Source organism: Erythrobacter sp. KY5, assembly GCF_003264115.1.
GTDB lineage: Bacteria > Pseudomonadota > Alphaproteobacteria > Sphingomonadales > Sphingomonadaceae > Erythrobacter.
On sequence record NZ_CP021912.1, the window covers coordinates 1780532 to 1895874 of the forward strand.

108 protein-coding genes, 1 tRNA gene and 1 pseudogene (2 of these 110 running past the window's edge) are annotated in these 115343 nt (G+C 59.7%); 68 read left to right on the forward strand and 42 right to left on the reverse strand.

All coding sequences use genetic code 11. The features are described from left to right. A protein-coding gene (locus tag CD351_RS08385) for a DEAD/DEAH box helicase family protein (protein WP_111992223.1) crosses the window boundary here: on the reverse strand, positions 1-2319 show its 5' portion. It extends 363 nt beyond the left edge of the window; 2319 of the gene's 2682 nt are visible here — the first part of the coding sequence; the start codon lies at positions 2317-2319; the stop codon falls past the left edge of the window. Further along, on the reverse strand, positions 2319-3854 hold the full coding sequence (locus CD351_RS08390) for a site-specific DNA-methyltransferase (protein ID WP_111992225.1): 1536 nt from the start codon (positions 3852-3854) through the stop codon (positions 2319-2321). Before CD351_RS08390 ends, CD351_RS08385 begins: the two co-directional genes overlap by 1 nt. Positions 3855-4157: 303 nt before the next feature. On the opposite strand from CD351_RS08390, the gene CD351_RS08395 reads away from it, so the two are divergent. Beyond that, positions 4158-4430: a hypothetical protein gene (locus tag CD351_RS08395; RefSeq protein WP_111992227.1), complete on the forward strand. Its 273-nt coding sequence runs from the start codon at positions 4158-4160 to the stop codon at positions 4428-4430. Then, positions 4427-4891: a hypothetical protein gene (locus CD351_RS08400; RefSeq protein ID WP_111992229.1), complete on the forward strand. Its 465-nt coding sequence runs from the start codon at positions 4427-4429 to the stop codon at positions 4889-4891. Before CD351_RS08395 ends, CD351_RS08400 begins: the two co-directional genes overlap by 4 nt. 12 nt (positions 4892-4903) lie before the next feature. On the opposite strand, the gene CD351_RS08405 is transcribed toward CD351_RS08400, so the two are convergent. Then, entirely contained in the window at positions 4904-5668 is a 765-nt protein-coding gene (locus tag CD351_RS08405; RefSeq protein WP_162627666.1) for a hypothetical protein, read from the reverse strand. A 138-nt stretch (positions 5669-5806) separates the two neighbouring features. Here CD351_RS08405 and CD351_RS08410 point away from each other — a divergent pair, with 138 nt between their 5' ends. From CD351_RS08410 to CD351_RS16095, 5 genes are all read left to right on the forward strand, one after another. Continuing rightward, complete coding sequence (locus CD351_RS08410; protein WP_111992233.1) at positions 5807-6037, forward strand: hypothetical protein; 231 nt, start codon at positions 5807-5809, stop codon at positions 6035-6037. Between the two features lie 190 nt (positions 6038-6227). After that, positions 6228-6653 carry a hypothetical protein gene (locus CD351_RS08415; protein WP_111992235.1) on the forward strand — a complete coding sequence of 142 codons (426 nt, stop codon included), beginning with the start codon at positions 6228-6230 and terminating at the stop codon, positions 6651-6653. Between the two features lie 225 nt (positions 6654-6878). Further along, complete coding sequence (locus CD351_RS08420; protein WP_234027080.1) at positions 6879-7718, forward strand: hypothetical protein; 840 nt, start codon at positions 6879-6881, stop codon at positions 7716-7718. 20 nt (positions 7719-7738) lie between these two features. Then, a complete protein-coding gene (gene istB / locus CD351_RS08425; protein ID WP_111992238.1) occupies positions 7739-8467 on the forward strand; it encodes an IS21-like element helper ATPase IstB in 729 nt (242 codons plus the stop codon). A gap of 92 nt (positions 8468-8559) precedes the next feature. Next, on the forward strand, positions 8560-8769 hold the full coding sequence (locus tag CD351_RS16095) for a MarR family transcriptional regulator (RefSeq protein ID WP_111992240.1): 210 nt from the start codon (positions 8560-8562) through the stop codon (positions 8767-8769). Here CD351_RS16095 and CD351_RS08435 read toward each other — a convergent pair. Then, positions 8738-8845, reverse strand: coding sequence for an SDR family oxidoreductase (locus CD351_RS08435; protein WP_111992242.1), 108 nt, complete (start codon positions 8843-8845; stop codon positions 8738-8740). The two genes, CD351_RS16095 and CD351_RS08435, sit on opposite strands and share 32 nt — an antisense overlap. 11 nt (positions 8846-8856) lie before the next feature. Here CD351_RS08435 and CD351_RS15875 point away from each other — a divergent pair, with 11 nt between their 5' ends. After that, complete coding sequence (locus tag CD351_RS15875; RefSeq protein ID WP_199797868.1) at positions 8857-9198, forward strand: TonB-dependent receptor plug domain-containing protein; 342 nt, start codon at positions 8857-8859, stop codon at positions 9196-9198. Here CD351_RS15875 and CD351_RS08445 read toward each other — a convergent pair. The 12 genes from CD351_RS08445 to CD351_RS08500 all read right to left on the reverse strand — a co-directional run bounded on the left by CD351_RS08445 (position 9151) and on the right by CD351_RS08500 (position 23753). Beyond that, the gene (locus tag CD351_RS08445; RefSeq protein ID WP_111992244.1) at positions 9151-10482 is read right to left on the reverse strand and encodes a PepSY domain-containing protein; all 1332 of its coding nucleotides are present in this window, start codon (positions 10480-10482) and stop codon (positions 9151-9153) included. The two genes, CD351_RS15875 and CD351_RS08445, sit on opposite strands and share 48 nt — an antisense overlap. A gap of 10 nt (positions 10483-10492) precedes the next feature. Continuing rightward, a complete protein-coding gene (locus tag CD351_RS08450; protein WP_111992246.1) occupies positions 10493-12694 on the reverse strand; it encodes a TonB-dependent siderophore receptor in 2202 nt (733 codons plus the stop codon). A gap of 793 nt (positions 12695-13487) precedes the next feature. Further along, the gene (locus tag CD351_RS08455) at positions 13488-15689 is read right to left on the reverse strand and encodes a xanthine dehydrogenase family protein molybdopterin-binding subunit (RefSeq protein WP_111992247.1); all 2202 of its coding nucleotides are present in this window, start codon (positions 15687-15689) and stop codon (positions 13488-13490) included. After that, positions 15686-16672 carry a xanthine dehydrogenase family protein subunit M gene (locus CD351_RS08460; RefSeq protein WP_111992249.1) on the reverse strand — a complete coding sequence of 329 codons (987 nt, stop codon included), beginning with the start codon at positions 16670-16672 and terminating at the stop codon, positions 15686-15688. The genes CD351_RS08455 and CD351_RS08460 overlap by 4 nt, the downstream gene beginning before the upstream one ends. Next, positions 16669-17178, reverse strand: a complete 510-nt coding sequence (locus CD351_RS08465; RefSeq protein ID WP_111992250.1) for a 2Fe-2S iron-sulfur cluster-binding protein — start codon at positions 17176-17178, stop codon at positions 16669-16671. Before CD351_RS08465 ends, CD351_RS08460 begins: the two co-directional genes overlap by 4 nt. 303 nt (positions 17179-17481) lie before the next feature. Further along, positions 17482-18165 (reverse strand): hypothetical protein, encoded by a 684-nt coding sequence (locus tag CD351_RS08470; RefSeq protein WP_234027081.1) that lies wholly within the window; start codon positions 18163-18165, stop codon positions 17482-17484. A 65-nt stretch (positions 18166-18230) separates the two neighbouring features. Then, positions 18231-19997: a SulP family inorganic anion transporter gene (locus CD351_RS08475; protein ID WP_111993670.1), complete on the reverse strand. Its 1767-nt coding sequence runs from the start codon at positions 19995-19997 to the stop codon at positions 18231-18233. A gap of 33 nt (positions 19998-20030) precedes the next feature. Then, entirely contained in the window at positions 20031-20441 is a 411-nt protein-coding gene (locus tag CD351_RS08480) for a DUF6691 family protein (protein ID WP_111993671.1), read from the reverse strand. Beyond that, positions 20441-20887: a YeeE/YedE family protein gene (locus tag CD351_RS08485; protein WP_111992251.1), complete on the reverse strand. Its 447-nt coding sequence runs from the start codon at positions 20885-20887 to the stop codon at positions 20441-20443. Before CD351_RS08485 ends, CD351_RS08480 begins: the two co-directional genes overlap by 1 nt. Next, positions 20884-21750, reverse strand: coding sequence for an MBL fold metallo-hydrolase (locus CD351_RS08490; protein ID WP_111992252.1), 867 nt, complete (start codon positions 21748-21750; stop codon positions 20884-20886). The genes CD351_RS08485 and CD351_RS08490 overlap by 4 nt, the downstream gene beginning before the upstream one ends. Then, positions 21747-22079, reverse strand: coding sequence for a helix-turn-helix transcriptional regulator (locus CD351_RS08495; protein WP_111992253.1), 333 nt, complete (start codon positions 22077-22079; stop codon positions 21747-21749). The genes CD351_RS08490 and CD351_RS08495 overlap by 4 nt, the downstream gene beginning before the upstream one ends. Before the next feature lie 60 nt (positions 22080-22139). Beyond that, positions 22140-23753, reverse strand: coding sequence for an ABC-F family ATP-binding cassette domain-containing protein (locus CD351_RS08500; protein WP_162627667.1), 1614 nt, complete (start codon positions 23751-23753; stop codon positions 22140-22142). A gap of 356 nt (positions 23754-24109) precedes the next feature. On the opposite strand from CD351_RS08500, the gene CD351_RS08505 reads away from it, so the two are divergent. Further along, positions 24110-24844 (forward strand): sigma-70 family RNA polymerase sigma factor, encoded by a 735-nt coding sequence (locus tag CD351_RS08505; RefSeq protein WP_162627668.1) that lies wholly within the window; start codon positions 24110-24112, stop codon positions 24842-24844. Positions 24845-25036: 192 nt separating this feature from the next. Here CD351_RS08505 and CD351_RS15845 read toward each other — a convergent pair whose 3' ends face one another. Next, positions 25037-25186 carry a hypothetical protein gene (locus CD351_RS15845; protein ID WP_174214259.1) on the reverse strand — a complete coding sequence of 50 codons (150 nt, stop codon included), beginning with the start codon at positions 25184-25186 and terminating at the stop codon, positions 25037-25039. A 327-nt stretch (positions 25187-25513) separates the two neighbouring features. On the opposite strand from CD351_RS15845, the gene CD351_RS08510 reads away from it, so the two are divergent. The 4 genes from CD351_RS08510 to CD351_RS08525 are packed head-to-tail and all read left to right on the forward strand — an operon-like array spanning position 25514 to position 31660. Further along, complete coding sequence (locus CD351_RS08510) at positions 25514-29068, forward strand: hydantoinase B/oxoprolinase family protein (protein ID WP_111992256.1); 3555 nt, start codon at positions 25514-25516, stop codon at positions 29066-29068. Then, positions 29065-29736 (forward strand): DUF969 domain-containing protein, encoded by a 672-nt coding sequence (locus CD351_RS08515; protein ID WP_111992257.1) that lies wholly within the window; start codon positions 29065-29067, stop codon positions 29734-29736. Before CD351_RS08510 ends, CD351_RS08515 begins: the two co-directional genes overlap by 4 nt. Beyond that, positions 29733-30683: a DUF979 domain-containing protein gene (locus tag CD351_RS08520; protein WP_111992258.1), complete on the forward strand. Its 951-nt coding sequence runs from the start codon at positions 29733-29735 to the stop codon at positions 30681-30683. Before CD351_RS08515 ends, CD351_RS08520 begins: the two co-directional genes overlap by 4 nt. Beyond that, entirely contained in the window at positions 30674-31660 is a 987-nt protein-coding gene (locus CD351_RS08525; RefSeq protein WP_111992259.1) for a DUF2891 domain-containing protein, read from the forward strand. The genes CD351_RS08520 and CD351_RS08525 overlap by 10 nt, the downstream gene beginning before the upstream one ends. Here CD351_RS08525 and CD351_RS08530 read toward each other — a convergent pair. Beyond that, a complete protein-coding gene (locus tag CD351_RS08530; RefSeq protein ID WP_234027082.1) occupies positions 31657-32934 on the reverse strand; it encodes a M24 family metallopeptidase in 1278 nt (425 codons plus the stop codon). The genes CD351_RS08525 and CD351_RS08530 overlap by 4 nt on opposite strands. A gap of 425 nt (positions 32935-33359) precedes the next feature. Between CD351_RS08530 and CD351_RS08535 the strand changes: the two genes are divergently transcribed. The 8 genes from CD351_RS08535 to CD351_RS08570 all read left to right on the forward strand — a co-directional run bounded on the left by CD351_RS08535 (position 33360) and on the right by CD351_RS08570 (position 47584). Continuing rightward, positions 33360-34295: a hypothetical protein gene (locus CD351_RS08535; protein ID WP_234027083.1), complete on the forward strand. Its 936-nt coding sequence runs from the start codon at positions 33360-33362 to the stop codon at positions 34293-34295. A gap of 28 nt (positions 34296-34323) precedes the next feature. After that, positions 34324-34809 (forward strand): hypothetical protein, encoded by a 486-nt coding sequence (locus CD351_RS08540; RefSeq protein ID WP_111992261.1) that lies wholly within the window; start codon positions 34324-34326, stop codon positions 34807-34809. Positions 34810-34908: 99 nt separating this feature from the next. Next, positions 34909-36054: a hypothetical protein gene (locus tag CD351_RS08545; protein ID WP_234027084.1), complete on the forward strand. Its 1146-nt coding sequence runs from the start codon at positions 34909-34911 to the stop codon at positions 36052-36054. Between the two features lie 42 nt (positions 36055-36096). Next, positions 36097-41316 carry a DUF11 domain-containing protein gene (locus CD351_RS08550; protein WP_111992263.1) on the forward strand — a complete coding sequence of 1740 codons (5220 nt, stop codon included), beginning with the start codon at positions 36097-36099 and terminating at the stop codon, positions 41314-41316. Next, positions 41313-43571 (forward strand): DUF11 domain-containing protein, encoded by a 2259-nt coding sequence (locus CD351_RS08555; RefSeq protein ID WP_234027085.1) that lies wholly within the window; start codon positions 41313-41315, stop codon positions 43569-43571. The genes CD351_RS08550 and CD351_RS08555 overlap by 4 nt, the downstream gene beginning before the upstream one ends. Before the next feature lie 68 nt (positions 43572-43639). Further along, positions 43640-44383: a trehalose-phosphatase gene (otsB, locus tag CD351_RS08560; RefSeq protein WP_111992264.1), complete on the forward strand. Its 744-nt coding sequence runs from the start codon at positions 43640-43642 to the stop codon at positions 44381-44383. Positions 44384-44387: 4 nt separating this feature from the next. Then, the gene (locus CD351_RS08565; RefSeq protein ID WP_111992265.1) at positions 44388-46184 is read left to right on the forward strand and encodes a glycoside hydrolase family 15 protein; all 1797 of its coding nucleotides are present in this window, start codon (positions 44388-44390) and stop codon (positions 46182-46184) included. Next, positions 46181-47584, forward strand: coding sequence for a trehalose-6-phosphate synthase (locus tag CD351_RS08570; protein ID WP_111992266.1), 1404 nt, complete (start codon positions 46181-46183; stop codon positions 47582-47584). The genes CD351_RS08565 and CD351_RS08570 overlap by 4 nt, the downstream gene beginning before the upstream one ends. Before the next feature lie 2 nt (positions 47585-47586). Here the strand turns inward: CD351_RS08570 and CD351_RS08575 are convergent, their stop codons facing one another. Beyond that, positions 47587-48048, reverse strand: coding sequence for a response regulator (locus CD351_RS08575; protein ID WP_111992267.1), 462 nt, complete (start codon positions 48046-48048; stop codon positions 47587-47589). 173 nt (positions 48049-48221) lie between these two features. On the opposite strand from CD351_RS08575, the gene CD351_RS08580 reads away from it, so the two are divergent. Then, positions 48222-49013 carry a tyrosine-protein phosphatase gene (locus CD351_RS08580; RefSeq protein ID WP_111992268.1) on the forward strand — a complete coding sequence of 264 codons (792 nt, stop codon included), beginning with the start codon at positions 48222-48224 and terminating at the stop codon, positions 49011-49013. A gap of 62 nt (positions 49014-49075) precedes the next feature. Continuing rightward, positions 49076-50044, forward strand: a complete 969-nt coding sequence (gene trxB / locus CD351_RS08585; RefSeq protein WP_111992269.1) for a thioredoxin-disulfide reductase — start codon at positions 49076-49078, stop codon at positions 50042-50044. A gap of 29 nt (positions 50045-50073) precedes the next feature. On the opposite strand, the gene CD351_RS08590 is transcribed toward trxB, so the two are convergent. From CD351_RS08590 to CD351_RS08610, 5 genes are all read right to left on the reverse strand, one after another. Next, positions 50074-50499: an MAPEG family protein gene (locus tag CD351_RS08590; protein ID WP_111992270.1), complete on the reverse strand. Its 426-nt coding sequence runs from the start codon at positions 50497-50499 to the stop codon at positions 50074-50076. A gap of 21 nt (positions 50500-50520) precedes the next feature. After that, positions 50521-50976: an MAPEG family protein gene (locus tag CD351_RS08595; RefSeq protein WP_111992271.1), complete on the reverse strand. Its 456-nt coding sequence runs from the start codon at positions 50974-50976 to the stop codon at positions 50521-50523. A 73-nt stretch (positions 50977-51049) separates the two neighbouring features. Next, entirely contained in the window at positions 51050-51724 is a 675-nt protein-coding gene (locus tag CD351_RS08600) for a class I SAM-dependent methyltransferase (protein WP_111992272.1), read from the reverse strand. Next, a complete protein-coding gene (locus tag CD351_RS08605) occupies positions 51724-52938 on the reverse strand; it encodes a DUF3419 family protein (protein ID WP_111992273.1) in 1215 nt (404 codons plus the stop codon). The genes CD351_RS08600 and CD351_RS08605 overlap by 1 nt, the downstream gene beginning before the upstream one ends. 96 nt (positions 52939-53034) lie before the next feature. Next, complete coding sequence (locus CD351_RS08610; protein WP_111992274.1) at positions 53035-53991, reverse strand: threonine/serine dehydratase; 957 nt, start codon at positions 53989-53991, stop codon at positions 53035-53037. Positions 53992-54234: 243 nt separating this feature from the next. Here CD351_RS08610 and CD351_RS08615 point away from each other — a divergent pair, with 243 nt between their 5' ends. The 4 genes from CD351_RS08615 to CD351_RS08630 all read left to right on the forward strand — a co-directional run bounded on the left by CD351_RS08615 (position 54235) and on the right by CD351_RS08630 (position 58042). Beyond that, a complete protein-coding gene (locus CD351_RS08615) occupies positions 54235-55446 on the forward strand; it encodes a saccharopine dehydrogenase family protein (RefSeq protein ID WP_111992275.1) in 1212 nt (403 codons plus the stop codon). 16 nt (positions 55447-55462) lie between these two features. Continuing rightward, positions 55463-56110, forward strand: a complete 648-nt coding sequence (locus tag CD351_RS08620) for a hypothetical protein (RefSeq protein WP_111992276.1) — start codon at positions 55463-55465, stop codon at positions 56108-56110. Positions 56111-56278: 168 nt separating this feature from the next. Continuing rightward, the gene (locus CD351_RS08625) at positions 56279-56815 is read left to right on the forward strand and encodes an O-acetyl-ADP-ribose deacetylase (protein ID WP_111992277.1); all 537 of its coding nucleotides are present in this window, start codon (positions 56279-56281) and stop codon (positions 56813-56815) included. Between the two features lie 33 nt (positions 56816-56848). Further along, positions 56849-58042, forward strand: coding sequence for a carboxynorspermidine decarboxylase (locus CD351_RS08630; protein WP_111992278.1), 1194 nt, complete (start codon positions 56849-56851; stop codon positions 58040-58042). 36 nt (positions 58043-58078) lie between these two features. Here the strand turns inward: CD351_RS08630 and CD351_RS08635 are convergent, their stop codons facing one another. Further along, positions 58079-59044 (reverse strand): DUF3137 domain-containing protein, encoded by a 966-nt coding sequence (locus CD351_RS08635; protein WP_111992279.1) that lies wholly within the window; start codon positions 59042-59044, stop codon positions 58079-58081. Between the two features lie 84 nt (positions 59045-59128). Here CD351_RS08635 and CD351_RS08640 point away from each other — a divergent pair, with 84 nt between their 5' ends. Both CD351_RS08640 and CD351_RS08645 read left to right on the forward strand, forming a co-directional pair. Further along, positions 59129-59686, forward strand: coding sequence for a LemA family protein (locus tag CD351_RS08640; protein WP_111992280.1), 558 nt, complete (start codon positions 59129-59131; stop codon positions 59684-59686). Between the two features lie 149 nt (positions 59687-59835). Beyond that, positions 59836-61041 (forward strand): type III PLP-dependent enzyme, encoded by a 1206-nt coding sequence (locus CD351_RS08645; protein ID WP_111992281.1) that lies wholly within the window; start codon positions 59836-59838, stop codon positions 61039-61041. A gap of 10 nt (positions 61042-61051) precedes the next feature. On the opposite strand, the gene CD351_RS08650 is transcribed toward CD351_RS08645, so the two are convergent. From CD351_RS08650 to murI, 5 genes are all read right to left on the reverse strand, one after another. After that, positions 61052-61408, reverse strand: coding sequence for a MerC domain-containing protein (locus CD351_RS08650; RefSeq protein ID WP_111992282.1), 357 nt, complete (start codon positions 61406-61408; stop codon positions 61052-61054). Position 61409: 1 nt separating this feature from the next. After that, positions 61410-62012, reverse strand: coding sequence for a DUF1826 domain-containing protein (locus CD351_RS08655; protein ID WP_111992283.1), 603 nt, complete (start codon positions 62010-62012; stop codon positions 61410-61412). 160 nt (positions 62013-62172) lie between these two features. After that, on the reverse strand, positions 62173-62865 hold the full coding sequence (locus CD351_RS08660) for a nitroreductase (protein WP_111992284.1): 693 nt from the start codon (positions 62863-62865) through the stop codon (positions 62173-62175). A gap of 70 nt (positions 62866-62935) precedes the next feature. Continuing rightward, positions 62936-64156, reverse strand: a complete 1221-nt coding sequence (gene hemA / locus CD351_RS08665; RefSeq protein ID WP_111992285.1) for a 5-aminolevulinate synthase — start codon at positions 64154-64156, stop codon at positions 62936-62938. 206 nt (positions 64157-64362) lie between these two features. Then, entirely contained in the window at positions 64363-65157 is a 795-nt protein-coding gene (gene murI, locus CD351_RS08670; protein ID WP_111992286.1) for a glutamate racemase, read from the reverse strand. 87 nt (positions 65158-65244) lie between these two features. Between murI and plsY the strand changes: the two genes are divergently transcribed. The 5 genes from plsY (at position 65245) to CD351_RS08695 (ending at position 70803) form a co-directional block, all read left to right on the forward strand. Next, positions 65245-65877 (forward strand): glycerol-3-phosphate 1-O-acyltransferase PlsY, encoded by a 633-nt coding sequence (gene plsY, locus CD351_RS08675; RefSeq protein ID WP_111992287.1) that lies wholly within the window; start codon positions 65245-65247, stop codon positions 65875-65877. Positions 65878-65893: 16 nt separating this feature from the next. Continuing rightward, entirely contained in the window at positions 65894-67048 is a 1155-nt protein-coding gene (gene dprA / locus CD351_RS08680) for a DNA-processing protein DprA (RefSeq protein ID WP_111992288.1), read from the forward strand. A gap of 119 nt (positions 67049-67167) precedes the next feature. Next, the gene (topA, locus tag CD351_RS08685; protein WP_111992289.1) at positions 67168-69744 is read left to right on the forward strand and encodes a type I DNA topoisomerase; all 2577 of its coding nucleotides are present in this window, start codon (positions 67168-67170) and stop codon (positions 69742-69744) included. 109 nt (positions 69745-69853) lie between these two features. Further along, positions 69854-70183: a hypothetical protein gene (locus CD351_RS08690; protein ID WP_111992290.1), complete on the forward strand. Its 330-nt coding sequence runs from the start codon at positions 69854-69856 to the stop codon at positions 70181-70183. Between the two features lie 80 nt (positions 70184-70263). Beyond that, on the forward strand, positions 70264-70803 hold the full coding sequence (locus CD351_RS08695; protein ID WP_234027086.1) for a PleD family two-component system response regulator: 540 nt from the start codon (positions 70264-70266) through the stop codon (positions 70801-70803). A gap of 656 nt (positions 70804-71459) precedes the next feature. Here the strand turns inward: CD351_RS08695 and era are convergent. Genes era through lepB form a run of 3 tightly spaced genes read right to left on the reverse strand, consistent with a single transcriptional unit; the run spans position 71460 to position 73908 of the window. Further along, a complete protein-coding gene (gene era, locus CD351_RS08700; RefSeq protein ID WP_111993675.1) occupies positions 71460-72359 on the reverse strand; it encodes a GTPase Era in 900 nt (299 codons plus the stop codon). A 5-nt stretch (positions 72360-72364) separates the two neighbouring features. Then, a complete protein-coding gene (gene rnc / locus CD351_RS08705; protein ID WP_111992291.1) occupies positions 72365-73063 on the reverse strand; it encodes a ribonuclease III in 699 nt (232 codons plus the stop codon). Continuing rightward, positions 73060-73908: a signal peptidase I gene (lepB, locus tag CD351_RS08710; protein ID WP_111992292.1), complete on the reverse strand. Its 849-nt coding sequence runs from the start codon at positions 73906-73908 to the stop codon at positions 73060-73062. The genes rnc and lepB overlap by 4 nt, the downstream gene beginning before the upstream one ends. A 99-nt stretch (positions 73909-74007) precedes the next feature. Here lepB and pgi point away from each other — a divergent pair, with 99 nt between their 5' ends. The 5 genes from pgi to gorA all read left to right on the forward strand — a co-directional run bounded on the left by pgi (position 74008) and on the right by gorA (position 80553). Then, complete coding sequence (pgi, locus tag CD351_RS08715) at positions 74008-75549, forward strand: glucose-6-phosphate isomerase (RefSeq protein ID WP_111992293.1); 1542 nt, start codon at positions 74008-74010, stop codon at positions 75547-75549. A 323-nt stretch (positions 75550-75872) separates the two neighbouring features. Then, a complete protein-coding gene (locus tag CD351_RS08720; protein ID WP_111992294.1) occupies positions 75873-76295 on the forward strand; it encodes a hypothetical protein in 423 nt (140 codons plus the stop codon). 224 nt (positions 76296-76519) lie between these two features. Next, complete coding sequence (locus CD351_RS08725) at positions 76520-77962, forward strand: DEAD/DEAH box helicase (RefSeq protein ID WP_111992295.1); 1443 nt, start codon at positions 76520-76522, stop codon at positions 77960-77962. Between the two features lie 109 nt (positions 77963-78071). Further along, positions 78072-79097, forward strand: coding sequence for a hypothetical protein (locus tag CD351_RS08730; protein WP_111992296.1), 1026 nt, complete (start codon positions 78072-78074; stop codon positions 79095-79097). Between the two features lie 100 nt (positions 79098-79197). Then, entirely contained in the window at positions 79198-80553 is a 1356-nt protein-coding gene (gorA, locus tag CD351_RS08735; RefSeq protein WP_111992297.1) for a glutathione-disulfide reductase, read from the forward strand. Between the two features lie 3 nt (positions 80554-80556). Here gorA and CD351_RS08740 read toward each other — a convergent pair whose 3' ends face one another. After that, positions 80557-81690 (reverse strand): FAD-binding oxidoreductase, encoded by a 1134-nt coding sequence (locus CD351_RS08740; RefSeq protein WP_111992298.1) that lies wholly within the window; start codon positions 81688-81690, stop codon positions 80557-80559. Between the two features lie 75 nt (positions 81691-81765). Between CD351_RS08740 and CD351_RS08745 the strand changes: the two genes are divergently transcribed. The 12 genes and pseudogenes from CD351_RS08745 (at position 81766) to CD351_RS08795 (ending at position 93765) form a co-directional block, all read left to right on the forward strand. Continuing rightward, positions 81766-82791, forward strand: coding sequence for an NAD-dependent epimerase/dehydratase family protein (locus tag CD351_RS08745; protein WP_111992299.1), 1026 nt, complete (start codon positions 81766-81768; stop codon positions 82789-82791). Positions 82792-82884: 93 nt separating this feature from the next. After that, a complete protein-coding gene (locus tag CD351_RS08750; RefSeq protein WP_111992300.1) occupies positions 82885-84417 on the forward strand; it encodes an acyl-CoA carboxylase subunit beta in 1533 nt (510 codons plus the stop codon). Positions 84418-84799: 382 nt separating this feature from the next. Next, positions 84800-85249 (forward strand): methylmalonyl-CoA epimerase, encoded by a 450-nt coding sequence (gene mce, locus CD351_RS08760; RefSeq protein ID WP_111992302.1) that lies wholly within the window; start codon positions 84800-84802, stop codon positions 85247-85249. 114 nt (positions 85250-85363) lie between these two features. Beyond that, positions 85364-86137 carry an enoyl-CoA hydratase-related protein gene (locus tag CD351_RS08765; protein WP_174214260.1) on the forward strand — a complete coding sequence of 258 codons (774 nt, stop codon included), beginning with the start codon at positions 85364-85366 and terminating at the stop codon, positions 86135-86137. 85 nt (positions 86138-86222) lie between these two features. Next, the gene (gene scpA, locus CD351_RS08770; RefSeq protein WP_111992304.1) at positions 86223-88484 is read left to right on the forward strand and encodes a methylmalonyl-CoA mutase; all 2262 of its coding nucleotides are present in this window, start codon (positions 86223-86225) and stop codon (positions 88482-88484) included. Next, the gene (locus CD351_RS08775; protein ID WP_111992305.1) at positions 88481-89326 is read left to right on the forward strand and encodes an alpha/beta hydrolase; all 846 of its coding nucleotides are present in this window, start codon (positions 88481-88483) and stop codon (positions 89324-89326) included. The genes scpA and CD351_RS08775 overlap by 4 nt, the downstream gene beginning before the upstream one ends. After that, complete coding sequence (bioB, locus tag CD351_RS08780; RefSeq protein ID WP_111992306.1) at positions 89323-90330, forward strand: biotin synthase BioB; 1008 nt, start codon at positions 89323-89325, stop codon at positions 90328-90330. Before CD351_RS08775 ends, bioB begins: the two co-directional genes overlap by 4 nt. Before the next feature lie 4 nt (positions 90331-90334). Beyond that, positions 90335-91156, forward strand: coding sequence for a DUF3445 domain-containing protein (locus CD351_RS08785; RefSeq protein ID WP_111992307.1), 822 nt, complete (start codon positions 90335-90337; stop codon positions 91154-91156). A gap of 69 nt (positions 91157-91225) precedes the next feature. After that, positions 91226-92563 (forward strand): annotated as a pseudogene (locus CD351_RS08790) (acetyl/propionyl/methylcrotonyl-CoA carboxylase subunit alpha); the annotation flags it as partial. Then, entirely contained in the window at positions 92532-92606 is a 75-nt protein-coding gene (locus tag CD351_RS16100) for a hypothetical protein (protein WP_369880812.1), read from the forward strand. The pseudogene CD351_RS08790 and the gene CD351_RS16100, both read left to right, overlap by 32 nt. After that, on the forward strand, positions 92573-93262 hold the full coding sequence (locus CD351_RS16105; RefSeq protein ID WP_369880813.1) for a biotin/lipoyl-containing protein: 690 nt from the start codon (positions 92573-92575) through the stop codon (positions 93260-93262). The genes CD351_RS16100 and CD351_RS16105 overlap by 34 nt, the downstream gene beginning before the upstream one ends. Before the next feature lie 233 nt (positions 93263-93495). Next, on the forward strand, positions 93496-93765 hold the full coding sequence (locus CD351_RS08795) for a hypothetical protein (RefSeq protein ID WP_111992309.1): 270 nt from the start codon (positions 93496-93498) through the stop codon (positions 93763-93765). A 1-nt stretch (position 93766) separates the two neighbouring features. Here CD351_RS08795 and CD351_RS08800 read toward each other — a convergent pair whose 3' ends face one another. Genes CD351_RS08800 through CD351_RS08815 form a run of 4 tightly spaced genes read right to left on the reverse strand, consistent with a single transcriptional unit; the run spans position 93767 to position 96778 of the window. Next, positions 93767-94315 (reverse strand): chloramphenicol phosphotransferase, encoded by a 549-nt coding sequence (locus CD351_RS08800; protein ID WP_111992310.1) that lies wholly within the window; start codon positions 94313-94315, stop codon positions 93767-93769. Beyond that, on the reverse strand, positions 94315-95085 hold the full coding sequence (locus tag CD351_RS08805) for a cyclase family protein (RefSeq protein ID WP_111992311.1): 771 nt from the start codon (positions 95083-95085) through the stop codon (positions 94315-94317). The genes CD351_RS08800 and CD351_RS08805 overlap by 1 nt, the downstream gene beginning before the upstream one ends. Further along, positions 95082-96221: a 3-dehydroquinate synthase gene (aroB, locus tag CD351_RS08810; protein ID WP_111992312.1), complete on the reverse strand. Its 1140-nt coding sequence runs from the start codon at positions 96219-96221 to the stop codon at positions 95082-95084. Before aroB ends, CD351_RS08805 begins: the two co-directional genes overlap by 4 nt. After that, positions 96212-96778, reverse strand: coding sequence for a shikimate kinase (locus CD351_RS08815; protein WP_111992313.1), 567 nt, complete (start codon positions 96776-96778; stop codon positions 96212-96214). Before CD351_RS08815 ends, aroB begins: the two co-directional genes overlap by 10 nt. Before the next feature lie 38 nt (positions 96779-96816). Between CD351_RS08815 and CD351_RS15705 the strand changes: the two genes are divergently transcribed. The 5 genes from CD351_RS15705 (at position 96817) to CD351_RS08835 (ending at position 102385) form a co-directional block, all read left to right on the forward strand. Beyond that, positions 96817-97050 carry a hypothetical protein gene (locus CD351_RS15705; protein WP_162627669.1) on the forward strand — a complete coding sequence of 78 codons (234 nt, stop codon included), beginning with the start codon at positions 96817-96819 and terminating at the stop codon, positions 97048-97050. Continuing rightward, a complete protein-coding gene (locus CD351_RS08820; protein WP_111992314.1) occupies positions 97047-98948 on the forward strand; it encodes a hypothetical protein in 1902 nt (633 codons plus the stop codon). Before CD351_RS15705 ends, CD351_RS08820 begins: the two co-directional genes overlap by 4 nt. 11 nt (positions 98949-98959) lie before the next feature. Then, the gene (locus CD351_RS08825) at positions 98960-99847 is read left to right on the forward strand and encodes a tyrosine recombinase (protein ID WP_111992315.1); all 888 of its coding nucleotides are present in this window, start codon (positions 98960-98962) and stop codon (positions 99845-99847) included. Positions 99848-99858: 11 nt separating this feature from the next. Beyond that, positions 99859-100815 carry an acetyl-CoA carboxylase carboxyltransferase subunit alpha gene (locus tag CD351_RS08830; RefSeq protein WP_111992316.1) on the forward strand — a complete coding sequence of 319 codons (957 nt, stop codon included), beginning with the start codon at positions 99859-99861 and terminating at the stop codon, positions 100813-100815. Positions 100816-100906: 91 nt separating this feature from the next. Continuing rightward, entirely contained in the window at positions 100907-102385 is a 1479-nt protein-coding gene (locus CD351_RS08835) for a M48 family metalloprotease (protein ID WP_111992317.1), read from the forward strand. A gap of 96 nt (positions 102386-102481) precedes the next feature. Here the strand turns inward: CD351_RS08835 and CD351_RS08840 are convergent, their stop codons facing one another. Both CD351_RS08840 and CD351_RS08845 read right to left on the reverse strand, forming a co-directional pair. Beyond that, the gene (locus CD351_RS08840) at positions 102482-102646 is read right to left on the reverse strand and encodes a Flp family type IVb pilin (protein ID WP_007163963.1); all 165 of its coding nucleotides are present in this window, start codon (positions 102644-102646) and stop codon (positions 102482-102484) included. 116 nt (positions 102647-102762) lie between these two features. After that, entirely contained in the window at positions 102763-102948 is a 186-nt protein-coding gene (locus tag CD351_RS08845; RefSeq protein WP_111992318.1) for a Flp family type IVb pilin, read from the reverse strand. 96 nt (positions 102949-103044) lie between these two features. Here CD351_RS08845 and CD351_RS08850 point away from each other — a divergent pair, with 96 nt between their 5' ends. After that, positions 103045-103452 (forward strand): (deoxy)nucleoside triphosphate pyrophosphohydrolase, encoded by a 408-nt coding sequence (locus CD351_RS08850; protein ID WP_111993676.1) that lies wholly within the window; start codon positions 103045-103047, stop codon positions 103450-103452. A gap of 76 nt (positions 103453-103528) precedes the next feature. Next, positions 103529-103605: transfer RNA gene (locus CD351_RS08855), tRNA-Arg, on the forward strand. 72 nt (positions 103606-103677) lie between these two features. Here the strand turns inward: CD351_RS08855 and CD351_RS08860 are convergent. Further along, positions 103678-104073 (reverse strand): metallopeptidase family protein, encoded by a 396-nt coding sequence (locus tag CD351_RS08860; RefSeq protein ID WP_111992319.1) that lies wholly within the window; start codon positions 104071-104073, stop codon positions 103678-103680. A gap of 93 nt (positions 104074-104166) precedes the next feature. On the opposite strand from CD351_RS08860, the gene CD351_RS08865 reads away from it, so the two are divergent. The 3 genes from CD351_RS08865 (at position 104167) to CD351_RS08875 (ending at position 106018) form a co-directional block, all read left to right on the forward strand. Continuing rightward, entirely contained in the window at positions 104167-104658 is a 492-nt protein-coding gene (locus tag CD351_RS08865) for a hemerythrin domain-containing protein (protein WP_111992320.1), read from the forward strand. Between the two features lie 257 nt (positions 104659-104915). Further along, positions 104916-105539 carry a GTP cyclohydrolase I FolE gene (gene folE, locus CD351_RS08870; RefSeq protein ID WP_111992321.1) on the forward strand — a complete coding sequence of 208 codons (624 nt, stop codon included), beginning with the start codon at positions 104916-104918 and terminating at the stop codon, positions 105537-105539. A 44-nt stretch (positions 105540-105583) separates the two neighbouring features. Next, a complete protein-coding gene (locus CD351_RS08875) occupies positions 105584-106018 on the forward strand; it encodes a PaaI family thioesterase (RefSeq protein WP_111992322.1) in 435 nt (144 codons plus the stop codon). A 35-nt stretch (positions 106019-106053) separates the two neighbouring features. On the opposite strand, the gene CD351_RS08880 is transcribed toward CD351_RS08875, so the two are convergent. After that, positions 106054-106533, reverse strand: a complete 480-nt coding sequence (locus tag CD351_RS08880; RefSeq protein ID WP_111993677.1) for a peroxiredoxin — start codon at positions 106531-106533, stop codon at positions 106054-106056. A 260-nt stretch (positions 106534-106793) separates the two neighbouring features. Here CD351_RS08880 and CD351_RS08885 point away from each other — a divergent pair, with 260 nt between their 5' ends. From CD351_RS08885 to CD351_RS08915, 7 genes are all read left to right on the forward strand, one after another. Next, positions 106794-107276: an S-adenosyl-L-homocysteine hydrolase gene (locus CD351_RS08885; RefSeq protein ID WP_111992323.1), complete on the forward strand. Its 483-nt coding sequence runs from the start codon at positions 106794-106796 to the stop codon at positions 107274-107276. A 163-nt stretch (positions 107277-107439) separates the two neighbouring features. Then, positions 107440-108858, forward strand: a complete 1419-nt coding sequence (gene ahcY / locus CD351_RS08890; protein ID WP_111992324.1) for an adenosylhomocysteinase — start codon at positions 107440-107442, stop codon at positions 108856-108858. A gap of 105 nt (positions 108859-108963) precedes the next feature. Beyond that, positions 108964-111312 carry a PAS domain-containing sensor histidine kinase gene (locus CD351_RS08895; protein WP_111992325.1) on the forward strand — a complete coding sequence of 783 codons (2349 nt, stop codon included), beginning with the start codon at positions 108964-108966 and terminating at the stop codon, positions 111310-111312. Continuing rightward, positions 111309-111764: a tRNA (adenosine(37)-N6)-threonylcarbamoyltransferase complex ATPase subunit type 1 TsaE gene (gene tsaE, locus CD351_RS08900; protein WP_111992326.1), complete on the forward strand. Its 456-nt coding sequence runs from the start codon at positions 111309-111311 to the stop codon at positions 111762-111764. Before CD351_RS08895 ends, tsaE begins: the two co-directional genes overlap by 4 nt. Continuing rightward, positions 111761-112750 (forward strand): aminoglycoside phosphotransferase family protein, encoded by a 990-nt coding sequence (locus CD351_RS08905; protein ID WP_111992327.1) that lies wholly within the window; start codon positions 111761-111763, stop codon positions 112748-112750. Before tsaE ends, CD351_RS08905 begins: the two co-directional genes overlap by 4 nt. Then, positions 112747-113472, forward strand: coding sequence for a nucleotidyltransferase family protein (locus tag CD351_RS08910; protein ID WP_111992328.1), 726 nt, complete (start codon positions 112747-112749; stop codon positions 113470-113472). Before CD351_RS08905 ends, CD351_RS08910 begins: the two co-directional genes overlap by 4 nt. Beyond that, on the forward strand, positions 113465-115343 hold the 5' portion of the coding sequence (locus CD351_RS08915) for a PD-(D/E)XK nuclease family protein (protein ID WP_111992329.1). 1148 nt of this gene lie beyond the right edge of the window; the window shows 1879 of its 3027 coding nt (coding positions 1-1879); the start codon lies at positions 113465-113467; its stop codon lies beyond the right edge, outside the window. The genes CD351_RS08910 and CD351_RS08915 overlap by 8 nt, the downstream gene beginning before the upstream one ends.

The window sequence follows — 115343 nt, forward strand, 5'->3', positions numbered from 1 at the left end:
GTGTGGGCCGAGGAAGTGCTTTCCGAACGTGTATCTGGTTCCGCGGTAGCTTGGCACACCGTCGAACATGCCATCGAAGAAGCGGAAGCCTTCATCGAAGGACACCTCCACCTCGGCGTCCGGAGCAAAGAGGCAAGTCTGGTATGCATTCTCTCGAGCCGCCTTGCGCAGCGCATCGACCTTGTCCTTGAGCTTGCGCGCCAGGATGAACCGGCATCGCATCAGCGCGGCAAGCGGCAGCCCGCGTGCGCCGGTCAGGTGCTGCACGACCGACGACAACCACGCGAGCATTTCGCTGGCAGGCACGTCGTCCGCCCGGACCTGTTTGGCAAGCAGACGCACCAGGCTGGCTTCGCTCCAGCCATCCACTTCGATGTCGAGCAGCAACTGATCGGACTGGTCTGTCGGCTTCAGCGTCAGGTTATTGCCATCAAGATCGATCTCGAAACCGTCCTCGGTCGCGTTGACGTCGAACTCGTCCTTGCCGAGCTGGACCGGAGCATCTTTCAGCGACCAGTCGAAATACTCGGCGAACCGCTCACTGTCGGCGAACACCAACTCGCCCTGCACATGAGCCATAAGGGCCGGTACGACGAATTCTTCGCCCTTTTCGGCAGGCGAAGCTTTGTGGGCATGCTCGGCGTTGTACTTCGCAACATCCTCACGGACCCGGTTGGCGGCCGCTTGGGGAAGGGCAGCTGCAACCTGCTCGATTTCTTCGTCGCGGACGAAGCCAGTGACGACGATGGTTGCCTTGCCCTCTTCATCCTTCGTGACGGCGATCTTGTCTGATGCCACCTCGCGGGCCTTCGAAAGCTCATCGTCGCTGGCCTCGACCTCGATCCGTACCGATGGCTTGGGCCTGCGTCGCGGAGCCCACAGATCGTCGGGATCATCGCCGCCAAATTGCGGATCGGCTTCGATGTTCTCTTCCGCTTCGGATTCCTCGAAACCCATGTCGACCAAGCGATCGCGCAGCGCCGTAGCCGCGTCGGCAAAGCTCTTGCTCACGAGGTTAGCATAAGCCTTGTTGAGCTTCGGCGACTTGCGCCGCGTTGCGTAAGGCATACGCAGCACGCGGCCGAGCAACTGCTCGGCGTCAGTCGAGCTTTTGATGTTGGCGACTGAACAGAACACGTAGGCGAAGGAGCAGTCCCAGCCTTCCTTCAACGCCTCTTTGGTGATGACATATTCGATCAACGGATCGGCATTAGGATCGAACAGGTCGATTCCGTCGAGCTCCCGCTGTTCGCCGGTCGCGATGGCGATACTGCTCTCATCGATCCGGTGCACGTCGATCAGGTGCTGTTTGAGCACCTCAACCGTGACTTCCTGGCCCTTGTCCTGCGCCTGGAACAGCACGATGGGGCGGATGTACCCCTCGCGGTCCTTCTCCGCTTCCTCGGCCAGCTCTGCGCGTTTGGCTATGGCTGCCGTCACTGCGCCCTGCCATGTCTGGTGCTCGCCCAACTGGACGGGCAGTTTGATCATCTGCTCGTTCTTGAGCTCGAGCGCGCTCACGGCGTGCAGGATGTTGCTCTTCTTCTGCGGCGTCGCGGTGAACTCGATCACAGCGGCAGGGTTTACCCGCGACTGCATTTCGCGCGAAAGACCGGTCACCGCCTTGTGCGCCTCGTCCACGATCATGAGCGGGCGATGGAGGTGCATCAAATTGGCGAAGCTGTAGCGGATATCGGCGGGATCGCCGCCGACCTTCTTTGCAAGATCCTCTCCAAGCGGCTCCAGTCCCGGCGCGCGCTTGGGCACCTTGGTGAAGAACGGCTCCAGATCCTCCTGATGATCATAGACCTTGCGCCCATCTGTGTTGCTGACGCGCAGGTTCTGGATCGTGCCGACGAACACGCACAGGTGCCGCCCGATATCGTGCGGGCGCAGGCGCAGGAATTCGGACATATCGAAGACCCGCACCGGCTCGCCGAAATGCTCGGACAGCGCCTTGCGATAGGGATGACGCGGGTTCTGCAGCGCTTCGGCGGTCTGCTTGCGGATCGTGGTCGACGGCACCAGCCAAAGCACCATCGGGAATTCCTGCCCGATATACTCCTCGGCAGCTGCAGCGATGGAATGCGCGGCGAGGATCGTCTTGCCGCCGCCGGTGGGCAGGCGCAGGCAGACATAGGGCAGCTCTTCATCGCCCAGCAGCGGTGTGTATCTGCCGCCATAGCCGCGCAGCCGCTTGGCCTGATCCGGCTCGGACGTGATCGCTTCATAGGCTGCCTTGGGGCCGCGCACCCGCGCATCGCGCAGGAAGCGGCGGAGCGTGCCCAGCGTTTCGCGCTGATAGGTCTTGAGCTGCATCAGCGGGCCTTCACGTCATAGGGGGTCTGTTTGAAGGTGATGCCTTCGCGCTTCAGCGCGTCGGGACCGATCCGGCTTGCCTCGCCATAAACGATCAGCTGGCCCCCAAAGTCACCAGCTGCCTCCCGGATGATGCCGAGCGTCGTGCGGGTCAGGACGTTACCCCCTGCCACGCTCTTGTCGCCAAGGATGCCGTTGTAGAGCAGCGCGATGCCAGTGCCGTCATGCGCGCCGAGGAACGGTGTCGTCGCATGGCCATCCATCGGGGTGCCAGTTTCGGCGAACCAGATATGCGCGGCGAGCGGTGCGAACTTGATGCCCGGAGCGATGGTGCCGTCGGGGGCGAATACCTCGCCACCAAGGCGGTAGAACGCGAAGCCACCACCGCCTTTCCACTCGACCGCTTCGCTGATCCCGCCCTGTTCGCCTTCGATGACCTTCTTGAGACGAGGGACGCAGTGGGTGTGAGCATGATCACCCATCTCGACGCCAATCCAGCGACGGCCCATTTTGTGCGCGACGGCGGCAGTTGTGCCAGATCCGAGGAATGAGTCGAGGACGACATCGCCAGGGTTGGTGGCAACATGGATAAATCTCTCCATTAACCCCTCAGGCTTCGGTGTATCGAAAGAGTCGAGATTTGGCAGCAATTTGCGGAGATGATCGCGCTTCGCGCTTTGATTTGTCCCGACATCATCGGCAGTCAGCCAGGTTCTGGGAGCGACCCCATCACGTACCTTGTCGAGGTAGCGCTTGATCAGGGGAAGGCGGTTCCCATCCTTGCCAAAGTAGGCGCGCCCTTCCTTCCTTGCCTTCTCGAATGTCTCCTTCGAAAAGGCCCAGTATCGCCCCTGCTTGGGTCGAACGACTCTTCCGGATGGCAGCGTAATTGGAAACCGCTGCTTCTCTGTGCCACTCTTCGCGGTCCCATCGTCACCTTGGCGCCAAGGCCCCCGCGGGTCATTGTCCGGATTCTTGAAGCGGCCTGATTGTGTTTCAGTCCGAGGTAAGAGATTACGCTTCTTGTCCCAAATTTCTCGATTTAGTGCGAAGCAATGGATATAATCGTGGGAAACAGAGACAGCAGCATCGCCTCGCCCACCGGCATCGCGCTCCCACACAAACGACGCAACAAAATTCTCGCGCCCAAATACCTCGTCCATGATCACTTTGAGGTAGTGACCCTCATTGTCGTCGATTGACACCCAAATGCTGCCATCCTCGGCAAGCAGCTCCCGCAACATTTCGAGCCTGGGCCACATCATCGCCAGCCAGCGGCTGTGCTCCAGATTGTCGTCATAGTGTTCAAACGCCGAACGCGTGTTGTAGGGCGGATCGATATAGATGCATTTCACCTGCCCGCGATAATAGGGCAGCAGCGCCTTCAACGCTTCCAGGTTGTCGCCCTGGATCAACATATTGCCGCTATCAGGATCGCCGTGGGACAGCGCATCGTCCCGCTCGAGCAGGCGATACGGAACGCTGTCCGCCGCCTTCACATCCTGCTCGCGCGTAAGCCACGACAATATCGGCATGAATTCCCCGTTGATCCAGATTCTGCACAATCACTAGCGAAGCCATGCTTGGGGAACAATCGCCGAACGCCAATCGAGCGGGGATGACAAATCAGCGTGCCGGTGCAATAGCTTGGACATAGCCGCAGAAATGGCGGCCCGGAGCGTAGTATCTCCGCTGAACGACTGAGGCTTGGTCAGTGCAACTGGCCGGGTCGCTGTCGTGCATGTCCAGGGCCCTGCCTAAAGACGGCAGCGCGTTCGGACTCAGTCTCGGATGTTACTACGGCCCGGCTTGAAAGCTGGTCAGGGAGTAACGACGACATGCGGATCAAGATGAGCGGCCAGTACCGCCCGCATGAATTTCAGGACGCGGTCGACTGCATCGTGCAGGCTCTGGTCGCGAACGGCATGAACGAGATTCGCAGTGCCAACCTGTATATCAACGCCTTTCACAACGATCGCCAACTTGAGTTCGCCGATCAGGAAACCGGCGCGCCTTTCAAGCTTCTGAAGTTCGAAGGCAGAGATCAGCGGCAGTTCAAGACATTCTCTCCGCGGGTGCAGCCCATCGCGGATGAAGGAGACGCCCAATGAGGGGGGCTTTCGCCATTGGCTCGGTGGTTCTCGTCGCGGCATGCGGCCCTACCGACAGCGACTATGAGGCCGCTATCGAACGGCGGTGGCCTGTCGAGCAGCAAGCGCAGTTGGAACGGGCTGCATTCCTTCAGCGTCATGCAGAAAGTTTCGAGCGGAGTGCAGAGCGATCGGCAGGCATTGCTCGTCGCTTGGGGACGGATAATGAGTTGGCTGATGGTGCGCGCGAAACAGCGCAGAATGCGCGCTTTGAGCAGGAAGAGGCAGAGTATATTGCGGGTTCAAAGTTCATTTCAGCTCGCGACATAAGCTGCGCACCCGCATCGCCAATGCCAGGCGAAAACTGCGAAGCGACGGTCACAATCGAAGGTAGCGACGGCGAACGCCACGACATGCCAGGAGCTTGGCGCTTTGACCAACTCGACGGCCGGATTGAGGTGGTCGGGACGATGGAAAGGTAGTCCTGTTCTGGACTACCCTTTGAAACCCCTCGCACCGATATCCCGCCACTTCACGACGGTGCCTTCTTCTTCCTTACGAAGCTCTTCAACCCTTGGCAGCTCTCTTCGCCAAGACCTGAAACGATGCTTGACCAAATTGCCCTTTGGGCGTTCGCGGACCCAGGCAATTTCGTCGATGGCGTCGAACAGCTCTTCCTGACAAGGGATTGACCCGTGAAAGATGAAATCAGGGATCATCTCTCGATAGAATTCGCATATCCTGTTCCGACGGTCCTCATCGATGAGAAACTCTGCTTCGCCGATCATCAGAATGATTGCCTGAAGTGTGTCAAACGTCGGAAAACCTCTCAGCTGATCGAACTTCTTCGTAAGTGTCCAATCGTCTTCGTTTTGTGATCTGGCCCTGCCAAAGCCTCCTCCGATCACGATGGTGCTCGTTTCTACGCTGAGTTTTTTGATCGCTTCGAGAAACTGCGATCGCTTGATGCTCTCGCCTTTCAAAACGCGCCAGATCGGGCTGGTCCGAACTTCGCGGGCTCTTGGATATAGCTTTTCGACTTTTGCGGGAAAGCCGCGAGGTTTTGAGAAGTCTGGAACCCGTTCGCCTTTGGCATAGCGGTAGCACTTCCGTTCCTGATCGGGATCGCGGAGGATCTTGTGAGCGAAAGCGTAGGGGCTGCATTCCGCGTCCGACAGAGCTGTGTGGAACCATACCATGCCCAGAATGGAGTATTTCTTGGGGCGACCGGGGCCTCTCGCGCGTGGGTCGGGCAACATTGATCTGCGTCAGCTTTACTGTCCAGAAAAGGCGTCTTTTCGGGCAGTAGTGCTAGTCTGTCAGATGTGCCAGCAGTTTGAGAATCGTACTGCGAGCAACATGGCATTACTGGCCGCAACAAGTCTGAGGGATCGAGAATGGAACCGAGCAGCGCACAGCAGCTCATCAGAGATCACGGCCCACTTTTGAGCGGAGAAGATCTTTGGAGAACTCTGGGCTTCCGCAACGCGAACGCGTTTCGGCAAGCAAAACTTCGTGGTCAGCTAGGAGTAAAGGTGTTCCAGGTCGAACACCGGCGCGGAACCTACGCCTTCACCAAAGACGTGGCCGAATGGCTTACCAAGCTAGAAAAGGAGACGAGAGCATGAGGTAACCCCAAGCGATATTCTCGGGAAAAGCAAAGGCCCCACCGCGATGGTGAGGCCTCTGTGCGATTGATCGCGTAGCAACGTCAATTTGCTCCCAAAATTTCGAAAATGCAACCTCCGAGTTCGGAGAAAGATTCTGCGCGCCGACAGCCGGCGCAACGGGAGACAAAAAATGCACCCATATCGTGCAATGCTTTATCAAGTCCTTGAAGGTCGTCTATCGGCCAATGCAATCGCCGCCCAACGCAACATGTCCCACCATACCGTCCGACGGGCGATGGCGATCATCGATAAAAAATCGATCAACCGCGGGATGATCGAAAGTTGGGATGATCATCAATTGATGCAGGAGTTCGGCTCCACACGAAGTGCTCATCTTTTCTTCGAAGAACCTGACTGGGACGCTGAAGTGGCATATTTGCGACAAGGTTTCAGCCGTATCGAGGCGCACAATCGCTACGTCGAAAACGCCGAACCTGGCCGGGCAATGACGTACCGAACCTACTGCAAACGAATCAAAGATCATATTGCGACGCTCGACCCCGTGATGAGTCTCGATCATCCGCCTGCGTATGCGATGCAGACTGACTTTGCTGGTTATGAACCTCAGGCTTGAGATCTCGAGCCTGCCAACATCGTCAAATTCCAACTTTTCGTTGCCACATTACCTTTCTCGCGGCTGATCCACGCATCAATTACGCGGTCGCAGAAGGTCCGCGAGCATATTGTCGCCAACGTCGATGCGATTGAGTATTTTGGTGGCACAACGATCGTCATCACGCCGGACAATTTGAAATCTGCGATCGTCTCTCGCCCTCGATTCGGCCCGCCCCGGGTGCAGGTGGATTACCAAGCTTTTGCCGACCATTACGGTATGGGAGTTGTTCCGGCTCGCGTTAGGAAAGCGCAAGATAAATCTGCGGTCGAAAATTCTGTGAAGCTGATACAACGCAGCCTACGCCTCAGGTTTGTAAACCGACCTTTGTCTTCTCTTCCCGAACTTAGGCAAGCGCTCACCGAGATTGTCGAAAATTGGAATTCGCGCATTCTACGGCGGGCTAATGGCCACAGTCGCCGTTCGCTCTTCGAGGCCGAAGAGAAATCCCATCTGCGACCACTACCTGCAGACCGTTTTGTGCCTGCCGAAATGAGGGGCGAAGCACTAGTTGGTCGAGATTATCATGTGAACTGGAAGGGCTGCTACTATTCGGTTCCTCATCAGCACATCGGTAGAAAAGTCTCGCTGCGGGCAAGCGAAAAGACGGTTGAGATATCTTTGAACGGCCGTGAAGTCGCGGTGCACCCAAGGTTGTACCAAGTTGGCAAGCGCCACACGGACCCTCAACACAGGCCGATCGCTCATGCAGCGCGGGCTGAGGCCGATCTCGAGAAATGGGCACAATCCTACGATATTGCCGTCCGCCAACTTGCCGCTGTCGAAATGGCAAAAGACGTGACCTCGCAGCAACGATCCCGACGCACCGCTTGGATCAAGGACCTGCCGCGCATCCATTCCCGGGGAAGGTTTGAGCTGGCGTGTGTCAGAGCCGTCTGTTCCAATGATCTGCGTTTTGAACACGTTCAGAACGTACTTGAACGCGGGATCGAGTCCTCTCCGATCGGATCCCGGACCTCCGGCAAATTCTCTCCAGACAAGAACGTCAGGGGTAATGATTACTAGAGCGGACAGGGAGATGCGGCATGAGCTTGGAATCAGTCCGCCAGTCGCTTCGTGAACTGCGCCTCGACGGCATGTATGCAGCTCTCGATCAGCAAAGCACCTCGACGGCCTATGCGGAGATGGCGTTTGTCGATCGGCTCGAGCATCTTGCGATTAGTGAGAAGCTCGAGAGGCAAACGCGAACCCGCCAAAGGCTCTTTCGCCAAGCGAAATTCAAGCACAAGTCTGCCGACCCGGCAGACATCCAGTTTGGTGGTGAGAGGGCGCTCGACAAATCACAGATTGCAGAATTGCTCATGTGTGACTGGTTCGAGCATACCGACAACCTGTTGATTTCGGGAGCGACCGGGACCGGGAAAACTTGGCTGGCATGTTGTTTTGGCGTGGCGGCGGTCAACAAAGGACTGTCGGTAAAGTACTTCCGAACAAACCCTCTGCTCGAAGAGATGCGTTTGTCCCATCACGATGGTTCAATCGCGAAACTCCGAGCGTCGCTAGTCAGGGTGTCGCTGTTGATCTTGGATGATTTTGGTATCGCACCCATCAATGAAGATGCGAAAGAAGATCTGCTTGAGCTCTTGGATGGCAGAAGCGACAACGGATCGACCTTGATTGTTGGTCAGCTCGATCCTTCCGAATGGCACAACTACCTAGATTCTCCGCACTTGGCGGATGCTATCGTAGACCGACTGACGCAGAGATCGCACAAGCTGGCGCTTCGAGGGCCATCCCTGCGAGCACGTCGGTAATTGAAATTTTGGCGGACTCAACTTCGGGTCCGCCATTATTTTCGCTCTAGACTCGTGCTGGCACAGGGCTCCAATGCCGGCACGGCGCTAAGATGCATTTGCCAGGCAGGTCGTCATGCAGCGACGAGTCTAATTGGAGGCCACCTCTAGCTTCGCCGACTAAACTGGCTCATTCGGTGTTGTTGACGTCTGGAGCCATGACCGCCGCACTTAACCGACTGCAGAAAAAAGGGCTCATACGACGTATCCGCTCTGGCGAAGATAGGCGCCCTATGCGCTGTACCCTCCATCGACTGCGATGATCTGACCATTCATGTAGCTTGACTCATCGCTTGCCAAGAAAGCGGCGAGCGCGGCGACCTCTCCCGGCTGTCCCATACGAGACGTTGATGATCCTACGTGATGGCGTTCCGATAAGCCGCGCAGCGGGCAATACCGAGTTCCAGGAAGTCGATCCCCTGACCATTCGCTATATCGAGGTTTTCAAGGGTGCTAACGGCCTTCGCTACGGCTCGACGCAGCTCGGCGGTGCGGTGAACGTGGTAAACCGACTGTCCGGTTTTCAGCTACGCTCCCTTGAAAGCCGTCTTTTTCCAGGTCAGGTGATTTTCGCTCATTTTAGCATCTATTCTGCTGGGATGAGTTTTGATGCAGTTGCAGACCGATCATCAGGCTCATGCTCATTAGGTGGGGCGCAGTGCTCGTACGAGCATCGCCGTCCATATGAGTAGGATCGTGGCGGTCAGCGCGACCCATGCACCCACCACAGCCCACACACCAAACGGTGCCATCGGCCATTGCTGCGCACCATCGATAATCGGACCGTAGTCTTTGATCTCATGTATCCCATGCCAGGCAGACACGCCGAGAATAGCATATGTTAGTCCTACCGCAGCGAGGGTGCCAGTCCATTGCGCACGCCCCCATCGGTCGCGCCGAAGTCGTTTGACGTGCAGCCACGTGCCAGTCAGCGCAAGGCCCGACAGGCCGAGACCGAAGATCACCCAGATCAGCTTGGTCCATAGTCCGCCGAAATCTCCGAAATGCAGTGGATCGGCCATGTCCGAGAAATACCAGTAAGCCGAGAGATCGGTCGCTTCTTGACTGAAAACGACTCCGCCGGTTGCCGGGTCGAGATACATCTTATTGGCCCGGTCACGGACCAGAATGTCTCCATCCTGCCCCTCGACGTAAAAGTATCCTTCGCTGTTCGGCCGTATCGACTTGATCCGCAAACCAGGTCTTTCCGACTGCACCCGCTCAACCAGCGTCTTGAGAGGCAACGCTTCCTCGGCGCTGATGAGCGCAGGAAGCCGATGTACCGATCCTTCAAACGTATCTGTGTGAGCTGCTATCCCGTCAGCCAGCCTCAGACGGCTGTGCTCATAGAGATACCACGTTCCGGTTATGCCGATGACTAGCAGGAACCACAGGCTCCATAGGCCGCACACTTTGTGTGCGCTGCTCCAGAACGCTTTCGCGCCGCTTCCGATTTTCAATTCGAAGAAACGACGCCACCAGCGTTTGTAGAAAAACAGGCTCGTAACGAGCGAAGCCAGCATCAAGACGCCGACCAATCCGACGATGTAGTAGCCAAGTCCGTCTTCCTGCACGAAGCTGAAAGGTCCGAACAGGTTCATGTGGAAGCTGCGAAAGAAGCGCTGGATGGTGAAGTAGGACGTGCTCCCCAACACCTTAGCAGAATAGGGATCGACATAGACCCGCCGCCGCTGGTCAAGAGGCGTATCGATGTATACCTCGCTCGCGAAATTGGCGTAAAGCGGCTCCCTGACAGTCGAAACTGTTGATCCAGGAAACGCTTCTTCTACGGCATCGTAGATTTCGTGATATTCGGCACGGTTATCCTGCTCCGTCACGCGCAGGTCCGGGTTTGCCAGCCAGTCGAGTTCGCCACTGATCGTGGCCATGGTGCCGGACCAGCAGATGACGAAAAGCAGCAAGCCCGACATCACGCCGAGCCAGCTGTGCAAGTCGAACCAGCGGCGGTTGGTCATCGCGAGCCTATCAGAACCGGTGCGTCACGTTAAATTGAACCAGACGCCTGTCCCCGGGGATGATGCCATTTTCCGGTCTGCTGCGCCCCTGCGTCTGCTCGTAGTAGATTTCGTCGAATAGGTTTTCCACGAACAGATCGAAATCGGTCTGACTATTCAGAGTGTAGCGCAGCCCGAAATCGACCCGCGTGAAGGCAGGGAGCTCGAAATTGTTTTCTGCATTGCCTTCCCGGTCGCCGACATGGATGACGCCTGTGCGGACGGCCAGATCTGGCAGGCCAAGATCGGCAAGCCGGTAGTTGGCAAAGGCGCTGAGCTGGTAATTTGGCACGCCGAAAAATTCGTTGTCCTCCACCGCCGCGTCTTCGGTGCGAACGTTTTTACTTTCCTGCAACGCCACACCGGCGCTGACATCAAGCGTGTTCGTTACTGCACCGACGAATTCGGACTCAAAGCCACGAATTCGCACCTCGCCAAACAGGATCTGGAACATATTGGTCTCATCGTTCGGATCGACAGCTGCAATATTATTTTGGGTGATTTGGTAGACTGTGTTGGTCCACAGCACGCGGTCGCTAAACAATTCAGCCTTGAGACCGACTTCGTAACTAATATTGTGTAGCGCTTCGATTGGCTCAAGATCGGCGGTCGTACCGCTCTGAGGTGTATATGAGTCAGAATAGCCCGCGAAAGCTGTCAGGCGGTCCGTGAGGTCATATGATCCGGCGACGCGGAAGGAAATTTCTTCGCTGACGTTCGGGCTTGGCGTTCCAACCCCATCAGTTGTGTCGAAGCGTGTGAAGAAGTCCGCTTGATCGTGTCGCAGCCCCGCAACGATTCGAAGTCGGTCACCAAAATTGCCCGACCATTGTGCGAAAAAGCTTTCAACGTCTTGGCTGTTGGTGAAGGACAAGTTGTTGTTCCGCCCGTCAAAGGTGAGTTCCTGATCGTTGTCGGGATTGAAGATGTCGAGCGTATTGGTGATGATGCGTCGTCCCACGCCTCCATTCCCACGAAAATCCGCCGCGAAGATTGCGTCGGATCGCTGATAGCCGAGGCGAATTTTGTGTTCAGTTATCCCAATCTCAAACTCCCCGCGCATTACAGCGGAGATGTTATCGATAGTCCTCTTGGTTTCCTCGTCTCTGGATCCACCATAAGGAACCGGTGCGGTTGAGCCATTATAGGTCAGGCCATCAGCATCGTAGAGATCTCGTATACGCGCGAATTGCGCCTGGAATTCGAAGCCGTCTTCCACGATCCGTTGATAAGCGAGGTCGATACCGAAATTCGCGCCTAAGTCTTGCGACAAACGAATGTCAAAGCGATCAACATGTGACTCCTGCACATTCGCGCTTTGCATCTGGCTAAAGGTCCGCGGCGCGAAATTGTCCTCACCCGTTAAGAATTCTGCACCTTCAATATAGAAGATACCGCGATCTAGAGGTTCATCGCTGTAGGTGTGCTGGTATTCAATCAGCAGATTACCGTCCGGGGCGTAGTCCCATGCGATCGATGGCGCTATCGTCCAGCGCGGCGTCTCGTCCGGCCGACCGTCACGCCATTCGGCGCGCTCACTATATGCTCCGATGACTCGGTAGCGAAGCGAGCCGTCATGGTTGATCGGGCCTGTGACATCGCTTCCGATACGTCGATAACCGAAATCACCAACGCCTGCGAACGCCTCGGCGGAGAACTCTCGTTCCGGTTTGAGCGTCACGAAATTCAGGATGCCGCCAGCGTCGGCCACGCCGAATTCGGCTCCAGCCGGCCCCTTAACGATTTCGACGCGGGCGATATTGTCGAGCGATGGCGTCTGAGAAATCGACCTGAATTGGCGCAGTCCATTGAAATAGGTGGCAGTGTTCTCAAACCCACGCACGAGAAAGGTAGTGCTGGTTCCGCCGCTGAAACCACCTGTGATCACGCCGGGCACATAGGTCAGCACGTCTTCGACATCGTAGGCGCGCACGTCTTCCAGAAAATCTTCGGTGATTACGTTCACCGTTGCAGGCACTTCGGCCAGCGGGATGTCAAAGCCGAGCGCGTCGGTGTCCTCCTCGCGATAAAGATACTCTCGCTCACCTGTGACGACGATAGCGTCATCATCTGCTACCGCATCGCTTGCCTCCGAAACCACTTGCGCACTGGCAGCGGTTGTGAACGAGAGAGCTAGGCTGGCTGATCCAAGCAGCAGAACGAATTTCTTCATGTAGACGACTCACTTTCCAAGAGAGTCCGTTACTAGATAGCTGATAACGATTTGCAATAGCAATTTATCGAGAATCTTCGTTCGCTTGATAATTATCGCGGGAAACGTCCCCAGTGTGAGGAACCAATACTCGACCCCCCCGCGCAGCGACGCTGGCCATTCTCAATCGGCTGCGAATGTCCGCTTTTCGGCATCGGCGCCTTTGGATTGGCCGACCGCATCTGGGGTCGTTTTCAGAATGTCGGCGTTATGTGCTGCCGAAGCCAGAAGCAGACAGTCCGCCATCGGCCCAACTTCTGCAATCTCGGCGACACTCAGTCGACTTCTGGTGGCTTGCAGAAACAGGTGGCCGCGCAGTCGAAACGATCCGACGCAAAATCAAGTCGTAGGGGGTATCAGCGGGGGTATTCGCAAAGGGTTGAGAAAAAAATGAAAACTATTTCAGCACATTACTAGTTCATGGTATGTCCCTCCTCCGCTACCAATCTCACTGGTAAGCGAATGTGTAGCTGGCTTGACTACACACTTCGGGCACACTGGAAGCCTTGCGCCTCTTTTCCGGACATGGTCATTCATCTCGATCTCATCTGAAAAACAGACCTTTTTCAGACCATTTCGATCGCGGTGAGTGAGGATAAGGTTCAGTGCATCGGACTGAGGCACCAGAGATAAGGGCCTTGGTCTCTCCAAGCGCCGATTGTTTTCAAAGAGCTGGTCACCCAGACGCAAAGCGAGACTGGCGAATTGATCGAAGCATCTGAAGTGAAACCATAGGAAAATTGCGTAGCCCAGATCAACGATTCGACTTTGCGGGCATCGCTCGAATGACACGATCAGGCGTCATTGGGAAATCGAACAATCGCGCCCCACATGCATTATAGATCGCGTTTGCGATTGCCGCTGCGCCGCCGCACATGCCGAGTTCGCCGATCCCCTTGGCCTGGATCGGGCTGGCTGCCCCGTCGCGTTCCTCGATCAGCACAACTTCGAGGTCGGGAACGTCACGGTTTACCGGAACATGATATTCGGCCAGGTCGCAATTGGCGAGGTGTCCGTCGCGCGGATCAAATTCCAGTGCCTCGGTCAGCGCTACGCCTATGCTCCATGTGATGCCGCCAATGCATTGCGAGCGTGCGGTCATGGGGTTGAGCACCCGCCCGAAACCGAAGGCGCCAACCATTCGGTCGACGCGGGTTTCGCCAGTGAAATGGTTGACCCGGACTTCGGCGAAAAATGCACCAAAGCCGGAGGCGGTGTAGTCATCCTTGATCGCGCCGGGCTCGTAATGGCCCTCCCTTGCGAGTTCTTCGCCATCGAGCAGCGTCGAGAGGCTTTCTCCCGTGCTTGCCTTGCCATTGGTGAGCGCGAGCGTGCCCTCGTCGATAGCGAGGCGCTTGGCGAGTTCTTCGCGGATTGCCCGGCATGCGACGTAGACCGCAGAGCCCGCAGATGGTGCGCCCCAACTGCCTCCTGAGCCGGGGCCGCGTGGATAGTCGGTGTCGCCAAGCTCTACCAAGACCTGTTCGGGATTCAGGCCGAGCATCTCGCCCGCCAGCTGTGCGAGGATTGTGTATGTGCCAGTGCCGATGTCGGTCATGTCGGTTTCGACCAGCGCGGTTCCGTCTGGCTTCAACGTGACACGTGCCTTCGCTTCGGAGATGTTGTGCACGCGGGCAGCGCTTGCCATGCCGGTGCCGATCCACCATTCGCCCTCGCGCCGCAGTCGTGGCCTGCGCGCGCCTGCCTCCCATCCAAAGGCCTCGGCCCCCTTTTTGAGGCAATCCGCGAGCGTGTGCGAGGAAAAGGGAAGGCCCTCTTCGGGATCTTTGTCAGGAATGTTTTTCAGGCGCAGTTCGACGGGGTCGATCCCAACCTTCTCGGCCAGCATGTCCATTGCAACTTCGAGCGTGGGCATGCCCACAGCCTCGCCCGGAGCGCGCACCGAGCCCGCAGTCATGCGATGGATGCGCGCGGCATCGAGCCTGAGAGTGCGGTTCTCGCCTGCATAGAGGAAATGCGAGGACTGTAGCACCGGCTCGACAAAATCCTCGCCGGGCAGATTGCTGACAAGCGCCTCGTGCCCAAAGCCAGTGAGTTGACCGTCGGCATCGGCAGCAAGGCGCAAGCGCTGCGTCGTCTCGGAACGTCGCATGACGCACTGGAACACCTGCTGGCGGGTCATCACGACGCGCACGGGCCGGCCCAGTTCCATCGCGGCGATTGCGGCCGCGACGGTTTCCTGACTGACGCCGAGTTTCGACCCGAACCCGCCTCCGACAAATCGCGAAACTATGCGTACGTTGTCTTCATCAAGGTCAAGCGCGTCGGCCAGTTCGCTAATGTTGTAATTGAGCATCTGCAGCGATGCGTGGACAGTCAGATCAGTGCCATCCCACTGCGCGATCGCTGCGTGCGGTTCCATAGCCGCAGAGGCGTGGCCCTTCGTCGTGAATGTCGCATCAACCGTGTGGTCGGCTTCGGACATTGCATGGGCAAGGTCGCCCTGCGTCACGGTCTCGCCCTCCTGCTCCTCCCGTTCGACAGAATGCGGATCGAGTGGTGCGCCCTCTTCGTTGCGATATTCCACTGTTACCTGGGCCGCTGCATCGCGTGCCTGTTCGAAAGTCTCAGCAATCACCAGTGCTACAGGCTGGCCCCAGTAACAAACCTGTGTTGGCTTTTGACGAGGCGCCTCGCCAGCAGTGCCTTGCGCGGCGCGAGTGGCAAGTCGGCTGTCTTCGATCACCGATATTACACCGGGCATTGTGAGTGCCGCTTCTTTATCGATAGCGAGCACTTCGCCGCGCGTGATAGTGGCGGTGACCAAGACGCCTTCAACACATCCTTCGATCGGATATTCGGCGGCATAGGGCGCAGTTCCCGTGACCTTGGCCAGACCCTCGACACGCGGATGCGCCTTTCCGAGTACGCCTTGGCACATGTCGTCCAGACGGTTCGAATTTTCGGGTTCGTCCTGTTTGAGATGAGCGCTCATGCCGCCTCCTCCACCGCCTGCGAAAGCACCGCGTGGAGCGTGCGCCTCGCGAGCGGAATCTTGAAATCGTTGTCGCCGTGACCCTGCGCGTTTTCGAGCAGAATGTCGGCGGCTAAGTCGAAGAGCTCGTCCGACGGTGCTTGACCGATGAGCGCCTCGGCGATGCGTGGATCGTGCCACGGCTTATGCGCAAGACCGCCAAAAGCAAGGTCTGCGCGGGTGAAGCAGCCTCCCTCAATCTTGATCAGCGCGGCGATCGAGACCAGCGCAAAGGCATAGGAAGACCGCTCGCGCACCTTGCGGTAAAGCTGCGTCCCGCCGACCGCCGGTGGCAGAGTGACGGCGGTGATGACCTCGCCTGCCTCCAGCACATTGTCGCGCCAGGGGGTCTCGCCCGGCAGGCAATGGAAGTCGCGCACTGGCACTGTGCGATTGGAGCCATCTGGCGAGTATATCTCTACCAGCGCGTCAAGCGCACTCAGCGCGACGGCCATGTCACCTGGATAAGTCGCGATGCATTGATCGCTTGCACCCAGTACGGCGTGGAGCTTGGCTACACCGCCGATGGCGCCGCAGCCGCTGCCGGGATCGCGCTTGTTGCAGGGTTGGTCGGGTTTGGTGAAGTAGGTGCAGCGCGTGCGCTGACACAGATTGCCACCGTTCGTCGCCTTGTTGCGCAATTGCTGGGTAGCCCCTGCGAGGATCGCGCGCGCCAAGACGGGGTAATCCGAACGAACGCGCGGGTGGACCGCAGTCTCGGTATTGGTCGACAGCGCACCGAGCCTGAGGCCGCCATCACCGGTCTCTTCGATCTCTCTGAGGCCGATCGAATTGATGTCGGCAAGTGTGCCGGGCGTCTCAACCTGAAGCTTCATCAAGTCGATGAGGTTGGTTCCGCCTGCGATCAGCATCGTGCTGGCGTCGCTAGCCAGCTGTGTCGCGTCGGACAGGGCGCGGGCTTTGGAGTATTGGAACGGCCTCATGTGCGGTGCTCCCGTGCGACTTCACGAATAGCGGCGAGGATATTAGCATAGGCTCCGCAACGGCACAGGTTCCCGCTCATACGTTCGCGGATTTCGTCGTCGGTGGCGGTGATTCTATCTTCAAGCGAGCCGCTGGCGTCGCTGGGCCAGTCATTGGCGATCTCGTCGAGCAAGGCTGTCGCTGAACAAATCTGTCCCGGTGTGCAGTAACCGCACTGGAAAGCGTCATGCGCGACGAAGGCACGTTGCAACGCACTGGGCGCGTCGGATGTCCCCAATCCCTCGATGGTTGTGACGGCATCGCCTTCGTGCATCGCGGCAAGGCTGAGGCAAGAATTGATCCGCACCCCGTTAACTAAAACTGTGCAAGCCCCGCATTGACCGTGGTCGCAGCCTTTCTTGGTGCCGGTAAGGCCGACATGTTCGCGCAGGAAATCGAGAAGAGTGGTCCGTGGGTCCTCTGGGATGGGAAACTCGGCGGAATTTACGGATATGGTGGCGGGCATGCGTCCTCCTTGCCTATCTCAACCAAGCAGATCGAAAAAGGTTCACCCCCTTGCAAAATTGGCTGCGCATCTGAGCTCTATGAGGTCCATCGGGGGGTGCAGCAGATCGGGAAGTGATCTGCTGACGTAAGAGACGCGATAAACTGGCTATCAGGACGCTCGGCGAAGAAACCGAGAGTTGCGAGGATAAGTCATATGCCTTGAAAAGAGGTCGGCGCCGTCACTGCCAATCTCGCTTCCGTGAGCAAACAGCGCAGCAAACTCTCTCGGTCAGAGCGCGTTGGGATGGAAACAATCCTCCGACTACATGCTGTGGTAGACGAGAGCGGAGAGGGCGATCCACGCGGTGAACATGATCGAATACGTCCAGCGTCGCGGCCAGAGCCATATCACCACATAGGTCGCCGCCCCGGTGCCGGCCAGCGCGATCATGGCGGAGCGCGCCGCGAAAACCGCCTCGCCAGTGAGTGAGGATTGAATCGCGATGCTCGCCCACCGCGCTGGTAGAAGAGCGAGGAGCCAACTCGGAAGCAACCCTGGCTCAGCTACGGCGGTGAGCACGATGGCGGCTTCGCCTGCCACGATCGCGAGGGCAACCAGCCAACCCTTGTTCGCAGCAGAGAGGGCAAACAACGCGCCGCGCGCAGCAAAGCTGAAACTGGCGACGAGAATGGTGATAGCAATCGAAAGGGGGCTCGTCATAGCCGGTATGCCCAGCGCGTTTGCGGTCAGGAGCAGGCTCAAGCCTGTCAGCAGGGCGAGCACCCAACCGACCCAGAAACGTGTGGCAGTCGCTGCGCCGATCATGCCTGAGCCCATCAGACCTACTGCAAGTATTGGCGCGAAGGCGAGGGCCAACGTTGTTTGCGTGCCGGTTTCAAGGACTAGCAGCATCGCCAGAACGGGAGTGATTACGCCGGTGAATGCGGTGCAGGCCCACGCAAGCGATGGCAGGACCGGGGGACGAGCGATAGCAGCGGCCTTCATCGGGCCGACACTGGTTCACCTGCCTTGGATTGTCGAGCGGTAAAGATGCAGAAAACCGCCACTCCTCAGATCAGACCGCGCGCCAGATAGTGATCAACCGGTGCAGGGGGCTCGCCTGTATCAAGCGACACTTCGGCGAAAGCCTTGTCCTGCGAGAGGAAAACTTTCCCATTCAATTCCTCTATGAAGCGCGTGCGTTTCAGTCGATCCATGACCGGGCCTTTTACTTCGGAAAGGTGAAGTCCGATGCCGCCATCGCCAAGCCTGTGGTTGATCGCCTCAAGACTTTCGAGGCCAGATGCATCGACCTCGTTGACGGCGCTGCACATCAGGATGACATGGCGAACGGCGGGCCGGTCAGCGACTTCCTCAAGCACATATTCCTCAAGCCATCGCGCGTTGAGATAGGTCAGCGCCTCGTCGATGCGGATCGAAAGGACATGCGGGACGGTGAAAACCTTGTGCCGGGCGATATTGCGGAAGTGCTCCGTCTCCGGGACTCGCCCGACGATTGCAGCGTGGGGTCGACTGGCGCGCCATAGATAGAGGACAAGGCCGACGCCGACACCCGCAATCACGCCCATCTCGACCCCTGCGAGCAGGGTGATTGCGATGGTCACGGCATGCGCGATGAAGTCGGTCTTGGAATAGCGCCAAAGCTGGCCGGGCGTCTTGAGGTCGACGAGGCTCAGGACGGCCACGATGATTGTTGCGGCCAAGGTTGCAATCGGAAGATTGAAAAGGAGCGGTGTCAGGAACAGCGTCGCCAGCGCGATCCCGGCGGCTGTGAATGCTCCGGCAGCCGGTGTCTGCGCGCCTGCGTCAAAGTTCACTGCGGAACGGGCAAAGCCGCCGGTGACCGGATATCCGCCGGAAAGGGCGCTTGCGATATTGGCTGATCCCAGCCCTATGAGTTCCTGATCGGGGGAGATGCGCTGACGCCGCTTGGCGGCAAGGGTCTGCGCAACCGAAACACTTTCGACGAAGCCAATTACCGAAATCAGGAGGGCCGGGACCCACAGTTTTTCGATAAGGGCGATGTCGGTACCGCGGATGGCAAAGGGCGGCAGGCCTTGCGGAATGGGACCGACTAGGCTGACATTTCGTTCGCCCAGCTCGAGTGCGATCACGGCGAGTATCGAGAGCGCGACCGCGAGGATCGGGCTCGCTTTTGTGACGAGATCAGCCGACCGTTGACGCACGCCCATGACCTGCAGGGCAGGCGATCCTCCCTTTCGGACCCAAAATAGAAAAAGGGTCGCAGGGATGCCGACGGCGAGCGTCCAGCCATTGGTATCGCCAATCGCCAAAGCCAGCGACCCTAGCATTGCCGGCCAGTTATCGCCCCCTGCGTCGACCCCGAGGATGTGCTTGATCTGGCTCGTCGCGATAAGGATGCCCGAAGCGGTAATAAACCCGCTGATGACCGGGTGCGACAGCAAATTAGCAAGAAACCCGGCGCGAAGCAGCCCAAGAATGGCGAGCATGACGCCGGACAACATCGCCAGCGTAATCGCCGCCTCGAGATATTCGGCAGTCCCCTGCGCCGCGACCGATCCCGCTGCACTCGCGGTCATCAGCGAAATGACAGCTACCGGCCCGACGGCCAGCGTTCGGCTCGTTCCAAACAGCGCGTAAAGCATGAGCGGGAGGATGGAGGCATACAGCCCGACAACCGGGGGAAGTCCGGCAAGCAAGGCATAAGCTAGGCTTTGGGGTATCAGCATGATGGTCACGATCACCGCTGCCATCAGGTCATCGGCCAGGATCGATCGATTGTAATCCCGACCCCACTCAAGGATCGGAAGATAGCGCGACAATTTCGTTCGCATGCTGTCTTGTTCGCGCGGCTTAATCATGGGTTCCTAGAGCTTTGCCGCGCGGTGGATCGCCATTCCCGCGATCATGCTGAGAACGAAGATTCCGGCGGGCATAGGCTCGATGACAAGTGCACCAAGAGCAGGGCCGGGGCACAGGCCGGCAAGGCCCCAGCCAACACCGAACAGCGCGGCTCCGACAATCAATTTGCGGTCAATCGTACGGGTGCCGGGAATGTTGAATTTCTCAGCCATGGCCGGCTTCGCCATCCGTGCCTTAACCAGCCACGCAATTGCCATGACCGCGACAGCGCCGCCCATCACGAAGGCGAGCGTAGGGTCCCAGTTGCCAAAAATATCGAGAAACCCGCGCACCCGGCTTGGGTCCATCATTCCTGAAATCGCCAAGCCTGCGCCGAAAAGGGAGCCAGAGGCGAGTGAGATCAATCCTTCCCGCATCACCATCCCCATCCCGCAGCATTAGCAAGCGCCACTGCAATCATGCCGCTCACCATAAAAGTGAGAGTCGCGGTCAGCGAACGCGGTGACAAACGCGACATTCCGCAGACGCCGTGACCGCTTGTGCACCCGCTCCCCATTCGTGTCCCAAAGCCAACGATCACCCCGCCAAGCACCAGCAGGGCTATCGATGGGGGAAAGTTCGACTGGATGGGCGCTACAAACGCGTTCACGAGAAATGCGCCGATCAACAGGCCGCCAAGGAACAGCCAGGCAGCTGAGAGTGGCAAGCTCGATTTGTTGAGGGTGAGGGCGCGCGCTGCGATACCGCTAATGCCTGCGATCCTTCCCGAGCCAAGCAACAACAGCGCGGCGGCAAGCCCGATCATCAAACCACCGATGAAGCCTTCGAGAGGCATGGCGTTTGGAAATCCCGGCAGGGTCACAGCGTATCCACCGGCACTTTGATGTAACGGATGCCGTTGCTCTCGGGCTCTGGAAAGTTCCCGGCGCGCATATTCACCTGCACCGATGGGATCATCAGTTTCGGCGTGGCCAGCGTTGCGTCCCGCTTCGTTCTCATGGCGACAAATTCATCTTCGCTGATCCCTTCGCGCACATGGATATTGCTACGCCGCTGCTCGCCGACGCTTGAGATCCATCGCAGTTCGTCCCGCCCTTCGGGAAGGTAATCGTGGTTGAGAAACATCCGTGTGTCGTCGGGCAATTCGAATATGCGCTGGATCGATCGAAAAAGCGTCCGCGCATCACCACCCGGAAAGTCGCAGCGGGCGGTGCCGTAATCCGGCATGAACAACGTATCGCCGACGAAGGCTGCATCGCCAATCAAGTGTGTCATGCATGCAGGTGTGTGACCCGGAGTGTGAATGGCTTTGGCATCGATGTTTCCGACTTTGTAAGTTTCGCCGTCGCGAAAGAGGTGGTCGAATTGCGAGCCATCAAGGCGAAAGTCTTCGTCCGCATTGAAGAGCTTGCCGAATACCTTCTGCACCTCTGAGATATGCTCTCCAATCGCAAGCTTGCCGCCCAGTTCGGATCGCAGATAATGACCCGCCGAAAGGTGGTCGGCATGAATGTGGGTGTCGATGATCCATTCCACCGTCAGCCCATGCGTTTTCACATGCTCAGCTATCTTGTCGGCGGATCGGGTCGAGCTTCTGCCAGATGCCTGGTCATAGTCGAGCAGCGGATCAATGATCGCGCATGACCCCGTTTCGAGGTCGGTCGCGACGTGACTGATATTGTTGGTCTGGGTGTCGAGGAATGATGTGACGTCCGGGACGTTCATGGCACTGCTACCTCTTGTGTTGATGGGGTTCCGGGCGTCTCAACCGCATCATCGCCGCAGAAACGTTGATAGAGGAAACCCATGATTGCGACCGCATCTTCATCGGCGATGCGGTAATAGATCGACTGTCCGTCGCGCCGTGCTTCGATGATGCCTTCCCGGCGCAGGACTGCGAGTTGTTGAGACATTGCCGGCGCCTTTCGCCCCAGCGTCTCTGCAAGATCGCCCGCGCTCATCTCACCCTGCGACAAGTGGCACAGCACCATGAGCCGATCACGATGTGATAGCAGCTTCAGCAGCGCGCTGACCCTGAGCGCAGTCTTTTCCATGGCCTCTAATTGCATAATTCATGAAATATGCAATTAGAGGCCATGCGTCAAGGGTTCGTGTCAGTTTCGAAGGTCATCCGTGTGCGCTCGATCCTCAGCTGTCAGGTTGATAACCTTGTCCAATTTCAAGGCCCTGCGAAACTCGGCATCATGCGACACGCAAAGGATAGCGCCGTCATATTCACTCAGCGCCAGTTCGAGCAGTTCCACGGCATGAATGTCGAGATGGTTGGTGGGCTCATCCAGGATTAGCAGCTTCGGCGGTTCCGGTGCGCTGAAAAGGCATGCGAGCGCGAGCCGCACGCGCTCTCCGCCAGATAAGGTCTGCACTTCGCGCTGGCTCCATTCAGAGCGAAAGCCATACTGGGCAAGCGCTGCATGAGCGGTCTGTGCATTGCGAGCCGAATTATGCCGCCTCATCGCTTCGAGTGCGGTTTCCTGCGCACCAAGCAGCGATAAATGCTGGTCGAGAACCGCTATCGCACCCTGATCGGCCCGGACAAAACCCGCACTTGGCGTCAAACTGCCCGAAATGATCCGCAAAAGGCTGCTTTTGCCGCTACCATTTGGCCCGTGGAGCGCGATCCGTTGCGGACCTGTGATCCGCAGATTCAGAGGGCCAAACACATGCTCGCCTCCGAACTCGCAGCAAACGGCTGAGACATCGACCAGTTCATGCCCACTAAGCAGCCCCGAGCTTGGCAACTCGATGCGAACGGGAACCACACGCTCGACTTGTGCGGCGGCTTTCGAAAGAGCTTCGATGGTGTGGTCGACCTGGTCTTTTCCGACTGCGAGGTTGCGTGCCAATGTTTTCGCGGCTCGATCCTTTTGCGCGTTGATCTCCAGCTTAGAATCATCCCGGCGGGCTGCCCCCTGCCTGCCTTGCTTGCTGCGCTGGGCATGACGCTCGGTTCGCGCTTGCTGAGCAGTGCGCGCCTGTCTGGCAACGCGCTCCGCCTGTCCTAACGCTTCCTTGGCTCTTTCTCTGATCGCATCGCGCTGCGCTTTGAAGGTCGACCATCCTCCACCCACGCTGACAGCACCGGCTGGAGACAGTTCGACGATGCGATCCATGCCTTCGAGCAATTCCCGATCATGACTGGCAACGAGCGCCGGTCCGCCCCAATCCTTCAGAAGCTGCGCGACCATTGCACGCCCTTCATCATCAAGGTCATTGGTGGGTTCATCGAGCAAGAGGATGTCAGGCTGCGCAATCAGCAAAGCGGCAATCTTCACACGGCATTGCTGACCTCCGCTCAGATCATTGGCCGGTCGATCCAAAGCGAGGTCCGACAGTCCAACCCGCGACAACATGCCTTCAAGACGTGACGGCAGGTCCCAATCGGCATCGTCAAGATCTGTGCCTTGCGCTTCGCCCCGTTCGATGCGTTCAAGGATTGATAGCGGGTCCGCAACGGCCAGGGCCTGCGCTACACTTATGCCGCTGCTGTATGCTCCCTGCTTCATCATGCCGATCGCGCCGTCAGTCGTCACCGAACCCGATACCAGACCGCGTTTGGAAGCGATTGCAGAAAGCAAAGTGCTCTTCCCGCACCCATTGCGCCCGAACAGGCCAACGACCTCGTGCGAGATGCTTTCGGAGAGCGGGGGAAAGAGTGGATTTTGAGGATCGGCGCCGACGCAAACGGCGTTGAGATGAATATGAGACACGATAACACCCAAGCAAAAGTTGTCTTCAAGACGAACGATAAGCTTAGTTGTTCATGCGCGTTCACTCCGGTTGCGTTGAGCGCCGAATAGCGGTGTCTTTGGCCAAGTTCAAGTTGGCAGACTGGTATGGCAAGCGCCGGTTTCTCTAAAAATGGTCACGTTGAAGAAATTCAATCGGAACGGTCGCTTACCATCATGGCAGCTGACATGACCTGCTTAGGAGGCGCGAAGAGCGATTAAAACTCAGGAACAGCAAGGGCTTGTCGCCGTTATGTCCATGAGAGCCCACCCCCACCCCCTCCGGCCTCACAAATCAAGGGATACTTATGTCAGGTCAACTCAGTGGACAGGTAGCAATGCCACAAAAATCACCAGCGAACATAACGGTACGCAGTCACGGCACTTTGCCTGACGCCAATGTCGCGACGCGCGGTAAACCACGAAATCCCTGGCCGGAATCGACCAATAAACGCAAGAAGGCGGTCTCGACACGCTCATTCAAGAAACAGATGGTCGAGGCTCAAACTCCGCTCAAACGTTTCGCTGTACGTCTTTGCAAGCGCGAGGATCTGGCAGAGGATCTGATGCAGGAAACGCTCATGAAAGCATGGGCGGCCCGCACTCAGTTTAAGCCGGGCAGTAACTTTCTGAGCTGGGCGTTCACGATCCTTCGCAACACCTGGTTGAACCAGCTCCGCCGCAACAAGAAGTTTGTCGGCGAATACGATGAGCGCGCAGCGGAAAATATTCTCTCGATGCCAGCCTCGCAAAATTCATCAATGGCACTCGCCGATCTACAACGCGCGATGTCCGAATTGCCGACCGATCAGCTCGAAGCGCTGTTATTGGTCGGACCGGGCGATCACACCTACGAGGAAGCGGCTGAGATCCTGGGCTGCGCTGCCGGCACAGTCAAAAGCCGGGTATCGCGGGCAAGGTCTGTGCTTGGCGATATCATCGAAGACGGCAAGCTCAAGATGCCCATCGAGAATACCGAGGATACGACCCAGATCGCGGCGATTTTTGTCGAAGCTATCGAAACGATCGAGCAAGGCGGGAAAATCGAAGACGTCATCAATCTCGAGCGGTAAGCCGCACGTTCAACGATCCGACCAGAAAAGAAAGCGCCGCGCCCTTTGTTCAAGGGTGCGGCGCTTTCTTTGTTTTTTGTCATGGTGTTTAGGCGGTTGGCAAGCCTCCGGCGGGGCCGAACATCGCCCACAATGTCTCTCCGATCACTGGCGGTGCGCAGAGCGGCTTCGGATACGAGAAGCCTTGTCTGATCAATCGAGACCAAACAGTCTTTCGATGAAGCTCGGCTCATAGAGCGGCTGGATGCGTCCGTATTTCTGGAACCTCGTGCTCGCATCGCAATGCGGGCGCGGTTGGGTCCAGCGGTCTGGCTTGCTTGAGTAAATAGGGGCCGAAGTCATGTGCGTTTCCTTCTTAAATTCGGTTGGGCCATTCACTTGGGATCGCGCTCGCACTGGCTTCGTTTCCGAGAGCCAAGGAGGGCAAGTGAGTGACCCGTCAGGTTGTGCTTAGGATAGGAACGGGGCTAAGTTTGGTTCCATTTTTCAGTGGTCTGATCAAGATAGCATGATGCGCACTTTTATCGATTGCAGGCGAGCTATCGGACCGACACGCACCTGATTGGCAGCCTCTTTTCGGAGCAGTCAGCTTGCCGATTTGACCCATTGATCCGACCCCTGCACAAGAGCCTCAACGTACTGCCTTATCAGTAGAGGATACTTCCCCGCATGACCGCTTGGCGATTCGCGATTGATCGGGGTGGGACCTTTACCGATGTTGTCGCGATCACACCCGGTGGCCAACTGGTGACCGACAAGCTGCTCTCCGAGAATCCAGAACGATATGCCGATGCGGCGAGTGAGGCGGTTCGTAGATTGATGGTCGAGCATGGCTCTGGACCTATTGCCGAGCTGCGCATTGGGACCACGGTCGCAACGAACGCTCTTCTGGAGCGTAAAGGGGAGCGGCTGGCTCTTGCGATCACCAAGGGTTTCGGCGACGCGCTTCGGATCGGCACCCAGGCGCGGCCCGAGATTTTCGCGCGCCACATCGTCCTGCCTGAACAACTGGCGCAGACTGTTCTCGAGATCGACGAGCGCGTCGGCGTGGACGGCGAATTGCTCAGCGCTCTCAATGAAGATGAAGCGCGACAACAATTCGCCGATCTGCGCGATGCGGGTTTCGATGCGATTGCGATCGTGTTGCTTCATGGCTGGAAGTACCGCGATCATGAGATCCGACTTTCCAAGATTGCCAGCGAGCTCGGCTTCAAACAGATCTCGACAAGCCACGAAGTTGCTCCGCTCATCAAGCTCATCCCGCGCGGCGATACGACGGTGGTTGATGCGTACCTCTCTCCAGTTCTGAGGCGTTACACCGACACATTACAGGCCGAGCTGCCCGGCGCAGACCGGGTTCGCTTCATGCAATCGAACGGCGGACTGGCAGAGGTCGGCGCGTTTCGCGGGAAGGATGCCATCCTTTCGGGTCCTGCAGGAGGCTTTGTCGGCATGGTGGCCGCGTCCGGGCCACTTGGGCATGACAGACTCATCGGCTTCGATATGGGCGGCACCAGCACTGACGTTGCTCATTATGCTGGCCAGTATGAATTGACCGGCGACAGTGTTGTTGCAGGCGTCCGGGTTGCTGCACCGATGATGCAAATCCACACGGTCGCGGCTGGCGGTGGCTCAATCTGCAGCTTCGATGGTGCGCGCTTCCGTGTCGGTCCTGAAAGCGCAGGCGCCGATCCGGGGCCCGCCTGCTATCGCAAGGGCGGCCCCTTGACGGTTACCGACTGCAACCTTGTTCTCGGCAGGATCGATCCCGCCTTTTTCCCGAGTGTCTTTGGACCCAATGGCGACGAGCCCCTCGACCAGGTGGCTGCGAGAGCCGCTCTTGCAGACGTCGCGGCGTCTATGCCCATTTCGATGCCTATGGAGGAAATCGCCGAAGGTTTTCTCGCCATCGCGGTCGACAATATGGCAAACGCCATTCGAAAGATTTCGGTTGCTCGCGGCCACGACGTCACGGCCTATGCGCTTGCCTGTTTCGGAGGGGCAGGGGGGCAACATGCCTGCAAGGTAGCAGACGAGTTGGGCATGGAAACGGTGCTGGTTCACCCCCTCGCCGGCATGCTTTCGGCGTTCGGTATCGGCATCGCGCCAGTAAAGGTGATCCGCGAAGTCAGCCTCGTGAAACCGCTTGGCGATAATTTCGCAGGGCAATTGACGGACCTCCAGAATGAGGCCCGAGACGCTTTACTTGCACAAGACATCAAAGAGGATGCAATCGCCTTTGAACCGCAAGCGCGTTTGCGCTTTGAAGGGAGCGATTCCATGCTCACCATCGCGTGCGAGGACGTGTCGGCGATGGATGCGGCCTTTCGAAAACTCCATCGCCAACGCTTCGGCTATTCCGATGACGCCGCGCAGATCATCGTCGAAGCGTTGAGCGTTGAGGCTATTGGAATGTCAGGCGGTCTTGGGGCGGCTCCTGTAAGGCCTGTCGCACTCGCTGGAAGAGCGTCTGGAACATGCCGGACAGTCGAGCGAGCGGCTCTCAGCATCGACGAAACCGTAGACGGGCCCGCGCTAATCATCGATCCAGGCTCGACCACGGTTGTGGAGGAAGGGTGGCAGGCACGTCTCTCCAACGACAGTACCCTGGTTTTGACGCGGATTTCACCACTTGAGCGCGGGCACGCGGTGGGGACTGCCAAGGATGCGGCGGTCGATCCGGTTCGGCTCGAAATTTTCAACAATCTCTTCATGGCAATTGCAGAGGAGATGGGCGTTGTTCTCCAATCCACCGCAACTTCGGTGAACATCAAGGAGCGGCTCGACTTCTCATGCGCACTGTTCGATGCGCAAGGTGCCCTGATCGCCAACGCACCGCATATTCCGGTCCATTTGGGCAGTATGGGAGACAGCATTGCACGCGTGATCGAGGCGCGCGGGCAGTCGCGCGACGGACGCGGCTTCAAGCGCGGTGATGCTTACGTGCTTAACGATCCTTATCGCGGGGGAACCCATCTGCCTGACATCACGGTCATCGTACCGGTCTTCTATGGCACAGGCGACGAACCGGATGCCTTTGTGGCGGCAAGGGGGCACCACTCCGACATTGGCGGTATCGCGCCCGGATCAATGCCACCTGACAGCCAGAGAATTGAGGAGGAGGGCGTCCTGATCGACAACCTTCTCATGGTCGACGAAGGGGATTTCCGCGAGGTAGAGGTGCGCGACGTGCTTGCAGGCGCTACTTATCCGGCGCGCAATCCTGATCGCAACCTGTCCGATCTGCGAGCGCAATTGGCTGCCTGCACTCGCGGAGCGGAATTGCTCTCGGCGGCTGCTCACAATCAAGGAGCGCAGGTTGTCGCAGCCTATATGGGGCACGTCATCGCCAATGCGGAGGAGAGCGTTAGGCGTCTGCTCGACCGCCTTGAAGATGGCAGCTTCCGCTATCCAATGGACAATGGCGCGGTAATCGAGGTCGCAATCCGGATCGATCGTGAGGCACGCTCGGCGGTGTTCGACTTTACGGGAACGTCCGCCCAGCTTCCCGACAATTTCAACGCTCCACGCTCGATCACGCGCGCAGCCGCGCTTTATGTCCTGCGTACACTCATCGATGATGCAATCCCGATGAACGATGGCTGCTTGAGGCCGGTCGATCTGATCGTCCCCGAAGGTTCAATGCTCAATCCAAAGCCGGGAGCAGCCGTGGTGGCAGGCAATGTCGAAACCAGCCAGGCTGTCACCGATGCCCTGTTCGCTGCCACGGGCAAGCTCGCACCGAGCCAAGGCACGATGAACAATTTCACATTTGGGAATGATCAGCACCAGTATTACGAAACGATCTGCGGCGGTTCTGGCGCTGGACCAGACCATGACGGCACAAGCGCTGTGCAGACGCACATGACCAACAGCCGTCTGACCGATCCCGAGATTCTTGAAAGTCGACTTCCGGTCCGGCTCGACCGTTTTTCAATTCGCCGGGGTTCCGGCGGGAAGGGCCAACATCGTGGTGGAGACGGCGTCGAGCGACGCGTCACTTTCCTGGAAGCAATGCGCGCCAATATCCTTGCCAACAGACGGGCCGTTGCACCACGCGGCATTTGCGGGGGAGAGGACGCTCAGCCCGGGCGCAACTGGGTCGAACGCGCCGACAGATCGCGCGAGGAGTTGTCAGCAACCGGGTCGGCACAGATGGAAAGAGGCGACGCCTTTGTCATCTTGACGCCCGGTGGCGGTGGATTTGGGGAGATCTGCGAGTGAACTATTGGCCCTTGCTGGGCATCGCGCTGGTCGTGGTCGGCTTCGCGCTGCGTTTCAATCCGCTTCTGGTTGTGGTGGGATCTGCAGTCGCGACCGGGCTTCTGGCGGGCCTTGATATTGTCGCTGTGGTTGAAGCCCTTGGGAAGGCTTTCAACGACAACCGCTACATCTCGGTCACATGGATCATTCTCCCGGTGATCGGATTACTCGAGCGCCATGGATTGCAACAGCGCGCACGAGCAGTGATCGAAAGTGTGCGCGGGGCAACTATGGGCAAGCTGCTCACCATCTATCTGGGGTTTCGCCAGATAACGGCTGCGCTTGGGATGAAAGACATTGGCGGTCACCCACAGGCCGTCCGCCCGCTGGTGGCTCCGATGGCAGAAGCGGCTGCCGAAAAATCGCATGGCGAACTGACAGAGGATGATCGGCAAAAGGTTCTCGCAATGTCTGCGGCGACCGACAATGTCGGTCTGTTCTTTGGTGAAGATATTTTCTTCGCAATCGCCTCTATACTACTGATTCAAGGTGTTTTTGAGAGTTATGGGTATCCGCTGACGCCGCTGGAGCTTTCAGTCTGGGCGATACCGACCGCGATATGCGCTTTCGTCATCCATTCGTGGCGGATCAGAGCGCTCGACCGACGATTGGGGAGGGTGCGCACATGATCACTTACGAGTGGCTCTATTGGCTAGCCGGCGCATTCTTCGCAGTGTGGGCTCTGCTGAGCCTTAAGGACGGACGTTATGGCAATGCAGCATTCTGGGGGCTTCTTGCGGTTAGCTTCTTCGCTGGAAGTCACTTGAATGACTTTGCTAATGGCGTGCTGGTTCTGGCATTGGTCGCGATCGCTGGCACCGGACGTCTATCGCGTAGCGCCCCCGAGACGACTTCTCAGATCGAGCGTGAAGAATTCTCGGCAACGCTCGGAAGCAAATTGTTTATTCCGGCCTTGATAGTTCCTGTCACAGCTGTCGCAGGCACGCTGCTTTACAATTACACGCCGTTGTCGGCGACGGGCTTGTTCGAAGCTCGGCGAGAAACCCTGATCCTTTTTGGCATCGGGGTGGTGATCGCCCTCGTGGTCGCGACGCTGTGGCTGCGAGCGCCTCCCACCGCTCCGGCGGAAGAGGGGCGCAGATTGCTCGATTCAATCGGTTGGGCAGCAATCCTTCCGCAAATGCTCGCAGCGCTGGGAGCCGTTTTCGCGCTTGCAGGAGTTGGCAAGATCATTGGAGGCTTTGCTGGTGGCGCCATTCCGGAGGGTAGCGTGTTTTTGACCGTGGTCGTGTTCGCACTTGGCATGGCGCTTTTCACGATGATCATGGGGAACGCATTCGCCGCCTTCCCGGTCATGGCCGCAGCGATAGGCATACCGCTTCTGGTCGAAGGGTACGGCGGCAATCCCGCGGTTATCGGTGCGGTTGGAATGCTGGCGGGCTTCTGCGGAACCTTGCTCACGCCCATGGCGGCGAACTTCAATATCGTGCCGGCGGCCTTGCTTGAACTGAAGGATCAGAACGGCGTCATTCGCCAGCAGATTGGTACTGCAATTCCGCTTTGGGTTTGCAACGTCATCATCATCTATGTGGGAGCTTTCCTGCTATGGAACTGACCGAAGCAATTGCCAGCCAATACTCCCGGATCGCGCTTTCGCACGTGGGTCAGGAATATCCGAACAAGCTCGATCACGTGATGGTCGAAGACGCCGATGTGCGCACGCCGCGCGGTCTGCACCCGGTTTTCTACGGTAGTTTCGACTGGCATTCCTGCGTCCATTCCTGGTGGACATTGCTCACCCTGAGGCGGCTTTTCCCGACGATACCGGAGGCGCAAGAGATCGCGGCGCTGGCCGATGCCACGTTCACCGAGGACAAGCTGGCAGCAGAGCTCGCTTATCTTAAGCGTCCGGCTTCGCGCGGTTTCGAGCGGCCATATGGCTGGGGCTGGCTGCTTTACCTCCATCTCGAAGCGGAGCGGCACACTGATCGCCCTTGGGGCGAAAGGCTTTCGGCGCTGGCCAGTACCTTTGGTGCACGCTTGCGCGACTATCTGCCCCTGCTGATCTACCCGATTACGGTCGGCACGCATGCCAACACGTCCTTTGCCCTGCTGTTAGCCAGAGAGTGGACACATCGGCATGACCGTGACTTGCTTATAGAGATTGATAAGTGGACGCTGAATGCATTTGAAAACAAATCGAATTATTCTGGATGGGAGCCGGGTGGGGACGAATTCCTTTCCCCGGTTCTAACCGCTGCGTTGCTCATAAGTCGCGCGATGTCCGCCGGTCAGTTTGCTGCCTGGTTTGACCGGTTGGTGCTGGAAAACGGATGGATCAAGCGCGAATGTCGTCCCGTCACCGTGTCAGATCGAAGCGATGGGAAGATTGCCCACCTTGATGGCCTCAATCTGAGCCGCGCATGGTGTTTGCTCGGTCTGGCGAAGGCGCTGGGAGAGGCGGCACCGCCTCTCCTGCGTGACCGCGCGCATGAACACATGGTCGCTGCGATGCCCCATGTGGCCGGCGATTACATGGGCGAACATTGGCTGGCGAGCTTCGCGCTGCTTGCTTTGCTCGAGGCGCGCTAGCCTGAAGGGATCAGCGTGATCTCGGTCTGGCGTCCATCGAGAAATCGAACAGTCTCACCGTCGAAATAGGCGTCCTCCTCGGTTCTGAAGTCGACGCGCTGGCCGTCCCACTCAGGAACTTCGGCATACGAGGTGAGCTCGATCGACCACGCGGTCTCCGGGTGGATTGTGTAATCGCCGCGCGGATCGCCATTCTGGTTGTCCCAGAAGCCAATCGCCGTTCCCGCTCCGTGGCCGTGATACCCGATCGGATGCGTGTAGATTGACGGATCCAACCCCTCGCTGATGGCCTGAGCGCGTGCGCGGGCCAGCACTTCATTGCCGGAAAGGCCAACCTCGAAGTGTGAGCGCAAGATGTCCTGCACTCGGTTGCTGTTGGCGAGGCCGGCGCGAAGGCCCTCTGGCGCCTGTGTCTCACCGGGTTTCAGAACGTAGGCGAGGTGCTGCGTATCGGTGTTGAGGCGCAGATAGGTGGTGCCGAAATCGGTCCAGAGCAGATCGCCAGGTTGGATGACCACTTCGCCGCGCAGCATGCCGTCTTCCCCTTCGCGCTGGATCGCAACCGAAGGATGAAACCATGGGGTGAGCCCAAGCTCAAGCAGCCGGTCCCGATACCACCACCGAACGTCGTCGGCCGTCGTAACACCGGGGGTTATGACATCGCGAGAAAAGGCCTGTGCGATCACCGCATGAGCGGTCCGCACCACGCTGGGATAGATTTCCATCTCGGCAGGAATTCGTGTCTCCAGCCAGCGAATAGCGAGTGTTTCACCGGACTTGACACGTTCATGAAGTTCGCTCGGTAACGCATTCATAAATAGGCGATATTGGCTGAGCGTCATGCCATCGCCAAACGCGCTCAGATCGGAATAGTTGATTGCGATCGTCTCTGGATCGCGCTCCGCGATGATGTCAGCCACGGCCTGCCACTGGTCAGGTTGTTCCTCAGGCTCCCATGCCGGCTCGAACAATCCGCCAAGCCCGTAACGGCTCACCGTCATCCGCTCTATGGGCTGACCCTCGCCCAGATCGTGAAAAATCAGGATCGTGCGGCGCCGGGCCGCCATGCTCTTCGCGTCGAGCATTGTCGCGATCACTGGTTCTTCAAAATATTCTCGCGCCATAAGCAGCCAGAGATCGACCCCTTGCTCGCGCATGATCCGTGGGATGACGGTATCGAGGCGTTCGGCAAGTATGCGATCGACGACTTCGGAACGCTCACGCGCGGATAGTATCGGTGGCAGTTGCGGGGTCGATTGCTCCGTCTCACTCATTCCAATCGTCGTCTGGGCGTGAGCGAGAGATGGCGAGAGACAAAGAGCGCTAAGCGTGCTGACGCCAATCGATAGCGTGGCCGTCATTGTCGAAAGATTGCGCATGATTCTATCGTGTTTCCCTCTCGCCAGACATTTCGAGGGATATGCGAAGATATGCGCTGGCAAGTCAAATTGGCAGAACCCGGCGCGATTGGAATTGCACGGTTTATCGCGACTTACGTTAAGCACGAAATCGGCTGTTCCTTACCATTTGGTCAGTATGTCCGTCCGTTCACCATTAACCCCGCCTGAGATTTGGCTACAATTCCCCGGAAAACCGCGATTTCTGGGGAGTTTGCTAACGGGTTGATAACCATTCCTGAGTATTCGCCCTAGCTATGAATACACAGGCTCTCATAAAACCGCTCTTCGCCACGAGCATCGTGGCTGCGTTTACTATCTCGTCGCCCGCTTTGGCGGAGGGAGTGAGTGCAGGCACGCTGATCGAGAACACTGCAAGCGCTACCTACGAGGACGGAGAAGGGACCAAGACGGTCGATTCGAACACCGTCCAGGTCCGAGTTGACGAACTTCTCGATGTGACTGTCACCTCGCTCGATAGCGGGGCGGTGGGCGCGTCGCCGGGTGAAGCGATCTTGACTTTCGAAGTCACCAACCAGGGCAATGGTCCCGAGGCTTTCGTCCTGACGGCCAACCCGGTCGTGACAGGCAACGAGTTCGAGACCGTGGTCGAAAGCATCGCGATCGATACCAACGGCAACGGCACCTACGATCCGGGCGTCGATGAAATCCTGACAGCGCCAGAAACCACAGCAGAACTTGCAGCCGATGAAGCGATCACCGTGTTCGTGATCGTGACTGTTCCCGATGGCGTCTCCGACGCGGAGGAGAGCAATGTCGAGCTTACCGCCGATGCCGTTACCGGCACCGGTGCTCCTGGCACGAGCTTTGATGGGCAGGGCGTGAATGGCGGCGATGCGATCGTCGGGGCCACCGGCGCCAGCAGCACAGCGGTCGGCTCGCTGATCGCAGGGATCACCACCGTCGATCTCGACAAGGCAGTCAGCCTGGTCGATCCGTTCGGCGGCGACAGCGCAGTGCCGGGCACGGTCGCCACCTTCACGATTACCGCCGCCATAAACGGAAGTGGTTCGGTCGACGCTCTTGTCGTTACCGACGCCATCCCGGACGGCACGACCTACGCCGAGGGCACGCTCGCGCTCGACGGGAACGCGCTCACCGATGCGCCCGGCGATGACGCAGGCGATGCTTCCGATGCCGACGGCATCTCCGTCGATCTCGGCACGGTCGCGGGGGGCACAATTCACCAGATCACGTTTGACGTGACGATCGACTGATTCAACTTGGGGTTGGGGAAACAAAGCAATGAAAAACATTACCAAAAGGGTCGCCTTTCTCCTGGCATTCGCAACCGTTCCATTGGCAGCTCCCGTTTTCGCGCAGGGCCAGAGCCCGGTCACGCTTAACGGCGATGTAAAGGCTGTCGAAACATCCATGGATGCAGCTGGCAATCCTGTGACCCGCCTGGTGGAGCCGGACGTGATCGTTCCTGGCGATCGCCTGATCTTTACGACCGAATACGCCAACACCGGCGATGAAGCGGTCGAGAACTTTGTCGTTACCAATGCCGTTCCGGCCGCTGTTCGCCTTGCAGGGGATGCAGACCCTGCGCTGACGGTATCGGTCGATGGCGGAGGGACCTGGGGCGCTCTGAGCGAGCTCACTGTCTCAGGCGAGAATGGAGCGACACGCGCGGCAGGTCATGCCGATGTTACTCACGTGCGCTGGACCCTTTCCAGCGTGGCACCGGGTGAAAACGGCCGGGTCGAATACCCAGCCATCATCCGCTGACACGCGACACACGGATTCTTCCGTCGGGAAACGGAAGATAACCGCCACGTCCCGCGGGCGGAGTGAATGTCGCGGGGCCACACGCAAAGGACCACAAACATGAAAAGAAGCACCCAGTTGCTGGGGGCGGTGAGCGCGTCGGCGCTTATTGCCATGACCAGCACACCGGCCCTCGCGGTCGGTACAAATGCTGGCAGCAGCATCACCAACAACGTCACCGTGACCTTCGAAGTCGGCAACGAGCCGCAGACCGAAGTCACCGCAAGCGACACCTTCACCGTTGACCGGCGTATCGACGTCAATGTCAGCTTCAACGGCGTATCACCGACTTCGGTTTCGCCAGGTGAAGACGATGTTGTCCTCGCATTTGATGTGACGAACCTGTCGAACGCCACGGTCGACCTCGATCTTTCGGCCATCCTCACCGGTGGTACCGGAGACGCAGCCGACATCTCCGCCTTTGAGATATACATCGACCTTGACGGTGACGGACAGCTTGATGCGGACGAGATTACCGCTGGCGCTGTGACGTTCCTCGATGAGGTGGCCGCAGATGATGGCAGTGGTACGGAGACCATTTCGGTTCTCGTCGTCTCTGACATTTCGCTCGACGCGATCAACACCAACACCTTTGATGTTGCTCTCGTTGCCGATGCTCACGAAGCTGGCACTGTCGGCACGCTTGGCGCGAACATCGATAACGATGATGGCGCTAACACCGATGGCGTCGACACCGTCCTTGCCGATGGCAATGGCGGAACCGGCGAAGAGATCGATGGCGATGGCGCGTTCTCTGACCAGGCACAGATCCTGGTCGCAGGGGCGAACATCACTGTCGTCAAGTCTAGCACGATCATCAGCGATCCGGTCAACAACACGACCAACCCCAAGGCAATTCCCGGTGCCGTGATCCAGTATTGCATCGCGGTTTCGAACGCATCGGGCGCTGCGACTGCTTCGGCAGTCAACGTGGCCGATGACCTGCCTGCCGATGTGACCTTTACCGAGAACGATTTCGGCATCTTCGTCAACGCGACGGCGTCGATCAACGATCAGGGCACGGCCAGCACAGCTGATGACGTTGCAACCTGCACCGTCCCCAGCGGCACCGATGGCGAAGCAAGCGGCGACGCGACCTTCACCGCTACCGGCGGTACTGGCGGTCTCGACCTGATCTCGGGCGACCTGCTCGATATCGCGGCCGGCGAAACGCGTGCAGTCTATTTCCGCGTGACGATCAACTAAGATCGAACCGGAATTCTGGCTTTGCGTGTAGCCCCCTCTCTCATGAGGCGTCTGGCAGCAGCACTTCTGTTAGTGCTGCTGCCCTTCGGCGTGTCTGGAGAGGGGGCATTCGCACAGGAATCGAAGACCGACGCCGAAGTTATCGGCACGGTTACCAATATCGCAGAAGCCAGTTGGCTCTTGCGTGGAAGGTCCGTCAGAACATCGTCAAACGAGGTCACGTTCGACGTCACCTTGCCACCGCCGGAAATCCGCGCGTTCCGCCCGGCACCTCAGGGCAGCGTCGAGCTGAACTTCCGGGCACCCTTGTGCAGCGCGGTAGGCCAGTCGGCCCAAGGCGATGGTTCAAACGCGACTTCGAATGTGCCGCTGACCCCCCGCGAAGGTATGGTCGAAGTGACCGACACCGTGCGAGCAGGTCAGACCCTTCTGTTCGAAGTCACTGCGCTGGCGGCGAACCGGAATCCCAATGACGTTGACCAGCTCTCTATCACCATCACCACGTCGACCGGCGATCGGGAAACCGAAATCGTTTTCGAAACTGGGCCGAATACGGGTGTGTTTGTCGGTCAGATCGACACAGTTCGCATGCCGCCTGCTCCAACGGAGGGCGATTGCCGTCTCAGCATTGCCGATGGCGCGTCGATCTCCATTGCCGCCAGTTTGCCGGGGCAGGACGATGTCATCATCGAAACTGCGGTCGAAGTTCTGGCCGATCCGTTCGGCACGGTTTTCGACAGCGAAACGGGCGAGCCAGTGGATGGTGCTCGCGTCACGCTTGTCGATGCACTCACTGGCCAACCGGCGACCGTTTTTGCAGAAGATGGCACCACTGCTTGGCCTTCAAGCGTGATTTCAGGAGAAGCGATCGTCGATGGCGCAGGCCGTATCACCGAGATGGGGCCTGGCGAGTTCTGGTTCCCTCTGACGTTCTTGGGCACCTACAGGCTCGAGATTGAACCGCCCGAGCCATACTCGGCACCCTCGGTTGTCAGCCCGGCTGATCTTGCGCAGCTAACCGCCCCGGATGGGGGAAGCTACATCATTCTCGATGCGTCGTTCGGCGGCAGCTTCGTGCTTGATGATCCCACGCCGGTTCAGGTCGATGTTCCGCTCGATCGACCAAGTCTTGAAATTGGCCTGGACAAGGCTGCGTCGCGCGACCGCGCACAGCCCGGTGATGTGGTTTTCTACGCCATCACTGCGACAAATGCAGACCCGTCGCGTCCCAAGCGCAATGTCGTGCTGACCGACACGCCTTCGCGGTCGCTTCGCTTGCGCCGCGACACTATCCGCATAGACGGAGCAGAGGTCTCTGATGAAGTCACCATCGCGCCCGACGGTCGTTCATTGAGCATCGCGCTCGGCGATCTACCGGGCGGCGCATCGCGGCGGGTGACGTATGCCATGTCGGTTCTTCCCGATGCACCTCCGGGGCGCGCAATCAACGAGGCGGTCACGACCGACTCGCTAGGCCGCGTCGCGCGTGCCAGCGCCGTCGTCGATATCGAACGCGACAGCATTGCCGATCGCATGACAGTCATCGGCCGGATCACCGCCGGACCATGTTCGGTTCGCGACACGCGCAGCGACCCACGCCGCGGCATTCCCGGCGTGCGCGTGGTCATGGAAGATGGCAGTTACGCGATCACCGATGCGGACGGTCGCTATCACTTTGAAGGGGTGGTGCCTGGCACGCACGTCGTCGCGGTATCGCGCATGACGCTGCCAGAGGGCGCTGAACTCGTCGACTGCCATCGTTCGACCCGCAATGCCGGCAGCGCAATGTCACGTTTTGTCATCGGGCAGGGTGGTAGCCTTGTCGTTGCTGATTTTCATGCAATCGTTCCCGAAGGCGGCATCGAAGAAAACGCCCAGTTTGCCGAGACCCGTCCGAACGGCGCAACGGCTCGCGCGGTCAATTCCATCGCGGGCGGACTGAATGACGATGACCAGCCTCTCGACGCTGGCATTCTGGTCGAAGCCGGAGTTCCTGAAAGCACGGCGCAGGCTGCTGAAAGCGCTGCGCCCACTTACGCGCCCAATACCGACTGGATCGCGCTTGGTGATGGCGAGGACGGCTTCCTGACGCCGGGTCTGACGGCGAATCCGCGCGCTCCGGCGATCCGCGTGGCAATCCGTCACCGCCGGGGCCAGACGGTCGTGCTCAAGGTTGATGGCAAGGAAGTCAGCCCGCTTGCATTTGACGGCACGGTGAATCCAGATACGGGCCGGTTCGCGGTCAGCACCTGGCGCGGGATCGTGCTGGAAGACGAGCGCACCGTCCTTGAAGCCAACATCATCAACTCCTTTGGCGAGGTGTCCAAGACCTTCACTCGCGAGGTGTTCTTCACCACCACGCCAACGCGGGTCGAACTGGTCCCGGAGCAGTCCAACCTCATCGCCGACGGTCGCACCCGCCCTGTCGTTGCGATCCGGGTACTCGACCGCAACAATCGCCCGCTGCGCGAAGGTGTGTCCGGCAATTTCCAGCTCAACGCACCTTACGAGAGCGCTGAGGCGCTCGACCGTCAGCAGCTCAACCAACTGACCGGTTTTGCTCCCACGGCTGCGCGCTGGGTTGTCGAGGGGACTGACGGCATCGCGAAGATCGAGCTTGCTCCGACCATGGTCAGCGGTTCGCTGCGTCTGGACTTCGAATTCAACGATGGCGAGCTTGTCCGCGCCCAGCAGCTTGACGCGTGGATCGAGCCGGGGGACATCGACTGGACTATCGTCGGGCTGGCCGAGGGCACTGCAGGCGCACGCAGCGTTGCGGACAACATGCAGCGCACGGGCCGCTTCGACAGCGACCTTGGCGATGACGCGCGCGTCGCGCTCTACGCCAAGGGACGCGTGCTCGGTAAGTTCCTGATGACGCTGGCCTATGACAGCGCCAAACAGCGCGAGGACCAGCGGGTACTCGGCACGATTGACCCTCAGGCATACTATACCGTCTTTGCCGACGCCTCGTCGCGCCGTTTCGATGCAGCGAGCCGCGAGAAGCTGTACGTCCGGATCGAGACAGCGACGTTTTACGCGCTCTATGGCGACTTCGAGACCGCGTTCGACCAGACCCGCCTCGCGCGATACAATCGCACCGCAACAGGCGTGCGCGGCGAAGCGCGATTTGGACAGGTGAAGGCAAATGCTTTCGCCGCCGAGATTTCGACCCGGCTCCAGCGTGATGAGATACAGGGGCAGGGCATTACCGGCCCCTACCAGCTCGAAAGCCGCCGCATCCTTGCCAACAGCGAGCGCGTTACCCTCGAAGTGCGTGACAGGTTCCGTTCGGAGCTGATCGTTTCGTCCACTCGCCTCACGCGCTTCATCGATTACGACATCGACCTTCTGTCCGGCACGATTACCTTTGCGCGTCCGGTTCTGAGCCGCGACGACAGCCTCAACCCCCAATTCATCATCGTCGAATACGAGACTGATGGGCTTGGCCAGTCTGAGCTGAATGCGGGCGTTCGGGCCGACTGGACCAGCAATGATGGCAACATCCGCCTCGGCGCCAATGCGATCACCGACAAGGGCGAAGGTGCGCGCACGGATATCGGCACGCTTGATCTGCGCGCTCGGATTGGCACTGGCACCGAGGTTCGCGGCGAGCTTGCCATGAGCCGCCGCGACGGAGAGAGCGCGAACGGCTGGCTGGCCGAAGTACAGCATCAAACGGGCAAGCTGGACATCCTCGCCTACGCTCATCAGCTGGACGCGGATTACGGCATTGGCCAGCAGAACGGCGCAGAGCTGGGCCGCCGCAAGATCGGTGTCGATGGCCGCGTGTTGCTGAACGATAACCTCAGTCTGCTTGGCAGCGCGTGGCAGGATGACAGCCTGACCGACACGTCGCGCCGCCGCGCTGCGCAGGGCCAGATCAATCTGACCCGTCAGCGCACCGATCTGCGCCTCGGCCTCAGCCACTTTAACGACCGTCTCGCGGATGGCAGCACGAACACCTCGACCGTGGTTGAAGCAGGTGTGACCCAGCGCTTGTTAAACAACACGCTTGAACTTTCAGCAGCAACCGCGCTCGCACTTAATGATGCGGAAAGCGCGGATCTGCCGGCGCGTCACCGGTTGAGCGCTCGATATGCGCTTACACAAAATGTCCGGCTGATCGGAACCTACGAGATCGCCGACGGTGCTGAATTCAACGCGCGCCAGCTACGCGGCGGTCTCGAAGTGACACCGTGGCAGGGCGGCCAGATCGTCACGTCGGTCGGGCAGGAAAGCATCAACGAGCTGGGCAATCGCACCTTTGCCGCCTTCGGCCTCGCGCAGACATGGCAAGTTAGCTCCGAGTTTTCGCTTGATGCGACAGTCGATGGCAACCGCACGTTGAACGGTGCCCCGTCGGCAAACGATCTCGTCAACCCGCAACAGCCGCTGGCGACGGGCGGGCAGCTTACGGGCAATCTTCAGTTTGAGGATTTCACCGCCCTCACCCTTGGCGGTGCATGGCGAAAGGGTCGCTGGAGCGTAACCGGACGCGGCGAATATCGTGACGGTGAACTCGCCGAGCGCATGGGTGCAACCCTCGGCGCGATCCGTCAGCTGGGCGAAGGCAGCATCGTCGGTTCGGGCGCAACCTGGACGCGCGCAGAGGACGAATTTGGCGCGACAACTCAGATTGTCGATGCAGCCATCGCTTTCGCTCATCGACCGGACGCATCGGAATTCGCGATGCTCGGCAAGCTCGAGTTCCGCAGCGACGACATTACCGGCGGCATCGCAGGACAGGCGAGCGGGCTGGGCGGAGCCGGTGCAGGGCGCACCGCGCTGATCGTGGACGGCGATGCAACCTCGCGCCGTCTTGTAGCCAGCTGGAGCACGAACTGGAGCCCGCGCGGTTTCGATCTCAACGAATTCGGCATTGAAGAGGAAACGCGCCGCGATGAATACACGCTGTTTGTCGGGGGACGTTACAATTTCGATGAGTTTGAAGGCACCGAGTTTTCCGGCACCACGATACTTGTTGGCGCAGACGCGCGCATCGGATTGGGTGAGCGGTTCGAGATCGGAGCAAGTGCCACCGTCAGGACCAACCTCGACGACGACGTAACCAGCTTTGCTTACGGCCCGACGGTCGGTTTCGTGCCGGTAGAAGGAATGCTTCTTACCGTGGGATACAACGTCGAGGGCTTCCGTGACGGCGATTTCTCAGCCGCTCGCAACACCGACAAGGGTGTCTTCGCTGCCGTTCGCTTCAAGTTCGACACCGACACGTTCGATTTTCTGGGGCTCGGGCGATGACTGCGCGGGCCATTGATCTTCACACCATGGTAAACGAGGTGTTTACCATCACCCGCTATGTCCTGCGTATGCTTGGAAAAGTGTTCGCCGGACAACGCTCATTTGCTCTGCTCGCGCTCGTCATTCTGGCAGCGAACCTTGTGCTGGCGGTTCCGGCCCATGCGCAGAATGCCGATATCGACTGGGCAGATGCGGGTGTTGTAAGCCAGGGGTCGTTACTCAGCGGGACCACCGCGACCGGTTCGGACGGAAACACTGCGACGATCACCTGGTCGAGCAACTCTGTCGCGCCCAGCACATTCAATCCCGCTTTCTCACCCACATTCGTGAGCTATTTCGACGGCACCATCGGCGGCGCCGCCTCGCCGCTGCTGGTGAGCTTCGACAATTCGCAATTCGATCCGAATGACAAGATCACCATCACTATCACCTTGAGCGAAGCGGTGAAGGATCTGACGTTCTCGCTAGGCGACATCGACTTTGGTAGCTTCGCTGATGCGGTTGAGGTCTATTATGACGACGACAACAGCGGTGCATTCACCAACGCAGCGACCAATAATGCTTTCTGGACGCTCGGGACTTCGGTCAGCCGAACTAATGATGCGACCGTAAACGGATGGCGGGGAACGGCAGGATCGGCCACGGCCGCGACTGACGGGAACATCAATTTCGATTTTGGAACACAGAACGTTCAGCGCATTCAGATCGTGTATTTCAGCTACACCGGTGCCGGTGACCCTGTCGGTCAATTCATGGGTATCTCTGACTTCTTGTACTCGACCCCGGGCGCCGACCTTTCTCTCACCAAAGCTCTGGTCGGCTCTCCGCCCGTGCAGGGAGGGACCGCCGTGTGGCGTCTGATTGCCACAAACAATTCAAACTCTCTTCGCACCGCTGAAAACGTAGTGGTCCAGGAAACATTCCCCGCAGGCTTCACCTTTTCAAGCTCGACTGGGGATGGCTCGTTCAACACCGGCAACAATCAATGGTCGGTGGGAACTCTCGCACCGGGAGAGACGGCCACGCTCACGATCACTGGCACAGTGTCCGCGGCAGCCGGATCGACACTAACCAACGTCGCAGAAATTATCGCGTCGAGTGTGGCCGACCGAGATTCAACACCGAATAACGGCGTCACCTCAGAAGACGATTATGCCAGCGCAACTTTCACTGTGCAAAGTGGCCGGTCTCCCGGCGTTCCGCCGGTGTTGGCATGCCCGGCGGGTCAATCCGTGTTTGACTGGGATGGTATCACTGGCTGGGCAGAGGGATCGACCGACAACACCTATGCATTTGCGAGCTTTGGCGACGTGCGCTTCCAGCTCAGCAATGACGGGGCTTATGTCAACAACGCGGCATTTGGCGGCCAGTCACCAACCGTCACCAATACGTTCGAAGGCGGACTGGTTCCGGCCGAAGACAGTCTGACCCTTCTCGCAAACCAGGCCAATCGCACAGGCGAAGTCGAAGTCGTCATCACGCTGCCACGCACTTTCACCGGTTTGCAGTTCACCGTCTTTGATGTCGACTTTGGCACGAACCAGTTTGCGGACAGGCTGGAAGTGGTGGGTTCCAATGGCGGCGCGCCCGTCGCCGCGCAGCTTACGAACGGCAACACCAACTTCATCAGTGGCAATGTCGCGATCGGCGACCTTGCTTCGGGTTCGAGCGAGGCGCTGGGCAACGTCGTGGTCACGTTCACAGGCACCGTCGATACGATCATACTGCGCTATGGCAACCATTCGACTGCGCCTGCGGACCCTGGTCAACAAGGCATCGGAATTCACGATATCACCGTGTGCGATCCGTTCACGACGTTGAACGTGAGCAAGGTCAGTTCCGTGATCGCGGACCCGGTGAACGGAACAACCAACCCCAAAGCGATCCCCGGCGCGACGATCGAATATCTCATCACCGTAACCAATACCGGCGGCAGCGCGACCGATGTCGATACCGTCACTGTCTGGGACGATGGTCCGGCAGATGCAAAACTATGCTTGATTGACCGAGCCGGCGGGCCGGTCATCTTCAACGATCCCAGCGGGAACTCCGACCTGACCTACTCCTTCGCAAGTCTCGCATCGACGACCGACGACGTAGAGTTCTCCAACGATGACGGAGCAAGTTTCAATTACACTCCTGTCGACGACGGGCTTGGTTGCGACGGCGCCGTCACCGATTTTAGGGTCCGGCCCAATGGCGCCTTTGCTGCCGGTGGGAATTTCACCCTCGTTGTAAGGTTCGAAGTCCGATAGCTGCGCACACCTTGCTGCATTGCAGCAAGGATGTTGACCATGCAGCCTGAGGCAGTACACAAGCGCTCATGCAGTCAGCCCTTGCTCTGGGAGCGCCGCCGTCGCTCGCGACCCTGCTCAAGGGGCAAGATACCTCGCTTTTCCTCGATTTTGATGGGACCCTCGTAGAACTGGCCGAGGGGCCCGATGCCATTGAGCCGCTGTCCGATCTGGCGGAGCGGCTTGCGCGGCTTTCTGGCCGTCTTGAAGGACGCTGTGCGGTCGTCAGCGGTCGATCAATCACAGATATCGAGCGTCATACCGGTCCGTTGTCTGTGGCAATGGCAGGTTCGCACGGCTCAGATATCAGGACCGGAGGCGGGGAAGCTTTGGGCAATGGCCCGGCACAAATCCCCCCTGAGATCGAGCAGCGCCTGCGCGAATTCGCTGTTAGCGAAGGGCTCGATTACGAACACAAACCCCATGGCGGCGCGCTGCATTACAGGCGCAATCCGGACAAGGGTGCGCGCGCTCACGAATTTGCCGAAACGCTGGCTGCCGAACACGGTTGGGCGGCGCAGAGCGGGAAATGCGTGGTTGAGCTTGTAGCGGGCGATGCAAACAAGGGGGCGGCTGTTTCGGCTCTCATGCAAACAGCGCCTTTCGCCGGATCCCGCCCGATCTTCGTCGGAGATGACCTCACCGATGAAGCAGGCTTCAAGGTCTGCGATGCGCTGGGCGGGGCGGGTATATTGGTCGGAGATCGCGAAGAAACCTGCGCGACGTACCGGCTCAAAACAGTAACGATGGTTCACGAATGGCTGGAGCTTTAGCAGATTGACGCACACTTCCTCACTTGAGCTTTGGCCCATCGGCAATTGCCAGGTCTCTGGCCTGATTGACGAAACAGGGGCGCTGGTCTGGGGTTGCGTTCCGCGCGTGGATGGTGATCCGGTGTTCTCAGCGCTTCTGAATGGGGAGCAGCGCGACGCAGGCATCTGGCGCTTTGAGCTTGAAGGCCAATGCTCGGCCAGCCAGCGCTACATTCGCAACACGCCGCATCTTTTGACTACGCTTGAGGCAAAGGACGGGAGCGCGGTGGAAATACTCGACTTCTGCCCGCGGTTTGAACGCTCGGGCAGGATGTATCGCCCGGTTGCCTATGTCCGTATCGTGCGACCGATAAGCGGAACCCCGCGCATCAAAGTCGTCTTGAAACCGACCAAGAATTACGGCGCAGGCATCGCCGACACCACCCACGGCACGAACCACATTCGCTTCCTTACCGGAGCGACCAGTCTTCGCCTCTCGACCGATGCACCGGTTGGATACATTCAGGAAGGGCGCACTTTCCGGATCGAGGATGATACGCACTTCTTTCTCGGCCCTGATGAACCCTTTGTTGGCAACTTGCGCGAGCAGGTCCGTTCCATGGAGCAATCGACGCGCAAATATTGGCAGAACTGGGTTCGCATGCTCGCCATTCCGCTTGAGTGGCAGGAGGAGGTCATCCGCTGTGCGATCACCCTCAAGCTGTGCCAGCACGAAGAAACCGGCGCGATTGTCGCGGCTCTCACCACATCGATCCCGGAGGCTGCGCATTCAGAGCGCAACTGGGATTATCGTTATTGCTGGATCCGCGATTCCTATTACACGATCCAGGCGCTCAACCGCCTCGGCGCGCTCGACGTGATGGAGAAATATCTCGCCTATCTGCGCAACATCGTGGACGGGGCGAAAGGTGGGCAGATACAGCCGCTCTATTCGGTGATGGGCGAAAGCGAGCTGGACGAAACAACCGCGTCGTACCTCGCTGGATATCGCGGCATGGGACCTGTGCGGCGCGGCAATGCGGCCTACAAGCAGGTGCAATACGATTGTTACGGCCAGATCGTGCTGCCCAGTGTGCAGGGCTTCTTCGACCAACGCCTTCTGCGGCCAGCCACGGAGCATGATTTCGAGAATCTGGAGCAGGTCGGCAAGATGGCCTGGGCGATGCACGATCAGCCTGACGCAGGGCTGTGGGAATTTCGCACGCGTCAGGAAGTGCACACCTACTCCGCCGTCATGTGCTGGGCCGCTTGCGATAGGCTGGCAAATGTCGCTCACCATATAGGCAAGCAGGACCGCGCCCAGATCTGGCGCGAACGGGCCGATGCGATCCGGGGCAAGATCGAAGAAAAGGCGTGGAAGGAAAACGGCGAGGGCGGCCATTACGGCGCGAGTTTTGAAAGCGATTACCTCGACGCCAGCCTGCTGCAGATGGTCGAGCTGCGCTTTCTCTCACCCGACAACGATCGCTTTCAGCAAACGTTCGCTGCCGTGGAGGAGCATCTACGGCGCGGCGATCACATGCTGCGCTATGCAGCCGAAGACGATTTCGGCGCACCCGAGACGGCGTTCAACGTGTGCACGTTCTGGCTGATCGAGGCGCTGCACCTTGCCGGGCGCGACGACGAAGCGCGCACTTTGTTCTGCACCATGCTAAGCCATACGACGAAATCCGGCTTGCTCAGCGAGGATCTCGATTACGAGACAGGTGAGCTTTGGGGGAACTTTCCGCAGACCTATTCGCTGGTTGGTGTAATCAATTGCGCTGGGCTGTTGTCCAAATCATGGAGTGAAGTCCGATAGCGAATGCCCAATCCCGTCTGGTCGTCATCTCAAACCGCGTCGCCGTGCCAAAGGCGCGCGGTGTAGCAGGAGCGCAGGGCGGTTTGGCTGGCGCACTTAATGCGGCACTGAAAGATCGCGGGGGTGTTTGGTTCGGCTGGTCTGGTCAGGAAAGCGAAGATCGCACCGGCAACATGGACCTTCAGCGCAATGACGGCGTCACGACAGCAACCATTGATCTGTCACCTCGCGACGTGGGCGAGTATTACAATGGATATGCCAACTCGACGTTGTGGCCGCTGTTCCATTATCGCATCGACCTTGCCCGCTTCGAAAACCGAACCGGTGAAGGGTATGAGCGGGTCAATGATCGCTTCGCTGAAAGCGTCATGCCGCTCATCGAGGAAGACGATCTGGTCTGGGTGCACGATTACCACCTGATCCCGCTCGGCGAGCGTCTTCGCTCACGCGGGGTCAAGAACCGGATCGGGTTCTTTCTGCACACTCCGTGGCCTCCGACACGCCTGCTGACCTCGCTGCCCTTCCATGAGCGGCTTGTGCGCACGATGCTGTCATACGATCTCATCGGTTTTCAGACGAATGAATGGCTTTCGAGCTTTGTCCATTATTGCGAGACCGAGTTGGGAGCCGAGGTTAACCGGGAAACAGGCCGGATCACGCACGAGGGCCGCCAGACCATAGCGCGCGCTTACCCCATCGGTATCGACTGGGAGCACTTCCAGGCGCAGGGCGATACGGGCGAAGCGCGCAATGCAGGCCAGCGGCTGCTCGCCTCCACCCGGCATCGCACGGCGATGATCGGGGTCGATCGGCTGGATTATTCGAAAGGCCTGCCCGAACGCATAGACGGTATCGGCAGGTTCTTCGACGAACATCCCGAGCGTACGCGCGATCTCGTTTTCATCCAGATCGCGCCGCCGAGCCGTGAAGATGTGCAGAGTTATCAGCACATTCGCGGTCTGCTTGAGCAAAAGACAGGCCAGATCAACGGTGCGCGCAGCGAGGTCGATATCGTCCCGATCCGCTATGTGAACCGAGGTTACTCGCATGCCGAGCTTTATGGCTTCTTCCGAGCCGCCAAGATCGGACTGGTCACGCCTTTGCGCGATGGAATGAATCTGGTCGCCAAGGAATATGTCGCGGCACAGGATCCGGACGATCCGGGTGTGCTTGTCTTGTCAGAATTCGCAGGGGCGGCGCATCAGCTTGGGTGTGACGGAGAGGGTGCCGTGCTCGTCAATCCGCACAGCCCTGATGCACTCGCTGGCGCAATCCGCAAGGCGCTCGACATGCCTCGTGACGAGCGCAAGAGGCGCTACGATGCCATGATCGGTACGGTGCGTGACGATGATGTGCGCGACTGGACGCAGCGCTACTGCACGGACCTTGCCGCCGATTAGTGTCAGAGCGACCGCCGGGCCGGCTGCCGATCCTCGTCCGTCAAGCCGGAATTTCGTGCAAGATACGTCTTCAGATCGAGATGCCGTGGCTGGTCCCGGCGTTTCGACAGGATATGCTGGATACGACTGGTGAGACCGCGAGGGTCGAACGGCTTTCGAATGTAATCGTTTGCGCCTGCGTAAATCGCCTGCGTCTCGTCGTCTGCGCCGCTCATCGCGGTGAACATGATCACCGGCAGGTCGTAATAGTCTTCAGACTGCCTCAGCTTTCGCAGCAGGCTGACCCCCGAAATGCCGGGCATGTCCTGGTCGAGCAACAGGATGTCCGGGCGCTTTCGCTGCAAAAGAGCCCAGCATTCTTCTCCGCTCGTTACCCAGCCGCATGCGTGCCCTGCATCAATCAGGACCTGCGAGGCGAGTTCGGCGATCAGTTCGTCATCATCTGCGATCAGTATGTAAGCCATTCTTCCAAGGGCCATTGGTTGCTTCGGGTCGTTGGACGACCGCGCTCAGAGGATGTGGATTGCTTTAACCACACTGATTCAAAGCCATCTTTGGCGTCCCCTCCGCACCAATACCTACACCCCCTGTCCGCGCGCTGTTGCTCCACGGCGGGTGCGCTGCCAGACGGGTGCCTATGATTCGCGAGACCAAGCTTGAACCCTTCCTGCCCACCGATGGTATCCACAATCTGCGCGATTATGGCGGGTATTCGGCGGCGAACGGCACCCGTGTGAAACGGGGCCTGCTGTTTCGCTCGGGTCAGCATATGGAGGCGACAGACAGCGATCTGGAGACGATCCAGAACCTCGGTATCCGAACCATCATCGACCTTCGCGGGATAAGCGAGCGCTCCAGTTTTCCGTGTCGGCGGCACGGTCAGTTCGGCGCGGACGTAATCGCCTTCGAAGGTGAAACCACCAGTTCGCCTCCGCATGAGGGCGGATGGGACAAGGATGATATGACGGCGGAGAAAGCACGCCAGAGGATGCTTTCTGTTTACACCCGCATGCCGGTCAATCCGGCGATGATCGACATGTTCTCGCGCTATTTCCGCGCTTTGGACGAGCGTGAGGGCGGTAGCCTTGTTCATTGCTTCGCCGGAAAGGACCGGACCGGGATTGCCGCGAGCCTGCTGTTGCATGTGCTGGGCGCTCATAAGGATGACGTCGTCGCCGAGTTTATGCGCACCAATGATGCACCCACGCAGCACGTTCTCGAACGCCAATCGCTCCCGCGTATGGAAGCGCACTATGGGGCGATCGAGCCCGAGGCGATCCGCAACCTGATGGGCGTGCGCGAGGAGTATATTGAGCGATACTGGTCAGAGGTCACTCGTGACCATGGCAGCATCGATGCGTATCTTGCGAATAGCTTAGGTGTGGATGACACAAGGAAAGCTCGCCTCAGGGCGCGGTTCCTGACGTGACAAGCCTTTAGGGCGGCCCCATATCGCACGTTAATGAACGACCAGAATTGAAGAGACGACACATGGCTACTCATCACACCAAGATGCTCATCATCGGCTCCGGCCCTGCTGGCTATTCCGCAGCGATCTATGCCGCGCGCGCCATGCTTGAACCGATTGTCGTTCAGGGTCTTCAGCCCGGCGGCCAGCTTACGATCACCACCGATGTAGAGAACTATCCCGGCTTTCGCGACGTGGTGCAGGGCCCATGGTTGATGGAAGAGATGAAGGCGCAGGCCGAGCATGTCGGCACGCGCATGATGTATGACATCATCACCAGCGTCGATCTTGAAGGCGGCTCGCCTTTCCGCGCAGTCGGTGACAGCGGCGATGAGTACATCGCCGACACGATCGTGATTGCGACGGGCGCTCAGGCCAAGTGGCTTGGCGTTCCCGGTGAGCAGGAGCTCGGCGGCAAGGGCGTTTCGGCTTGTGCAACCTGCGACGGCTTCTTCTATCGCGGCAAGAAGGTCGCGGTGATCGGCGGCGGGAACACCGCAGTGGAAGAGGCGCTCTACCTCACCAACCACTCCGACGACGTCACACTGATCCACCGCCGCGACGAATTGCGCTCGGAGAAGATCCTGCAGGATCGTCTGTTCAAGAGCCCCAAGATATCGACCCTCTGGAACAAGACCGTCGAGAGCTTCGAAGCGGGCGAGAACGGTGCTCTGTCGCATCTCGTGCTCAAGGATACGCAGACCGGCGAAACCTCGACGCTCGAAGTGGACGGTGCGTTCGTCGCCATCGGCCACGCGCCTGCGACCGAGCTGTTCAAGGGCAAGCTACCGATGGACGAAAGCGGCTATCTCGATACCGAGCCGGGTACGCCCAAGACCGTCATTCCGGGTGTCTTTGCTGCTGGCGATGTGACCGATCACGTATACCGTCAGGCAGTCACTGCAGCAGGAATGGGGTGCATGGCCGCGCTTGATGGCGAGCGTTTCCTCGCGACGATGGAAGACGCGAAAGAGGCCGAAGCGGCGGAGTAGGTCCTACTCCGCCCCCAGGTTTTACATCCTCAAGCGAACGCGACGAACGCCGCTTTGGCGATCAGCGTAATCAGGACGACGCTCGACAGGGCGAACAGCACGAAGCGCACCATCACCTTGTTCGCGGTGACTTGCACGACGCTGTGAACGACACGCAGGCCGACATAGATCCACGCCAGAAACGCATTCGCACCGCCGCCTTCGCCAAGCAGTGCGAGCACGATCGCAACCGCGTAGAACACCGTGGGCTGCTCATGCAGATGGTTGTAATTGTGCGCTTTCCACTGAACCTCGCGCGGAAGCTTCTGGTCGAGCAGGCCGACCATCTGCGCATCGTCGGGCGCAATTTCGGCTTTCGCCATCGCGGGGATGCGCGATGCGTACATCCATGCCCAGATGATCATCGTCCAGATCATCAGCGCGATGGTCGGTTGCAGGATTTCCATTCCAATCATCTCGTATCTTTCGGCTAGGTCTTACTGAGGTGCAAGGCTGGGGTCGGCGAAGGCCGTCGCCATTAACGCGCGGATCGCGAGGATGATGAGCACCGTCGTGCTGGCGAAGAAGAGCAGGATCCGCACCGGGATCTTGTTCACCAGGATTTGCCACAGCGAATGCACGATCCTGATGCCGACATAGATCCACGCCAGCATCACATCGAGCGCGCCTGCACCGACCACCGCGAGGATGAGGCTGACCGCGTAGAACAGCGTCGGCTGTTCGTGCAGGTGGGTGTGATTGTGCGCGGGCCAGTTGGCTTTGTCCGGGATCACGCCTTCGAGATCCGAACCGCGAACCCCGGTCTTGCTGGGCAGCTTCGACTTGTCCTCGACCTTCGCGATGGCGCCAAAGCGGTATGGGATGATCCAGAACAGTACGATCAGCGTCCACACCACGAGTACGGCGGCAGGCGCGAGCATTTGGGCTTGCATTGCGAGCGATCCCCTTCCTCTCTCTCTTGACGCCTAACTGCGAGAGCGCAGGTCGATTGTCAAACGCAACTGGTCAGGAGGCTGTGCGCGGGGCCTTGAGCACGTGAAGCTGGAAGTAGCCGAGCTTGCCGCGCTTTGAGATGAGCTCCATCCCGCGCGCATCCGCGATCCGCCTTGCGGTTTCGGGAAGATCGCGGCGCGTTTGGACGTGGAACCGGGCAAGCCACTTGTGCAGCATGCCTTCGAGCGGTCCGGGCAGGCCGGTAAGGTCGCCGAAATCGACCACATGCAGCTCGCCGCCCGGCGCCAGACGATCCGCTGCGTGTGCCAAAGCGCCCTCCCAGTCCGGGATCATCGAGAGCGAGTAGGACAGCACGATCCTGTCGAAGCCTTTCTCGCTCAAACCGGCCTCCTCGAACGTCTCGTCCGCATCGAAACTGCAGGCATCGCCAAGGCCCAGCCTGGCATTCGCACCCAGCGCCTTGCGCGCATTCTTGAGCATCTCACTTGAGATATCGAGCCCGTAGAGCTGCACCCCCGGCCACGCCTTGCCGATCTTGGCAAGGTTGCGCCCCGTCCCGCAGGCTACTTCGAGCACGCGCATTCCCGCCCCTGCATCCAACCCTTCGATCAGCGTATCGCGCCCGAACAGGTAGTATTTGCGGGTGACGTCATAGATGTGGCGCTGCCCCTTGTAGACGCTGTCCATCAGCGCGCTGTGGGAGGGAGAGGCCGTCTGCGCGTCCATCAGGCGAGCTCGTAAACGTGCACGCCGCCATAGATCGACGACCGGTCGGTAGCGGTGAGGTCAGCGGACTGCCCTTCGAGATAGCGCCACCGGGACAGGATCGCATCGTCGAGACGGCCCGGAAGCATGGTCGGTTCGGCCGCAGTGCGGAACAGCACGCGGGCACCGGGACGCGAGGCGCGGGTGATCCTCCCCCACAGTTCGTCGAGCTGCGCGTTGTTCATCCAGTCCTGCGCATCGAGCAGCACGAAGCGGTCCATCGAGGCTTCGTCGCGGTCGCCAATCCACTGCACCATGTTGGCGCGCACGACATCGAGCCGGTCGATCCGCTCGCGCATCGCCTCCCAGTTCTTGCGCTGGAGATATGGCGGCAGCGGCGCGTCCTCGGCGCGGTCATAGCCGCGACCGAAGGCCTGCCATGCGAAGTAGTTGTCCTTGATCTCGAAATCGCAGGCGAGCTTTTCGAGCCGCCGCCGCAGCACCTCCGCCATGCGTTCATCGCCTGCAAGTTCGTCGAATTGCGCAGGGGGGATACCAAGGCCGAACAGCGAGGCGGGCTGATCGGTCAGCCAGCGAATGAAGCGTTTGTCGAAGACCGGCGCGAGCTCTGTCTCGAACACCCGGCGCTGCTCCTCGATCGTCTCGGCTTTGAGCAGCTTGGTGAGGTCAATCTTGTAGAGCTTGGCGAACAGGTGAGCGAGGCCGATGAAGTTGCCGAGCAGGCCGCGGCGATACAGCCCCTTGGTGAAGTAGCTGATCCGCCGCCGCCCGCGAATGTCGCGCTTTTCCCAGTACTTGCGGCTTTCAGTGTCGAGATGCGGCGCGATCATCTCCTTGTAAACCGCCTTGTTCTCCTTGTGATCGGCATGCGCGAAGAAGCGGTGGAAGCGTTCGTAATTGGGCAGGTGCTTGATCGCCGTGATCTTGAGCTGACCCAGCGCGACGTGAGCGCGGTTGAGGTCGACTGCCGTCACGCTCGCCGGGTTCGCGGTGAGGTAGGAGAGCGCATTGCAGCTGCCGCTCGCGATGCTCATCACGCGGCTGTCGGGCTCGATCGCGAGGCCCTCCATGTCGCACACCGGGTCTTCCCAGATCTGCGCGTAGACGAGGCCGTTGAAGGCGAGCGCGAAGGCCTTGTCGAGCAGCTTGTCCTTCGTGCTTGCGTCCTTTCGCACCACCGCGTCTTCGATGATCCGTTTGGGTTGAGCGTTCATGGGAATTGGCCTCGTGAGGGATGGTGAGGGGTGTTTATGATCGGCGCATGTCGCTTGTGTGACGGTTTCCACAGATCGCAAGGCCGCTACGGCATCCTATACTCCGGCAAGGATGGTCTGCGCAAATCGTGCGGGGTCGGCATTGCCGCCGGTGAGCATGATGACGGTTCCTTCATCGACCGGCACCTTTCCCGCCAGCGCGGCGGCAAGCGCGGCAGCGCCGCCCGGTTCGATCACCATGCGCAAGTTCGCAAAGGCCCAGCGCTGCGCCTCGCGCACCTCGTCGTCGGTCACGGTGACGCCCGGCTCGGCCCGTCCCTTGAGAACGTCGAGGTTGATCTGCTTCGTTGCCGTTGGCTGCAGAGCATCGCAGATCGTGCTTGGCGCATCGTCGGCTGCGCTCACGACTTCGCCTGTCGCGAGCGCGCGTCCCACCATGTCCCAGCCTTCCGGTTCGACCACATGCACCGCCGCATCGGGGCAGGCGAGCGCAAGTCCCGCCGCAAGCCCGCCGCCGCCGCAACACACGATGAAGCGGGAAGGGGAGTGGCCAAGCTGTGCCTGCGCCTCGATCCCGGCGCTTCCTTGCCCTTCGATCACCCATGGGTCGCCGAAAGCATGGACCAGCGTTCCGCCCTTCGCCTCGATCAGCCGCGCGGCAACTTCGTCGCGATCTTCGCCGGGACGGTTGTAAAGCACGACTTCGGCCCCGAGTGCGCGGGTGTTGGCCAGCTTCACTTCAGGAGCATCGCGCGGCATCACGATGGTCGCCTTGATCCCCAACCGTTTCGCTGCCCACGCAACGCCCTGCGCATGATTGCCTGAGGAAACCGCGACAACGCCGCCTTCGCGTTCTTCGTCCGAGAGCGATGACAGCCGCCACCAGCCGCCCCTGATCTTGAACGCGCCGACGGGTTGCAGGTTCTCCGCTTTGACGAAGGCGCGCTTACCCGCAATCTCGACCGAAAGGAGCGGCGTTGGTGGCAGGATCGCGGCAATGCTTTCGGCTGCTGCCAGCACGCCTTCGCGAGTCGGTTTGCGTGGTCCGCTCATTGCGCAATCGCTCCCATGATACACCCTAACATGGACCGCATGTTACACGGTCCAAGAGCTAATAAAACTCCCGGATTTGCGGGCGTTTGACGCTTTACGCTTTTCAAGAATGTTGGGAACCGTAATGCCATGCCAGCGCTATGCCCGATAGCGGCGCGGTAGGAAATGGGCGCCTTCGTTGAGGCTCTGCGCTCATTGCCCTAAGGAGCCATCCAAGAATCAATTCCAAGAGGTGAAACTCTCATGTCCAAAGTTCTGGTAATCGGCGCTGGCGGTGTCAGCAGTGTGTGCGTTCACAAAATGGCGATGAATGCGGATATCTTCCCCGACATCCACTTGGCGAGCCGCACCAAGTCGAAATGCGATGCGATCGCTGCCAGCGTAAAGGATCGCACCGGGGTCGACATCGCCACCTACGAGATCGACGCCGAAGAAGTCCCGGCGATGATCAACCTTATCAAGAAGGTCGAAGCGAGCCTCGTCGTGAACCTCGCGCTTCCTTATCAGGATTTGCCGATCATGGATGCCTGCCTTGCTGCGGGCGTCGATTACCTCGACACCGCCAATTACGAGCCAAAGGACGAGGCGAAGTTCGAATATAAGTGGCAGTGGGCCTATCACGACCGCTTCAAGGAAGCGGGGCTGATGGCGCTGCTCGGTTCGGGCTTCGATCCGGGCGTCACATCCGTTTTCACCATGTGGCTCAAGAAGCACAAGCTGAAGACCATTCGCCAGCTCGACATTCTCGATTGCAATGGCGGCGACCATGGACAAGCGTTCGCGACCAACTTCAACCCTGAAATCAACATCCGCGAAGTGACCGCGCCAGCTCGCCACTGGGAAAACGGCGAGTTTGTCGAGACCCCCGCGATGGGCGAGAAGATCACGTTCGACTTCGAAGGGGTGGGCGAGAAAAACGCCTACATGATGTATCACGAGGAGCTTGAGAGCCTGACCAAATTCAACCCGGAGATTGAGCGCGCGCGTTTCTGGATGACCTTCGGCGATGAATACATCAAGCATCTCACCGTCCTCCAGAATGTCGGCATGACGCGGATTGATCCGGTCAAATATCAGGGCCGCGAGATCATCCCGCTGCAATTCCTCGCCGCCGTTCTGCCCAAGCCCGAAACGCTGGGCGAAACGACCAAGGGCAATACCAATATCGGCGTGATTGCAACCGGCGAAGCGCTCGATGGATCGGGTGAAAAGACGTTCTACATCAACAACATCTGCTCGCATGAGGCGGCATATGAGGAAACCGGCAACCAGGCGGTGAGCTACACGACCGGCGTGCCTGCCATGATCGGCGCTGCGATGATGGTAACCGGCAAGTGGGTAGGAGACGGCGTCTTCAACATGGAAGAAATGGACCCCGACCCCTTCATGGACATGCTGAACGAACACGGTCTGCCGTGGCAGGTGAAGGAAATGGACGGGCCGGTCGACTTCTGATCGCAGGCCGCATTACGTGTTCACGCTCCTGCGACACCGTCTCGGCGAACTCGATGGCCCGAAATGGGCCGCGATCTTCGTATTCGAATTCGTCGTCGTGCTGCTGGGCGTTCTCGCCGCGCAAATGCTGCAAGAGCGCTTTCAGGCGCAGCAGGCGCGCGCGAATTTCGAGGCGAGCCGGACAGCGCTGAACCGACAGCTCGACAATGTCGGAACCAGCCTCATCCAGCGCGGTCTGCAAGCGGAGTGTATAACCGTCAATCTTCGCGAGATTATCGCTTCGGTTGAGGCAGGTCAGCCGCTTCGCGAGGGTGTCTTCACCAGCCATCCACCCAAGGGCGCGGGCGAATTGACCGCCTGGGACGGGGCGCTGGCGGCGCAAACGCGCAAATACCTGCCCGCGCAGCTTGCGGAATCCTACGAGTTTCTCGGCCTTGTCGCAGGCGACCTGCGCAATGCGGCGCAACGCGAGGAAACCGATTGGGCAACGCTTGCCCTTGCGCGCAGCGATGCATCGCGCCTCGGCGACGCCGGGCGCACGCAGGTCTTGCTTGCCGCGAACAACCTGCTCCACGCCTATGAGGGCTGGGAACGCGCACCAGCGACAACGCTCAGGCTGATGAGGCAAATCGGGGCCGAGCCCAGCCGAACCGCATCCGCATAGTCCATCGCGGCGATACACCCTGCAGCCAGGACGTGCTTTCGGGTCTCGAGGCGTTGGATTTGGGAGCCGTCCAAGGCAACGATTAGTCAATCCCCGGTTGCCTATTACACGTTGGACCGCAGCACATGTTTGCGTTAGGCGGTAAGGCTGGCAGCAAGGGGTGGACTGATGCCGCAGATCGGGTCGACATTGATTGAAGTGGTGCTCGGGGACATCACCCAGATGGCATGCGATGCCATCGTCAACGCTGCGAATTCCTCTCTTCTGGGTGGCGGAGGCGTCGACGGCGCAATCCACCGAGCCGCGGGCCCCGACCTCGTGCACGAATGCCGATTGCTGGGCGGTTGCAAGACCGGGCAGGCCAAGACTACCAAGGGCTATAACCTGCCTGCCAAGCACATCATTCACACGGTCGGGCCGGTCTGGAACGGCGGTGACAACGGTGAGCCGGAATTGCTTGCCAGCTGCTACCGCCAATCGCTCGATCAGGCGAGCAAGGTAGGAGCGCGCGACATTGCAATCCCTGCCATCTCGACCGGTATCTTCGGCTATCCCGTCGCCATGGCGGCCGAGATCGCGGCGGCGACCGTGATTGACGAAGTGCGCGCACGGCCCGACGCTTTCGACCGCATCGCTTTGGTCTGCTTTGGCGATGGTGTAGAAGAAGCGTTCATGCGGGCCACATCGCTCGCGCTAACCGACTAGCGCGCGAGGCCATGCACGCCTATCTGGGCGGCCATGGAAACTAAAGCCGGCAATCCGGGCGCGTTCGCCCATTTCGATCTCTCCCGCGTCGACAGCCCCTCTTTCGTGGTCGATGCGGCCAAGATTCGCGCAAACTGCCAGATCCTCGCCGATATCCGCGATGCAGCGGCAACGGATGGCGCATCGATCAAGGTTTTTGCGGCGCTCAAAGCCTTTTCGATGTGGTCGGTCGCACCGATCATGGGCGAATATCTCGATGGGGTCTCGACCAGTGGCCTTTGGGAAGCGCGGCTGGCGAGCGAATTCTACGACGGCGAGATCGCGACATATTCTGCGGCATTCAAACCGGAGGATCTGGAAGAAATCTGCCGTTTGTCCGAGCATGTGATCTTCAATTCGCCCGCCCAGATGCAGCGCGCCGCGTTGATCCTGGACCAGGCGCACCTGACGGGCGGCGACTTTTCGGTTGGGCTGAGGCTCAATCCCATGGTCGCGACCGGAGAGGTGCCCAAATACGATCCGAGCGCACCCGGATCGCGGCTTGGCTTCCCGATCGACCAGCTCACCGAAGAGCATATGGAAGGCGTCGAGGGCATTCACTTCCACAATCTGTGCGAGCAGACTTTCGAACCGCTGCGCCAGACATGGGACCGCGTGTTTGACGTGATCGAACCCTATTTCGGTCAGCTCAAGTGGATCAACATGGGCGGCGGCCACCACATCACCCGCGCCGATTACGAGCGCGACGACTTGGTCGAATTCCTCCGTGACGCAGCCGAGGATACAGGCGCAGAGATTATCATCGAACCGGGCGAAGCGGTGGCGCTGGATGCGGGTATCCTTGTCGGAACGCTGCTCGACACGGGCTTCAACGATGTGCCGATCGGTATCACTGATATCAGCGCGACCTGCCACATGCCCGACGTTCTGGAAGCGCCATACCGTCCGGCCATGCTGGGCGAGCTGGCGGATGAGGAGCAGATACCGATCCGGCTTGGCGGCCCGTCCTGCCTCGCGGGCGACGTGATCGGCGATTATCGCCTGCCGGTCCCTGCCGATCCGGGCGCGCGTTTCGCTTTCCTCGATCAGGCGCATTATTCGATGGTGAAGACCAACACGTTTAACGGCGTCCCGCTGCCCAGCATCTGGCTGTGGGACAGCGACACTGACGCGCTGGAATGCGTGAAACGCTTCGAATACGAGGATTTTCGCGACCGGCTTAGCTGACGCTCGCAGCCCCGTGCTACCGAAGCGGCTTACGCTTTAGCCTTCAGAAATCATCACACGCCCGCGTTCGTTCTGATTGATCGCAAGCGCCAGCCGCGCCATCGCGCCGAATTGTTCGGCAGCCTGTGCGACCTTGGCGCGGTCGTCGCGCGCGTTCATCGTGCCGCTCTCGAACAGATTGCCGCTTTCGACCACGATGACCAGTTCGCCCGCGCTGAACACCGCGCGCACGGCATCACCGCCAAAGACCCGCTCAAGCTCCAGAAGGTGCTCGACATAGGAAGGGTGGATGAGCACGCGTGCTTCGACCTGGTCGTCGCTGTAAACCTCGAATACGTCTTCGAAATCGGGATGGACCTGATCGACGAAATCGAGCCGGTGGCCATCGAAGGTTACATGGTCGGCCCTGCCGCCAAAGCCCCACCACTTCTTGTGCTTGCCTTTGCGCTGGAGGAGGGTGGTCGAATGGAAATCGCGCCCGAACCCCATGTCGATGATAGCCCCGCGAAAAACCGTGACCCAGCGCCTGTTCTTTCCTGACCCACGCCGTTCTTCGAGGTGCGCTTCATAGAGGTTGAACCGGTGGCCGGAGAGCTCTCCGAACCAGCGATCTTCAAAATTCCTGCGGTCGCTTGACGGGAGAAGCGAGAATTTGCGGGCGGTATCGTATTCCCATCCGGGCGAAACTTCGTGATCGTATCGAATGCCAAGGTCGGCCGCGATCGCGGAATTGATCCCGACCTTCACGTTTTTCTTGGCCTCGGCGATTACGGCATAACCCCAGGCATAGGCAGCGCCGCAAGCGGCAACGGCGATGAAGATTTTGAAATTCCACGCGATTACCGGGAGGAACCACATGACGCCGAAAAGCGGCAGGCAAATCAGCGCACCATAAAACCAGCGATCGCGAGCCTTCGCCTTCGCTTCGGCGCGCACGGCTTCTTGCTCAGCCAGCCATTGGCCAAGCTCGCCATCAAGAAGCCGCTGGATGTCCGCCTGCATAACCCCCTCGAACGGCAGAAAACTGCCCTTTTCTTTAACCTTCCCTCGCTACTATAACCCTGCCCGGTAAAGGAGGGGTGGACAATGGAAATGTTCGGTTGGGTAGCGTTGGGCGTACTTGCGCTGATCGCGGTGATAGTCGTTGCGATCTATAACAATCTCGTCGGGCTGAGGCAGAATGTGCGTCAGGGAACCGCCGATATTGACGCCCAATTGCGGCAGCGGCACGATCTCATTCCCAACCTCGTCGAGACGGTCAAAGGTTATGCCGGGCATGAGAGTGACACGCTCGAAGCGGTGATCCAGGCACGCAATGTTGCGGTCAAGGGCAACCCCGACAGCGGTAGCGAGCAGGGTCTGCGGGTCGCGCTCGACAATCTGCTGGCGCTGGGTGAAGCCTATCCTGACCTCAAAGCGTCCGCCAATTTTCAGGAACTCCAGCGCGAGCTGGCCGATATCGAAGACAAGCTTGCCGCCGCGCGCCGCGCCCTCAACGCAGCGGTGTCGCGCTTCAACACAGCGCGTGAGAGCTTTCCGGCGGTTCTGTTTGCAGGCGCCCTCGGCTTTCAGGAAGCCGATTTCAACAAGCTCGACGATTCAGAGCGCGGCACGGTCGATCAGGTGCCGGGCGTCGCTTTCTGAAATCGGAAGGAACCTTCGCTTTCCTCACACATTTTGTTTGCGAATCCGCGCATCGTGACTATATGCGCGCTTCCGCTGCCCCAAGGGACGTACCGCAAGGCAGCCTCGAACCGTTTGGTTGAACACTGAACCTTAGGGGGTCCCTTGAGTTGCGCACATTTCCTGACGCCAAGGCTGTAGCACGGGCGCTTGAGCCCGAAGAACCAGTCATCCTCAACCGCCCGCACGCAGCGCGGCGAGCGGCGAAGTATTTTGTCGAGAATTTTCCTGGCAAGGTTCTCTACGCAGTCAAGGCGAACCCCGCTCCCGATCTGATCGAAGTCCTGTGGGATGCAGGCGTGACGCATTACGATGTCGCGTCGATTGCCGAGGTGCGCCTTGTGCGCGGGCTGCTGCCTGATGCGAATCTGTGCTTCATGCACCCGATCAAGCGCCGCCGCGCCATTGCCGAGGCGTATCATGAGCATGGCGTAAAGACTTTCAGCCTCGATACAATCGAAGAGCTGGAGAAGATCGTCGAAGCCTGCTCCGACCCTGAAACGGGCGAGCCTGCGACCGATCTGCGCCTGTGCGTGCGCCTGCGCGTGTCGTCGGAATATTCGGAGCTTTCGCTTGCGAGCAAGTTCGGCTGCGACCTGCTCGAAGCGCCGCAACTACTTCAGGCCTGCCGCCAGCATTGCGACTGGCTGGGCGTTTGCTTCCATGTGGGCAGCCAGGCGATGACGCCGTTTGCTTTCGTGCAAGCGCTCGACCGCACCCGCGCCGCCATCGCAGAGGCGTCGGTCGTGATCGACATGATCGACGTGGGCGGCGGTTTCCCGAGCATTTATCCGGGTATGGAGCCGCCCCCGCTCGAAGACTATTTCGCGATCATTCACCAGCACTTCTACGCGCTCCCCATCGCCTATAACGCAGAGCTGTGGTGCGAGCCGGGCCGGGCGCTGTGCGCGGAATATTCGAGCATGATCGTGCGCGTCGAAAAGCGCCGCGGGAATGAGCTTTACATCAACGATGGCGCATACGGCGCGCTGTATGACGCGGCCCATGTCTCATGGCGCTTTCCGGTAAACGCGCTCGAAGATGACTTGCGCGATGCGGTTGAGGATTTCGCGTTTTACGGCCCGACCTGCGACGATGCGGACTACATGGCGGGGCCGTTCCCGCTTCCCGGAGACATCCAAGCCGGCGACTTTATCGAGATCGGCATGCTTGGCGCATACGGCGCGGCTATGAAGACCGGCTTCAACGGCTTTGGCGACGCGGAAATCGTGATTGTCGAAGACGAACCGATGATGAGCCTGTTCGACGGCAGCCGCCAGCGCGAAGCGAGCGATAATGTGGTGAGCTTGCGTTAGGCGAGAGTGCTCAGCCGTGCCGCCTGAGCCGCCATATATGTGCTGACGCCATCAGCAAACCACCGACAAGCGTCGGTACGGTCGCGTCGATGCCGAATGGCTCGGCCAGCAATGCCCCTGCGATAAACGCCATGCCTGAGAGCACAGGCACCAAAAAGGTGAGGCTTCGCGCGGACGGAGCCTTCGCGATTACGGTGACTGACGCTGCGATGGCCAACCCGGTTAGCAGCCAATGCACCCATTCGGTCTCTGCCATGCCCGCAACGAAAGGCAACGTGACCGCGATGATCGGAAGCGCGACGCAATGTACGATGCAAGCCAGGCTCAGGGCCGCAGCCGCACGGTCATAGGAGGCGGTAGCGGACACTTCAGTCGCCTCTTGCCGGGTTCAGAACCAGCAGAAGCCGCTTCTCACCTGTCGCGCTGATTGGCGGGGACCGGTGGATCGCCGGCTTGTTGGTTGCAAGCTTGCCCTTGAAGACACCGACATCGCCCGTTGCCAGACTGTTTATCGTGCGCGGCTCCTCTCCGGCCCGCAAGCGCTCGACCTCTTGATCGTCAAGCCACTGAGTTCCCGTCCCGAAATAGGTCGTGATGAGCCGCGTTGAAACGTAGTCCGCGTGAAATTTGCGGCAGGCGTCATTGGTGACCACCACCAACCGCAAATCGAGCGCGTCGACGTCAGCGATCGCGCTGAACTTGTGAGCAAGCATCGCCACGTCCTCAACCACTGCCCTGCAGATCGGGCTTCGCGCTGCTCCACCAGAATACAATTGTTCTGTCAGTGTCCGCTTCATCGCCGAAACTTTTTCGGTGAAACGGAGATCCGGCTTCATTTCATTCACGAAATCTGCCGCTTGGGGCAGGGGCGCGCGTTTCCAGACCGCAAGATTGCAGCTGCTTTCGCGGATATCGCCGAGGATTTGCGCGTCGTTAGAGAAACGGGCGCTGCGGTCGAGAAGCAAGGACATGGGGCTTGCGGGCCTTTAGATGTTATACCGTATCATCATCAGGTATGACGGTCTGCTTGGAAATTCAAGTCTCGCCAATGCAGCGGGGCGTGACAATCGGCGCACTGCCAACTGGCAGGCCGCTGTTCCAACATTTCGGGCTGTGATGGGTAAAAGTGCCCTAATCAAACCCCACGAACCGCGCCGCTTCATCCACGCTGCGCCGCGTGATCTTGACCGGGTTTGCCGGGAAGTCCTCGTCCGGCCAGCCCAGGGCGACCGCTTTCATGATGACCTGATCGTCGGGAATGCTCGCATGTTCGCGCACGACTGGTGATTGCATGATCCCTTGCGAGTTGATCACGCAGCCAAGCCCGCGCGACCATGCAGCGTTGACGAGCGCGGTGGTGACCGCGCCGCAATCGAATACGGTGTCGTCGGCGTCGGACAATTCTTTGTCGTAGGTGATGATCACGCAAACGGGCGCATCGAACTGGCGAAAGCCGCGCAGGACCCAGTCCTGGCGCTTTTCCTTGTCGTCCCGGCCAATGCCCATGGCTTCGAACAACTGGATCGCGCAGCCCACCTGACGGTCGCGGTGAACGCCCTCGAATGGATGGCCCTTGCGAAACTCGCGGCTGTCTGGCTCGCCCGCGAGGATGCGCTCGGTGTTGCCCTTGCGGATGCGGTCCAGCGGTTCGCCGGTGATGACGTGGAAGTGATAGGGCTGGGTGTTCATCGAGGAGGGCGAGCGCATCGCCATCTCCAGCACTTCCTCGATCAGCTCACGCGGAACAGGCTTGTCGAGATAGCCCCGGATCGAACGCCGACCGAGCACCACCTCGTCATACTTCTGGTCAACGTTTCCACCCAACTTGTCTCTCCCGATTCTGTTCAGTCAGGAGAGCTAGCGCAGCAAGCGCGCCGCGCAAAGGACGCTACGTTCAGGCTGCCTGCGCCAGCTCCATTTCAAGCCGGTCCCAGATTTCGACCAGCGCCTCGGTCAGCTCGCTCATCATCTCTTCGGTATGATGCGGGCCGGGGGTGAAGCGCAGGCGTTCCGTGCCGCGCGGCACAGTGGGGAAGTTGATCGGCTGAACATAGACGCCGTATTCGGCAAGCAGGATGTCGCTGATTTTCTTGGCGCGCACCGGATCGCCGACCATCAGCGGGACGATATGCGTGACGCTGTCCATCACCGGCAGGCCTGCCTCGGCGAACTTCAGTTTGAGCGTCGCGGCGGCCTGTTGCTGCGCGTTGCGCTCTACATTGGATTTCTTGAGGTGCTTGACCGAAGCGAGCACGCCCGCGACCAGCACCGGCGAAAGCGAGGTCGTGAAGATGAAGCCCGGCGCGTAGGAGCGGATGCAGTCGATCACGCGCTTGTCAGCGGCGATATAGCCGCCCATCACGCCGAACGCCTTGCCCAGCGTCCCTTCGATGATGTCGATCCGGTCCGCCGCATTGTCGCGTTCCGAAATGCCGCCGCCATGATCGCCATACATGCCGACCGCGTGAACTTCGTCGATATAGGTCAGCGCGTTGTACTTCTCCGCAAGGTCGCAAATCGCGTGGATCGGAGCAACGTCGCCGTCCATCGAATAGACGCTTTCGAAAGCGATGACCTTGGGCGTGTCGGCGTCCTCGGCTGCGAGCAGCTGTTCGAGATGGGCGATGTCGTTGTGACGGAAAACGCGCTTTTCACAGCCCGAATTGCGGATACCGGCGATCATGCTGGCGTGGTTCAGTTCATCGGAAAAGATCACGCAGCCCGGAAGCAATTTGGCCAGCGTCGAAAGCGTTGCATCGTTCGAAACGTAGCCCGAGGTGAACAGCAGGGCACCGTCCTTGCCGTGAAGCTCTGCCAGTTCCTTTTCAAGCTCGACATGCAGATGCGTGTTACCGCCGATATTGCGCGTACCGCCCGAGCCCGCGCCGACATCGTGCAGCGCTTCTTCCATAGCGCCGATCACGACATCGTGCTGGCCCATGCACAAATAGTCGTTCGAGCACCAAACGGTGATCGGCTTTGGACCGTTATGGCCGTGGAAGCACCGCGCATTGGGATAGGCACCCTTGTTGCGCATGATGTCGATGAACACGCGGTAGCGACCTTCTTCGTGAAGGCGGTCGATCGCGGAATCGAAAATCTGGTCGTAATTCACTGTCGCTCTGCTCTTTAGGAGGACTGCGCAAACAGCCCCCGAAGTTTCAGGACGACCCGTTGACCGGGCTCTTGACGTCCAAAACCCAAACACGTGCAGACCATACAACCCCCCGATGGCCCAAATGTTTCGAGGCCCCCTATGTAGCAATCCTCGCTCACAAGAAAACCGCGATCTTTGCGAGTGATTTGCAGGTAATCATCGGCCTAGAAAGCGCGCAATTCGTCGATCCCGTAAGCGCTAAGGGTGCCAGAGAGCGCTTCGAACTCGCCGAGATCCCCGGTGCTGACGGCAAAACTGGGTGCTGACGAATCGAATGCCTGCCCTTGGGTAAGGTGCGCGATCCGCCTGGCGATTCCCTCCGCCCCGTCGACGAAAGTCACGCCGCCGCCAAATTCTTCGCCCAGTTCTTCGGTCAAGAGCGGGAAGTGGGTGCAGGCGAGAACGACCGTGTCGATCTGGTCCCCGCCGTCCATCGCGCGAAGCGTCTGAACGGCGGATCGGATGGCGTCGCGATCTATCGGCGCGCCCCGAAGCTTGGCCTCTGCCGCGCGGACCAGTCCGCTCGCGCCATGCCGCAGCAGGCGCTTGTCGGCGGCGAACTCGGCTTCGAGATTGTCGACATAAGCCTGCCGCACGGTCGCCTGAGTACCCAGCAGGCCGATCGTGCCGGTCTTCGTGATCGCGGAGGCCGGCTTGATCGCGGGTACCGTTCCCACGATCGGCACTTCGAGCACGTCGCGCACCATGCCCAGAGCGATTGTGGAGGCGGTGTTGCAGGCGATGCAGACGAGGCGCGGCTGATATCGCTCGCTCATCCGGCCGAGCAGTCCGGCAACGCGGGCCGCAATCTCGGCTTCCGACTTGGTGCCATAAGGCAGACCGTCGAGATCGGCCGCGTAGATGATCGGCGCATCGGGCAACAGTTTGCGGACAGCGGCATGCACCGTCAGCCCGCCAACGCCGCTGTCGAACAGCAGGATAGGGGAGGATGGGTTCAAAATGACGTTTTCCGTTCGCCCATTAGCGTCGCAATGCTTGCCGACGCGCCGTACTTACTTTTAGAGCAAGGTCAAACCTTGTGGATCATGCGGGCGCTGGGATCGCGGCGCTGGGAGAACTTTGTGGAACCGCTACTTGCTGCCCTGCTTGGGTACCTGTCAGGCTCGATACCTTTCGGACTTTTGCTGACGCGCGCCGCTGGCCTTGGCGATGTGCGCAACATCGGTAGCGGCAATATCGGTGCGACCAATGTGCTGCGCACCGGTAACAAGGGGCTGGCCGCAGGAACGCTGTTGCTGGATCTGTTGAAAGGATTCGCGCCGGTCTTCGCCGCCGGGATGATCTGGGCAGGGGAAACAGGCGAGGTTGCCAAGGCATTCGCCGCGGGCGGCGCCGTGCTGGGCCACTGCTTCCCGGTCTGGCTCGGCTTCAAGGGCGGAAAAGGCGTTGCGACCAATGCGGGCGTTAGCTTCGGTCTCGCATGGGCGATTGGCGGAGCCTACGCGATCATCTGGCTCTCGATGCTGGCGATTTTCCGCATCTCGTCGCTTGCCGGGATGAGCGCGGTGGTCGCCGCCGCTGCCGCTGCGCCTTTGTTCGGATACCCGGAATTTTTCCCGGTTCTCGCCGCGATTGCCGGCCTGATCATCTATCTCCACCGCGAAAATATCGGGCGGCTGATGAAGGGTGAAGAACCCAAAATCGGCGGCAAGAAATGATGGCGCGGCTCATCTGATGGAGAGCGAAGGGTCGCAGCCGCAGCAGTCCAGGCCGGGGCTCAGCCAGACGGAGGCGTTTGCTCGCATCCGCCTGCTTCGTTCGCCTAACATCGGGCCGGTAAGCTATCGCCAGCTGCTTGCGCGGTTCGGGACGGCTCAGGAGGCGCTTGAGGCGCTGCCGAACATCACCTTGCGTGGCAAGACCTCCTATCGGCCCGCGCCGCCCGAACGGATCGAGCGTGAAATCGCCAGCGTGCGCAAGGCGGGCGCGCAGTACCTGTTCCATGACCAGCCAGACTATCCCGCACTTCTCGGCGAGCTGGAAAGCGCGCCTCCGATCCTGACCTGCCGGGGCCGGCTCGATCTCGCATCGCAGCCCTGCGTCGCAATCGTGGGCGCACGCAACGCTTCTGCGGCAGCGACCAGGCTGGCGCGCGACTTCAGCAGCGAATTGGCGGATGCCGGCTTTACCGTGGTGAGCGGTCTGGCAAGAGGGATCGACGGCGCGGCGCACGAAGGGGCGTTTCCGCGAACGATCGGCGTCATCGCGAGCGGGATCGACATCGCCTATCCGCCGCAGCACACCGATTTGCAGGAGCGTATCGCAAATGAAGGCCTGCTCATTGCCGAACAGCCTCCCGGCACCGAACCGCGCGGGCGCCATTTCCCAAGCCGCAACCGCATCATCGCCGGGCTCGCTTCGGGAACTCTCGTGGTCGAAGCCGCGCCCAAGTCCGGTACGCTCATCACCGCGCGGCTTGCAGGCGAGGCGGGCAGGGAGGTCATGGCGATCCCCGGCTCCCCGCTCGATACTCGCTCGCACGGCTGCAACCAGCTGATCCGCGACGGGGCGGTGCTGGTCTCGACGCCTGAAGAGGTGGCCGAATTGCTCCAGACCTTCACCGGCGCGCCGCGTTCAACCTATCGGGTTGCGGAAGACATGAGCCGGTTCGACTACGCCGAACTCAGCAAGCTGCAATGGGGCGAAGGTCTGGCATCCGGCGATGAGAGCGAGGCGATCACTCGCCTGCTCACCACCGCACCCATCGGCGTGGACGAGCTGATCCGCCAATCAGGCGCAAGTGCCGCAGCGGTTCATATGGCCCTTCTCGAAATGGAGCTCAGCGGCGAAGTCGAGCGCGGGGATGGCGGGGCGGTGCGCCTCACATGAAGTGTGACAGTCGCTTGGCAGGGCTTGCCGCATTGCGCTTCCAAACCTACTTGACGCGGCCCGAAACCCGACCCCACTCTCGCGCGTACGTACACGTGTAAGGAAATTCGACCTCTCTCATGCAGCTTGTCATTGTTGAATCGCCCGCCAAGGCGAAAACTATCGAGAAATATCTGGGCTCCGATTTCAAGGTGCTCGCAAGCTACGGTCACGTCCGCGACCTGCCGCCCAAGGATGGCAGCGTGCGCCCGGACGAAGACTTCGCCATGGATTGGGAGCTTTACCGCGACAAGCAGAGCCGTTTCAAAGAAATCGCGGATGCCGCCAAGGGCGCATCGCGCCTCGTGCTCGCGACTGACCCCGACCGCGAGGGCGAGGCGATCAGCTGGCACGTTCAGGAACTCCTGAAGAAGCGCAAGGCGCTGCCGACCAAGGTAGACCGCGTCACCTTCAACTCGATCACCAAATCTGCCGTTACCGAGGCGATGAAGTCTCCGCGCGAACTCGATCAGCCGCTGATCGACGCCTATCTGGGACGCCGCGCGCTCGATTATCTGTTCGGCTTTACGCTCTCGCCCGTCCTGTGGCGCAAGCTGCCGGGTGCAAAATCGGCTGGCCGTGTGCAATCCGTGGCACTACGCCTCATCGTCGACCGCGAGCGTGAGATCGAAGCCTTCAGGCCCGACGAATACTGGTCGGTTCTCGCTCATCTGGAGCAAGACGGAACCGCTTTCGATGCGCGTCTTGTGCGCTACAAGGGTGAAAAGCTGGAGAAGCTCTCGCTCGGGGCCGAAGGCATCGCGATGGAAGCGAAAGCCGCCGTCGAAGGCGGGCGCTTCACGGTCGAGGATGTCGAGAAAAAGCCGCTCAAGCGTAATCCCGCGCCTCCGTTCACCACGTCGACCATGCAGCAGGAGGCCGCGCGCAAACTCGGCTTTTCCGCCAGCCACACGATGCGGCTTGCCCAGTCGCTTTATGAGGCAGGCGCGATCACTTACATGCGTACCGACGGGGTGCAGATGGATCCGGGCGCGATCAACGCCTGCCGCGACGCCATCGGCGAGAAATTCGATGCCGCCTACCTTCCCGAAAAACCGCGCTTTTACAGCACCAAGGCCAAGAATGCTCAGGAAGCGCACGAAGCGATCCGTCCGACCAATTTCAGCCGCGATCGCGCGGGCAGCGGCGATGAGGCGAAGCTCTATTCGCTGATCTGGAAGCGCGCCATGGCGAGCCAGATGTCCACCGCACAGCTTGAACGCACGACCGTCACCCTGCGCGATGCCACCGGCCAGCACGAACTTCGCGCCACCGGTCAGGTCGTCGTATTCCCCGGCTATTTCGCGATCTATCAGGAAGGCCTCGACGATCAGGACGATGACGAGGACGGCATCCTGCCCGTGCTCAAGAAAGGCGATGTGCCTGCGAAGACCGGAGTGGAGGCTACCCAGCATTTCACGCAGCCACCGCCTCGTTTTTCCGAAGCTTCGTTGGTCAAGCGCCTCGAAGAGCTTGGTATCGGGCGTCCTTCGACTTACGCCTCGACCATTCAGACTCTACGCGATCGCGATTACGTGCGCATGGAAAAGAACCGGTTTTTCGCTGAGGAATCGGGCCGCCTGCTGACCGCCTTCCTCGAACGATTCTTCCCGACCTATGTCGCTTACGATTTCACGGCGGGCATGGAAGATGAACTCGACACGGTCTCCGACGGGCGCGAGGATTACAAGGAATTGCTCGCCAAGTTCTGGGCAGACTTCAAGCCCAAGGCTGACGAGGTCATGGAGAAAATGCCTTCGGAAGTGACCGAAGTGCTCGACGAATATCTCTCCGATTACCTCTTCCCCCCGCGTGAGGACGGCAAGGATGCACGCTATTGCCCGCTTTGCGATGCCGAAGGGCGTTCGGGTGGCAGGCTCGCGCTTCGCGGTGGCCGCAATGGCGCTTTCATCGCGTGTGCAAATTACCCCGAGTGCAAGTTCACCCGCGGTTTCGGCCCTCCACGCGAGGACGGAGACGATGCGGTGCAGGACGGCGTCATGGGCCAGCACCCCGAAACCGGCGCGGACATCCATCGCAAGTCAGGCCGCTTCGGCCCCTATGTCGAGATGGAAGTCGACGAGAAAAAACAACGCGCCTCGATCCCCAAGGATGTCGACGATTTCGACCTCGAATGGGCGATCAGGCTGCTTGACCTGCCGCGTATCATCGGTGCCCACCCAGAAACCGGCAAAGAGATCGAGGCCGCAATCGGTCGCTATGGCCCTTATCTGCGCCACGATGGCAAATATGCCAATCTCAAGACCACGCAGGACGTTTTCGACACCGGCATGAACGCCGCGGTCATGCTGCTCGCCGAAGCGGCTGAGCGAAAGGGGCGAGGGCGGGCCAAGGCGGAACCGATCAAGACGCTGGGCGAACACCCCACCAGCGGCGGCGAGATTAAGGTCATGCCGGGCCGCTATGGCCCATATGTGACCGATGGCACCACTAACGCGACGATCCCCAAGGATATCAAGCCCGAAGATATCGAGGCGGCCCAGGCCATCGAACTGATCGACGCGCGCGCGGCTAAGGGCCCTGCCAAGAAGAAAGGCCGCAAGAAAGCTGCGCCGAAGAAGAAGGCAGCACCCAAGAAAACGGCGGCAAAAAAGGCGCCGGCCAAGAAGAAGGCGGCGGCGAAAACCGACGGCTGAATGAGCGGGCCGGTACCAGCGCGGGTTGCGCAAACATAATCGTCACCCGCGTTGGTAAATCATTTATCATTGCTGCCTATCACGAGTCCCTAGACCAGGGACCAATGCCGTGATCGAAATCGAAGTTCAGAACGAGACTCACCAGACTCAGGAACGCCTCCGCTTTGCTGCGGTGCCCCGGATCGGAGAAGGCTTGCGCCTGCGCGAACCCGACGGGATGTGGGCGAGCTATGACGTGCTCGACGTATGGTACCAGAAAGCCGAATATGGCGACATCTGGATGCCTTATCTGCATGTCTGCATGACGCCCGGTGAAGCCGTGGGCGGCGATGATGTCGGCAAAAATCAGGAGGCGTTCGATGAGGACGCTTCCCATGACCTGCACGGCGAAGACGCATTCGCTTCGCTCGCACGGGAGGCAGAACCATTCAAAATCTGATCAAACGCACGACCGGCCCGCACAAGCAGCAGGCAAGGGAAGAGGCCAGAGCGAAAGCCGAGGAAGCGCGCGGGACCAATGTGCCCGATGGCGAGCCCATCGACACGCCCGAAGACGTGAAGGACCTGATCGACCCGGTCACGGGCAAGCAGACCGGGCAGCAGGGCGACGAAGCCGATGACATCGACGCCGTGGTGCGCGCCGCAAAGGCGATGCGCGATGGCGCCGGGCCGGAACAAGCGCAGCGCGCTGCGCAGAAGGTCTGCCTGATCGTCGATGACAGCCGCGTCATCCGCAAGGTTTCAAGCAAGATCGCCAAGAGCCTAGGCTACGTTCCCGTGGAAGCGCAGGACGGCCTCGAAGCGCTTGCCCGGTGCAAGAAGTCGATGCCGCATATCGTGCTGACCGATTGGGACATGCCGGAGATGGACGGACTTGAGTTCGTGAAGAACCTGCGCGCCATCCCCACGCCCAAGGCGCCCGTAGTGATCTTCTGCACCTCCAAGAACAAGGCCGCAGACGTGCACGCCGGCATCAAGGCAGGCGCGGATGACTACATCGTCAAACCGTTCGACGAGGCCGGATTGAAGGCAAAGCTGGAGAAGCTGGAGCGAGGGTGAGGCCGCGCAATTCGTATTTTCGACCACTGCTTCGAAAAAATCCACGTCACATTTGAGGTGTGCAGGATTAGAAAATGGTTACATCACCATTCTGGATAGTTTTCACGTCGGTTTGTCTGCTTGCCGTCAGCGCACGAAGAGTTAAACGGCACCGATGCCAACAATAGGTGGCCGCTCCCGCAATCCGGATCGTGCTTGCGGGAGCAGCCCTTCGTTAAATTGCTAGGTCCGACACTTTGGATCGTTTTCTCCCGCGCAAGGCGGATCGTTTTCGGCTGCCAGGCATGCCATAAGTCGTGCACCTGCAGCATTCTCACATTGCGTGTTTTGCGAGCAAGCAGCCACTTCATCAAAATAAGTCGAGAAGCAATTTCCAGTCGCCACAGCTGGTGTCGTATGAACAACAATACTTGACGAAACCAGCGTCGCTGCAGCCAACACCTTAAACATCATTTTCTCCTCTTAATTGCCTCGAATAAGATTAGTGGCGCTATCCTTTTGAATGCAAATGGAAAAAATTGTAATCTCGTTGGGATGTGCCTAAGGAAAGACAGAGCGAAGAATTTGCGCGGAAGTCTTGTTCATTTTCACCAAACTGTAATGCCTATCTGCGTTCAGTTTTATGTTCATCTAGCTTTGACGCTATCGTGTTCGCATCACCGCACCCAATCCAGCCCCATTTCCTCGAACACTTCCTTGTCCTCGGACCAGTTCTCCAGCACCTTCACGTGAAGGAACAGGTGCACCTTGAGCCCCAGAAGTTCGCTCAGTTCCTTGCGCGCAGCTTCGCCGATGGCCTTGATCTTTTGTCCGCCCTTGCCGAGCACGATGCCGCGCTGGGTTTCGCGGGCGACGACGATTTGCTGGTGGATTTCGAGGCTGCCGTCTGGGCGCGTCTTGTACTGTTCGGGGCGAACCGCGCTGTCATAGGGCAGCTCTTCGTGGAGCTGCTGGTAAAGCTGCTCGCGCGTGATTTCTGCGGCCAGCAGACGTTCCGATGCGTCGGAAACCTGGTCTTCCGGATACATCCACACGCCTTCGGGCATCCGCTCTGCCAGTGCCTCTTTCATCTCGGCAACGCCGTCTCCGGTGAGTGCCGACACGAAGAAAATCTCTTCAAACTCGATGCGCTGCGACATTTCCTGTGCGAGTTCGAGCAGGGGTTCTTTCTTCGCCCTGTCGACCTTGTTGAGCACGAGGATCTTGCGCTCCGGCCGCTGTTCGAGCGCTTCGAGCAGCGGTTCAAGCTCGTGTCGGCGCTGTTTGATCGGGTCCACGATCAGAAGAACAGCATCGGCGCTTTCCGCGCCTTCCCAAGCGGCACTGACCATCGCACGGTCGAGGCGGCGCTTGGGCGCGAAGATACCCGGCGTATCGACGAGAATCATCTGAACCGGCCCGTGCAATGCGATGCCGAGCATGCGTGCGCGCGTCGTTTGCGCCTTGGCGCTGGTGATCGCGACCTTCTGGCCGACCAATTGGTTCACCAGCGTCGATTTGCCCGCATTGGGCGCGCCGATTACGGCCACCACGCCGCAGCGGGTAGGGGTCTGCATCTCGCTCACCCGTATTTCTCCAGAAATTCTGCGGCGGCGAGTTTTTCCGCCTCGTGTTTGCTGGTCGCGACGCCTTCTGCCTCACCGACCCTGTGAATGCTGACCCGCACTGTGAAGCGCGCTGCGTGATCGGGGCCTGAGCGGTCGATCACGTCATATTGCGGCATGGCGCGGCGATTGCCTGCGGCCCATTCCTGCAATGCGCTCTTGGGATGTTTTGCCTTGCCGGCATCACCGGCGAGTTCGTGCTCCCACAGGTTCAGGATAATCGCGCGGGTCGCATCGAAACCGTTGTCGAGGAAGCTCGCGCCAATGAGCGCTTCCATCACATCGCCAAGGATATTGTCGCTGTCCGATCCGCCATCCTCGCGCGCCTGCTTTCCCAACCGGATGTGATCGGAAAGGCCGATCGTGCGGGCGATGCGCGCGCAGGTCGCCCCGCTCACGAGCGCGTTGAGGCGCTGCGAAAGCTGGCCCTCCTTGCTGCGATCGCTCGACCGGAACAGCCAGCTTGCGACCGACAGGCCCAGCACCCTGTCACCGAGGAATTCCAGACGCTGATAATCGGCTTCAGGCTGGCTGGTTGCGGTGTGGGTGGAGTTGAAGCTGCCATGGGTCAGCGCCTCCAGCCACATCGAGCCTTCCTTGACCTCGAAGCCGATCGTGCCGAGCCATTCATGGGTCTCGGGCGGAAGCGCACTCACAGCGTACCGCCAATCCGGCCCCAGCGAGCAGCGGTGAACCATGTCCACGGCTTGATCCATTCCGCGCTTCCGTCGGTCGACCACATGATGATCGTTGCCTCGCCAACAAGGTTTTCTTGAGGGACGATCCCAACGGCATCGCCAGCGCGCGCTTCGAAACGGCTGTCGCGTGAGTTGTCGCGATTGTCGCCCAGCACGAACATGTGACCTTCGGGGATGATCTTGGGCGCAAAATCGTCAGCCGGAGTGGTGCCGAAATCGAGCACTTCGTAGCTGGGGCCACCGGGGAGGGTTTCGCGGAACCGGGTGTAGCTGCAAATCGCCACGCCCTCTTCGTTGACGCGTTGTTCGCCGCCCCAGGCGCAGCCCGTATTCGGCGAGATTTCAATCTCGAAATCGGCAAGGGGTTCGCGCGGAATGAGTTCGCCGTTCAGGAGGATTTGTCCGTCCACGACCGCTACAGAATCCCCGGGCAGGGCAATGACGCGCTTGATGTAGTCGGTGCCATCGACAGGATGCTTGAAGATCGCAATATCGCCGCGCTCGGGCTCGCTGGCGAAAATGCGTCCCGGGAAGATCTCGACATCCATGGGCAGCGAATTGTTCGAATAGCCGTAAGACCATTTCGCGGCGAGCAGGTAATCGCCGTTGATCAGGCGCGGCACCATGCTTTCGGAAGGGATCGAGAAAGGTGAAAACACGAAGATGCGGAACATCAGTACCGCAAGCAGAAGCTTCAGAAGGAAAAGGGCGAAACTGGCCGGCGTCTCCTTGCGTTCTTCTTGCGAAGAGCTGCTTTGAGACTGCATGGCGGCGCTGCCGTCAGATTGGGTCTTAACATCCATCACGGACCCCCTTACTCGCGAGGTCCTGTCCCGCCTAGGGGGTGTGTGCGAAGAAACGCAACAGACCCGTGCAAACGACTATCGAAGGAACATGGCCCGATGACTGATCAATCGTGTATCGCAGATGCTTGGGACCGGCTCGCAGCGCTGCCCAAGGAAACACTTGCGGACCTGTTCAGTGCAGATGAGGCCCGTGTTTCGAAACTCAGTCAGAAGCTCGAATTCGATCTGGGCGAACTTGGTAAAGTCGGCATGCTGCTCGACTGGTCGAAAACGCACCTGACCGACGCAGCGCTCGACCTATTCGAGGACTTGTCTGAGACGGCAGGTTTCAATGCTGCACGCGATGCCCTGTTCGGGGGCGGTATCGTCAACCCGACCGAGGGGCGACCAGCAACCCATGGCGCCATGCGCGGCAGCGGGCGCGAAAGCGATGTCGAGGAAGCCGAGGCGCTTCTCGCACGCATGGGCATGCTGGTCGAAGCGATCCATCAAGGAGCGCTGGGCGAGGTCAACCACCTCATTCATATCGGTATCGGCGGTTCGGCGCTTGGTCCTGATCTTGCGGTTGATGCGCTCACCCGCGATCTCAAGCTGGTCGATGTGAACGTAGTGTCGAACATCGACGGACTTGCGCTCGAACAGGCCTTTGCGCGGTGCGATCCTGCAACGTCTCTGATCGCCGTCGCGTCGAAGACCTTCACGACAACAGAGACCATGACTAACGCGGCGAGCGCCCTTAAGTGGCTGGCCGACAATGGGGTGAGCGATCCCAGCGGACGCGTCATCGCACTGACCGCCAATCCGGAACGCGCGGTTGAGTGGGGCGTCGACGAAACGCGCATCCTGCCGTTTCCCGAAAGCGTAGGCGGGCGCTACTCCTTGTGGTCCAGCATCGGCTTTCCCGTCGCGCTTGCCGTTGGGATGGAGGATTTCAGCGCGATGCTGGCCGGCGCGCAGGCGATGGACACGCATTTCCGCGAGAGTGAAGGGCGTGCCAATGGTCCGCTCCTCGCGGCTTTCGGCGACCTTTACTACGCGCGCATTCGTGGGTGTCAGACACGCGCTGTCTTTGCCTATGACGAACGCCTCGCTCTGCTTCCCGATTATCTCCAGCAGCTTGAAATGGAATCGAACGGGAAAAGCGTGACGGTAGATGGTCAACCAGTAAGCGGGCCAACCGCGCCGATCACCTGGGGCGGGGTTGGGACCGATGCGCAACATGCGGTCTTCCAGCTGTTGCACCAAGGCACGCATCTGGTCCCGGTTGACTTCATCGCCTCGATCGCTCCGGGAGACGAGCTCGATCCTGCGCATCATTCGAGCCTGCTGATGAACTGCCTCGCGCAAGGGGCGGCGCTGATGGCGGGCAAATCGTCGGATGATCCAGCGCGCAATTACCCCGGAGACCGGCCTAGCGCCATGTTCCTGCTGGATGATCTGGATGCAGCTGCTCTTGGCGCGCTGATCGCCTTTCACGAACACCGCACCTTTGCCAATGCAGTGCTGATGGGGATCAACCCGTTCGACCAGTTCGGGGTGGAGCTTGGCAAGGCGATGGCAAAAGCAATCGACAGCGGGGAAGGCGATTTCGATGCGAGCACCATGGCTTTGATGGAGGCAGCGGGGCTGGGCGGTTGAACGAGCGAGCGCCTCAGCTCGCTTCACATCTTGTTCAGATAAACCCGCATATAGATGAACTCATTGGATTGCGGAGCGTTTGTGTGGCTCCGCTACATCATGCCTGACATGTGATTGTCATATCTGAAAAGTGCGATGGCATGATTTTCGCGATTCACGACGCTTTAAGTCACGCGATGGATCGATAATTCTCAGATTGATCGTCTTGCGGCAAACTAATTACGCTGCGGCGCAGCATCTGAGTCATATTTGCACTTTCACAAATTCTGCGTATTTTCGCAGTTCTGTCGCAACCCCTTTCCGATTAACCAAAGGTCCGCCCCATGAACCGTCTCCTCGCGCTGTCTGCAGCAACCGCTGCCCTTACGCTTACACCTGCAGCGCTTGCGAAGGCCGATGGCGATGAAACCGGTGCACAGGCTGCCTCAGTTGCTGCGGGTGAAGCTACCCCAGTGCGATTGAAGGAATGGACCGGCGACTGGGAACTGATGAAAACCTCGCGCCGCATGCGCGTTTGGCGTTCGCATCTCGCTTACAAGCTGACCGTCGATGCGGCTGGCGAAGTGACGGATTGCGAGATCACCGAGGAGTTTCGCATGCGCCGGGTCAGCGACAGGCTGTGCGATGTGCTGAGCGAGCATCACATGTTCGAACCTGCCCACAACGCTGCGGGCGCTCCTGTCGAAGGCAGCTATGTCTCGCGCATTTCGTACATGGACGTTCGCAATCGTCTTGAAGGCGAGTAATCGCCCCTAGAGCACAATTGCTTTGACATTGTGGCGGCGCGCGCCCATTTGGCGCACCAACACGAGGCGCTTTTGTGCCCGCGTGAAGCGGCGGCTATGAATTCATCCGCCCCGGCAGCGCCTCGACCAAGTCTTTAAAGCTCCCCAATTCACGCGGGTGGTTACCAACCCCGCGCTCCCGCATGCCGATCCGGCATGCGTGTCGCATATTATTGCGAGTCTCAATGACCCAGTTTTCTGATCTCGGGCTTTCACAGCCCGTACTCCAGGCTCTTGACCTCAAGGGCTATTCTACTCCTACTCCCATTCAGGAGCAGGCCATTCCGCCTGTCCTCGAAGGCCGCGACCTGCTCGGCATCGCGCAGACCGGCACCGGCAAGACAGCCGCGTTCATGCTTCCCAGCATTGATCGCCTGCGCGAAGCCGACAATCGCATCCCATTCAAGTCGTGCCGCATGCTTGTGCTTGCACCCACGCGCGAACTCGTCTCTCAGATCGCTGTGAGCGCCAAGGAATATGGCGCGCTTGCCGGCCTTAAGGTGCAGTCGATCGTTGGCGGAACCAGCGTCAACAAGGATCGTAACAAGCTGCATCGCGGGACCGACATCCTGATTGCAACGCCGGGCCGGTTGCTCGATCTGATCGACCAGAAGGCGTTCAACCTCGGCTCGGTCGAAGTGCTCGTTCTAGACGAGGCTGACCAGATGCTCGACCTGGGCTTCGTCCATGCGCTGCGCCGCATCAGCCAGTTGGTGCCCAAAGAACGACAGACGCTTTTCTTCAGCGCGACCATGCCCAAGGCGATCAAGGAACTCGTCAGCGGCTATTGCAACAATCCGGTGCAGGTCTCCGTCACGCCTGAAAGCACGACGGCAGAGCGGATCGACCAGTACCTTTTCATGGTGCAGCAGGACGAAAAGCAGTCGCTCCTCGAGCTTATTCTGTCAGGCCGTCACAAGGTGCCCGGCGAATTTGAGCGCATCCTCATCTTTACCCGAACGAAACACGGCGCCGACCGCGTCGTAAAGAAGCTGAGCCGCGCCGGAATCCCGGCAAATGCGATCCACGGCAACAAATCGCAGCCTCAACGCCAGCGGGCGCTCGACGAGTTTCGTCGTGGCAAGACCATGATCCTCGTGGCGACCGATGTTGCGGCGCGCGGGATCGACATTCCCGGCGTTAGTCACGTTCTTAATTACGAGCTGCCCAACGTGCCGGAACAATATGTCCACCGCATCGGGCGCACGGCACGTGCGGGCAAGGACGGGGTCGCAATCGCCTTTTGCGCCGAGGACGAGCGCGCGTATCTCAAGGATATTCGCAAAACGACCGGCGCAGAGCTCGACCGTCTCAGCCTGCCGGAAAACTTCCGCGCCGTGGTCGAAGGGGTCGGCCCGACCAAGCCAGAGCCGCGCGGCGCGACACGCGTTTCGGCAAAAAAAATCAGGCCCAAGCCTGCCGGCGCATCGGCAGGAAAGCCTGCAGGTGACGGTTCTTCCAAGCCCAAGAAGCCAGGTGGCAAGCACCCTTCGCGCAAAGGCCGGCCTTCCGGGCGTCCCGGCGGCAATCCGAATGGTAACTCCCGCCGCAGCGGTGGTCCCGGTCGGCGCGGTCGTCGCGGTTCACCGGGCGGCGGCAGCGGGCGGGCTCAATCGGCGAACGGCTGAGCCTTTCACTCGGCGCGAAAAATCGCTGATCCCTGAGACAAACCTAAGCGAAAATTAAGCATGCGGCTCCTAACTGGCGGCTCACCGCCAGAAGGGACCCAATCGCGCTATGATCCGTACCGATACCACCTTGATCATCGGGGCCGGAGCGAACCGCGAGATCGAAATGCCCGACGGGCCGGATCTTCTCGCGAAGATTGCGGCCGGGTACGAATTCGAGCGGCTCGATTCAGAGGTCAAATCGCGCGATCTTGTAAGTCTGGCGCATCTGTTCGAACAAATCTCGGAAGAGATCGGTCTGAGCTATGACGAGCTGGTCGCAGGTGCAACGGCAATTCGCGAAGCGACATTGGTGTCCACTTCGATCGACGCGATCCTCGAGCAGTACGGTCATGATCCTGCGGTGCTGGCCGCGGGAAAGATCGCAATCATCTATTACACGTTGCAGGCAGAATCGAAGTCGACGCTTGCCATCGAACCGCGCGCCGCTGATGAATTGCCGCTCCGAGGGACCGAGAACTGGCTGTTCCAGCTGGGACAACTGATCGTCAAAGGCGTTCCGCGCGCAAAGGCGGAAGAGTGTTTCGAGAAGCTGTCGATCGTGTGCTTCAATTACGACCGCGCCATCGAGCATTACCTGCCTTGGGTGGTGCAGCGAGCGTTCGGCATGACTTACGAGGAAGCGTGCGAGCTGGTGGCCGGGCGGCTTCGCATCGTTCATCCCTATGGCGTTGCAGGACGGCTGCCGTGGCAGGGGGAAGAGACTAGCGTAAGCTGGGGCGATGAGCGACCAGAAAACATCGTCAGCCTGTCAAAACGGATATTCACAGCCAGCCAAAGAGCAACCTCGCGCCAGTTCCAGTCTTATCTGCGCGCCGAGATGTCGCGCGGCAAAAGGCTGGGTTTTCTCGGCTTCGGCTTTGACCCGATGAATGTCGCGATGCTGTTTGACGAGCTGGAGCATGACAATCCTGACATGCTGATCAGTCTCGTGGGCATATCTGAAACCCAGCAAAAGGCGATCCTTCGGCTGATTTATCGCCTGACGGGGATCACTGACGAGAGCCGCATTACGCTTGAAAACATGAAAGCCTTCGAGCTTCTGCGCGATTATGGGCGCTTCCTCGAAAGCTAAGCTTTTCCTGCTCAAAGCATAACCGGTCCGCTTGCGAGTAACGCGGTTGCGGCGTTCATCGAACGCAGTCATAGGCACCCTTAACGCGATAGGAGCAAGCATGGCTGACCAAGAATACGACTTCGACCTTTTTACAATCGGCATAGGTTCGGGCGGCACGCGTGCCAGCCGTGTTGCCGCAGCCCATGGCGCGCGCGTTGCAGCAGCAGAGGAGCACCGCGTCGGTGGTACCTGCGTCATTCGCGGATGCGTCCCCAAGAAAATGCTGGTCTACGGCGCGCAGTTTGCTGAAGACCTTGAAGACGCGACGCATTTCGGCTGGACCATCGAAGGCAAGAGCTTCGACTGGATCAAGCTGCGCGACCACGTCATGAAAGACGTCTCACGCATCGAGAGCGTCTACACCGACACGCTCGACAAGCACGACGTCACCATCTTTCATGAGCGCGCGGAAATTACCGGCGATCATGAAATCACGCTCGCAAGCGGCAAGGTGGTTACCGCCAAATACATCCTTATCGCGACTGGCGCGTGGCCGCATGTCCCCGAATTTGAAGGAAGCGAGCACTGCATCACCTCGAATGAGGCATTTCACCTCGACGAAATCCCGCCGCGCATATTGATCGCAGGCGGCGGCTACATCGCGAACGAATTTGCGGGCATCTTTAACGAGTTCGGTTGCAAGGTCGTGGTCGCAAACCGCTCGGACGTGATCTTGCGCCAGTATGATTTCGCCCTGCGCGACCGCCTGATGCAGATTTCGCTGACCAAGGGCATTGAATTCTGTTTCCATGCGGAATTCGAATACGTGAGGAAAAACGAGGATGGCACCTTCGCGGTCAAGATGACCAATCACGAAGAACGCGAGTTCGATCTCGTCATGGCTGCTACTGGACGCGTCCCCAACACAACGGGGCTTGGCCTCGATAATGTCGGTGTCGAACTTGGCGACAGGGGCGAAATCAAGGTCGATGAATTTTCGAAGACCAATGTTGATTACATCTACGCCGTTGGCGACGTTACCGACCGGGTGCAGCTGACCCCGGTGGCGATCCGCGAAGGCCAGGCCTTTGCCGACAGCCTGTTTGGTCCGGGCGAGCCATACAGCGTTGACCACTCATGCATCCCAAGTGCGGTTTTCAGCCATCCGCCGATTTGTTCGGTCGGCCTGAATGAACGCGAAGCGAAGGACCAGTACGGCAAGGTTGCGGTTTACACTTCCGACTTCCGCCCGATGAAGAATGTCGTCGCCCAGCGTAATGAGCGCAGTCTCATCAAGATGATCTGCGATGATGCCAACGGGAAAATTCTCGGCATTCATATGATCGGTCCGGACTCGCCCGAAATCATGCAGGCTGCCGCCGTTGCGGTGAAAGCGGGCATGACCAAAGCCGATTTCGACGCGACGACCGCCATTCATCCGACCGTGGCCGAGGAACTCGTCCTCCTCAGGTGAGGATCACGCGCCGAGCCGCGATGGTGCAAAAAGCGAAGGGTTGAGTCCCTTCGCTTCGAGCTCTTCCGGCCAATCTTCGCGCAGGACCAGCAACTCACCAATGCGTGAAAGCGCGGGCGAGGTCTGGAAACCGGCCCCTCCCTGTCCAGCGCACCAGAAGAAGCCGGGCGCATCTTTCGCGAAGCCGACGACGGGAAGCTCATCGCGAACGAAGCTTCTGAGCCCAGCCCATGAATGCGAGATCCGGCTGACGGTCAGTTTGGTCGATTGCTCTATGCGCTCGGCAATGGTCGCGATGTCGATCTCTTCCGGCGCCGCATCGCATGGCGCGCTGGCACCTTCATCCATGGGCGAGGCGAGCAATTGACCTGTGCCTTCGGGAAGCATGTAAAATCCGTCGCCCACGGTCTTGACAAAGGGCCATTGCGACAGATCGGTGCCGTGAGGGCCGGGGAATGAGATTACGGTTCGGCGGCGCGGTTCGATCCCGATGGGACTTGCACCCGCCATGTTCGCAATCTCGTCCGCCCATGCACCCGCGGCGTTGACGAGAATGCGCGATGTGAAGGTGCTCGCGGCGGTGTCGATCACCCAGTCTTCACCGGATCGCGCAATGGAGTTTACGCTGGCACCCAGGTTCAGCTCTCCGCCCATCGCCCGAATATCTCGAGCGTGCCCCTGAAGTATCGCATCCGCATCCAATTTCAGTGCGCCGCGATCGAGAATGGCGGAGTAACAATAGTCAGGTCCAGTTCTGAGAGCGGGCGCGTATCGAACGGCCTCACCACCTGACATTCGTACATAATCGCATCCGAATGCACGGTGGACATCTTCGAGAGCATCGAGCCTCGGGACCTCGCGTTGTGAGGCGATGTGGAGGGCAGGGTGCACTTCGGCTGGCGCTGCGCGGTCGTCTGCCGGACGGGCCTTGAGGTCATCAAGACTTAGCGCCGTGAGTGTGCGAACAACGCGTTCGCCCAAACCGAAATGCGCGAATGCGACGCTGCGTCCCGAAGCGTGATAGCCGGGCGCGCTCTCCCCCTCGATAACCGCAACGCTGGCCCGATGCGCAAGCCTTGCTGCGAGCGAAAGACCCGCAATGCCGGCCCCGATCACACAGATGTCGAACCTTTTCATAAGGCTGAGCAAAGTTGCGAGTTGAAACGCATGTGACTACCCTTGCGAAAGAACAGAACAGGGAGAGCATTCGCCGTGACTAAGACTGTACTCGTAACCGGGGGAACCGGCTACATCGCAGGCGAATTGATCCGCCAGTTGCTGGCGCGCGACTGGACCGTTCATACGACTGTGCGCAACAAGGCAAGGAGCGAGGCGAAGCTGCGCCAGCGTCTTAGCGATCCGGACGAAACCAGGGTCAAAGTGTTCGAAGCTGAACTTATGTCCGATGACGGCTGGGCAGAGGCGATCGCCGGATGTTCACATGTCGCGCATGTCGCATCGCCAATCGCCGCATCGACCCCGAAGGACGAAAACGAGATGATCGTGCCTGCTCGCGAAGGAACATTGCGCGCCCTTCGCTTTGCCAAGGAAGCGGGGGTCAAGCGCTTCGTCCAGACCAGCTCGATGGCAGCGGTAGCCTATGGCCGCAATGAAAAGGAATACACGGTCAGTGAAGCCGACTGGACCGACATCACGCACCCGGACATTTATCCTTACATCAAATCAAAAACGATCGCGGAACGCGCCGCGCGCGACTGGGTGACGGAGCATGGCGGCGATATGGAGTTCGTCTCGGTCAATCCCTCGATGGTGCTTGGCCCTGTCGATGATCCCGATTTCAGCCCCTCGGTAGAGGCAGTGCGACAATTGCTCTCTGGCGAAGTTCCGATGGCGCCGGACTTGGGCTTTGCCATCGTCGACACCCGCGACACGGCGGAGCTACACGTCAAATGCCTTGAGGAGCCGGGGCTGGGTGGAGAGCGTTTTCTGGCTGCTGGCCGCTTCTACAAATTCATCGATGTCGCGAGAATGCTCAAGGAAGGATTGCCTGCCAAGCACACGAAGAAGGTGCCGACCAAGGTCATGCCCAACTTCCTCGTCCACATTCTGAGCCTGTTCAATGAAGGCGTCCGTTCCATCAAGAGTGAGCTTGGCAAGAGCCGTCACTGCGATGTCAGCCATACGAAGGAACGGCTTCGATGGGAGACGCGGCCAGCCCAAGAAAGCGTGATCGACTGCGCGAAGAGCCTGATTGAGCATGGGGTGGTGAAAGTGTGAACGTTCCGCTTCGTTGCTGAACGATTGACGCTGCCGCGTCGCTGCGGCAACGACCCACCACAAATCCAATAACACACCAGGGACAGGCCTCGAATGTCAGCCAATATCGCCGAAATGGAACGCCGCCGTGAAGCTGCCCGGATGGGCGGCGGGCAAAAGCGGATCGATGCGCAGCACGCCAAGGGTAAGCTCACCGCGCGCGAACGGCTCGACGTGCTGCTCGACGAAAACAGCTTCGAAGAAATCGACACCTATGTCGAACACGATTGCGTCGACTTCGGCATGGAAAGCCAGAAGATTCCGGGCGACGGCGTTGTCACCGGATCGGGCACGATCAACGGGCGGCTGGTTTACGTTTTCAGCCAGGATTTCACGGTCTTCGGCGGATCGCTGTCGAAACGCCATGCGGAGAAAATCTGCAAGGTGATGGACACCGCGATGAAGGTCGGCGCACCGGTCATCGGCCTCAACGATTCCGGCGGCGCGCGCATTCAGGAAGGCGTGGCGTCGCTGGGCGGTTATGCCGAGGTTTTCCAGCGCAATGTCCTCGCATCGGGCGTCATTCCGCAGATCAGCCTTATTATGGGGCCTTGTGCGGGCGGAGCGGTTTACAGCCCCGCGATGACCGACTTCATCTTCATGGTGAAGGACAGCTCCTACATGTTCGTCACCGGCCCCGAAGTGGTAAAGACCGTCACCAATGAAGAGGTGACGCAAGAGGAATTGGGCGGCGCGATCACTCACACCACCAAGACGAGCGTTGCCGACATAGCGTATGAAAACGACATTGAGACGCTGCTCGCGACGCGCGATTTCTTCAACTACCTGCCGCTGTCGAACCGCGAGGAAGTGCCCGAGCTTCCTACGAACGATCCGTGGGACCGCGAGGAGCCGAGCCTCGACACGATCATCCCCGACAACGCCAACCAGCCCTATGATATGCACGAGGTGATCCGGAAAACGCTGGACGAGGGCGATTTCTTCGAGATCCAGCCAGCGCACGCCGCGAATATCATCTGCGGCTTTGGCCGGGTCGAGGGGCGCACGGTCGGCGTGGTCGCGAACCAGCCGATGGTGCTCGCGGGCGTGCTCGATATTGCTTCTTCCAAGAAGGCCGCGCGCTTTGTGCGCTTCTGCGATGCGTTCGAGATTCCGATTGTGACCTTCGTCGACGTCCCCGGCTTCCTGCCCGGCACCGCGCAGGAGCTGGGCGGCATCATCAAGCACGGCGCAAAACTGCTCTTCGCCTATGCCGAGGCGACCGTGCCCAAGATCACCGTCATCACCCGCAAGGCCTATGGCGGCGCCTACGACGTGATGGCGTCAAAGCACCTTCGCGGCGATTTGAACTACGCTTGGCCCACGGCTGAGATCGCGGTGATGGGCGCGAAGGGCGCGGTGGAAATCATCTTCCGCCAGGACCGTGACGATCCGGAAAAGATCGCCGAGAAAACAGCGGAATATGAGGAGCGGTTCGCGAACCCGTTCGTGGCGGCGAGCCGTGGCTATATTGACGAGGTGATCCACCCGCATGCGACCCGGCGTAGGGTCGCGCTGGGGCTAAGGAAGCTGCGGACGAAGCAGCTTGAGAATCCTTGGAAGAAGCATGACAATATTCCGTTGTGACCATGGAATTGGTCTTTATCCTTCTTCCAGCGCTCGCGGGATTCCTTGGGCTTTGGCAGTGCTTCAGAGGCTGGCAGACTGGAAAAATGTTCGCTTTCGATCCGGGCGGATCGGCGACAGGCTTGTCGCGTCGAGATGGGGTCGTTTTTGTATTTGGCTGGTGGATTACGCTGATAGTCAGCCTCGCCGCATTGGCTTTCGCATTTGCAGCGACCTTGCAGCAGGTTGGTGAGGGCGAAGCGTGCGAAGCGAACTGTAGCGAGGCCGAGACTTAATCGATCTGAGCCGCACGGAACGAAGTGTTCACCTCGGCGAAGGCCGGAGTCCAAACATTGATGTCGCAGGCTGGATTCCAGCCGTCGCATGAATTACGAGATAAAGCATGAAACTAGGCCGCCTCAACCATATCGGCATCGCCACCCCCTCCATCACCGACTCCATCGCGCATTACCGCGATACGCTCGGCGCGACGCATATTCACGAGCCCTTCGACCTGCCCGAGCAGGGCGTAAAGGTCTGCTTCGTCGACACGCCCACCGACAGCGGGATGAACGGCACGCAGCTCGAGCTCATCGAACCACTCGGACCCGACAGCGCGATCAACAACTTCCTCGCCAAGAACCCGCTGGGCGGGCAGCATCATGTCTGTTTCGAAGTGCCCGATATCGAGGAAGCGCGCGCCGAATTCGAGTGCTTGGGCAAACGCATCCTCGGCCCCACGCGCATCGGGGCGCATGGCACTCCGATCTTCTTCCTGCATCCCAAGGATATGCAGGGCATGCTCACCGAGATCATGGAAACACCCAAGGAAGGCGCGCACTGGTCTAACTGATGTGACCTGACGCGCGATTGCCTAAGCGCGTCGTAGCGGACTTGTCTCAAGCGCTACGTTTGGGCAAAGCGTTGCCAATCGAAACGCAAACCAATGCGCTTGGGAGAGAGACAAGTGACCTATGAAACCATCCGCGTCGAAGCTGACGGCCCGCTAACCACGATCACGCTCAACCGTCCTGAACGCCTCAACGCCATGCCGCCGCAGATGGCGGACGAGATCACGCAGGTGTTCTATGACTTGGGTGACGCGCGCTGCGTGCTGATCACGGGCGAGGGGAAAGGTTTCTGCTCTGGCGCGGACCTGTCGGCCCGGTCGAGCGATTCCAAGGGCGGTAGCCACGAGGCGCTGCTTCATCATTACAACCCTGCGATCAACCAGCTGCTGCGCGCCGATGTTCCCGTGATCTGCGCGGTCAACGGACCGGCGGCTGGCGTCGGGTGCTCGCTCGCACTCGCAGCGGACTTCACGATTGCGAGCAAGAGTGCCTATTTCCTTCAGGCTTTCGTCAATATCGGCCTTGTGCCCGATGGGGGCTCAACCTGGATGCTCGCCCGCGCCATTGGCCGCGCGCGCGCGACCCGGATGATGATGCTGGGCGAAAAGATCAGCGGGGGCGAGGCAGAGGAATGGGGCCTCATCTACAAATGCGTTGATGACGAACTGCTGATGGACGAAGCGCGCGCGCTCGCCGATAAGCTCGCCAATGGCCCGACCGTTTCCTATCGCCAGATCAAGCGTAACATCATGACCGCGCTCGATGGCGGGGTGAACGATGTGCTCCTCGCCGAAGCGGAAGCGCAGCGCATCGCCGGGGCCTCCGACGATGCGAGGGAAGGCGGCATGGCGTTCCTTGAAAAGCGCAAGGCTGTTTTCAAAGGCGCCTGAGCTTTCCTTCTGACCGCTTTTCCTTTCCTGTCGCTCTCATCACACCAGCTTTCGTTGGCGTGTTGTTTGTGCTTAGAGATCACGCATGACTGACACGAACGACTTGCCGCCGACCCCCGCCGACTGGAAGGCTCTCGCTGACAAAGAAAGCAAGGGCCGTGACCTCACCTGGCAAACGCCAGAAGGCTTCGAGATCAAGCCGCTTTACACCGCTGAAGACCATGTGGACTTCGATCCTGGCCTGCCCGGCTTTGCTCCGTTCACGCGCGGAGTAAAGGCAAGCATGTATGCGGGTCGCCCGTGGACGATCCGGCAATATGCGGGCTTTTCGACTGCCGAGGAATCGAACGCATTCTACCGCCGCAACCTTGCCATGGGGCAGAAAGGGCTGAGCGTTGCCTTCGATCTCGCCACGCACCGTGGCTATGACAGCGACCATCCGCGCGTTGTCGGCGATGTCGGAAAGGCCGGCGTTGCGATTGACACGGTCGCGGACATGGAAATCCTGTTCGATCAGATTCCGCTCGACACCATGAGCGTGTCGATGACCATGAATGGCGCGGTGATCCCGGTGCTCGCGTTCTACATCGTCTCGGCAGAGCGTTCCGGCGTCTCTCAGGACAAGCTTTCGGGGACCATCCAGAACGACATCCTCAAGGAGTTCATGGTCCGCAACACATATATCTATCCGCCCGAACCGAGCATGCGGATTGTTTCTGACATCATCGCATATACCTCGGCCAACATGCCGAAATTCAACAGCATTTCAATCTCGGGCTATCACATGCACGAGGCCGGAGCGACGGCGGTTCAGGAGCTTGCCTTCACGATTGCTGATGGCAAGGAATATGCCGTGCGCGCGATGGAAACGGGGCTCGATATTGATGCCTTCGCCGGGCGCCTATCTTTCTTCTTCGGCATCGGAATGAACTTCTTCATGGAGATCGCCAAGCTGCGCGCTGCGCGTACGCTCTGGTACCGCGTGATGGACGGGCTTGGCGCAAAGAGCGAGCGTTCCAAGATGCTCCGCACGCACTGCCAGACGAGCGGTGTATCGCTGCAGGAGCAGGACCCCTACAACAACGTGATCCGCACCACGATCGAAGCAATGGCAGCAACTTTGGGCGGCACGCAGAGCCTGCACACCAACGCTCTCGATGAAGCCATCGCGCTCCCCACCGACTTCTCCGCGCGCATTGCGCGCAACACGCAGCTGGTGCTCCAGGAGGAAAGCGGGATTACCAATGTCGTCGATCCGCTGGGCGGCTCGCATTACATCGAGGCGTTGACCGCGACGCTGGTCGAGGAAGCGGAGAAGCTGATCGCCGTGGTCGATGAGGCAGGCGGGATGACCGCTTATGTTGCGACCGGTGCTCCCAAGGCGGCTATCGAACGCGCCGCCGCGGAAAAGCAGACCATGGTCGATCAGGGCCAAACCGTAATCGTCGGCGTCAACAAGTATCGTAAGGACGAAGAAGACCCGATTGACACGCTCGACATCGACAACGCGAAGGTGCGCAAGAGCCAGATTGCGCGGATCGAGAAAGTGCGCGCTGGCCGCGATGAGGCAGCTTGTCAGGCCGCGCTCACAGCGCTGACCGAGGCGGCTCAGACTGATCCGGTCGCAGCACGTGCAGCGCTGGGTGACGGGCGTGACGAGCGGGGCATTCCGCTGCCTCCCTCCAGGATCGCCGAAATGGAAGCCAAGGGCGAAGTGAACTTGCTCGCCAAGGCTGTCGAGGCCGCGCGCGCCGATGCCACTTTGGGCGAAATTTCAATGGCGATGGAAAAGGCTTTCGGCCGCCACGATGCGACGCCAAAGCCGGTCAGCGGCGTTTACAAGAGCGCCTACGAATTCGACCGCCGTTGGGCGCAGGTGACCGATGGTGTCGATGCGGTTGAGCGCAGGCTGGGCCGCAAGCCGAAAATAATGGTCGCGAAGATGGGTCAGGACGGCCACGATCGCGGCGCGAATGTGATCGCCAGCGCGTTCACCGACATGGGTTTCGAGGTGATCTCCGGCCCGCTGTTCCAGACACCTGAAGAAACGCGCGACATGGCGCTTGCAGCCAATGTCGACGTGATCGGAGCGTCGAGCCTTGCCGCAGGACACAAGACGCTGATCCCAGAGCTGATCCGCTTGCTAAGGGATGCCGGACGCGGCGACATCAAGGTCACCGCCGGCGGCGTAATCCCGCCGCAAGATTACGACTTCCTGCGCGAGGCGGGGGTGCAAGGCATCTACGGTCCCGGCTCAAACGTGGTCGAATGTGCGGCGGACATTCTCACACTGCTCGGCCACAACATGCCGCCACTTGGCGAAGGGCTTGATGAGGCGGCGGAGTGAGACTTTCGCGTTTTGCGGCATTCGCCGCGCTGGTACTCGCTGGTCCGCTCATCGCCGAGGAGCCATCGCCCATCTCGCTGGGCGAAGCTCATGTCGTTACCACTCACGATTCTGAACGCCGCATCAACGTGCTGCTGCCGCTCGACTACGAAGAGAGCGACAACGCATATCCGCTAGTGTTCGTTCTGGACGGGGGCGAGGCTCAGGATATCTATCTTGCGCACGGAATTCACACCTGGAACCAGCTTTGGGGACGCAGCCAGCCGGCCATCATCATCGGGGTTGAGACTGTGGACCGCCAGCGCGAATTGCTACCGCCCAGCGCTTCGCCTCAGGAGCGGGAGCGTTATCCGACCGCAGGCGAGGCTGACGCTTTTCGTCAATGGCTGATCGACGATGTCATGCCCATGGTTCGTGCTCGCTACCGCGAAAACGGTACCGCGATCCTTGTTGGCGAAAGCGCTGCAGGACATTTTGTTGCCGAAACATGGATGACGCGTCCTGAAGCATTCGACGCATACGCGGCGCTTTCACCGAGCTTGCAGTGGGACAATCAAAGCCTCTCGCGTAAGCTTTCCGGTGAGCCTCCTATTATGCGCCCTCCGCTTTTCCTTTCGCTCGCCGATGAAGGCGGCGCGACAGAAGAAGGCGCACTGCGGTTCGTGAACGCTGCGGGCGATGCTGTTTGCTTCGCCGACCGCCGGAGCAGCCACGTGCGCCACGCCAATACGATGCATCAGCTGCTGGCCGATGCGCTGCAATTCCTGTTACCGACCGATGCCGACTGGCTCGAGGAATATGGCTTCGTTGTCGAATGCAGCGAAGTGGGAGAAACTAAATGACCACTATCCGCACCGACTGGACCCGCGACGAGATCGCGGACCTGTTCGATCTGCCTTTCACTGAGCTGCTCTTCCGCGCGGCAAGTGTTCATCGCGAGAACCATCCGCCTGAGCAGATCCAGCTCTGCACGCTGCTCTCGATCAAGACCGGCGGGTGCCCGGAGGATTGCGGCTATTGCTCGCAATCGGTGAAGGCGGACAGCGGGGTCGAAGCGACCAAGCTCATGGACGTGCAGGCAGTGCTTCAGCGCGCAGCACAGGCCAAGGATGCTGGGTCCCAGCGCTTCTGCATGGGCGCGGCGTGGCGCAAGCCCAAGGATCGCGACATGCCTGCGATCGTCGAAATCGTTAAAGGCGTGCGCGACATGGGGCTGGAGACCTGCATGACGCTGGGCATGCTGAAGCCCCATCAGGCCGAAATGCTCGCCGAGGCGGGGCTCGATTATTACAACCACAATATCGACAGCAGCCCGGAATATTACGAGCGGGTCATCTCGACACGCGATTTTCAGTGCCGCCTCGACACGCTCGACCACGTGCGCAGCGCAGGGATAAACGTTTGCAGCGGAGGAATTGTGGGCATGGGTGAGGCGCGCGATGACCGCGTCGGTTTCATCCACACTCTTGCCACTCTGCCCGCGCATCCCGAAAGCGTACCCGTCAACGCGCTGGTGCCGGTAAAGGGCACGGTGCTAGGCGATATGCTTGCCGACACGCCGCTCGCCAAGATCGACGATATCGAATTCGTCCGTACGGTCGCTGTCGCGCGCATAACCATGCCCATGAGCATGGTCCGCCTCTCTGCAGGCCGCGAGAGCATGAGTGAGGCGACGCAGGCGCTTTGCTTCCTTGCCGGCGCGAACTCGATCTTCACCGGCGACAAACTGCTAACTGCACCCAATGCGGGCGATGACAGCGATGGCGCACTGTTTGCAAAACTCGGCCTTACGGCGCTTCAGGGTGAGGAGCCCGCACGCGGCTGCAAGGTGAGCGAACCGGCATAGGGACATGTCGCTGGGCTTCTCGGTCGATTCGCTTCTTCCGCGAGCGCGGGGGGGAGGGCAGTTGCGCATGGGGCTGGTCCGCCTGACCGAAGAGCAATGGCTTCAATCGGACCCTGATCTGGGGTCGAGGCGCATCGCCTTTGCCGAATGGCCTGAAGGGGTGCAACTGACGCCGGAGGCCGAAGAGCCAGGGAGCGAGTTGGCCGCGATGCTGGGCGTCGACGGCGGGCTTGCTGGGGCAGCGCTCGGCTCGCATGAGGACATGTGCCTCCTCACCAAGCGTGAAAAGGACGACCAGTATCGCCTGATCGGGGCGGCCGTGGCGTGGCCCTCCGACTGGCGCCCTGCGGACAAGATCGGTCTACCCTTGCGTGCGCTTCATGCGCCTATCGCGGGGTATGAAGAGCAACTGGCAACCGGCGTCGATCGGTTCATGGAAACGTTGAAGCCGGGCACCATCTATGGAAGGTGCAACTGGTTCATTGCCGCAACCGGTGATCGCCGCTGGCTCGAACAGCGTCCTGCGGTGGAGGCTTTCGCAGATGTAACGCCTGCCAATGCGGGTGAGACCTTGTTCGTCCGATCCGAACGCCAGACGTTGCGAAGGCTGCCGGAAACCGGAGCGATTCTGTTTACCATCGGTATTTATGTCGAACCGCTCGCGGCGCTTTCTCCCGATAACATCTCGAGACTGGCCGAGGCGGCGAAAAGCCTCGTCGCGGGTGAAGGCGACAGGCGCGGCGCTCCCGCCTATGCCGATGCTCTGGTCCGATACGCCGATCGGCTCCCGCATACTGGCGCGACGATACCGAGCTTACCCACATAAGGCAGGTTGATACGGGCCTTTTGGGGCGGCATAGGCTTTGCAACGCTTTACCGCCCACGGAGGCCTCCTTTGTTTTCGAAAATCCTGATTGCCAATCGCGGTGAGATCGCCTGCCGCGTCATTCAGACCGCTCGCAAGATGGGAATCGCGACTGTCGCGGTGTACTCCGACGCTGATCGCAACGCGCCCTTTGTGCGCATGGCGGACGAAGCGGTCCACATTGGACCGTCGCCTGCGGCTGAAAGCTATCTGCTTCCTGAAAAGATCATCGCGGCGTGCAAGGAAACAGGCGCCGAGGCGGTGCATCCAGGTTATGGCTTCCTGTCGGAACGGGCGAGCTTTGTAGAAGCTCTCGAAGCGGAAAACATCGCGTTCATCGGTCCGCCTCCCGGCGCAATCGCGGCCATGGGCGACAAGATCGAATCCAAGAAGCTTGCTGAAAAAGCGGGCGTGAATGTCGTGCCCGGCCATATCGGCGAAATCCGCGATACCGAGCACGCTGTCGAGATTGCGAACGAGATCACCTACCCGGTGATGATGAAGGCTTCGGCTGGCGGCGGGGGCAAGGGCATGCGTCTCGCCTGGTCTGAGAAAGACGTGCGCGAAGGGTTCGAGGCGACGAAGCGCGAAGGATTGAATTCCTTTGGCGACGATCGCGTCTTCATCGAGAAATTCATCGAAAACCCGCGCCACATCGAAATTCAGATCCTCGGCGATAAGCACGGGAACATCCTCTACCTCAATGAGCGGGAATGCTCGATCCAGCGGCGCCACCAGAAGGTGGTCGAAGAAGCGCCGTCACCTTTCGTCACGGACAAGATGCGCAAGGCGATGGGCGAGCAGTGCGTCGCGCTTGCGCGAGCGGTTGATTACCACTCCGCCGGGACGGTAGAGCTGATTGTCAGCGGCGCAGATAAGACCGGTGAGAGCTTTTACTTCCTTGAGATGAACACGCGCCTGCAAGTCGAGCATCCCGTGACCGAAGCCATCACCGGGGTCGATCTTGTCGAGCAGATGATCCGCGTGGCGGCCGGCGAAAAGCTTGAACTCACTCAGGACGACATCGGCATCGATGGCTGGTCTATAGAAAACCGCGTCTATGCCGAAGACCCGTATCGCGGGTTCCTCCCTTCGACGGGGCGCCTCGTTGAATACTCGCCTCCCGTACCGGGATGGACAGATGATGGTGAGGTCGCTGGCAAACCACGCCGCGGCGTTGCGCGCGGTGATGGCAGCGTACGTGTCGACGATGGCGTCTTCGAAGGCGGCGAAGTCTCGATGTTCTACGATCCGATGATCGCCAAGCTTATCACCTGGGCACCCACGCGCGAACAAGCCGCTGACCTTCAGATCGAAGCGCTCGACCGGTTCCGCATTGTCGGGCTCGGCCACAACGTCGATTTTCTGTCGGCAATCATGCAGCATCCGCGCTTCCGATCAGGCGATCTGACGACCGGTTTCATCGCCGAAGAATATCCCGAAGGTTTCGAAGGCGCGCCTGCCAGCGAAGAATGGCTGCGCCAGCTGGCCGGCTTGTTTGCGGGGGCCGAATTCACGCAGCAGGTGCGCGCGCGGCGCATCTCTGGCCAGCTTAACGGGACCGACAATCCCCCGTCTCACTGGACGGTGAAGATTGATGGTCAGTCATTCGACGTAATGCTCGAAGAAGGCGGTGGCACGGTCGATGGCCAGCGTTTCAACGGCACGTGGGATTGGGAAGTCGGTGAGACATTTGCCCATGTCACCGGTGACAACGAAATGGTCGTGCAGATCGATCGGATCGGTGTGCGCTGGCGGATGACAACGCGCGGAGCTTCGCACGAAGCCCTCGTACTGCCAGCACGACTCGCCGAGCATGAAAGCCGGATGATCGAGAAGCAGCCGCCTGATCTTTCAAAGATGCTGATCTGCCCGATGCCAGGCATGTTGATGAAGCTTCATGTCAGCGAGGGCGAAGAAGTCCAGCCCGGTCAGCCGCTTGCTACGGTTGAGGCGATGAAGATGGAAAACATCCTTCGGGCTGAGAAAGAGGGCGTGATCGCGAAGATCAACGCTGCTGAAGGCGAAAGCCTGGCGGTGGATGCGGTGATTCTCGAACTGGAATGAGTCGCGCACCCATTCTGGTCGGCTCACAATCTTAGAAGTGTCGGCAACTTTATACTTTCGAGGCAATCTATTCGTTCGGATTTTTTGTATCGATCCGACGAATATCATGTTTTGACGGGTTATTATCCTTAACAAGCTGGCGCGAAGCGTGCTCTTCAAGGACGATCTGTCCTGTCGACTTTGCAATTCGAGTCGACCTTGATCCGGAATTTCGAACCTTGAAGGGAATTGTTGTGGCACAAAAAGGCACTGGCTACTTCGACCGCAAGGGCCATTTCTTCAAATCGGCGCGTGAAGCGACCGAGAGCGATCTTGCAGCGATGCTTGGTCAGATTGGCGAAGGTGAGAGCCTTGCACCCGGCATCGCACACACGATTCTAGAGAATCGCGCTCAGATCGAACGTCTGTTCGCCGAGCACGACGTGATGATCGAAGGCGACACCGCAGCGGTGGTGCGCGTCGCACCGAAGGTCACGAAGTTGCCCGAACGCACGGCCAGCTAGGTCATGTCGCGATCCGGTTGAGAAGTAGCGCGGCTAGTTGGTGCGCAGGGCCCGAACTCGTGTCTACCACTTCATCGTAGTCGATGCCGTCGTGCAGATGGCTTGATTGTTCTTTTCCGAGCCCGATCAAGCGATCGCCGCGGGCTTTCTCACGCGCCGCGACGACGTCCAAGGGGGCGTGGACCTGCACGACTGTGAGATTGTGATCGGTCAAGCCCTCTCGGTATTCGCGGACCTCTCTCGCATGGCATACCTCATCGACGACCACGTCGAGTCCCTTGTCCGCAGCGTTGTAGACGAACTGGCGCATGACGCTCAGCAATGCTTCGCCGCGCGGGCCGTTGACGATGTGCGGTAGAATCGAGGACCCGCCTGAGATTTTCTGGACTTCAAACCATTCCGACCTGAACTCATGGCCATTCGGGAGAAACGAAATGAACGCGTCCATTTCTATATGGAGGAAAGTCCGATCCGCTTTCTCCTGAATGGCACGCGCCAGTGATGACTTGCCGGCGCTGCTGACGCCATTGAGGATAATTACGCGGGCCATCAGTCCTCGATAATTGCGACGGCGCGGATCCAGCCTGCACTTGCTCGCTCGATCTTCACCGGAAAACAGCTCAAGGTGAAGCCGTGCGGGGGCAGGCTTTCGAGGTTGGTCAGCTTCTCTATCTGATAGTAGGGGCGGATGCGACCCGCTTTGTGGCCTTCCCAGATGATGGATGGGTCGCGCTTTTCGGCCCAGCGGCGCGCCGTGTGGCTGAGTGGGGCATCCCAGCTCCATGCGTCGGTTCCGACGACTTCCACCCCGCGCTCGGTCAGCCAGAGGGTCGCCTCGGCACCGAGCCCCACGCCCTGATCGGTGAAGTTGTCGGTTCTGTATACAGCGCCTGACTGGATGAGCACGATATCGAGTGGCTGAAGCTCGTATTCGATCCGGGCGAAGGCCTGCTCCACCTCGGCAGCGCTCACCACATGGCCGTGCGGAAAGTGCGAGAAATCGAGCTTCACGCCCGGGCGCAGAAACCGGTCGAGCGGCGCTTCGTCGATGCTAGGCGCGGGCGTAGCCCCGGCATCCGTCGTCGAATGATAATGCCACGGCGCGTCCATATGAGTGCCGTTGTGAGTTGACAGCTCGAGCATTTCAACAGCCCAACCTTCGCCATCGGGCAGGTCGCTTTTCTCGAGGCCTGGGAAGAACATCGCGATCTGTTCCCAGGTGTCCTCGTGCGTCATGTAGGTCACTTTGGGCCGCATGACCTCCGGGTCGGAAATCACGTCGTTGGTGATCGGGATGGAAAGGTCGACAAAGCGCCTCATGCTGGCACCTTCAGCTGTTCATCGAGAAACGCCGCGACGTCGGCGAGATCCACATCGCGCGCCATGTATGCGTCGCCAAGCCCCTTAAGCAGAAGGAAAGGCAGCGTCCCTGCGGCTTCCATCTTCTTGTCATGCCGCATGTGATCAACGAGCGTCGCCCCATCGCTTTGTATGTCCAGCTGCGCGATTTGCGACGGGAGCCCTGTCGCCGCAATGGCGGCTGCTGCTCGATCAGCGTCATCCGGCGACAATTGCCCGCGACGCGCCGAGTATCGCGCTGCGAGAACCATGCCGAGTGCGACCGCTTCACCGTGCAATAACCGGTCGGAGAAACCGGTTTCCGCCTCCAGCGCGTGACCGAATGTGTGGCCGAGATTGAGCAAGGCGCGCCTGCCCGACGTTTCGCGCTCGTCCTCTGCCACGATGCGAGCCTTGGCCTCGATACTCGTCGCAACCGCGCGGGCCAACGCATCAGGGCTGCGCGCGAGCACATCGGGGCCATTCGTCTCCAGCCACGCGAAGAATTCCGCGTCACCCAAAAGCCCGTATTTGAGGACTTCTGCATATCCGGCTCGCATCTCACGATCGGGGAGCGTGTCCAATGCTTGCGTATCTGCGAGCACGAGTGAGGGCTGGTGAAATGCGCCGATCAGGTTTTTACCGGAACGGGTGTTGATTGCGGTTTTTCCGCCAACCGAGCTGTCTACCTGTGAGAGGAGGGTCGTGGGCAGCTGCACGAACCCGCACCCCCGTTTGAGGATCGCGCAGGCGAAGCCAACAAGGTCCCCCACAACTCCGCCACCGAGAGCAAAGACATGGTCAGAGCGTGTTATCCCGAGGTCAAGCAGCCAGTCGGTCAGCCGCTCAAGGCTCTCCCAGCTCTTCGAACTTTCGCCTGGCTCGACGTCGTACCAGGAAATCTCGTGGCCCTCACTGGCGAGTGAAGTTGCGAGGCGTTCGCCATGAAACTTGCGCGCGTTGACGTCGGCGACAATCGGAACAGGGCGACCGGCGAAAGGTTCGATGAATTCGCGAGCCTGAACGACTGTATCGTCAAGCAGCCCGCGCCCCACCAGCACGTTGTAAGAGCGACCGCCAAGCTCAACACGGATTGCGGTGGGTTGTGTCAGAGCCATTCGTCTATTGCCTCGATGATAGCGCTAGCGGTGTCTTTGTGAGGACCGTCCTCACTAAGCACACGAACCTGCGCCTGTCTGTAGAATGGCTCGCGCTTGGAAAACAGATCGCTGAGAATCCTTTTGGGGTCGCCTTGCCGCAACAGAGGGCGTGTGTTCCGCCGCGACGTGCGCTCGACAAGAGTATCGATATCGCAGTCGATCCAGACCGCAATCGCCTGCTCCAGAATGAGCGCGCGCGTTTCGGGATCGACAAACGCGCCGCCGCCAGTTGCAATGACGCCGTGGTTCTCTTCGATGAGGCGTGCAATGACGCGGCGCTCGCCATCGCGGAAATAGGCTTCACCGAATTCATCGAAAATTTCCGGGATAGATCGCTGCGCCGCCTCTTCGATGGCGTCGTCGGCATCGACGAAATCGCGTCTGAGCATCGTGGACAAACGCCTGCCTACGGTGGATTTCCCGGCACCCATCAAACCAACCAGCACGATTGGCTTGTCGATCGCGCCAGCGATCCGAGCGATGTCGCTCTTGGTGAGGGCTGTCTCGGCAGTCATTGCGAGCAGGCCTATACTTGGGGTAGAGCGCACGCAACATGTCTGAATCTTCGAGCAAAGTGATGGGCAGAGCCAATCAACCGGTCCATTCGTCGCATTTCCCGCCTTCGGGTCGACCATCTGGTCGATCGCGCCGTGTGCCGATTTACGCGGTGATCGGCGTTCTGGTTCTGCTTGGCGTCGCTTATGTCGATGGCGGTGAGGAGCCGATTCATCCTATAAGCCAGCCGATTGCCTCGCCTTTGGCACCCGCACAGGATGGCGCACAGTGAGCTTCTCAAAGCAAATCAGGGCAGGTGGCTGGGCTGCCGCGCTGGCGCTGACCGGCGCGACCGGGGGCGTAATGGCAATCACGATGGCTGGCGCTCAGGAAGCCCCTGAGTCGCTGCTGCCGCCGGGTTTCGACGATCCGGCTCCGACGCCGACTCCATCGGCGCAGCCAAGCGCATTACCCACCGCAGCGCCAGCACCTGCCGCCCCGGCTGCCCCTGGAACTGCGCCGGTTCCCGGTGTGGCGCCGCCGCCCGTTCCCGGTGACCTGCCATTCGTGCCGCAGCTTTCCGAAGGCGAGCTAGCTGGCGTGCCGACACTTGAGGAGCTCGAAGACCTCTCGACCGATCAGCTTGACGATCTGCTCGGGCTCAAGCCGCAATTCGATATCCCACCTGCCGCGCGCCGCGCGCTCAGTCAGGTGGGAGTGCTGGCGCCAGCGGAAGGCGGTTTTCCGGTCGGCTCGTTCGCGCGTCAGCCCGAAAGTCTAGTCAAAGCGGTGCTTGCAGGCACGAAGGGGCCGCTGGTTTCACGCTGGGGTCATATCCTGATGAGGCGGGCCCTTGCGAGCCGACTTGCCGCCCCTGACGGCATGGACCCGGTGGAGTTCGCAGCTTTGCGCGCCGGCGTCCTCAATCGCATGGGTGAGTTTGCCATCGCACGGGCGATCGCGCAGGACGTCGATACCGGCAACTGGGACACTGCGATGACCTCGCAGGCTCTCACGGCCTATATCGCGACCAGTGATATCGTCGGCGCGTGTCCGGCTGTTCGTTTGCAAGGGTCGGTTCGCGAAGACCCCCAGTGGGTCATGCTTCAGGCGATCTGCAACGCCTATGCTGGCGAGGGCGCGCTTGCCGCGTCGCAGCTCAACAGCGCACAATCGCGCGAAATCGCGCCCGAAATCGACCTTTTGCTGGCTCAGCGATTTGCTGGTGCTGCGGGCAGAGGGCGCGGCGGCACGACCGTTTCCTGGGACGGTGTCGAGGACCTTACCCCCTGGCGCTTCGCCCTCGCGAATGCGGTGGGCGAAGACATTCCTCAAGCGATCATCGACAACGCTTTCTCGGGTGATGGCGCTGGCTACTATCAGCTCGCGTCCGCCTCCGCGCCTATGCTGCCGCTGGCTGAGCGCGCCCTATATGCGGAGCAAGCCGCGAGCAGGGGTGTGCTTTCTTCCAGCGCGATGGTCGATCTTTACGCTCAGATCTATTCGATCGAGGGGATCGGCGGAGATGCGGCAGGCCGTGCGGCCAGATTGCGCGACGCCTATGTCGCCTCAGATCCGGCCAATCGGATCAACGCAATGCGAGGTCTTTGGGGCGAAGGCGAACCCGGTTTTGCGGGCATGATCGCCACGGCTTACGCTGCTGCACGCATACCCCCGGTGCAGCAAAGCGCGTACGCGGCAGACGATCTGATCGCCTCAATGTTGACGGCCGGTCTCGACCGCGACGCGGCAGCATGGAGCGGGTTGGTCGAAGAAGGCTCCCTTGCATGGGCACTGATCGCGCTTTCTGACCCGGACGCCGAAGTTGCGTCCAGGCAAGGTATCGAGAGCTTTCTGTCCGCTGACGAGAGCGCGGGCGCACGCAAGTCCGCTTTCCTTGTCGCCGGCCTTGGCGGACTTGGTCGACTGCCGGGGCAAGGCATTGCGGGTTGGGGAGATGAGGTCGATGTCGACTTCGCTCGCCAGAATCGCTGGAGCCAGGTGATCTCGCGTGCCGCGCAGGTCGAGAATGCCGCCTTGGTCGCTTTGCTCGCAGGTCTCGGAATGCAGGGTGAAAGTTGGGCGCAGATGACGCCGCTGCACCTTTATCACATCATCTCTGCGCTCACCCGCGTCGGGCTTGAGGCAGAAGCCAGAATGATCGCCGCAGAGGCGGTCGCCCGGGGCTGAGGCCGGACGCTGTGTCAGCAGCGACCCGCGCTTTTCTCGACATGCTTGCCGCCGAGCGAGGGGCCGCAGTGAACACACTTGCAGCCTATCGACGCGACCTTGACGGAGCAGAAGAGGCACTGGGAGACCTTGAGAAGGCACCGCGCGCAGCGGTGGCGAAGCTCGCCGGACAATGGGCTGCGCTTGCGCCAGCGACGGTCGCGCGCAAGGCATCGGCCCTTCGCCAGTTTTTCGGATTTGCAATGGATGAGGGCTGGCGTGAGGACGATCCCTCGGGCGCGCTTCCCAGCCCCAGAGCGCGTCGACCATTGCCTAAGGTGCTGAGTCATGAGGCGGTGGAGACCTTGCTTCAGCGCGCCGAACTTGAAGCGGGTTCAGGCAAGCCCATAGCGATCCGGCAGCTGGCTTTGCTTGAGATGCTTTACGGATCAGGCCTGAGGGCGACCGAACTCGTAAGCCTCCCGCTCGTCTCGGTCCCGCGCGATGCGCCACTCATTACCGTGAGGGGGAAGGGCGGACAGGCGCGAATGGTACCGGTCAGCGAACGCGCGAAAGAGGCGCTCGCGACATGGGTCAATGTGCGGCCAAATGATCCGCCAAGCGGTTTCCTGTTTCCGTCGCGCGGGGGAAAACACCTGTCGCGCGTGCGGTTGTTCCAGATTCTGAAAGAGCTCGCAGCGCGCGCCGGGCTCGATCCGGCAGGGATCAGCCCCCACGTCTTGCGCCATGCTTTTGCTACTCATCTGCTGGAGGGCGGAGCTGACCTTCGCGTGCTTCAAACGCTGCTCGGCCATGCCGATATTGCGACCACGCAGATATACACTCACGTCGATGCGGCGAGGCTTGTCGAACTTGTAAATTCGCGGCACCCTCTTGCCCGCCCGACCAGTACGGACTAGCGCCCACCATAATGGCAAACAGTACGATTTCTTATCTCGAGTTCGAAAAGCCGGTCGCAAGCCTTGAGCAGCGCATCAGTGAGATGCGCAGCCTCGACGTGAACCACGAGGTGGACGTCGCGTCTGAGATCGAGCGGCTCGAAGAAAAGGCCAATGACCTTTTGGCCAGCACCTATGCTTCGCTAACCCCGTGGCAGAAAACCCAGGTCGCAAGGCATCCGCAGCGGCCGCATTTCCGCGACTATGTCGAACATGCCTTCAGCGACTTCATGCCGCTTGGGGGGGATCGCTACTATGGCGAAGACGAAGCGATCCTGGGCGGCTTCGCGACCCTGAACGGTCGCCGGGTGATGCTGATCGGGCATGAAAAGGGCAACGACACGCAAAGCCGCATTCGTCACAATTTCGGCATGGGCAAACCGGAGGGCTATCGCAAGGCGATCCGCCTGATGGAGCTGGCCGGGCGATTTGGACTGCCTGTAGTCACGCTGGTGGATACCTCGGGCGCCTTTCCGGGGATCGAGGCGGAGGAGCGCGGCCAGGCAGAAGCGATCGCGCGCTCGACAGAAGCGTGCCTTGCCTTGCCCGTACCCATGGTTTCGGTCGTGGTGGGTGAAGGCGGATCGGGCGGCGCTGTTGCGCTTGCGAGTGCCGAGCGCGTGTTGATGCTTGAACATGCCGTATATTCCGTAATTTCGCCCGAAGGCTGTGCCTCGATCCTCTGGCGTACCGCTGAAAAAGCGTCAGAGGCGGCGCAGGCGATGAAGATCACCGCACAGCATCTCAAACGTCTCGGCGTCATCGATCGGATCGTGAAAGAACCGGTGGGCGGGGCGCACCGCGATCCAGTCGCTACGGCCGAGGCGCTGGGCAAGGCAATCAGTGAGGAGCTTGAGACGCTATCGAAGAAAGATAGCGCGGCTCTGATCCAGATGCGCGAAGAACGGTTTCTCCAGCTCGGCGGATAGCTTCGGTCCTCTTGGAACCAACTGGCCGACCTGCGTATTATATTCGGTACGTATCGTGAATTCGGCGAGTGGTCGCCAAGGAGCCATAGCTATGAAAACCGCCAAGTTTTTGCCGCGCGCGGCATTTGCCTCAACCCTCGCTCTGGCATTGACCGGATGCATGGGCGGGGGATCGATCCCCTCGGCATCGACACCGATCACCACCAGCGAAGCGCAGCAGGGCGCACAGTATCACCCGCAATTGCTCTCGCAGTTCGGCGGAGCGATGGGTGGCTCGCAAGCCGCTTATGTGGAGCAGGTCGGCAAGAATATCGCGGTTCAATCAGGGCTGGGTAACGCACGCGAAAGCTTTACCGTCAGCCTGCTGAATTCGCCGGTCAACAATGCTTTTGCCGTTCCCGGCGGCTACATCTACACGACCCGTCAGCTCGTCACCCTGATGAACAACGAGGCTGAACTGGCTGGCGTGCTCGGACACGAGGTCGGACACGTCGCAGCCCGCCATTCCCAGCGGCGTCAGCAAGCCGCGCAGCGCAACTCATTGCTTGGTGGCCTTGGCGCAATCCTCTCGGGCGTTTTGCTCGGAGACAGCGCGATTGGCGACACGCTGTCACGGACCTTCCTTCAAGGTTCTCAATTGCTGACCCTCAGCTTCTCACGCTCGCAAGAGATCGAGGCGGACGATCTGGGCATTCAGTACCTCACGCGCGCCGGGTATGATCCCAACGCCATGTCGACCGTTCTGGCCAGCCTCGCTGCACAGAACACGCTCGATGCAAGACTGCGCGGACAGAACAATGCAAGTGTGCCTGAGTGGGCTTCGACCCACCCTGATCCGGCAAGCCGTGTTCGGCGCGCTGCCAGCGCTGCCCAAGGCCTTCCGGGTTCTGTCACCAATCGCGACACCTTCCTGACCCGCATCGACGGCCTGCTTTACGGCGACGATCCCGAACAAGGGGTGATCGAAGGTAGCCGGTTCATCCATCCCGATCTGAGGCTTTCCTTCACCGCGCCGCAGGGGTTTTACATGGTGAACTCAACGCGGGCAGTCAGCATCAACGGGCAGAGTGGACAGGCGCAGCTTACGCTCGCTCCTTATTCGGGCGACCTCAACACCTATATTCGCCAGCAATTCTCGGCACTTGGCGGACAGAACAACAACCTTGCGCCGCAGGATATTCAGCGCACGACGGTCAACGGCATTCCCGCTGCATATGGCACCGCGCGGGTCAACAACGGCAACAGCCAGGTCGATGTCGTCGTGTTCGCATATGAGTTTGCGCCCGATCGCGCCTATCATTTCGCGGCGATCACGCCTGCTGGGCGTTCCAGCACCTTCACGTCGATGTATCAATCGATGCGGCGGATAAGCCAGTCGGAAGCGGCTCAGGTTATCCCGCGTCGAATCGATGTGGTTACGGTCCAGCGCGGCGACACCGTCGCCTCGCTCGCGCGCCGCATGGCTTATGATAATGGGCAGGTCGAACGGTTCAGGGTGCTCAATGCACTGGGTTCGAACGACGCGCTCGTCGCCGGGCAAAAGGTGAAGCTGGTGGTGCGAGGACGCTGAGGACAACCAGGATTACTTTGCAGCATCCTGGATGACAGGCACAAAAAAAGCGGCGGGGAAAACCCCGCCGCTTTCTTGTTTTGTAAGTCTTGCGACTTAGCCAGCCATATCCGACTCGACCTGCGAGAAGGTGTCTGCCAGCGTGTTACCGAGGGTGCCCATTGCAGCAACGGCAGCAACTGCGATCAGAGCAGCGATGAGGCCGTATTCAATTGCGGTTGCGCCCTGTTCGTCGCGAGCAAGCTTGTTAAAGAACTTCATGTGTAGTCTCCTGGTTTGGTCTTCGGTACCCGTTGTTCGCCTGGTTTCCCGGGCGGACATTCGAGGATTAGATGCGAGGCATTGAGAAAATCCTAATTTCGGACCCCTCAAAATTTTTACCCACCCATTCGTTCCTCAGCCGTGTCGCTGACATCGCTCCACATATTGATCGTCTCATTGGCGACGCCATTGAGAGCAGCAATCATGGCAACCACGATCAGCGATACGATCAGTCCGTATTCAACGGCGGTGGCACCCGAATTGTCGTTCCCGATGTGCTTGAGGAATGTCGTCAATTTCATGAGATCACCCACCCATACGTTTCTGATGCGCTCAAAATCGGCTTGAGGGGTTAAGAAATGATTGAAGCGAACCGGGCAGGTGGAAAAAAATCCGACATGAGCGCGCGCGTTATCTGGGTTGTCGCTGGAGCGCTCATGCGCCCCGATGGCACGTGGCTTATGCATCGACGCCCTTACGAAAAGCACCATGGCGGCCTATGGGAATTTCCCGGGGGGAAGGTAGAAGGTTCTGAAATACCAGTACAATCTATCATTCGCGAACTGAAGGAAGAGCTTGGCATCGATGTCAGCGAAAACGCGTGCGAGGCCGTAACTTTCGCTGAGGCAACCGAGGCGAGCGCTCCAGATCCCATTGTAATACTGCTTTACAAAATCGCGTCCTGGGAGGGCGATCCCAAAGCGTTGGAAGGCGGAGCGGTCGATTGGTTCGATCGTGATGAGATTGCCCAACTCGACAAGCCGCCTCTCGATCGTCTGCTTTTCGAACGACTCTTCGGCGACTGAGTGCGTCGATCCGCATTTGCATGAAACTAAGTGTTGCCAAGCCGCGCTGACCCCCTTATGTGCCGCCCCTCACCGCGCGCCAGTAGCTCAGCTGGATAGAGTACCTGACTACGAATCAGGCGGTCGGAGGTTCGAATCCTTCCTGGCGCGCCAAGAAAGGGACTGGCCCAATCGGGTCGGTCCCTTTTTTGGTTTTGGCTGAACTTGGCCGTAGCCCTTCAGGCCTCAATCCTCCGGCATATCCTCAAGCGCATGCATATCGTCGTCTGAAAAGCCGAAGTGGTGCCCGGCTTCGTGAATGACGACGTGCCGCACCAGTTCCGCAAAGCCGACACCCGTTTCGCGCATCTCTCGAAGGAGCGGTTGGCGAAACAGGCTGATTACCGGAGGCATTTCCGACGGCGACCACTGGCTCTGTTCGGTTAGCGGCGTTCCTTCATACAGACCGCTGAGGTGCCACCGATCCTCTAGATCGACCGATGCCAGCTGTTCGGCGTCGGCGAACTCTTTTACCTGAAGCACCACGCCTGTCAGTTGCTCGCGAAATTCGACAGGCAAGGTCGCGACAACTTCGCGAGCGGCGATTTCGAAGTCAGCAGCGGTGGGTTCGGACCAGCTCATGGATATGATGTGGTGCGTGATGTCGATGAGGCAAGATTTCGGAACAAAGGCCCGGTCACAGGTGTAGCTAGGGTAAGAATGAAAGGATTTACCATGAACACTCAGACGACCGTCCTCGAACGCTTGGAAACCGATCACAATCGCCAGCGCGAGCTTCTCGACCAGATCGCCAAGACTGAAGGCGACAGCGAGGAGCGCCGTCGCTTGTTCACTGAGCTGACCAAGGAACTCAAGAGCCACGCAGCCGCCGAAGAGCAGGCTGTCTATTCTGAGATGCTTGCGGATCCCGAGGTGAGCGGCGAAACGCGCCACTCGGTCGCGGAACACCACGAGATCGACGAAATGCTCAACGATCTTGCGGCAACCGACATGAGCTCGCCGGGCTGGATGCTCAAGTTCAAGTCGTTTGATGAGCGGTATCGCCACCACATCAACGAAGAGGAAGACGACCACTTCCCTGACTTTGCCGAGCAGATCGACGAAAAGATGGACAAGGAAATGACCAAGACTTTCGACGAGCGCAAGAAAGCCGAGAAGGCCGAAGCAGAAGTGACGCCTGAAAAGGCTGAAGACGCCAAGGAATAATCAGGCTGCTTTCGACAAGGGCGTCCTCTGCCGCGAGGCAGGGGGCGCCTTGTCTTTTGTGCCAAAGGTGGTCAATCGCGCGACGCGTACCTAGATGAGCTTCGGATCAATGCGCCGCAGGGTTAATCCTTCTCTGCGGTGCTGTCGTATCTAGATCGAGCAGCTGCCGCGAGGCATTGCTCTATCGTTTGGGATCATGTCGGAACAAGGGTCGGCCGAGCACCGTGTCAGCCCGCTCGCGCAGAAAGCGAATAGCCATGAACTATGTGAATGTGCATGATCACGCTGAATTTGACCCGGAGAACCCCTTGAATAAGCCAGATGTGCCTGAAGATGTGCAGGAAGCGATCCGAACGCTGATCCGCTGGACGGGCGATGATCCCACCCGCGAAGGGTTGCTCGATACGCCCAAGCGGGTCGGTCGCGCATGGTTGGAATATTGCGCGGGCAACAAGGAAGATCCGGCGGTTCACCTGAGCCGCATTTTCGAGGAAGTCGGGGGTTATGACGAGATCGTCCTGCTGAAAGGCATCCCTTTTCAGTCGCATTGCGAGCACCACATGGCGCCCATCACGGGCAAGGCCCACATTGCTTACCTGCCTGACAAGAAGGTCGTTGGCATTTCGAAGCTCGCGCGTGTGCTTCATGGCTTTGCCCATCGCCTGCAGGTTCAGGAACGTCTCACCGCAGAGGTGGCCGAATGTATCTGGGACAACCTTGAGCCGCGCGGCGTTGCGGTGGTGATCGAGGCAGAGCATGGCTGCATGACCGGACGCGGTGTGAAGGTGCATGAGGTCGAGATGCTGACCAGCCGCATGATGGGCTGTTTCCTCGAAGATCCGCGCAGCCGTAAGGAAGTGCTCAGCCTCATGGGTTTTTGATCAGCGATCTTGAGCGGCTCGTGGATTCGCGCCATGGCTGACCAATGGCATCACGAATTCCCGATCCCGTTCTGACCGCTGACGAACTCGCTGACTTTTTTATCAAGACGTTCCCCGGTCAAGACCGCAACTTTCACGATTTCGTCGAGCTACGCGCGGGCTTCATGCGATTGAGGCATGACGTCAGCGCGGCGATGCTTCGTCCGGGCGGCATTGTGTCTGGCCCGACGCAAATGGCATTTGCCGACCGGGCGGCCTATGCCGTGATCCTCGCGCATATCGGGATTGTCCCAATGGCAGTGACCAGCAATCTCAACATCAGTTTCTTGCGAGGAATTGCGGCCCGGGACTTCTATGCCGATGCACATATCATCAAACTGGGCAGAAGGCTGGCAACGGTCGACGTGCGCATCTGGCAGGACGATGAAACCAATATAGCCGCGCAGTCGACCGTGACCTACGCGCTTCCTACAGATTAGCTGGCAGGCGCCATACAGCGCCTGCCAGATCGCGATCAGAGTTGCCCGAGCATGTATTCGGCGCTCGACACCTTGAAGTCGCCGGGCTCTTCGACGTTCAGCTGCGTAACCGTGCCGTCTTCGATGACCATCGAGAAACGCTGACCGCGCTTGCCCATGCCGAAACCCGATCCGTCCATCGTAAGGCCAACCGCTTCGGCGAATTCGGCATTGCCGTCGGCCAGCATTGTAATTTCGTCGGAACCGGCTGCGTTGTTCCATGCGCCCATGACGAATGCATCGTTTACCGCAGTGCCGACAATTTCATCGACGCCCTTGGCTTTGAGGTCACCGGCCTTTTCAACAAAACCGGGCAGGTGCTTGGCAGAGCAAGTCGGCGTAAACGCGCCTGGTACTGAAAAAAGCGCGACTTTCTTGCCTGCGAAATAGTCCGATGAAGAGACCTGCTGCGGTCCTTCGGCGGTCGCTTTGACCATGGTGACCTCAGGGATCTTGTCGCCAACCGAAATCGTCATTGTAGTCTCCATCATGGTTTACGGACTCACCCTTAGGGACAAGTCAGGGGATCGTTAGAGGCCAGATATAGGCGCTTGATTGCCCACCACAACGCCTGATTTTCCGGGGCATGCGATGGTTAGGATCGGTTTACCAAGCGTGTTTGGAAGAGGGTAAACGTCTCGCTCAATCCTGTGACGCACGGACGGGTGTATTTGCAGGAGAATGAGCGATGGGTGCGCGGATTAAACTTGGTGTTATTGGCTTGGTTGGATTGATAATGGCTGTTTCGGGCACACCTGCTCTTGCTCAGTCAGATGCAGGGGAGGCGCACAAGCTGCGCACGCTCGACATCATGCTCATGGTTTCATCCTTGCGGTGCCGCAATGGGCGCGATGACTTCCGTGCGGAGTATCAGCGTTTCGCATCGTCTCATCTGGCCACATTGAACCGTGCGGGAGCGACCTTGCAGCGATCGCTTGCAGGTGGGTCTGGCGGAGGTGGGGCAAGGGCTCTGGACCGAATAGGAGTGCAGATCGCCAACAGATATGGCGATGGCCACCCATGGATGAACTGTGCGCAACTCGGCGCGCTCGCGCGAAGCCTTGGAAAACATTCGGATGAAGTACTGCTTGCAGAGGCGGCGGACCTTGCCGTCGGCAGTGAAGTCCCCGCGTCGAAAGTCGCGGTACCGTCAGCGTCGATATCCGCGCCTCGATTGTCGTATACGATGGCGGGACTGATCGACGTAGACGGCACGTGACGTGAACTGCGGCCACCTCCTACGAGATACGAAAAGGGGCATATCAGGATATAAAGAAAACTTTATATTGAGTTGCCGAGTCCAATCGAGGGCGCTATGGCCTGCGCCATAACGCAAGCCGGGCGATGGCCCGCTTCGAAACTCGAATACAGGAAGCACAACCATGGCAACGCTCGCCCCCGCTCAGGAACACATCATCAAGGACATCTCGCTCGCGCAATACGGCCGCGACGAGATCGCCATTGCCGAAACTGAAATGCCGGGTCTCATGGCCCTTCGTGACGAATATGGCGCAGCGCAGCCGCTCAAAGGTGCACGCATTACCGGATCGCTTCATATGACGATCCAGACCGCCGTCCTGATCGAAACGCTGGTGGCCCTCGGTGCTGAAGTGCGCTGGGCGACTTGCAACATCTTCTCGACACAGGATCACGCAGCTGCGGCGATCGCCGATCAGGGCATTCCGGTTTTCGCTATCAAGGGCGAAACGCTTGCGGATTACTGGGACTATGTCGGCCGGATTTTCGACTGGTCGAGCGAAGCTGATCCTGACCTGACGGCCAACATGATCCTCGACGACGGTGGTGACGCGACGATGTTCGCTCTGTGGGGCGCTCGCGTCGAGGCAGGCGAAGAACTGCCGGCGCCTGCAAATGCGGAAGAAATCGAGTTCCAGCGTGCGCTCAAGGCGTTCGTGAAGGCAAAGCCCGGTTACCTCACGCGTTCGGTGAAGAACATCAAAGGTGTTTCGGAAGAGACCACGACCGGCGTGATGCGCCTTTATCAGATCGCAAAGCAGGGCAAGCTGCCTTTCCCGGCGATCAACGTGAACGATAGCGTTACAAAGTCGAAATTCGACAACCTCTATGGCTGCAAGGAATCGCTCGTCGACGCAATCCGCCGCGCCACTGACGTGATGCTCGCTGGCAAAGTGGCCTGCGTTGCCGGTTATGGCGACGTGGGTAAGGGCTCGGCTGCATCGCTGCGCGATGGCGGGGCGCGCGTCATGGTCACTGAAATCGACCCGATTTGCGCTCTGCAAGCCGCGATGGACGGCTACGAAGTCGTGACCATGGAAGAAGGCTGCAAGCGCGCCGACATTTTCGTCACCGCGACCGGCAATGAAGATGTGATCACCGGCGAACACATGAAGTCGATGAAGAACATGGCGATTGTCTGCAACATCGGCCACTTCGACAGCGAGATCCAGATTTCCGCGCTCGACAATTATGAGTGGAAAGAGATCAAGGAAGGCACGGACATGGTCACGTTGCCCGACGGCAAGAACCTGCTGATCCTTGCCAAGGGTCGCCTCGTCAACCTCGGCTGCGCCACCGGCCACCCGAGCTTTGTGATGAGCGCGAGCTTCACCAACCAGACGCTCGCCCAGATCGAACTTTTCACCAAGTCGGACGAGTATGAGAACGACGTCTATGTCCTGCCCAAGCACCTCGATGAAAAAGTTGCTGCGCTTCACCTTGATAAGCTCGGCGTGCAACTGTCCAAGCTGAGCCAGAAGCAGGCCGATTACATCGGCGTTCCGGCTGAGGGGCCGTTCAAGCCGGATCACTATCGCTACTGATCCGTATCACCTGATCGCGAAAGCCCCCGCAATTCAGCGAAATTGCGGGGGCTTTTCGTGTGCGGCGCAGTTGCATGCAGGCTTGCTCCGGCATAGCTGAGACAAATGGAATTTTCCCCTCTCGCTCTTGTTGGAATCGCGCTGGTGCTCGCTGCCTGGACAGTGGCTGCTGCCGTGCTGGTACTGCGGGCGGGGACGAAAACGCGGCGCACCAAGGCGCTGCAAACCTCATTGAAGCGAATGCAGAGCCTTCTGGATGCTGCGCCTTCGATCCCGCTGCTCGTGCGGGTCGATGGACGGATCGAGGCGCCCGAGAGGCTTGCGCGCTGGCTCGGTCTCGACGCGATGCCGAAATATCTGAGCGAGCTTGAGGGCGAAGGCGATGCAGGCCTGTCGAAGGCGCAGGTCGAAGAGCTGTGGGAAAAGGTGCGCCTGACACAGAAAAGCGCAGCACCTTTCGAGATGTCGCTCGCCCCGCCAGGATCTCGCAAGACCTTGGCATTGCAAGGAACGCTTGCCGACCCACAGGTCTCGCCAGGCGGCGCAGCGATTGTCTGGGTGTTCGACTTCACCAACAGCGAAACCCAACTCGCCAAGTTTCGCGAAAGCGCGAGCGCAGCACAGGCCGATTTCGCAGCCCTGATCGGTCTCATTGAAGCAGCGCCAATGCCGATGTGGTTCCGCGACCCTGAAATGAAGCTGATGTTGGCCAATCACGCTTATGTCGAGGCGGTGGGAGCGGGTAGCCTCGAAGCGGTTGTCGACGACCAGATCGAGCTTCTCGAAGCGAGCGGCGGAGAATCGCCAGCGCATATCGCGAGGAAAGCCTTTGAAGCACAGAAAGAGACCCAGCGAGACGCCGCCGTCACGATAGATGGCTCGCGTCGCAGCGTGCGTGTCACGGATCTGCCGCTCGGGCGCGATGGCGTTGCCGGATACGCGATGGACATTGAGGAGCAACAGCAGGTCACGCGCGAATTTCGCGCCTTTCGCGACGCACAGCGTGCGATGCTTGACCAGCTTTCCGTCGGTGTGGCTCAGTTCACCTCGGAAGAAAAGCTCGCCTTTGCGAACCGACCATTCCGCCGACTTTTCGGCATCACCGCAGAAGTGGCGGAAGGGCGCGTATCATTCGAGCAGTTCCTTTCCGACGCACGCGAGCATGGCAGCACGCCCGAGGTGCGCGACTTCCCCGAATGGCGCCGCGAGCACCGCGCATGGTTCGACGCCTCTGAAGCGGTCGAAGAAAACTGGCCGCTGACGGGCGGGGTTCATTTGCGGATCGTCGCACAACCTATGCCAGATGGCGGGCTGGTCATGATCGCAGAGGATCGGACCGAGAGCCTCGCCCTGTCGGCAACACGCGACACGCTGCTGCGCACGCGTACGGCAACGCTCGACAGCTTGTTCGAAGCGCTTGCGATCTTCGCTCCCGATGGTTCGGTTCAGCTATGGAACCGCAGTTTCGGCGGGATGTGGGGCCTCGAAAGCGAATTTCTCGACACGCATCCAAGCGCCGAAGTGCTGCTTGAGGCCATCGGGAAGAATTTGCGCAAACCCGGAGAGGCAGAAAAGATCGGCGCTATTGTCCGCGCTGCGACACTCGACCGGCGCGAGAAGGAAGGGCAGGTCGTGCTCGCCGATGGCAGGACGCTGCGCTTTGCAGGCATTCCGTTGCCGGATGGTAATGGGTTGCTCACCGTCCTCGACATCACCGATTCTCAAAAGGCGGAGCAAGCCCTGCGCGAGCGCGCGGTTGCGCTCGAAGAGGCAGATGCGGTCAAGGCGCGCTTTCTTGCGAACATGTCTTATGAATTCCGCACGCCGCTCACTTCGATTGGCGGATTTGCCGAACTTCTCAAGAGCGGCGCAGCGGGAGAACTGGGCGACAATGCAAGCGAATATGTGGACGCGATCCTTTCATCGGTCGAACGTCTCACCGAGCAAGTCGAAAACGTCCTCGACCTCTCGCAAAGCGAGGCGGGCCTGCTTCCGATCGAGAAGGAGGAAATGGACCTTCTCGCATTCCTGACAAAGCTTGTGCGGGAGCGTGAGCAGGCAATCATCGGTGCGGGCCTTGGCCTCGATCTCAAAGGCAGGCGCGGACGCGTGGTGGAAGCTGATCCGCGACAACTGGCTCGTGCGCTTGGTCATTTGCTCGACAACGCGATCGAGGCAACGCCGAAGGGCGGTAAGATCACTATCGAACTGCCGAAGCCGTCTGAGGACGATACCTGGCGGGGCAAGATCACGATCAGTGACAATGGCAAGGGGATGACACCCGACGAACTGGCCCGCGCGGAAGGAACGTTGAGCGCGGACGAAACCGAGGTCAGCGAAGGAAGCGGGCTTGGTATCCGGTTGGCGCGTCAGTTGATCGAGGCGCATGGCGGTTCGCTTGATCTCAGCAGCAAGAAAGATGTCGGCACCAGGGCCGTGGTAACTTTGCCATGAATGATGAGCAGCGTGACCAACTCCCAGACCTCGCAGCGATGGAAGCCTTCGGTGCGCGCATCGCCGCAAAGGTCAGGCCGGGAGATATCGTCGCGCTAGAGGGTGGCCTTGGTGCTGGGAAGACGACGCTGGCCCGCGCCATCATTGCAGCGCTGGGTTATGAAGGCGAAGTCCCGTCGCCGACTTTTACGATCATCGAGACTTACGATCCGCCGTCCTTGCGGCTGCCGGTCGCTCATGCCGACTTCTACCGGCTCGACGACCCGAGCGAAGTCGAGGAAATCGGTCTCGACGATTATCGCGAAGGGGCCGTTCTGCTGGCCGAATGGCCCTCTCATGCCGGGGGCTTTTCTCATGATCCAGCGTGTCTTTCTATCCTGTTGGAAACCCAGGGAACAGGCAGGATTGCGATTGCTCGCGCAGGAGCGGATTGGCTAGGGCGGATGCCATGATTGAATTGCCTGAAGGTCTTGAGGATTTTGTCGCACGTGCAGGATGGAGCGATGCCGCCATCGAACCGATCCCCGGCGATGCATCCTTCCGCCGCTATTTCCGCTTGCGCCGCAACAGCGGTGAGACCGCAATGCTCATGCACGCTCCTCCGCCCGAAGAGGATCCGAAGCCTTTCCTGAAAGTCGCGTCGTGGCTGACACAGCATGGGATGCGTGCGCCTGCGATACTCGCTGAAGACGCAGGCCAAGGCTGGATCCTGACCGAGGATTTCGGCAATGATCGCATGCGAGATTGGCTCGACGATCATCCTGAGGGTGAGCAGGCAGCATACGAGCAGGCCATTGATGCACTTGTCGCGCTGCACGATCTTCCACCCGGTCCGTTCCCGGCATACGATTTGCCGGTCTACCTGCGCGAAACTGGCCTGTTGACAGAGTGGTATGCACCGGCGGCGGGACTTGAGGTCGACACAGACGGCTACGATGCAGCATGGCAGACGGCTCTTGCGCCCTTGATTGCGCGTCAGGGCGATGGGGTGACGGTCCTGCGCGATTACCATGCCGAGAATATCATGCTTCTTGGAAGCCCCTTCGATCATGCGCCTCAGGGGCTAATCGATTTTCAGGACGCGCTTGCCGGGCACAGGGCTTACGATCTTGTGTCGCTGCTGCAGGATGCTCGGCGAGACGTGTCGGAAAAGCTCGAAGCCGCGATGCTCGAGCGATATCTGGACAAAGCGGGAGGGAACGCGGACTTCCTCGCCGATTACGCGCTGCTCGGCGCTCAGCGGAATGCCAAGATCGTTGGCATTTTCACGCGCCTTTACAAGCGCGATGGCAAACCGCGCTATCTCGCCATGATCCCGCGCGTGTGGCATGCGATGGAGCGCGATCTGAAGCATCCCGCGCTCGAACCGGTTGCAAAATGGTTTGCATCCAATATCCCTGAGGATCTGCGTGAAAAGGGTGGGGGAACAATAGCATGAGCGATAAGCCGGCCCTCGCAAGCGATACGGCAATGGTTATGGCCGCCGGGCTTGGCAAGCGGATGCGCCCGCTCACTGCTTCACAGCCGAAACCGCTTGTCAGGGTGGCTGGAAAGCCATTGGTTGACCACGCGCTTGATCGACTTGCCGAAAACGGCGTCGCGAGAGCGGTCGTCAATGTTCACTATCTCGCCGACGCGCTCGAAGCGCATGTCGTAGAGCGCTCTTTGCCGAAGGTCTCGATCTCCGATGAACGCGAAGAACTGCTCGAAACCGGCGGCGGAATGGTCAAGGCTCAGGGGAACCTGCCCGACCCGTTTTTCTGCCTTAACGCCGACAACATCTGGATCGACGGCCCACGCGATGCCTTCGCCGATTTGTCGGCCCGCTGGAATCCGGACGAGATGGACGCTTTGTTGCTGGTGGTAAGCCACGCGCGCGCGGTGAACTTCGACGGGCCGGGCGATTTTTACATGGACCCGGTCGGTCGCCTTTCACGGCGCAGACAAGGGCGGATCGCGCCGTTCATTTACACTGGAATCCAGCTTGTGTCGCATCGCCTGCTTCGCGATGCGCCACAGGGCAAGTTCTCTACCAACATCCTGTGGAACCGCGCCATTGAGGAAGGTCGATTGTTCGGCCTTTCGTTCACGGGCTTGTGGTTCGAAGTCGGGACGCCGCAGGCGATCGCACCAACCGAAGATGCCTTAAAGCGTGGGTGATGCGGGCAAACCGCAGGTGTATTCCATCGCAGCGCATCGTGGCTTCGCGGATGCGCTGGTTGCTGGATTGGTGCCTCGATATGAGGAAGAAGGACTCGGCCTTGCAAGGCTGACGCTGCTGGTTCCCAGCAGCCGTGCGGCGCGCACCATGAGTGAGGCATTTATCCGTTGGTGCGGAGAAAACGATCGCGCAGGCATGCTTATGCCGCGCATGGTGACAGTTGGCGATCTAAACCTCGACGAAAGCCTTGGAGCGTTGCTCGATCCGCTCGGTGCGAGCGACATTCCACCGGCGGTCGAACCCACAAGGCGACTGCTCGAACTTGCGCGGCTTGTCGAAGAAGAACGTGCGGGCCTCGGCAAATCACCTTTGCCCGGGGCGGCGCGAATACGGCTTGCCAGCGAAATCGCGCGTACGATGGATCGATTGCTCGTGGAGGGCAAGGAGCCTGAGGATCTCACCAGCGATGCGGTGCTTGATATGCTTGGGGATTTGTCAGGCCATTGGCAGGACTCTCTGCGGCTCTTCGCACGGGTTCAGGCGCGCTGGCGATCCAGACTTGAAGAGACGGGACATGTGGACGCCGCGACACGGCGCAATCTTCTTTTTGATCGAGCGACAAAGCGTTGGCGCGCGGCTCCGCCTGGTACCCCGCTAATCGCTGCAGGTGTGACCAGCGCATCACCCGCTCTTGCGCGGATGTTGCGTGCCATTGCGCATTTGCCCAACGGCGCAGTGATCCTGCCCGACCTTGACCTCAAACTGCCCGATGAAGCTTGGGACGAACTCGGACGCGCCGGGGCGACGCCGGAACCCGGTGGAGAGGTGTTCGGACAGTCGGATGCACTCACTCATCCGCAATACCATTTGAAGCTCCTGCTTCAGCGCATGGGGATAGCCCGCGCGGAGGTGAAAGCCTGGCATCGACGCGGCATCACCGCAGCCGATCCAGCGCGAAGTCAGGCGATCAGTTCGCTATTCCTTCCGCCCAAGGCGAGCCGATCATGGGTCGACCTTGGCCCTGAAAAACGCCGGCTTGCCGGGGTGCGACTGTTGACCAGCGCTACTTCCGAAGAGGAAGCGCAGGCCATCGCACTTCTGGTTCGAGAGGCTCTCGACGAGCCGACCAAGCGGATTGCCGTGGTAACGGCAGATCGCAGTCTGGCTCGCAGGGTTACGCAGCACCTTGAGCGCTGGAACATCGGCGCTGACGATTCTGCGGGTCGGGCGCTCTCGCTCACTCCGGCAGGAAGGCTGATCGGCCTGCTGGCAGACATCATGTCGCACGGTCTTGCGCCTGCCAGCGTGGCCGCCCTGATCGCGCATCCCCTGGTTCAGCGCGGCGACGATGAGGCGCGTCGGCAATGGCTGCGCAACGTGCGGAAGTTCGACCGCGCCTTGCGCGGGCCAACACCGGCGCCGGGTCTTGAACCGCTCCGCCAGATTGCGCGTGAAGCTGGCGTGGTCGATTGGTTTGGGGAAGTCGAGACCATCCTCTCGCCACTGGTCGATCTCCCTGAAGCCATAACTCTGGCACAATCGCTCGATCTGCTGGCTGCAAGCGCTGAACGACTTGCCGCAGAAGCGGTCTGGGCAGCCGAGGATGGTCGAGCGCTCTCCCGTATGCTGGAAGATTTGCGGCACCACGCGCGAGAAATTTCGACCTCCGTTTCGCCTTCCGACATCGCAAGCATACTGCGCGATCGCATGGACGAAGTGGCCGTTCGACCGCCTTATGGTGGTCACCCGCGGGTCGCCATACTCGGTCTGCTCGAATCGCGCATGGCGAGGGCTGACCTTGTGATTTGTGCTGGGTTGAATGAAGGCAGCTGGCCGCAAGCTCCCGGCTCGGATGCCTTGCTAGCACCGG

Excerpts from the sequence above, each read along its gene's own strand:
- CD351_RS08390 (WP_111992225.1), bottom strand. The coding sequence starts at position 3,854 with ATGCCGATATTGTCGTGGCTTACGCGCGAGCAGGATGTGAAGGCGGCG.
- CD351_RS08395 (WP_111992227.1), top strand. The coding sequence starts at position 4,158 with ATGCGGATCAAGATGAGCGGCCAGTACCGCCCGCATGAATTTCAGGAC.
- CD351_RS08400 (WP_111992229.1), top strand. The coding sequence starts at position 4,427 with ATGAGGGGGGCTTTCGCCATTGGCTCGGTGGTTCTCGTCGCGGCATGC.
- CD351_RS08405 (WP_162627666.1), bottom strand. The coding sequence starts at position 5,668 with ATGTTGCCCGACCCACGCGCGAGAGGCCCCGGTCGCCCCAAGAAATAC.
- CD351_RS08410 (WP_111992233.1), top strand. The coding sequence starts at position 5,807 with ATGGAACCGAGCAGCGCACAGCAGCTCATCAGAGATCACGGCCCACTT.
- CD351_RS08415 (WP_111992235.1), top strand. The coding sequence starts at position 6,228 with ATGCTTTATCAAGTCCTTGAAGGTCGTCTATCGGCCAATGCAATCGCC.
- istB (WP_111992238.1), top strand. The coding sequence starts at position 7,739 with ATGAGCTTGGAATCAGTCCGCCAGTCGCTTCGTGAACTGCGCCTCGAC.
- CD351_RS16095 (WP_111992240.1), top strand. The coding sequence starts at position 8,560 with ATGCATTTGCCAGGCAGGTCGTCATGCAGCGACGAGTCTAATTGGAGG.
- CD351_RS08435 (WP_111992242.1), bottom strand. The coding sequence starts at position 8,845 with ATGGGACAGCCGGGAGAGGTCGCCGCGCTCGCCGCTTTCTTGGCAAGC.
- CD351_RS15875 (WP_199797868.1), top strand. The coding sequence starts at position 8,857 with ATGATCCTACGTGATGGCGTTCCGATAAGCCGCGCAGCGGGCAATACC.
- CD351_RS08445 (WP_111992244.1), bottom strand. The coding sequence starts at position 10,482 with ATGACCAACCGCCGCTGGTTCGACTTGCACAGCTGGCTCGGCGTGATG.
- CD351_RS08450 (WP_111992246.1), bottom strand. The coding sequence starts at position 12,694 with ATGAAGAAATTCGTTCTGCTGCTTGGATCAGCCAGCCTAGCTCTCTCG.
- CD351_RS08455 (WP_111992247.1), bottom strand. The coding sequence starts at position 15,689 with ATGAGCGCTCATCTCAAACAGGACGAACCCGAAAATTCGAACCGTCTG.
- CD351_RS08460 (WP_111992249.1), bottom strand. The coding sequence starts at position 16,672 with ATGAGGCCGTTCCAATACTCCAAAGCCCGCGCCCTGTCCGACGCGACA.
- CD351_RS08465 (WP_111992250.1), bottom strand. The coding sequence starts at position 17,178 with ATGCCCGCCACCATATCCGTAAATTCCGCCGAGTTTCCCATCCCAGAG.
- CD351_RS08470 (WP_234027081.1), bottom strand. The coding sequence starts at position 18,165 with ATGAAGGCCGCTGCTATCGCTCGTCCCCCGGTCCTGCCATCGCTTGCG.
- CD351_RS08475 (WP_111993670.1), bottom strand. The coding sequence starts at position 19,997 with ATGCGAACGAAATTGTCGCGCTATCTTCCGATCCTTGAGTGGGGTCGG.
- CD351_RS08480 (WP_111993671.1), bottom strand. The coding sequence starts at position 20,441 with ATGCGGGAAGGATTGATCTCACTCGCCTCTGGCTCCCTTTTCGGCGCA.
- CD351_RS08490 (WP_111992252.1), bottom strand. The coding sequence starts at position 21,750 with ATGAACGTCCCGGACGTCACATCATTCCTCGACACCCAGACCAACAAT.
- CD351_RS08495 (WP_111992253.1), bottom strand. The coding sequence starts at position 22,079 with ATGGAAAAGACTGCGCTCAGGGTCAGCGCGCTGCTGAAGCTGCTATCA.
- CD351_RS08505 (WP_162627668.1), top strand. The coding sequence starts at position 24,110 with ATGCCACAAAAATCACCAGCGAACATAACGGTACGCAGTCACGGCACT.
- CD351_RS15845 (WP_174214259.1), bottom strand. The coding sequence starts at position 25,186 with ATGACTTCGGCCCCTATTTACTCAAGCAAGCCAGACCGCTGGACCCAA.
- CD351_RS08510 (WP_111992256.1), top strand. The coding sequence starts at position 25,514 with ATGACCGCTTGGCGATTCGCGATTGATCGGGGTGGGACCTTTACCGAT.
- CD351_RS08520 (WP_111992258.1), top strand. The coding sequence starts at position 29,733 with ATGATCACTTACGAGTGGCTCTATTGGCTAGCCGGCGCATTCTTCGCA.
- CD351_RS08525 (WP_111992259.1), top strand. The coding sequence starts at position 30,674 with ATGGAACTGACCGAAGCAATTGCCAGCCAATACTCCCGGATCGCGCTT.
- CD351_RS08530 (WP_234027082.1), bottom strand. The coding sequence starts at position 32,934 with ATGAGTGAGACGGAGCAATCGACCCCGCAACTGCCACCGATACTATCC.
- CD351_RS08540 (WP_111992261.1), top strand. The coding sequence starts at position 34,324 with ATGAAAAACATTACCAAAAGGGTCGCCTTTCTCCTGGCATTCGCAACC.
- CD351_RS08545 (WP_234027084.1), top strand. The coding sequence starts at position 34,909 with ATGAAAAGAAGCACCCAGTTGCTGGGGGCGGTGAGCGCGTCGGCGCTT.
- CD351_RS08550 (WP_111992263.1), top strand. The coding sequence starts at position 36,097 with ATGAGGCGTCTGGCAGCAGCACTTCTGTTAGTGCTGCTGCCCTTCGGC.
- CD351_RS08555 (WP_234027085.1), top strand. The coding sequence starts at position 41,313 with ATGACTGCGCGGGCCATTGATCTTCACACCATGGTAAACGAGGTGTTT.
- otsB (WP_111992264.1), top strand. The coding sequence starts at position 43,640 with ATGCAGTCAGCCCTTGCTCTGGGAGCGCCGCCGTCGCTCGCGACCCTG.
- CD351_RS08575 (WP_111992267.1), bottom strand. The coding sequence starts at position 48,048 with ATGGCTTACATACTGATCGCAGATGATGACGAACTGATCGCCGAACTC.
- CD351_RS08580 (WP_111992268.1), top strand. The coding sequence starts at position 48,222 with ATGATTCGCGAGACCAAGCTTGAACCCTTCCTGCCCACCGATGGTATC.
- trxB (WP_111992269.1), top strand. The coding sequence starts at position 49,076 with ATGGCTACTCATCACACCAAGATGCTCATCATCGGCTCCGGCCCTGCT.
- CD351_RS08590 (WP_111992270.1), bottom strand. The coding sequence starts at position 50,499 with ATGATTGGAATGGAAATCCTGCAACCGACCATCGCGCTGATGATCTGG.
- CD351_RS08595 (WP_111992271.1), bottom strand. The coding sequence starts at position 50,976 with ATGCAAGCCCAAATGCTCGCGCCTGCCGCCGTACTCGTGGTGTGGACG.
- CD351_RS08600 (WP_111992272.1), bottom strand. The coding sequence starts at position 51,724 with ATGGACGCGCAGACGGCCTCTCCCTCCCACAGCGCGCTGATGGACAGC.
- CD351_RS08605 (WP_111992273.1), bottom strand. The coding sequence starts at position 52,938 with ATGAACGCTCAACCCAAACGGATCATCGAAGACGCGGTGGTGCGAAAG.
- CD351_RS08610 (WP_111992274.1), bottom strand. The coding sequence starts at position 53,991 with ATGAGCGGACCACGCAAACCGACTCGCGAAGGCGTGCTGGCAGCAGCC.
- CD351_RS08615 (WP_111992275.1), top strand. The coding sequence starts at position 54,235 with ATGTCCAAAGTTCTGGTAATCGGCGCTGGCGGTGTCAGCAGTGTGTGC.
- CD351_RS08625 (WP_111992277.1), top strand. The coding sequence starts at position 56,279 with ATGCCGCAGATCGGGTCGACATTGATTGAAGTGGTGCTCGGGGACATC.
- CD351_RS08630 (WP_111992278.1), top strand. The coding sequence starts at position 56,849 with ATGGAAACTAAAGCCGGCAATCCGGGCGCGTTCGCCCATTTCGATCTC.
- CD351_RS08635 (WP_111992279.1), bottom strand. The coding sequence starts at position 59,044 with ATGCAGGCGGACATCCAGCGGCTTCTTGATGGCGAGCTTGGCCAATGG.
- CD351_RS08640 (WP_111992280.1), top strand. The coding sequence starts at position 59,129 with ATGGAAATGTTCGGTTGGGTAGCGTTGGGCGTACTTGCGCTGATCGCG.
- CD351_RS08655 (WP_111992283.1), bottom strand. The coding sequence starts at position 62,012 with ATGTCCTTGCTTCTCGACCGCAGCGCCCGTTTCTCTAACGACGCGCAA.
- plsY (WP_111992287.1), top strand. The coding sequence starts at position 65,245 with ATGCGGGCGCTGGGATCGCGGCGCTGGGAGAACTTTGTGGAACCGCTA.
- dprA (WP_111992288.1), top strand. The coding sequence starts at position 65,894 with ATGGAGAGCGAAGGGTCGCAGCCGCAGCAGTCCAGGCCGGGGCTCAGC.
- topA (WP_111992289.1), top strand. The coding sequence starts at position 67,168 with ATGCAGCTTGTCATTGTTGAATCGCCCGCCAAGGCGAAAACTATCGAG.
- era (WP_111993675.1), bottom strand. The coding sequence starts at position 72,359 with ATGCAGACCCCTACCCGCTGCGGCGTGGTGGCCGTAATCGGCGCGCCC.
- lepB (WP_111992292.1), bottom strand. The coding sequence starts at position 73,908 with ATGGATGTTAAGACCCAATCTGACGGCAGCGCCGCCATGCAGTCTCAA.
- pgi (WP_111992293.1), top strand. The coding sequence starts at position 74,008 with ATGACTGATCAATCGTGTATCGCAGATGCTTGGGACCGGCTCGCAGCG.
- CD351_RS08720 (WP_111992294.1), top strand. The coding sequence starts at position 75,873 with ATGAACCGTCTCCTCGCGCTGTCTGCAGCAACCGCTGCCCTTACGCTT.
- CD351_RS08725 (WP_111992295.1), top strand. The coding sequence starts at position 76,520 with ATGACCCAGTTTTCTGATCTCGGGCTTTCACAGCCCGTACTCCAGGCT.
- CD351_RS08730 (WP_111992296.1), top strand. The coding sequence starts at position 78,072 with ATGATCCGTACCGATACCACCTTGATCATCGGGGCCGGAGCGAACCGC.
- gorA (WP_111992297.1), top strand. The coding sequence starts at position 79,198 with ATGGCTGACCAAGAATACGACTTCGACCTTTTTACAATCGGCATAGGT.
- CD351_RS08740 (WP_111992298.1), bottom strand. The coding sequence starts at position 81,690 with ATGAAAAGGTTCGACATCTGTGTGATCGGGGCCGGCATTGCGGGTCTT.
- CD351_RS08750 (WP_111992300.1), top strand. The coding sequence starts at position 82,885 with ATGTCAGCCAATATCGCCGAAATGGAACGCCGCCGTGAAGCTGCCCGG.
- mce (WP_111992302.1), top strand. The coding sequence starts at position 84,800 with ATGAAACTAGGCCGCCTCAACCATATCGGCATCGCCACCCCCTCCATC.
- scpA (WP_111992304.1), top strand. The coding sequence starts at position 86,223 with ATGACTGACACGAACGACTTGCCGCCGACCCCCGCCGACTGGAAGGCT.
- bioB (WP_111992306.1), top strand. The coding sequence starts at position 89,323 with ATGACCACTATCCGCACCGACTGGACCCGCGACGAGATCGCGGACCTG.
- CD351_RS08785 (WP_111992307.1), top strand. The coding sequence starts at position 90,335 with ATGTCGCTGGGCTTCTCGGTCGATTCGCTTCTTCCGCGAGCGCGGGGG.
- CD351_RS16105 (WP_369880813.1), top strand. The coding sequence starts at position 92,573 with ATGCAGCATCCGCGCTTCCGATCAGGCGATCTGACGACCGGTTTCATC.
- CD351_RS08800 (WP_111992310.1), bottom strand. The coding sequence starts at position 94,315 with ATGGCCCGCGTAATTATCCTCAATGGCGTCAGCAGCGCCGGCAAGTCA.
- CD351_RS08805 (WP_111992311.1), bottom strand. The coding sequence starts at position 95,085 with ATGAGGCGCTTTGTCGACCTTTCCATCCCGATCACCAACGACGTGATT.
- aroB (WP_111992312.1), bottom strand. The coding sequence starts at position 96,221 with ATGGCTCTGACACAACCCACCGCAATCCGTGTTGAGCTTGGCGGTCGC.
- CD351_RS08815 (WP_111992313.1), bottom strand. The coding sequence starts at position 96,778 with ATGACTGCCGAGACAGCCCTCACCAAGAGCGACATCGCTCGGATCGCT.
- CD351_RS15705 (WP_162627669.1), top strand. The coding sequence starts at position 96,817 with ATGTCTGAATCTTCGAGCAAAGTGATGGGCAGAGCCAATCAACCGGTC.
- CD351_RS08830 (WP_111992316.1), top strand. The coding sequence starts at position 99,859 with ATGGCAAACAGTACGATTTCTTATCTCGAGTTCGAAAAGCCGGTCGCA.
- CD351_RS08835 (WP_111992317.1), top strand. The coding sequence starts at position 100,907 with ATGAAAACCGCCAAGTTTTTGCCGCGCGCGGCATTTGCCTCAACCCTC.
- CD351_RS08840 (WP_007163963.1), bottom strand. The coding sequence starts at position 102,646 with ATGAAGTTCTTTAACAAGCTTGCTCGCGACGAACAGGGCGCAACCGCA.
- CD351_RS08845 (WP_111992318.1), bottom strand. The coding sequence starts at position 102,948 with ATGAAATTGACGACATTCCTCAAGCACATCGGGAACGACAATTCGGGT.
- CD351_RS08850 (WP_111993676.1), top strand. The coding sequence starts at position 103,045 with ATGAGCGCGCGCGTTATCTGGGTTGTCGCTGGAGCGCTCATGCGCCCC.
- CD351_RS08860 (WP_111992319.1), bottom strand. The coding sequence starts at position 104,073 with ATGAGCTGGTCCGAACCCACCGCTGCTGACTTCGAAATCGCCGCTCGC.
- CD351_RS08865 (WP_111992320.1), top strand. The coding sequence starts at position 104,167 with ATGAACACTCAGACGACCGTCCTCGAACGCTTGGAAACCGATCACAAT.
- folE (WP_111992321.1), top strand. The coding sequence starts at position 104,916 with ATGAACTATGTGAATGTGCATGATCACGCTGAATTTGACCCGGAGAAC.
- CD351_RS08875 (WP_111992322.1), top strand. The coding sequence starts at position 105,584 with ATGGCATCACGAATTCCCGATCCCGTTCTGACCGCTGACGAACTCGCT.
- CD351_RS08880 (WP_111993677.1), bottom strand. The coding sequence starts at position 106,533 with ATGACGATTTCGGTTGGCGACAAGATCCCTGAGGTCACCATGGTCAAA.
- CD351_RS08885 (WP_111992323.1), top strand. The coding sequence starts at position 106,794 with ATGGCTGTTTCGGGCACACCTGCTCTTGCTCAGTCAGATGCAGGGGAG.
- ahcY (WP_111992324.1), top strand. The coding sequence starts at position 107,440 with ATGGCAACGCTCGCCCCCGCTCAGGAACACATCATCAAGGACATCTCG.
- CD351_RS08895 (WP_111992325.1), top strand. The coding sequence starts at position 108,964 with ATGGAATTTTCCCCTCTCGCTCTTGTTGGAATCGCGCTGGTGCTCGCT.
- tsaE (WP_111992326.1), top strand. The coding sequence starts at position 111,309 with ATGAATGATGAGCAGCGTGACCAACTCCCAGACCTCGCAGCGATGGAA.
- CD351_RS08905 (WP_111992327.1), top strand. The coding sequence starts at position 111,761 with ATGATTGAATTGCCTGAAGGTCTTGAGGATTTTGTCGCACGTGCAGGA.
- CD351_RS08910 (WP_111992328.1), top strand. The coding sequence starts at position 112,747 with ATGAGCGATAAGCCGGCCCTCGCAAGCGATACGGCAATGGTTATGGCC.